Below are 115,343 nucleotides of genomic sequence, written 5' to 3'. Positions count from 1 at the left end.
TCCATCGACCAGCTCGCGTGCCTTAAGCTGGTAGCGCGACACCAGCGCGCGCACGGCCGACTGCGTGACTGCATCGCCCGACACGCCGTGCAATGCGCCGTCGTTGGGCGCCAGGCTGATGTTCTTGCGCTTCGGATCGGCGATTGCCGGATCCAGCAGCCCTGGTTCGCCCCCTTCAATTGCAAAGCGCAAGCGAGGAAAATACAGCACTTTGCCGGACTCTACCGCGGCCAGCAATGTCTCGCGCGGCACCGACAGGTGTTGCCCGTGCCAATCGGCGGTCTGGACCTCGATGATTTGTGATTCGCTCATAGGAAAATATCGCTACAGCAATCCGAAGCGGGCCAGCGCACGCTTGACGTCGGCCAGGCTCGGCGAGGCGCCCACCGTTCCCAGGTTGACGATGGCAGGCGACCAATAGCCGCCGGTGCGCCACGCCGTCGCAAAATTGTACAACTCGACCGTCGGGCGCTTGAGCGCTGCGGCGATATGGACCAGACCGGTATCGACGCCGACGGTCGCCGCCGCGCCATCGATGAGCCCCGTCACCGCCGGCAGCGACAAGCGCGGCGGCACGAGCGCGGCGGCACCGAACGGCTGCGCGAGCCGTTCGCTGGTCGCACGCTCGGCTTCATTGCCCCACGGCAACACGATCGACGCGCCGCGGCGGATGAGCGCCTGGCCCAGCTCGATCCAGCGACTCTGAGGCCATTGCTTATTGTCACGCGAGGTCGCGTGCACAAACACCACGTACGGCACCGGCAGGTTCAGCCCCGTACGCGCCAGTTCGAGCGCCGCGCGGCGCCGGTCAATGCCGAAGTCGATATCCGGTGCATCGGCTCGCGGCGGCGGATCACCGAGTGCGCGCGCGACCAGCTGCCGGGAGCGCTCGACCACGTGCGTGCGCGGCTCGATCGGCACACACGTGCGGTAGAACCAGCGTACCGGCCACTCATAGCCGGCTCCGTCGGTGCGATTGCCCAGCCCGACGACGTGGCCGCGCGCCCAGCTCGCGACCCATGCGCTCTTGACCAAACCCTGGCAATCGATCACCACGTCGTACTGCTCGGCGGCCAAGGTGCGCCTAAATTGCCGCGCTTCGCGCCACGTCGCTGCCGACAGCGGCCGCTTGCGCCAGCGGCGCAGACAGAACGGGATGGCGCGACGCACGCCTTGAACGAGTTCGACAAGCTCGACGAAACTCTCCTCGACCAGCCAGTCAATGATCGCATCGGGATGGCGCCGCCGGATGTCGGCGACCACCGGCATGTTATGAACGATGTCGCCCAGCGACGATAGCCGAACGATTAGGATTTTTTGCACGCGGATCAATACGCTACGGGGAACCACACCAGCCATATCGCCGGTGAAAGAGGATCGCCAGCGGGCTCTCGACCGCCGGGCGAAAAGTAGCGAATTGTAGCGCGGATAGACACAGCTATCGCGTCGGACCCGAACATCGTCAGTAGGCTGGCCCCACGCGGCGCCGATAGACGGGTCGCGCGGCCTGACGGCCGCGGTGTGCCAAACTGCCTAGAATGGGAGTTTTGCGTCCGGCTTCTGCGCGAGGATCACGCGTTTAAAGTCCTCCTGGATCCGCTTGAGCGCGACATTATTGTCGGCCTCGAAGCGCATCACGACCACAGGCGTGGTATTAGATGAGCGTGCGAGCCCAAAGCCGTCCGGGTACTCCACGCGCAAGCCGTCAATCGTGATCACGTCGTCGGCGCCGTCGAACGTCGCATGCTTTTGCAGTTGGCCAATCAGCTCGAAGTTCTCGCCCTCGTTGAGCTTAAGCTGCAATTCGGGCGTCGAGATCGAGTTCGGCAAGCTATTGAGCAACTGACTCGGGTCAGCCACGCGCGACAGAATTTCCAGCAGCCGTGCACCAGTATAGAGACCGTCGTCGAAACCGTACCAGCGGTCCTTAAAAAATACGTGTCCGCTCATCTCGCCTGCAAGCGGCGCGCCGGTTTCGCGCAGCTTCGCCTTCACCAGCGAGTGGCCGGTCTTCCACATCACCGGCTCGCCGCCCTGCTCGCGTACCCACTTGGCCAGATTGCGTGTGCACTTCACGTCATAGATGATCTGCCCGCCCGGGTTGCGCGACAGCACCTCTTGCGCGAACAACATCAATTGCCGGTCCGGATAGATGATCTGGCCGTCCTTGGTCACGACGCCGAGCCGATCGCCGTCACCGTCGAACGCAAAGCCGATCTCCGCGTCAGTCTCCTTCAGCGCGCGAATCACGTCCTGCAAGTTTTCGGGATGAGCCGGGTCCGGATGGTGGTTCGGGAAATGGCCGTCCACGTCGCAGAACAGCTCGACCAGTTCGCATCCGAGTGCCTTGAACAGCCTCGGCGCAAGTGATCCCGCCACGCCATTGCCTGCATCGACGACGATCTTCAGCGGCCGAGCCGGCTTGATGTCGGACACGATCCGCTCGACGTAGGCATCGCGCACGTCATGTTCGCTGTAGCTGCCGGCACCCGTGGCGAAATTGCTGTCGACGATGCGCTTATACAATGCCTGAATCTGCTCGCCGTAGATCGCGGCGCCGCGCAACACCATCTTGAAGCCGTTGTAGTCCGGTGGATTATGGCTGCCCGTGACAACGATGCACGAATCCACCTGCCGCCCCGCGAGCGGCACGCTGGCCGCAAAATAGCCGAGTGGCGTCGGCACCAGGCCAATATCGATCACGTCCACGCCCGCCGCGCGCAGGCCATCGGCCAGCGCGGCGGACAATTGCGGGCCCGACAAGCGCCCGTCGTGACCGATCACCACCGCATCGCCACCTTGCGCACGCACTTCGCTGCCGAACGCGCGGCCGATCTGCCGTGCCACATCGGCATCGAGCGTCTTGCCAATGACACCGCGAATGTCGTAAGCCTTGAAAATCGATTGAGAAATCATGAGTGAGTGCCTGTTGGAAACGAAAATTCGAGGGGCCGACAAAGCGTGGCGCAACAAACCTACGCCGTCTGTTCGCAGTGCCGCTCACGGGTCGCCGGTTCGGGACCGGATCCAATCTATAATTGCAGCTTACTCAGACCCCTTTGTCTGGTCATTTTAACGTGGTTAAAGGCCATGATCGCCGAAATGGCCGTCCATACCACGTCAGGACGCGTACTTTTTGCCCCGCCGGCGCATGCTAAACCGAATCAAGAACAATCCGGATGTCGTCCGTGCGGTCGCTAACCTCTGTTGGCTTGGCCTGGAGCGGCTCACACAAATTGGGGCCGCGATCCTAATCAGCGGCCTACTCGCCCGCTACTTCGGTGCGGAGTTGTTCGGCAAGTGGCAGTATGCCAACACGCTACTGCTCGTGCTGGCGCCGCTGACCTGGGTATGCGGCGCGGAGATCCTAGTCCCCATGATCGTGCACGACGGCGAGCAGCGCCTGGGCACGATCCTCGGCAGCGCGTTCGCGCTGCGCTTTGCAATATCGGCACTCGCGCTCGCGCTGACGTGGGCCGGCATCGCTGCTGGGCTGACTGAGCCGACCGTCGGCGCGATACTGGCCGCGCTAGCCGTGACGCTGCTGTTCCGCGAGCCACTCATCGGCGTGATCAATTCGTGGCTGCAAAGCATCACCTATGCCAAACCACAGTTGATCACGAGCACCGTCACCGCGCTAGCCAAAGCCGGCGGCGTCTGGCTGCTGGTGCACGCCGCCACGTCGGCGGCCAGCTTTGCATGGCTGTGGGCGATGGAGGCGGCGATCGTCGCCGCCGTGCTGCTCGTCTATTACCGCGCGCGCCACGGACGTTTGGATTGGCGTGTGGAGCGCACGTTGCTGCACACGTTCGGCCGCGCCGGAACGGTTTTCTGGCTCGGACTCGTCTGCATGTACTTGTTCCTGAAGCTGGACCGGCTGGTGCTGGAGCGCTACGTGTCATTTGCCGACCTGGGCCGCTATGCAGCCGCACAGCAATTGAACGAGAACTGGATCGCGCTCGCGCTGATGCTTGCGCAAACGCTTGCACCGGCGTTCGTCTATCGTGTCGCCGACGTATCGCAGCTGCGACGCAATATGGGGCAGCTGCTGTGGATGGCAGCAGCGCTGATGAGCGCCGGCGCGCTGCTGCTGGATCTAACGGCGGACCTGGTCGTGCGGATCGTGTTCGGACCTGGTTTCGACGGCGCTGCACAAATCCTGCGCGTGGCGGTCTGGCTGTCGGTGCCGGCCGGCATCGAGGCGATCAGCAATCTGGTCGTGCTCAAATACCAGGCCAAATTCGTCTTGCTAGCCAAATGGGTGTTGGCACTGGTCGTCGCGCTCGCGCTGGACTTCGTATTGATCCCGGCATTCGGTGCACGCGGCGCGCTAGGCGGCTTGGCCGCAGGCTACATCACAGCGGCTGCGGTGAATTTCTACTATATCCGGCTCAAGCTCAAGCCATGAACGATGTTGATCACGACGCGCTCGCGAGCGTGAGCGTGCTGATCCCCGCCTACAATTGTCAGGCCGACCTGGAGCGCACGCTTCGCTCATTTAAAGAGCCAGCGCCGGTGCACGTGCTGATCGTCGACGACGGCAGCACGCCGCCGATCACCGCGCCCGCTATCGATGGCCTGTCGGTCGAAATCCTACGCCTGGCGCGCAATGGTGGGATCGAACGCGCGCTGGCCGCTGGCATCGATACGCTGGCGGCACGCTCGGTGCGCTACGCGGCCCGTATCGACGCTGGCGATCTTGCCTGTGCACGCCGGCTGGCGAAGCAAGCCGCCTATTTGGATGCGCATCCGCGCGTGGCCGCGGTCGGCATGTGGGCACAGGTCGCCACGCGCAACGGCGCGCCGCTGTTTACGTTGGCCCCGCCAAGCAAGCCGGCCGACATACGGCGGCAACGCTTTGCGCGCACCGCATTGATCCATCCGGCAATGATGTTGCGCGTGGACGCGGTCCGGCAGGCCGGCAACTATCGCGCGGCGTACCGCGCGGCCGAGGATTTGGACCTGTTCCTACGGTTGATGCGCACGCATGACTGCGCGAACCTGCCCGAAGTCGGGTTGGTTTACGAACTGAACGAAGGCAGCATCAGTGCTACAAAGCGACGCACGCAGATCGTCTCGACGCTGCGACTGCAGCTTGCCTACTTTGAGGCGTTCAATCCCTATTGGTGGCTCGGCCTAGGCAAGCACCTGCTGCATTGCGTAACGCCGTACCCGGTGTTGCAATCCATCAAGCGCGCACTGTTCCGTGCGCGTGCCCGTCAAACATGAGGACAACGATGACGAATCAAGGCACGATCCTGGTCACCGGCGGTGCGGGCTTTATCGGCTCGCATACCTGCGTGGCGTTGCTCAACGCGGGCTACGATGTCGTGGTAATCGACAATCTGGTCAACAGCAAAGTCGACGCGGTGCGCCGCGTCGAGCAGATCACCGGCAAGACGATCCAGTTCCACCAAGCCGACTCGCGCGATGACCGCGCGCTTCGGCAAGTGTTCGAACACCGCCCGATCCGCGCCGCGATTCACTTTGCCGCGCTCAAGGCAGTAGGTGAATCAGTGCAAAAACCGATGGAGTACTATGCGAACAACCTGGACAGCCTGCTGGCGCTGCTGCGCGTGATGAATGAGCATGATGTCAAGCACATCGTATTCAGTTCGTCCGCCACCGTGTACGGCGTCCCACAAAGCGTGCCGATCGACGAGTCATTCCCGTTGTCCGCGACTAACCCTTACGGCCAAACGAAGCTAATGGCCGAGCAAATCCTGCGCGACCTGGCGCACGCCGATGCTGGCTGGAAGGTCGCCATGCTGCGCTATTTCAATCCGGTGGGCGCACACGAGAGCGGGCTGATCGGCGAAGACCCGAATGGCATCCCGAACAACCTGATGCCATTCGTTGCGCAGGTGGCCGTGGGCAAGCTGCCGCGTCTGCGGGTCTTCGGTGGAGACTACGACACGCCGGACGGCACCGGCGTGCGCGATTACATTCATGTCGTCGACCTCGCGCGCGGACACCTTGCCGCACTTGATACACTGTTCGCGCAGAGCCGCAGCTTTACCGTGAACTTGGGCACCGGCAAGGGCTACAGCGTGCTGGACGTGGTGCGTGCCTTCGAGCAGGTCAGCGGTCGCAAAGTCCCGTACGAAATTGTCGCGCGCCGTCCCGGCGACGTCGCGTCCTGCTACGCGGATCCGACGGCGGCCGAGCGGGTCATCGGCTGGCGTGCCGAGCATGGCATCGAAAGGATGTGCGCGGATCATTGGCGCTGGCAGGTCAACAATCCGAACGGCTACGCCTAAGCCCTGCGAGGAGATGCGGCACCCATGCTCAGCTTCGCCATTGCCTTCTTGATTTCGCTGCTGGTCACGCTCGCCATCGTCCGTTACGCGAACACGCACCAGCGCCTGTCGACCGATACCGATCTGGGGGGCGTACAAAAATTCCATGTTCGGCCCGTGCCGCGCATCGGTGGCATTGGCATCCTGCTCGGGCTGGTGGGCGGCGCCATGCAGTTGCGCGGCGCGTATCCATCGGTAGCCGATGGCATTTTGCTGCTGGCCGCCTGCGGCTTGCCCGCGTTCGCCTCCGGGCTGATCGAGGACTTGACCAGGCGCGTGAGTCCCTTTACGCGGCTCGTCGCGACGATGGTCGCCGCGGCACTCGCGTATTGGCTGCTCGACGCGGCCATTACCCGTATCAGCGTGCCATGGCTGGATTTCGCGCTCGCGTATCCGTGGGTATCGGCGGTGATCTCGGTGCTCGCGGTCGCCGGGTTGGCCAATGCGATCAATATTATCGACGGCTTCAACGGACTCGCGTCGATGGTCGGCTTCATGATGTTCGCCTCACTCGCGTATGTCGCATTCCAAGTCCATGACCCGATCGTGCTGTCTGGCTCGCTGGTCATGATGGGGGCAATCATTGGCTTCTTTTTGTGGAACTTTCCGGCCGGACTGATCTTTCTGGGAGACGGCGGTGCGTATTTCATCGGCTTCATGCTGGCGGAGTTGGCCATTCTGCTCGTGATGCGCAACCGCGACGTTTCCGCTTGGTATCCGCTGCTGCTGTTCATGTATCCGATCTTCGAGGTCTGTTTTTCAATCTACCGTAAGCGATTCGTGCGCGGCATGTCACCTGGCATTCCAGACGGCGTGCATTTGCATATGCTCGTCTACAAGCGACTGATGCGCTGGGTGGTCGGCGCACGCACCGCACGAGAGCTAACCCGGCGCAATTCGCTGACCTCGCCATACCTGTGGTTGCTCTGCCTGATCGCCGTGATCCCGGCAACGTTGTTCTGGCGGCACACCGTCCACCTGTTCTGTTTTGTCGTGCTGTTCGTGGCAACTTATGTGTGGCTGTACGTGAGCATCGTGCGCTTCAAGGCCCCCCGCTGGCTCGTGTTCCGCAAGCGTCCGCGTTGATTTGTGGCGGGGTGGCGGCCGCTATGACCAGCGTTCTGGACGATGGCCCAAGCCAGACGGAATGCATTTGCCAAACGCTGAGCAAAGCTGGGCACATGTGTCATTCATTCTCCGAAGGCAAGGCCTTCGTGCACCCGTTGCTCAGGCAAACCTTCGATCTGCTGGTGCTGGACTGGAGCGTATCCGACATGCCAAGCGACGAGGTGCTCAAATGGGCCAGGCAAAACCTGCCTCCCACGCTGCCCATGCTGTTCATGACCAGCCGCAGCTACGAGACGAATATCGTGTCGATGCTCGACGCCGGCGCGGACGACTACATCGTGAAGCCGGTGTCCGCGCAAATCCTGCTGGTATGCGTCGAAACGCTGCTGCGTCTCGACGCATACCAGCAGCCGGTGTGGGGCTCGCGCGAGCAGTTCGGCGACTCTATGTTCGACAACGCTGCAGCTGTTTCGCCATCTCGCGCGACCGCTGCCGTGATCGCACATTCTTGAGCGGGTCTGGAAACAGGACGTGGATGTTCTGTCGCATACGATTGACGCACATATCTCAATGATTCGCTCAAGTTGCAGTTGTGTTCACACAACGCACTACGCGCGACCTGACGCGCCGATGACATCGAGGTCTATCAGGTGCAGTCGAAGGACACCTTGTACGGCATTGCTGAGCGCTACCTGATCCGCTCCGGCAACTGGAAGGTGCTGCAGCGGGTGGACCGGGTTGCTCAGCCGCGGAGCCCGCGGGCCTTTGCGGCGTTGTACATAGCGGGCCAACTGCTCAAGCGCACACCGTTGACCGTCCGCGTGCTGACCGTGACCGGCGTGGCCAATCGATATGAAGGCGGCAGTTATAATGAGCGCCCCGTGCGCAAGATGCCGGGCATGCCCATCGAAGATGCCATCGCCCGCGCGCCGCGCTGAAGAACAACCCACAGCCTCGTATTCATGCACCCGAACCGATTTGTTACAGGGGTCGCCACAGCCGCGATTATTCTTTCACCTACGCTAGTGCTGACAATGCAAGGGGGAACCGGTTACTGCTATTTCACTTTACTCGTGTTAGCGCTAAGTTGGGCAGCTCGTCCGTCCAACTGGGAACATTGCCGATCGATATGGCGCGAGTACCGAATTTATCTCATTAGCATGCTGGCATTGCCGGCTGCCGTCTTATTTCAAGTACTCGTACTGCAGACCGCCAAGCTATCGGCATTTGATTCTATACTACGGTTTGGGTTGATTGTCCCTAGCTTCTTCCTGCTCGCCTCACTGCCATCCGCCCAACTCCGCTTGGTACAATGGGGCTTCGTTGCCGGAGCCATCGCAACCGGCGCCTGGGCACTTCATGAGGTGCTGCACACCGGCTCTTGGTCCACGCCCGGACGCATCGGCAATGCGTTCATGAACCCCATCCCTTTTGGCGGAACGGCCCTGCTGCTTGGCTTTCTTGCCTTTGCATCACTTAAACGTGATCGGAGAATCTGGCTAGGCGAATGGGCATTTAAAGTCATTGCACTGCTCTGTGGATGCTACGTCTCGTATCTATCCGGCGCACGCGGCGGTTGGATAGCCCTACCCGTGCTCGTGTGGGCTTCGATGGCCAGACGGCATTGGTTGTCCAATCGTTGGGCCGCAGCCGGACTAGTACTATTACTGATAGCAGCACTAGGCGCGCTTTCGACTACGAATATGGTTCAAGAACGCGTGAACGCGCTTGAATCTGACATACACAAACTCGTGAGAGGCGATACTGAATCGTCGACGGGCATACGTCTTCAATTATGGAAAGCATCACTAGAACTGTATGCCGAACAGCCGACCTTCGGTGTCGGAAAAGGCCGATTCAGGGAAGCCATGATGCATATCCCACAGTATCAATATTTGGCATCCGATTTACATATGTACCATGCGCACAATGAGATACTGTCGATGCTTGCCGAGGTAGGTACAGTGGGCGTTGTCTGTCTCCTATTGCTTTATGGCGGACCACTGCGATACTTTTGGAAATACCGGCGGCATTCAGACCCAACCATCACAAATGCAGCATACATGGGTCTGATCATGGTGCTGGGTACGTTCGTGTTTGGACTGACGAACGATGTTTTCGCGGTTGTGATGAATGCAGCGTTTTACGCGCTGACGACCGCTACATTGCTAGCGATCATCGCCAGCCGAAAAAGGGAGCTGGCTGAGCACTAACGCATAATATGGGTCGTATTACCCGACGTGGGAGGCGTGATTGTTGGTAGGCACACTGTGCAGCATCGCGCCGCCAGTCGGCTGATATTCGGGAACCCAGCGTCTCAGATCACGCCGCACTTCATCATCCGACAGGATCCGCTTCTGCATCAACCACGGCAACAGTTCATCAAGCAAGTTCCCCGGGACTTCACGCGCCCGGGCGATACGCAACTTCGAATGCGGCGTGCGAGTCGTCGTTTCTTTGTCAGCCAACAGCTCTTCGTACAGCTTCTCGCCCGGCCTCAAACCGGTAAAGACAATTTTTATTTGGTTATCATTAAACCCGTATAATCGGACCAGGTCACGCGCCAAATCGGCGATACGTACCGGCTGGCCCATGTCAAGCAGGAAGATCTCCCCGCCTTGACCCATGCTCGACGCCTGCAACACCAATTGCGACGCTTCGGGAATCGTCATGAAAAAGCGGGTAATGCCCGGATGCGTGACGGTCACCGGTCCGCCACGCGCGATCTGTTCCTGAAACTTCGGTATCACGCTGCCCGCGCTGCCCAGCACGTTGCCAAAGCGCACTGTCTCAAGCTTGGTTACATGCGTGCTCTGCTGCAATACCTGGCAGACCATTTCCGCCATCCGCTTGCTAGCCCCCATTACGTTGGTTGGATTAACGGCTTTGTCGGTTGATATCAGCACGAAACGACACACCTTGTGCCGGATCGCGGCACTGGCAACGCGATACGTGCCGAGCACGTTATTGCGTATTGCTTGCCATGCGTTAAGCTGCTCCATCAGCGGAACATGCTTGTATGCAGCGGCGTGAAAAACGATATGAGGCGCGTACTTGGCCATAACCTGATCTAACAGCAAAGAATCTTTGGCGTCGCCAATTACCGGTTTGATCGACACGTCTGGATAATGGTCGTGCAACTCTTCGCTGAGTCGGTATATCGCGTATTCGGACAAGTCAAAAGCAATCAGTTGAGCGGGACCGAAGCGCAGGATCTGCCGACACAATTCTGACCCAATTGATCCGCCAGCTCCAGTCACCATCACCACCTGGCCCTTCAATAACGCTTCGACATGTGCGGTATCGATCGACACCGGATCGCGTCCCAGCAGGTCTTCCAGATCGATTTGGCGGACTCTGGACAGCGACGACTGACCTTGAGTCAGTGCAGTCAGTTTTGGCAGAACAAAGGCTTGGACTCCTGCCCTCACGCACGCGGTCGCAATACGTCGATGCACGTCGACCGACGCAGACGGAATGGCGATGATAACGTGCCCAACCTTCAGTTCAGTGGCAAACCGCTTCAGTTCGGATATAGATCCAAGCACTGGGTAGCCGTAAAGCTCCCGCCCGTGCTTCACAGGATCATCATCCAGCAAGCCAACCAGCCGCCACTCTCCCGACCGTTTTAGCTCACGCACAATACCTGCCGCCGCATTACCAGCCCCCAATACGAAAACTGGCTTGCCCTGACCGACCAGCCCACCGTATAGATAAAATTCCTTTGTTGCACGATAGATCGCACGAGCGCCGCCCATTCCCAGAAAAAGCAACATCGGCGAAACAGCCAACACAGATCGGGGAATGATAGGAATCGGCTGGATCATCACGGACGCAATCATCACCAGCACGGCGCCGAAACAGATCGCTTTGGCGATCCGCACAAGATCCGGCAAGCTCGCGAACACCCACATGCCGCGATATAGGCCAAGCAGTCGAAACATGGCGCCATACAGTGGCAGCACCCAAACCAGTGCATGCAACGCGCCGGTGCGGAAATTGTCCGGAACCGCTCCATTAAACCGAATGATGTAGGCGCAGGCCCAGGCCAGCGCAACCGAGCATAAATCAAACGCAAAAGCACTGGTCGAAAGCCATGAGGCTTTAAGTTTGATCATTGGCGTCAAGACCTTTAGGAAAAGTAGACCTGGCTACATAGCTGCGCCAACGCCGGTCAACCCAATAACCCATCGCCACGAGCACCAGCACCCAGCTGAACACTGCCATCCACTGATAGAGAGGGGTAAACTGCAAAGCGACAATGGCAAGCATTATGCCAGCCACTATCACCCAATACCAAATTAGCGCCGTAGTCGCATGTCCCAACCCCGAACGCACCATCCGTTGATAGTAATGCTCTCTGTGGGCGTGCCAAAATCGCTCGCCACGCCACAACCGCTTCAGCAGCGTCACAGAAGCATCGCCAATGAAGGGTGCGAATGTCAGCGCCGGAAACCACACAGGCCAGACTCCGCCTCTCCATCCCCAATAGCCCAGCGCTCCAGCAAGAAACCCCAGCGGGATCGATCCGGCATCGCCAAGGAAGACCCGGGCCGGATGGAAATTGAAAAGCAGAAAACCGGCTGCAGCACCGGAGATCACTGCACTCGCGACAGCAAGTTGCACGTCCGGATGGTTGACGGAAAGCGCTGCGTATGCATAGCCGCCAAATCCAAATAACGCCATACCTCCCGCTAGACCATCTGCACCGTCCATAAAGTTGTAGAGATTGATTAGCCACAACAGCAAGAATGCGATGAGCGCCAGCTCCCACCAGGGGACAGGCGTCCGATAGGCAAGCACTAACGACACCACCGCAACCAGATGACCAGTAAAACGCATCCGAGCAGGTAAGCCGCGCCGGTCATCAATCTGTGACAGCGCCGCCAGCAAACCGGCCGCTGCGGCCGGCATCCACAGCTCTGGTGCGCTCACCCAGATAAGTACCACCACGACAGGAACGATACCCCATCCCCCGACGCGTGGCGTTGGCCGTATATGTAGCGAGCGGTCGTTCGGCACGTCTGTGGCAAGACGCCACGCAAGGCCGGTTTGGAGCAGGTAAGCCAAGATGGCAGTAACAGCGACCAGCCCGGCCACGGCGAGCAGCACACACGCCTCTAAAGGGGGGAGATTCAAAACTTGCACAGGAGACATTCGTTTCAGTGGGCTGCTCGATACCATATAGCGGTTTTCAGCAAACCTTCTTCAATGGAGTATGGAACACGCCATCCTAAAACTTTGCTGATATGCGATATATCGAGTCGCAAGTCGTTGACTAGACGCTCAACCGCTTCTGAGCGGCCAGTAAGTCGGCCCGCAATCCGCAGCATTAGCACCGGAACCGGAATAAGCCGCGCGGGTACATTCAACTGCCGTGAAAGCATCCGCACCAATTCTGCCACCGTCAAATCCAAGCCATCGCTCACATGAAACGTTTCGCCTGCGGCAGATGGGTGGAGTGCACAACGCACCAATGCGTCTACAAGGTTATCTAAGAAGACCATGCTGCGGCGCGCGTCGACGGAACCAAGTGGCAATGGAATCCCGCGGTCAATCGCTGTCATTAATTGCAAAAAATTGGCGCGCACACCTGGTCCATACACTAGCGGCGGGCGCACAATGACAATTTCCATCCCGGTGCTGCGTCCGAACGTGGTAAGCGCCCGTTCTGCCTCCAGCTTTGACAAGCCATAGGGATCAACCGGCGCAGGAGTGACCGTTTCCTTTAACGGGCTACCGCCATCCGTTTCACCCGCTGCCTTGACGCTGCTGACGAAGACAAAGCGGCGCGCCCCTGCGGCGCGCGCCGCTTCTGCAACGCGAACTGTGCCATCGACATTCGTCGCGCGATACGCGGCAAGCGAGTCCGCAGCCTCATCGCGCATAATATGAACGCGGGCAGCGAGATGGATTACGCAGTCGCTGCGGAGGAGACGCGGCCAAATACGTTCCAGCCCCTCAAAATCGTTTCCTACACTCAACCAGTTATGTATGCCTTCGCAAGCAGACTGACCATGACGAGCCACTCCGGTGACCTGACCACCGAGCCCGAGCAACGCTTGACACAACCGCCGGCCAATGAATCCATTCGCTCCTGTGACAACGAAACCAGTCATACCCACTTCCAGCCAAAGCGGCGGTAGAATTTAAACGCTGATTGGGCAAACATGCCGATGTGCTTAACGCCTTTACGAGACGCTCCGCCGCCGTGATGCACGATGCGCACGGACGGCACGTATGCGATCCGCGCAACAGCGTGAGTACGCAGGCTCAAATCGTAATCCTCAAAGTACAAGAAATAGCGTGGATCGAAACCGCGAAGTCTCTTGAGAATGTCAGTTCGGAATAGCATGAAGCAACCACTTACGATCGGTGGATCCCAAACGACGTCGTGGTCGTTAATAACTTCTCGCATCTCATAGTTAGCAAGACGATGATCAAACCACCTTTTAAGAGATATAGGAGTAAAGCCACGCAATAGCAAATCAGTAACGGCGGGATATCGGCGGCAGAGGTACTGCTGTATACCGTTGCCACCAAAGATCAACGGCGTTATAAGACCGACATCGGCATGCTTGTCGAGGAAATCAATTGCATTCCAAAGCGCATCTTCATCAATTTCAACGTCTGGGTTCAATATCAAGTGAAAACGCGATCTTGCGCCATTTATAACAAGGTTATGTCCTCGCCCATAACCTACATTACCGTGGCCAGAAAATACCAAAACTTCTGCATTGGAATTTTCAAGAGCGGATGTATAGTCTGAACCGCGTAAGTCTGTACCATTATCCACCAGTGTCAGCATAGCGTAAGGCTGACGCCCCGACACGCCCAAACCTTCCAATCGTCTCAACGCAGCACCTAGGCTCGTAAGCGTATTCCGCAGCACATGCGACGACTGACGATAGGTGACAATTGAAACGGAAATCAGCATGAAAATCCACAAAATTTAAGTTTAAATCGCCCCACGATAAACACCGCTTTTCAAGAGCATATCACAAAAATTTATATCTCAAAACACCACAGCCTTTTAAATTACCCCCATCAGGAAACAAGGCCATTATTTTTGACACAAGGCCGCACCCATAACATGAAACAAGCTTAGACAAAATTTATTGCACTATATCAACAGGCGCCGAATGGCAGGAAGCTTTGCAATAATGCTTATTGCAGAAACGAAGCTAGGCGGGCAGGAAGTCAGAAAAAATGTCATCATCCATAACTTTACTTTGTGTTTGATACCGATATGGGGATTAACGTAGACCATCGACGCGTACTTTCTCAAAATCGAATCAACTTCATGCCGATATTCGCTACGTTTTATCACTGCATTGAATGCATCGACAATAAAAATTTTACCGAATCGAGGGACTAAACAATCGCGGAAATAGAATCGCTGCTTACCCTCTTCGTCGCCAAAGGTTTCAGCAAGCTTTTGAAAGTAGAGGAAGCGGCTACGACTCATGCGGATTGTATAGGAGGTACTTTCCGAATGGATGCACCAAACATACACAGGACGATCGACGAAATAATTTGTATAACCTTTACGGAAAATGCGCAGAAATAAGTCATCATCTTCATAGCCGGTTAAGCGTGAGTCAAAGCCGCCGACCGAAAGAAACGCTTTACGACTAATAAGTGACGCTGAAGGCAAGACAAACATATCCTGCCGCAGCAGTTCAAAGATTGCGCGCTTTGGATGGACTGGATTATGCTCCTTGATCATGGCCGTGCGTACAATATTTCCGTTGCCATCGGCTTCTATTGCATCGCCATAGACAAAACCGAAGCGACGATCCTTTCTCGGAATTGCATGTACCAATACTTCGATATGGTCATGAAGATAAAAATCATCTTGATCAAGGAAACAAATATATTCAGAGCTAGCAGCTTCTACGCCAGCATTGCGCGCCGAACCCTGGCCACCGTTAGGCTTGTCAATGATACAAAAATGATATTTCTTGGATAACTCATATAGCGCCGCTTGTTCATCAACACGAGAGCCGTCATTCACAACAAAAACTTCGTTGGCCAATACGGTTTGTTCGGTAACACTCACAAGCGCACGCTCGATCCATTTCGAACCATTGTAAAACGGAATTATGACGGCGACAGTTGGAGCAACGCAGTCGTTCGGCATTTAATTTCTCCAACAAAAGGGGATTTACAAATCAATATCGTGATACAAGATTTTACGTCGAACGGAACACACTTCTCCAATAGAAAATATCGGAAGCTGTGCCCCGCCCCACCTACCACTACTCAATTATTTTACGGGCATCGGCTAACGTATTGAATCAATGAACATTTAGTCGTCCGCCAGCCGCGCCCCATTTAAATATTCTGCGCAAGTGTTATAGATTGATTTATCGGAAAGCTAGATGCAAACTCGACCTGCTTAAAATTTTTATTAAAGATCATTTTTACCCGCGACACTTATTAGGCAAGCGGCACAACTTAATCCAATGATTTTTTACAGTCACATTATGTGTAAAATTCTGCGTTGCAATTTTTTGAACTGGCACGTTCCCCCCTTTACTTAGTTTCCTATTTGCTGCTCGTAAGCATTTACCACTTCCTCGACAGGGCCGAATGCACGCACATGACCGCGCTCCATCCACAAAGCCTTGTTGCAAACACGTCGGATCGCGCTATTCGCATGCATTGCAAAAACCACAATCTCTGCACGACTATGAAAATCCGCAAGACGCTGCTCCGCTTTGTGCATAAAGGAGGCATCACCGACACCCATCACTTCGTCAAGCAATAAAATTTCGGCATCTACTGCGGTCGACACCGCGAATGCAAGGCGCATACGCATCCCACTAGAATATGTACGTAATGGCAGGTCAAGGTAGTCTCCCAGTTCGCAGAATTCCGCTATCGACTGTTGTTTTGTACGGATCTCCTGATCCGACATGCCGAGCAGCAGCCCACGCAGCCGAATATTTTGCATACCAGTCGAGTTTTCGTCCATTCCAAGATTGATATCAAGTAGCGGAACGGTCTTGCCGTCGGTTACGACCTGTCCTTGGGTGGGCGCATAAATGCCCGCCATCATTCTTAACAATGTAGATTTACCCGCACCATTGTGGCCTATGAGTCCGACACGATCCCCGCTCTCGAGACGCAAATCAATATTGTCCAATGCCCGGACTACAATGACTCCGTCGTGGTTCTCGGCAATGCTGTTCCTCCTGCCTATCCGCATCAGCTTCTTTTTTAGTGAGCGACCTTGTACATCATAAATTGGAAGGTCGAGGGTAGCACCTCGGAGTTCGATATATGCCATGTTGCTTTCTTTCAAACCCAATATGGAATGCGTTTCAAGTAGCGACCACTCAAGGCCAGCGCGACGAACCAGCCTAACACAAGCATGCTGATTGCCACTCCCCATGTCGTGATACTAGGCATCTGGCCGATCAACGGTGCGCGCACGAGTTCAATCAGGTACGCGAAAGGATTTAGTTCTACAATGAATGAAAATCGACTTAACGCATTTGGACGGTAAATGATAGGTGTTACATAGAAGGCGACCTGCATAACTGCCGCGACAATCTGCGGCAAATCGCGAAACCTAGCCGATAGCAGGCTAACCACCATCGCAATCCAAAGCGCGTTGAGAATAAACAACACAAAGGCTGGAACAAAGAATGGCAACGTCGTCCAATCCTTGATTCCAAACGCAATAAGTAATAGCAAAACAATTAAAAAGTTGTGCGCAGATATTACTAAATTTCGCCAGGCAGCCTGCAATACATAAATAAGCTTTGGCGTCGATACCTGGCGGATATATTGGCCACTGCTGATGTACGCAGTACTACCGTCAACAATAGTCTGCGAAAAAGCCCCCCACATAACGAGGCTAACAGCAAGAAATGGCAGATAATCCCTCATCTGTTGGCCAAATAGCGTACCGTAAACGATGCCAATTGATCCGATCATCACGCCCATACTAATAGTCAGCCAAAATGGGCCAATCCGCGAGCGTGCGTAACGCTGTCGTACTTCTAGCCAACCAAGCAAAGTCCAAAGCCGCCATGAGGCGGCACTTTGCTTTAAATCATTAAATATAAGTTTAAACATTTTGACACTAGATTTTAAATAAATTTGGCAAATCAAGCATGCCGCAAATTATACAGTACGTTATGAATTTTTTTAATGGCCCCGTCCGGCCCATCAACCCATGCCAAAGACCAATAAAGGACATCCATAGATGTTTTAGGCGTGGCTTCATAAAAAAACCATAAATCAAAAAACGGACAGGAATTTTTACAAGTTCTGTCGATTTCCAGTTACATGGTACATAGCGTCGCTTGATTAGTGCGACAGTATTGCGAGATATGTAATAATGACGCAATGGGCTATGACTTGGATAAACACGACCGAACACGCGAACCGGCTCATCGCCTAATTTATGCGCAAGACGCAACATCGGCGCACCAAGCACCAAATAGCCTTTTAATTGTGCCCTGATACACCATTCCAAGTCCACCAAATCGATAAAAAGGCTTTCGTCCATAGGGCCAATATTTCGCCATGCAGCGAGATTTATGCACGAACCCGAACTGATTAAATAATCGACTTCAATAGGTTGCGTACCCACCGGCGTGATGCGTTGCAGCTTCCAATATTTAAAACGTACGAAAGGGGCCACGCCACCGAACCGCATGTCTTCAAAGGCAGGGCCCATCAATGCGACCGGCGTGCCATGATTCAACTGCTTTTCGAGCAGGCACGGCAAGTCCCGAATAAGCTGGCTCGATGGTTCGCTGTCTTGGTCAAAGATAAAAGCGCTTGTACAGCCCGCTTTAATTAGTACTTCTATACCTTGATTGATTGCTGTCGCGATGCCCAGGTTTGCGCCATTGGCGATATACACGATGTCATCTTCTAAACCAAGGTCCGACGCACTGCTAGCCTGCTCGGTATTATCAATGATCACGCAATGCGCTATCTCCGCAAGAGCGTTCGCACGCTGCACGCAACCTGCGTCGGGATGATAGAAAACCACGACGGCGCCAGTCAGCTCGTGCTTCGTCCTGCCATGAGTCCATACGTTAGTCAATCATGCAAAGGCGTAGCGCCTCCCTCCATTCAGGCGCTCGCAATCCGAACACGCGCGCCAGTTTTTCATTTGACATCCGTGAATTAGCCGGACGCTTAGCCGATGTTGGATATTCGGACGTCGAGATCCGCTCCACCACAGGCCGCTTTTCAAGTTTTGACAATTCAAAAATTGCCGATACAAATCCATGCCACGACGTTGAGCCACCTGCACTCAAATGATACACGCCAGACCGCTGGTGCCACCAATGTTCTTGATCTTTTTCCATTAACGCCTGCGCAATGACATGTGCCGTCAGCGTCGCAATCGTATTGCTCCATGTCGGCGCTCCAAACTGATCAGCTACTACTTTCAGCTCCGACCGATCTGCACCGAGCCTTAGCATTGTCAGCAAGATGTTCTTGCCGCGTCTGCCATATACCCAACTCGTTCGAAAAATTAAATAATTCGCACCGCTCGTCGCAATTGCCTGTTCGCCAGCAAGCTTCGTGGAGCCATACACGTTCTGCGGATCAGTCGGATCGCCCTCGACATATTCCCCGTCCTTCTCGCCATTAAATACGTAATCGGTCGAATAGTGAATTAGCGGGATGCCAAGCTTCTTAGCCTCGTCAGCGAATACACCCGGCGCTTGACCATTAATAATCATTGCCAGATCGGGTTCGCTCTCGGCTTTATCAACGCTGGTGTATGCGGCCGGATTCACGATCAGCGTGGGCTGCACACTGTGCACAATCGAGCGTATCTGCCCAAGGTCTGATAGGTCCAGCATTGATCGGTCGGCCGCTACCACTCTACCAAGGCCTTGTAGCGTACGCGTCAGTTCAAAACCAACCTGACCGTTTACACCAGTAATCAGTATCGTGCGTTGCTTGTTTTTCAAACTCATCAACGCCTCCATTAAGCAAAAACTTCCGCTTCTGCTAGGCGCCTACCCAGAGCATCCTTTGCTGCAATCAGCAGCTCACCATCATACGGCCACTTGATACCAATCTGCGGGTCGCTCCAGATAATGCTGCGTTCAAACTCTGGAAACCAGTAATCAGTTGTTTTATACAAAAATTCCGCCGATTCCGACAGGGTTACAAAACCATGCGCGAAACCTGCCGGCACCCAAAGCTGTCGCTTGTTTTCGGCTGACAAATACACGCCAACCCATTTCGCAAAATTCGGTGAGCTTTTTCGAATATCCACTGCTACATCAAACACTTCGCCTTGCACGACCCGTACAAGCTTGCCCTGCGCGTGTTCGATCTGATAGTGCAGACCACGCAACACGCCCTTTGCGGAACGCGAATGATTGTCCTGCACAAACACCGCATTCGAATCGACAAGCTCAGCAAATTCACGTACGTTAAAGCTTTCAAAGAAAAAGCCTCGCGTGTCGCCAAATACCTTTGGCTCAATGATCTTTACTTCCGGTAATTCAGTCGGTATTACTTGGATGGCCATGCAACTTGGTCCGTTAAAATAGTTTGTAGATATTTTCCGTAGCCATTTTTCGTGAGCGGAGCAGCTAATTTTTGCAATTGCTCAGCGTCAATCCAACCGAGCCGATATGCAATTTCCTCTGGACATGCAACGACAAGCCCTTGCCGTTTCTGTAACGTTGCGATAAATGTCGCCGCTTCAATTAAGGAGTCGTGCGTTCCGGTGTCAAGCCATGCGTAGCCACGGCCCATGATTTCAACGTTCAAGTTGCTTTGCGCAAGATAAACAGAATTGACATCGGTGATTTCTAGTTCACCGCGCGGCGATGGCTTGATCGTCGCTGCGATGTCGCACACGCTGTTGTCATAGAAGTACAAACCTGTGACAGCATAGTTTGAGCGTGGTTTCGCCGGCTTTTCTTCGATAGAAAGCGCACGAAACTGACGATCGAATTCGACCACCCCGTAACGCTCTGGATCGTGCACGTGATACGCAAACACGGTGGCACCGTCTGCTCGCTCGTTCGCCCTCTCGAGCTGCTTGACAAGATCGTGCCCATAGAAAATGTTGTCACCGAGAATCAACGCAGAAGGAGCCTTACCGATGAACTCGCGCCCAATGACGAATGCCTGGGCTAGCCCATCCGGTGAGGGCTGAATCGCATAATGAATATTTATGCCCCATTGGTGCCCGTCACGCAACATCGCTTCGAAACGCGGCGTGTCCTCCGGCGTCGAGATCACCAGCACGTCCCGAATACCGGCCACCATCAGCGTGGAAAGCGGATAGTAAATCATCGGCTTATCGTATACTGGCAGTAGCTGCTTGGAGACGGCATGCGTGATTGGATAAAGTCGCGTGCCGGAGCCACCAGCGAGAATAATGCCCTTACGCCCACTGTGCATCATCATTGCCCTCAATTGTCACGCGCGTTGTGCATAATTTAATTCAACCCATTTGCGATACTCACCCGACTGCACATCGTTTACCCAGTCTTGATTGTCAAGGTACCATCGAACAGTCTTTTTCAGGCCGCTTTCGAATGTCTCGGCAGGCTTCCAGCCAAGGTCGCGCTCGAGCTTTCTTGCATCGATTGCATAACGGCGATCGTGGCCCGGACGATCAGTGACAAACGTGATTTGGTCGCGATACGAGCCGGTGGCCTTTGGATTAAGTTCATCCAGCAAATCGCACAGTGTGTGCACAACCTCAATGTTCTTTTTTTCGTTCCAACCACCTACATTGTAGGTCTCACCAGGTTTGCCACGCGCGAGCACCTCACAGATCGCCGCACAATGGTCGCCGACATACAACCAGTCGCGCACATTCTGCCCGTCACCGTACACCGGCAACGGCTTGCCAGCGAGCGCATTGGCAATCGTCAGTGGAATCAGTTTCTCAGGGAAATGGTACGGCCCGTAGTTATTCGAGCAGTTTGTCGTCAGCGTAGGTAGGCCATAAGTATGATGGTACGCCCTCACCAAGTGGTCAGAGCCAGCTTTAGTGGCCGAATATGGGCTGTTTGGCGCATACGGTGTCGTTTCGGAAAATGGCGGATCGCTTTCCAATAGCGAGCCAAATACCTCATCGGTGGACACATGCAAGAACCGAAATGCAGCCTTCGCATCAGCATCCAGCTTGTTCCAGTAGGTGCGAGCGGCCTCCAGCAACGTGAAAGTGCCGATCACGTTTGTCTGTACAAATTCGGCTGGCCCATGAATCGAGCGATCAACATGGCTTTCCGCGGCAAAGTGCACGACCGCACGCGGCGCATAATTTGCAAAGAGGGTACCGAGTGCTGCGCGATCGCAGATGTCCACACGCGCAAACAAATGGCGTGCGTCACCCTCAAGCGACTTCAACGTGCGTAGGTTGCCTGCGTAGGTAAGCTTATCAACGTTAAGAATAGCTTCATCGTTGCTATGCAACCAGTTGAGCACGAAATTGCTGCCGATGAACCCGGCACCACCCGTTACGAGAATCATGCAAATTCCTTACGGTTCAAAAACAGACCCGACTCGCACAAACGTTCCCGGGGACATGCACCCGGTGGCGTCAATCGGGGAACGCCGAATTATAAATGAATAGCCCTGGCAAACGGGGCCGTCATCAATTTTGTGTGTAAGGCATAACATGTGGACTAAGGAGCATGCATGCCACCACGCAAGAACAATACGACCGGCCAGGCACAAGACGGCGCTGCCGTCGATTCTAAAGGAGTTAATAGACCGTAGACGGTTCTTGACCGGCTTGATGAGCGCGGAGACGATGCAGACCGCATCCATGGCGTTCAAGAAGGTGCTGATCGAGCGCGCGCTGGGAGCCGAGTTCGACCACCATCTGGCTACGCGCCGGCCGAGCGCCGCGCGGCCGGAATATGTGACCAAACATCGCAATGGCAAGACCCGCAAGACGGCGCTGACAAAAGACGGTCCGTTGAGGCTGGAAACCCCGAGCGATCATGGCGGCAGCTTCAAGCCAGTCCGACTTACCGTCTTTCCATCTTCGCCACAACAATACCTTTTGTTCGGCGGATAACCCACACCGCTTTTTCTTGCTCACCTAATCTACGTTTTGGGGAACACTAGATCAGAAGGTGTTGCGATGACCAGTTAAATGCGCCAGGATACTGAGAGCGTCGTTTCAGCGTTAAGCAAACAAGTCCGAAAGCTTCCCATAAAATTGCGCCAATCGATCGCATGGGACCGCGGCATAGAGCTCGCCCAGCATAAGAAGTTTAACTTAGCAACCAACGTTCGAGTCTACTTCTGGGATCCACAAAGTCCATGGCAACGCGGGACCAACGAGAATACCAACAGCCTGCTTCGCCAGTATTTCCCGAAAGGCACTAACCTCGCAGGCTATTCGCAAGCAAATCTGAACAAGGTCGCCAAGCAGCTAAATCAACGGCCGAGAAAAACATTGGTATTCACAACGCCAGCAGATAAACTAAACGCCAGCATCGGTGTTGCATCCACCAGTTGAACCTGCGGGGCCTTGTTTTGCCCAGAGTCGTCTGTCATGCACTGTGATATAAGATTTGCTACGCGGCAATCACCTACACAGATTGCTGTAAGCTGGAATAGCTGCTTTGCCCATATGCGAAATAGCTTGAGTTGCTTCTACCATTAAATTTCTTGTCAATGCCCAACCGGTTGTGACGTCCCGCTTGCTGGCTGATGCAAGGTTTGCCGTGAGCGTCCGTCTTGCCATCCTCGTGCTTCGCCGAAACGATGAAGGATTTTGATATATTGAAATCATGCATAGCTCACTGCGCGATTGAACCCGCCGCAGCCACCGCTGCCGTTATCAACACGGCCAGCGCAACACCAATCGCCATCGGCGACGTACAAGGCTGCTGCAATGCACTGGAGCGGCTGCTCGACAAGCTCGGACCACCGACCGACACGCCGTTATGGTTCACTGGCGACTTGGTGAACCGCGGCCCCGCGTCGCTTGCAGCATTACGCCGCATCGCCGGGCTCGGCGAGCGCGCCGTTGCCGTACTTGGCAACCACGACCTGCATTTGCTGGCCATCGCAGCAGGCGTGCATCGCCCAAAGCGCGGTGACACACTTGACGACATCCTCGGCGCACCGGACGCAGCCGACCTAATCGAGTGGCTACGACATCGCCCACTGGCCCACTATGATGGGTGCAGGCTGCTCGTACACGCCGGCGTACTGCCACAGTGGGATGTCAGCACCGCGCTTGCACTTGCTCGCGAGGTTGAAACACGGCTACGCAGCACTGACTGGAAAGCATTCCTTCAGCACCTATGGGGCAACGAACCCAACACATGGCACGACAAACTGTCCGGTAATGACCGCTCGCGCGTGATCGTCAACGCGATGACACGCATGCGTTTCTGCGACGTGCACGGACGGATAGAATTCAATGCAAGCGGCAGTCCGAACAGCGCACCGGTCGGTTTCATGCCGTGGTTCAACGTGCCAGGCCGCCGCACCGCTGATGCACTGGTCGTGTTCGGCCATTGGGCAGCACTGGGCCTGCAAGTGCGCGACGACGTGATTGCGCTAGACTCAGGCTGCGTATGGGGCGACAAACTGTCTGCAGTACGGCTCGATACGGATCCCAAGAGACGGACTGTAGTACAAATCGATTGCAGCAAGCAGCGCTGATCAATGCACGCGATCCCACGCATCCTTCATGGCATCTGCAGCGTCGGCTTGCGACATTAGAAGTCGAGCACTGACGGACCGCTTCATGTATGTAGGAGCATCGGATAGCACCTGCCGCGTCAATGGCGGTTGCACGTGCCGCTGCATCTCACGCAGTGCTTCACCGACCACATGCTGCGCATCATGCGCGGCAGTTCGTCGCTCGGTGGCTTTAAGCGCCGCACCGACGTACAAATGGACCGTTAACGGCCCGTCACGCAACAATGCGTCCAGCGATTGCCCAAGCGTAATATCACCCACATACGCGGGCGCGGTGGACTGGCACCCGTGCGCATCCTCGTACATCAGGCCAATCGGTTGGACCGGCGCGCCGGCCGACACCGCAGCTTGGAACAGGTTCGCATGAAAAGGCAGCACCTCGACGCCGTCGGACGTCGTGCCCTCCGGAAACACGCAGATCGACCGCCCGCCTTGGAGCCGCTGCGCCAGTTCGTGCATGATCCGCTTTGCATCGCTGCGCTTGTCGCGCCGTACGAACGTGGTGTCGAGCTTGGCGGCCAGCCAACCGATCACGGGCCAGTTGCGCACCTCCGCCTTGGAGACGAACGGTGTCGGCCGCCAGGCATTGATCACATAGATGTCAATCCACGAGACATGATTGCCGACCACCATCGTGCCCGCATCGATGCGACGCTCGTCATGGTGCACGACGAGCCGCACGCCAGCGAGCGCGAGAAAGCGCAGGCTCCACTGTCGCGTCAATGCCCGGCGGCCATCGTCGTCGGTGCGCGAAAAGCGCGTGGCAACCGTCCACGCGCCTTGCAGCACGTGCACGACAAGCCGCGCCTTGCGCCATGCGACTGAAAACCGGTTCACGCCTGCCGGTCTCGGCTGTCGTACGCAACGCGCCCGGCCACGATCGTGGTGCGCACTCGCGCTGGCAATTCGTATCCCAGGAACGGCGTATTGTGCCCTTGGCTTTTTAGCGCCCGTGGCTCGACATGCCAATGCGCGGCGGGATCGAACACGCACAGGTCCGCAGTGGCGCCGGGCTCGAGCCTGCCCGCCGGCAACCCGAGCAATCCAGCCGGCGCACAGGTGACCTTGGCCAGCGCGTGTGCCAACGACCGCTTCTCCTCAGTCGCCCACTTGAGCGCCAACGATAGCAGCAGTTCCAGTCCGCTCGCCCCGGGCGACGCCTCGCCGAAGGGCCGCAGTTTTTCGTCGTCGTCCACGGGCGTATGATCCGAGCAGATCGCATCGATGGTGCCGTCAGCAAGCGCCGCGCGGATCGCATCGCGGTCGCGCTGCGAGCGCAGCGGCGGATCGACGCGAAATTGAGCGTCGAAGTAGCCGATGTCCACATCGATCAAGTGAACATGATTGATCGTGACGTCGCACGTGACCGGCAGCCCTTCGCGCTTGGCTGCGCGCACCAGTTCGAGGCCCGCCGCCGACGACAAGTGTTGCAGATGAACCCGCGCACCCGTCGCGCGCATCAGCTCGAAGATCGTATGCAGCGCGATCGTCTCGGCGGCCACCGGCACCCCTGGCAGCCCGAGCCGCGACGCGACCGGTCCGCTGGCGGCGATACCGCCGCGGCCCAGATACGGGTCCTGCGGCCGCAACCAGACCGTGTAGCCGAACGTGTTCGCGTATTGCAGCGCCCGCAGCAGTACCGTAGTGTTGACGATCGGTCGCTCCGCCTGCGTGAAGCCGACGCACCCCGCCTCGGTCAACTCGGCCATCTCGGTGATAACCTCGCCCTTCAAGCCCACCGTCAGTGCCCCGAGCGGATACACATGGACTTGGTCCAGGTTGCGAGCACGGAACTTCAACATTTCGACCAGCCCCGGCTCGTCCAGCGGCGGGTCGGTATCGGGCGGACACACGAGGCTAGTCACGCCGCCGGCCAGCGCCGCAGCCATCTCGGACTCCAGCGTCGCGCGATACTCGTACCCTGGCTCGCGCAGCCGCGCGCACAAATCGACCAGTCCCGGGGCGATCGCTAGCCCCGTGGCATCGAGGGTTTGGACATCGTGCCATGGCGCCGTAGCGGCGCCAATCGAGACAATGTGGCCATCCGCGATCCAAACATCCGCCTGTTGCTCGGTGCCCGCCACCGGGTCGATAACGCGACCACCCTTGATATGAATCTTCATGCTCGTAGACGTGTTTTCGAATGCTTGCCGCTGCATTTACTGCGTTTCAGTCATTGTTGCCTGCGACGATGCCCATCACCGCCATACGCACCGCGATACCGAACGTGACCTGGTTTAGGATCACGGCCTGCGGGCCGTCCGCGACGCTTGATTCAATCTCGACGCCGCGGTTCATCGGTCCCGGATGCATGACGATCGCATCGGGCTTGGCGTACGCGAGCCGCTCCGACGTCAGGCCCCACGTCTTGAAGTACTCCTGCGCGGACGGCAACAGTGCGCCACTCATGCGCTCGTTCTGCAGGCGCAACATGATGATCACGTCAACGTCGCGCAAGCCCTGCTGCATGTCGTGGAAAACGCGCACGCCGAGGTGCTCCAGTCCGCCAGGCAGCAGCGTGCGGGGCCCGATCGCACGGATCTCAGGCACGCCCAGCGTGGTCAACGCATGGATATCGGAGCGCGCGACGCGCGAATGCAGGATGTCACCGACAATGGCCACCCGCAGCTGCGTGAAGTCGCGCTTGTAGTGGCGAATCGTATACATATCCAGCAGCCCCTGCGTCGGATGTGCGTGGCGACCGTCTCCGGCATTGATCACATGTACGTGCGGCGCGCAGTGCTGCGCGATCAGGTACGGCGCACCGCTTTGCGCATGCCGCACGACAAACATGTCCGCATGCATCGCCGACAGATTGTTGATCGTGTCTAGCAGCGACTCCCCCTTGCTCGTCGATGACGCATTAATGTTCAAATTCAGCACGTCCGCGGACAGCCGCTTCGCGGCAATCTCGAACGTCGTGCGCGTGCGCGTCGAATTCTCGAAGAACAGGTTGAACACCGATTTGCCGCGCAACAATGGCACCTTCTTGACGTCGCGGTCCGTCACGCTGACGAATTGGGCCGCAGTATCCAGGATATGCGTGACCACCGCGGGAGGCAGGCCTTCGATCGTCAGCAGATGTTTAAGCTCACCATGACGGTTCAATTGCGGGTGGCCGCGCAGGAAACCCGGGCGGAATGCGGCGGGTGCCGGCGCGGCGGCGCGCTGCCCCTCAGTATGCGGCGCGGCCGGACGTTGTTCTTCAGCGGGCGGCGCAGCAGCGCGCGTCGGTTCGGCGGGCTCTGGGGTGGCGGTATTCATGGATAACGCGGTTCGATCATGAACGTGGTGACAGCCGCACAGCCGTCACTGGATGAAATAAGCAATGCAACACCGGCCAACGCCGGGTACGCCCATGCGCGCGACGCCGTGTCACGCTTGCGCTTCGGTGACGAACGCCAGCGCACCGTGGCAGTCACGCCGCAGCACAAGCCTCTCGTTCACCGGCACGTCGAGCACCGCGCCAACGAAGCGCGCGGCGATCGGCAATTCACGGCCGCCGCGGTCGACCAGCACGGCCAACTCAACGCACGCCGGGCGACCGTAGTCGTATAGCTCGTTGATTGCGGCACGGATCGTGCGCCCGGTGAATAGCACGTCATCCACCAGCACAATGCGCCTGCCGTCAACGCCAAACGGCAACGACGTGGGTTGCGCCTGGCTGTGCAGGCCTTTTTTCGCATAGTCGTCGCGGTGCAGCGCGACATTGACCACGCCAAATGAAGCCGCGCCCAGGTCTTGGGCAAGCCGCTCAGCAATCCACGCGCCGCCGCTATGGATTCCCGCCAGTGCGGTCGTGCCTGAGCGTATCGCATCGCCCAGCGCGGCCTGCAACGGGTCGCGCATCGCGCGATACAACTGTTCCGCGTCAATCGACGCGATGGCGGCACTCATCATCGGCTCTCGGATAGCGGTTCATCAAAATACTGCTGAAGAATGATGCAGGCTGCCTGTGCGTCCACGACGGCACCACGCGCTCCTGCCGCTTCGGCCTCGACCGACGAATAGCGCTCATCGACCCAGGTCACTGGCAGGTTGAAACGCCCATTGAGTTGGTTACCGAAACGCCGCGCCTGCTGCGTCATCTCGTGCGGTGCGCCATCGGGATGCACTGGCAGCCCGACGACCAGCCGCAGCGGCTGCCATTGGTTGATCAACTCGCCCACCGCAGCGAAACGGTATTCGCGATTGCGGTTTTCGACGGTTGTGAGTGCCCGAGCGCAGCGGGTCAGCGTGTTGCCAATCGCCACACCGATGCGCTTTTGTCCGTAGTCGAACGCGAGCAGCGTGGCCGCCGCCGTACTCATGCGTGGCCTGCCTCGCCGGAGAGCATCGTCGATGAGATGCCCAGCAGCGCAAGCGCCGCGTCAAAACGTTGCTCGGCCGGCACGTCAAACACGATCTTCGGATCCGCCTCGACGGTCAGCCAGCCATTCTTCGAAATCTCATCCTCCAGCTGCCCCGCGCCCCAGCCGGCATGCCCGAGCGTTAGCAGGAAGCGCTTGGGCCCGTTACCGTTCGCGACCGCTTCGAGCACGTCCTTTGATGTGGTCATCTCCAGTCCGCTGGGCACCGACATCGACGACGTATAGTTGCCGCTGCCAACCGGGTCATGCAGTACAAAGCCGCGCTCGGTCTGCACCGGTCCACCGAAATAGACGGGTACGTGCAACAGCGGCTCAATCTCTAGCTTTAGGTCGATGCGGGAAAACAGCGCCTGCAGATCGATATCGGTCGGCCTGTTGATCACCAGCCCGAACGCACCGCGCTCGCTGTGATCGCAGAGGTACACCACCGTTCCGGAAAAAGTGGGATCGGCCATGCTTGGCATGGCGATCAGGAACTGGTTGGTCAGGTTGATGCGATCAGTGGTCTTTGACATGTTTCGGATTTTAGCAAAGACCCGAGGGTCTCTAGCGACTTCGACGATGGCACTTTGCCGACTCCACTATAGCCCGGCCACGCGCCGGCTGCCTTCGATTGCACTGGCCAGGTCGAACAGCACGGCAGCTGGATCGGGCAGCGGAATGCCGCCGACGGCGATCTGGACCAACCGCCGCTTGAGCGTCTCGCCCGTTCCCCGCATAGCCCAGCGCGTACGTTGCCACGCCACGCGCGTGCTGAGCAAGCAGCAAGTCCAATCGTGCAATCACACGCTTGGCATGGACTTGCGCAACGTCGCCGCCATCCTGCCATAGTCGAAGCGCGGGCAACGCACCGGCGGCCAGCCGACACACGCCATAAGGATCTGGAGGATCTGGACCTTTAAATTCATGACGCAATTTTGCCATTCTTCCAGGTAGCCGCCGACCTGCTCAAGCAGCGTCGGCGCGTCGTCGGCATGGGCTCGCAGCACCGGCAGCGGCGAATAGCGCATTCGCATCGCTCGCGACCGATGCAACGAGTCGGCGCTCGGTAGTTCAGATTTGGACCATCTCGAAATCTTCCTTCCGTGCACCGCACTCGGGGCAAGTCCAGTTGATCGGGACATCCTCCCAACGTGTGCCGGGCGCAATCCCCTCTTCCGGAAGACCCGCTTCTTCGTCGTAGATCCAACCGCAAATCAGGCACATCCAACTCTTGTATTCCATCTTGTTGCCGCGTCGAACGAGTGATCCGTTACAATGAAAGGCACGATGGTACCTTGTCGTCGCGTCGCTGCCTAGCAATGGCTATGCAGCGCGGCCGGTCCATTCGAAGACACGGGTTCATGTCACCCATGCCGCGGCCATCGCCATCCCCTTGTAACGCTTCACGCCTTCCATGTCCAGCGACGCCCCTCCGATCGTTCTCACCTTTGGCCTGTCGGACCCGACCGGCGCATCAGGCCTGCAGGCCGACCTACTCACGCTAGCCAGCATCGGCTGTCATGGGGTGTCGGTGTTGACCGGCTACGCAGTGCGCGATTCGGCGGCCGCCGGCGACGTGACCGGCCTGGACCCCGAAGCGGTTGCGTCGCAAGCCCGGATGCTACTCGAAGACATGCCGGTTGCCGCCTTCAAGGTCGGCGCGACGACGCGGGCCGAAATTGTCAGTGCGATTGCGGAAGTTGTCGCAGATTATGACGATTTGCCGCTGATTCTGGTTCCGGACTTCACGCTCGACGAGCAGCACATGCTGGCCGGCGACGAGTTGCGCGAGTCGATCGCGGAACTACTCGCGCCCCAGACGACGTTGCTGATCGCAGACCCGGCGACCCTTGTACAGTTGGCACAGCCGGATTCCGACGCCGATCCGATCACGCTCGACGGTGCCATTGCCCACCTGCTCGGGCAGGGCTGCGAATACGTGTTGTGCACCGACGCGCGGCCTTCGCAGCTGCTCAACACGTTGTTCAGCGAAGAAGGTCAGGTCCGTCAGGATGCATGGGACCGCGGCGGTGAGCGGCTGATCGGGCTTGCCGATACGCTGAGCGCTGCGATCACGGCACTGCTCGCCAATGGCCAGGATCCGGGCGAGGCAGTGCGCGAGGCGCAGGAGTACGTGCACCAGGCGATCCGGCACGCCTATCGACCGGGCATGGGCGGATACCTGCTGGACCGCTTCTTCTGGGCCCGCACCACGGACGAAGGTCAAAGTCCGCCAGCTGCGGAGCCGAACACGCCAGCCGGCGTGTTGCGCCATTGACCCGGCCCGCTGCCGTTCACGCGAGACAAAACGCCGTCCTGTTCCGGCTACCGTGACCGGCGGCTAGCGGCAGCAGTCAGCGCACTATAAAAAATGCACCGTTGCAGCGGCTCATTGCTGATCTTGCGGGCTTGCCCCCCAATCGCGCCATACCGCACCAACAGCGCAGCCGCATAAAAAACAAACCCCATGTTCCGAAAAACATGGGGTTCGTCAGCAGTCTAAACCCGCATCGCTGCGGGTTTTTCGGGCCGGGGGAGCGGCGCCCCCACGGGGCGCCGCCCGGACTCCATTCGGCACGAGCCGAATTACATGTCCATGCCCATACCACCCATGCCGCCCGGCATGCCGGCCGGTGCCGGTGCGTCTTCCTTCGGCAACTCGCACACCGCCGCATCAGTCGTCAGCAGCAGGCCAGCAACGGACGCCGCGTTTTGCAGCGCGGTGCGCGTGACCTTCGTCGGATCGACCACACCGGCTTCAACTAGGTCGCCGTATTCGCCGCTCGCCGCGTTGTAGCCGTAGTTGCCCTTGCCGGCCGCCACGGCCGCGACCACCACGCTGGCCTCTTCACCGCCATTCGCCACAATCTGGCGCAGCGGCTCTTCCATCGCACGCAGCACAATCTTAATGCCGGCCTCTTGGTCGGCGTTCTCGCCCTTGACGCTGGCGATCGCAGTACGGGCACGGATCAGCGCAACGCCGCCACCCGGCACGATACCTTCTTCAACGGCGGCACGCGTGGCGTGCAGCGCGTCTTCGACACGCGCCTTCTTTTCCTTCATTTCGACTTCGGTGGCCGCGCCGACTTTGATCACTGCCACACCACCCGCGAGCTTCGCGACACGCTCTTGCAGCTTTTCGCGATCGTAGTCCGACGTCGCTTCTTCGATTTGCGTGCGGATCTGCTTCACACGCGCCTCGATGTTCTTCGCTTCGCCCGCGCCATCAATGATCGTCGTGTTTTCCTTCGCGACTTCGATCCGCTTAGCTTGGCCCAACTCCTGCAGCGTGGCCTTTTCCAGCGACAGGCCGGTTTCCTCGGCGATGACCTGACCACCGGTCAGGATCGCGATATCCTCGAGCATCGCCTTGCGACGATCGCCGAAGCCAGGCGCCTTGACCGCAACGGTCTTCAGGATGCCGCGGATGTTGTTCACCACCAGCGTCGCAAGCGCTTCGCCTTCGACGTCCTCCGCGATGATCAGCAGCGGGCGGCTGGCCTTGGCCACTTGTTCGAGCACCGGCAGCAGGTCGCGGATGTTCGAGATCTTCTTGTCGTGCAGCAGCACGTACGGATTCTCGAGAACAGCGACTTGCTTATCCGGGTTGTTGATGAAGTACGGCGACAGGTAGCCGCGGTCAAATTGCATGCCTTCGACGACTTCGAGTTCGTCGGCGAGCGACTTGCCGTCTTCGACGGTGATCACCCCTTCCTTGCCGACTTTGTCCATCGCTTCAGCGATGCGCTGGCCGATCGACGTGTCGCTGTTGGCCGAGATCGAGCCGACTTGCGCGATTTCCTTGCTCGTCGTGCACGGCTTGCTGATCTTGCGCAACTCGTCGACTGCGGCGGCAACCGCCTTGTCGATACCACGCTTCAGGTCCATCGGGTTCATGCCCGATACAACATACTTCATGCCTTCACGCACGATCGATTGCGCGAGCACGGTCGCCGTCGTCGTACCGTCGCCGGCGTTGTCGCTGGTTTTGGAAGCCACTTCCTTAACCATTTGCGCGCCCAGGTTCTGCAGCTTGTCCTTCAGCTCGATTTCCTTCGCGACGGACACACCGTCCTTGGTCACCGTCGGGCCGCCGAAGCTGCGCTCGAGCACGACATTGCGACCCTTCGGGCCGAGCGTCACCTTCACTGCGTTGGCGAGAATGTTCACACCCTCGACCATCTTCGCACGGGCGGAATCGCTAAATACGACGTCTTTAGCTGCCATCTTCTAACTCCTTGAAATCTTTGGAAAGCCGAACGCGACCGTTACTTCTGGACGACCGCCATGATGTCTTCTTCGCGCATGACGAGCAACTCTTGCCCATCAACTTTGACCGTTTGGCCGGCATACTTGCCAAACAACACACGGTCGCCCACCTTGACGTCGAGCGCGATTTGCGCGCCCTTGTCGTCACGTTTGCCCGGGCCGATGGCCAGGACTTCGCCCTGATCAGGCTTTTCAGCCGCTGCCTCGGGGATCACGATGCCCGACGCAGTCTTGGTTTCCTGGTCCAGACGCTTGACGATGACGCGATCGTGCAAAGGACGAAGGTTCATACACACTCCTTTTGTATTCAGGCTGAAGAACGCTTTTTAACGTTGGCGCCCGGCAAGCCAGGCACCCTGGTGGCACGGGTTGTTAGCACTCACGTGCGACGAGTGCTAATTATATGGACGGGTGAGGACTATTTCAAGAACCCAAATTGTTCCTAGCGCGCAGCATCGCGCTTACAGATGCCACTTAACTGTGGCCGTCAGCGTACGGGGTTCACCAGGCATGTTGAACATGTCAGCATTGCCATGCGCCGAGATGAAATAGCGGCGATCGAACAGATTGTCCAGCGTCAGCGTCACATCCATTTTCTTGCTGCGATAGCCGGCGCCCAAATTGAATACGGTAAACGAAGGCAGCGTGACCTGATCGCTCGCAGAGGCGTAGCGCGCTGATTGGAACTGTGCGCCGGCGGCCGCGTAAAAGCCGTAGGGAAGCTCGCGCTTGAGCCACAGGCTTGCGCTATGGCGTGGCATCAGGCCCGGCGTGTTGCTGGCCAGCGTCAGCCCGGCCGCCGTCGATTGCGGCGATCCGTCAACCGTGCCACTCAAATACGCATAACCGGCATAGACGGACCACTTCGGTGCGATTTCGCCGGAAAAGCCGGCCTCGAAACCCCGTACGTGCTGAGTGCCGATCGGCAGCGCATAGCCAGGGTTGGCCGGATCGCCAATTTGTTGGTTCGTTTGCCGCATGTCGAACAGCGCAACCGTAGCCGTCGCCTTGCCACCGAGGTCGAACTTCGAACCGACTTCGTATGCGGTGGTCTTTTGCGGCGCCAGCGCTGCGCCATTGGCGAACGCACCCGAGCTGATCAGGGTATCAGCAAGCGGCGAGAAAGACTGACTGAGCGAGCCATAGAGCGTCAGCCACTCGAGCGGCTCGTAGATCAGCCCGACGCGCGGACTCCATGCGCGGTCGGTACGGGCAAGATTCACGTTGGACGACGTGTAATCGTGGCGAATCTGATCCAAATAGTCAAAGCGCAGGCCGGCGAGCAGCTTCCACTGCGGTGTCAATGTCACCAGGTCCTGCGCGTACACGCCGGCCAGGCCGACGACCGTCGCTGCATTCGTGCGCGCCGGCATCCCGGCCGGCACGCCAGGTAAATCGATCAGCTGTGGATAGTACAGATCATACGTTGTCACTTTCGATACGCCATAGATCGTGTCGAATTTCTGCTGCTGCGACAGTTCGATCCCATACAGCAATTCATGACGCATGCCGAGCAGCGTCGCTTGCTGCGTCAGCTCAAATACGCCGTCCACGCCATGCTCGGTCCGTTGGCGCGTCGACTGGTCGAGCGTGACGCCCGGGTGCACAGCCGCCTTGATTGGCTGGAACGTGACATAGTTTTTCCGCTCCAGTGAGAAATCATAGGCACGCAGCGCGCCGTGGAAGGCTAGCGAATTGTTGAAGCGGTGATCGAGCGACACCGTTGCACTTTTCGCCAAGGCGTCATTGTATGAGCTGTTCGCCGCATCGGCAGAGCCGTAGTAAGTGTTGATCGGCACATCGACCGGCCGCCCCCTATAGGCAGGCAAGCCCTGATCGGACGTGCGGCGATCATGTAGGTAGTCGAACTCAACGTTCACTACTGTATCCGGACTCAGCTTGAATTGCGCCGAAGGCGCGACTGCTTGGCGGTTCAACGCGAATTGATCGCGAAAACTACGCGAATTATCCACGGCGCCGGTGATACGCAAGCGTGCCGCATCACTCGCGTTCCAGCCCATGTCGATTTCACCGCGACGCTCGCCACGCGAGCCAAGCATCACGCCGATATCCCGCACTGGCTCCGCCTGTGGCCGCTTAAGCACACGATTGACGATGCCCCCTGCCGAGCCGCGCCCGTACAGTACCGCTGCCGGTCCTTTTAAAATCTCGATCCGCTGCACATTGGACAAGTCGCGATAGTACATCGCGTCGTCGCGTAGGCCGTCGACATACTGGTCCGTGATGCTATTAAAGCCACGGATCGTGATTTGGTCGCGCTGGCCATCGCCGACTGAAAAGCCGACTCCCGGCACGTTGCGCAACGTGTCCTGCATCGATGCCGCATTCTGTGCAAAACCCGACTTTACGCTGATGAATAAAGGGGCGATCAGCAGAGCACGATAAGTCTTTTTGTTACGCGTCATTGATAATATGCCTACGAGTTGCGGCGAAAAGGCGCGCTAGAACCCCCGTCCGGGCAGCGCGGACACTTAGAATAGGCTATAAGCCACTAAATAATAGTGATAATCATTTGCATTATCAACTACAATAGCAGGGTCGACACCGGTTCGTCGTTGCGCGCTCACGACAAGCAGCATCGCCGCCCCACCCGTCCCCCACAGCAATCCACAGCATCGCAACGCACAGCGTCGCAACGATGTACATTGCGCCGTCCATGCTGCTCGTCGCGGTACGGCCCTCGCCGATTCATTACCCCAGGCTAATCATGCCGCTGGACAAGTCGATGCTGCTAACCAGTGCAATGCCACCGGCTGCCGCCGTACCCGAGAAATGTCAGCGGACGGTTCCATCCAGAACGCCGGCTGCGCGATACGTGCGCAGACCGCGTGACACGGCGCCGAGCGCGTGCAAAACCTACGATAGAACTTCGTCAATGCCTTCCTTCAGAACGAAACTATAATAATGCGCTGATCACGACGGACCGTAGTGCCTGCGCTGCGGCACTTGCTGGAGCAGCGCGACCAGCATGTTGAGTCATGCGCACAACGCGCACGCCCAGGCCAAACGTGTGCAAACAGGCAGCACGGATGTGGACGTGCCGCATGATTGGCCGCTCCGAATCCATTACGCCATGCAGATTCGATCCCGACTGTTTCGACGCACGTGCATGATGATCGTTGCGAGTTTGCTCGCCGCGTGCTCGTCGCCCAAACCGCTGTATCAGCAAGAACAATTTGATGCGACGAGCAGTCCATACACGCGCACGTTTCATCAGAAGGCCGCCGCAACATGCGAGGCGGCGCGGCGCGCGCTGCTCAGCCAGGGGTACATGGCCAGTTCGATGCGCCCTGACGCGGTCGAGGGCAGCAAAAGCTTTCAGCCGAACAATGATTCCCACGTGGTGATCGAATTTCACGTCGTGTGTACGGATGCCGATGCGGATGGCGCGAGCAGCGTGGCCTATGTCAACGCAGTGCAGGATCGTTATGCGCTGAAGAAAAGCAACACATCGGCCAGCGTCGGGCTAAGCGTGTTCGGCTCATTGTCTTTACCGATCGGCTCCAGCGACGATGCAATGGTCAAGATCGCTAGCGAGACGATCCCGGCCGGGGTCTTCTACGAGCGCTTCTTCAACCTGGTCGATCACTTCCTGAAGATCGATCCGCGATTGCGCGGCCGGATTGCCGCTAAGGCCGCCGAAAAGGAACCGGTTGCGCCACTGCACGAACCAGCCGCCCCCCCAGCCGACGCACCGCTCAAGATGAACATGCCCGTGGTGCCGACTCCGTCGGCCATGCCACTACAGGTCCGCTCAGCCGGCGCAGACGTCGAAGCGGCCGCCGCTGCGTCGGCTGAAGCAACCCCAAAATCTGCGCCAGCATCGGGTTCCATCGCAACGTCGGGCGCCGTTGCCGTCCCGGCTTCCAATGTGGGTGCCTGTCCCGCTCGAGCGCCAGCCTCTACCTCCATGCCGGCGCCAGCCGTATCGATCCCGGCTTCGGTGTCCCCCGCAACGTCTAACGCGGCACCCGCACCCGCATCGGCTCCTGCATCGGCTCCGGCTCCAGCATCGGCTCCGGCGCCGGGCTCAACTCCGGCAACGATTGCCCCGCTATCTTTATAAGGCATCGCAGTATCAGCGCCGCTCGAGACGTACCGGCGATCTAACGCGATGCATTCCCGCTGCCGTGACATAAGCGCCGCCCGCGCCTAGTTTGCGCGGCACCAGGTCTGCGCGACGCGTCAAAATATCGACCGTCCGCTGAGCGTCGTTAGCCACTCGAGCGCCTGCATACCAGCCAGTGAATTGCCGTTCGTGTCCAGCGCGGGAGACCACACGCAGATGCCGAACTCCCCTGGCAATACCGCAACAATGCCGCCACCGACGCCGCTTTTGGCGGGCAATCCAACACGGTAGACGAAGTCTCCGGCGGCATCGTACGTACCGCAGGTGAGCATCAATGCGCTCAAGCGTTTCGCCGGGCTCGCGCCGAGCACGCGCTCGCCACTGTGCGGCACCACGCCACCGTTGGCCAGGAATAAGACCGATCTAGCCAGGTCGACACAGTTCATTTCGATCGCACACTGCCGGCAATACGCGTCGATCACCGTGTCCACTGACATCTGCAGGTTACCGAAGCTCTTCATGAAATGCGCCATTGCGCGATTTCGGTCCGAATGCGCGAGTTCCGATTCCGCGACGTTGGCGCTGTAGTCGATATCCGAGCGCCCGGCCAGACGACGCATGAATTGCACGAGCGCTGTTTCCGCCTGGACGAAACGCCGGCATAGCACGTCGGTGACAACCAGGGCACCTGCATTGATGAAGGGGTTACGCGGCACTCCGTTTTCATGTTCGAGCTGCACCAGTGAATTGAACGCATTGCCCGATGGCTCCCGGCCAACGCGTTGCCACAACGCGTCGCCTTGCAACTGAAAGGCCAGGGTGCACGCGAACAGTTTCGAGATGCTCTGGATCGAGAACGGAACCCAAGCGTCGCCGGCGCAGAAGACCTCGCCTCGCAACGTGACAATTGCCATGCCGAAATGCGACGGGTCGACCTTCGCAAGCTCGGGAATATAGTCCGCGACGCGGCCTTTGCCGAGCCACGGCGTGACGTCGTGCTGAATTTTATGAAGGATCGCCTGATAGTCCATTGCGGCAGGCCGTCGGAGATCGCGGGACCGCGATTCTAGCGGGGCCACGGTCTGCTGTCGACCCATTGTCGAGTACGCCACACACACGTAGGCGTCGTCGACGATACCCGTGCGGATTTGCCGGGGTGGTCCATTGCCCTCTATATCGGCATTCGGGTTGACGTCGGCCGCGTGTGCGCCGTCGCTGCGTTCCAACTCCTTGGGACTGCCGCCGCACACCCAGCGGCACGCTGATAGGTGGCGCGAACTCCCGCGGTGCGGCACGGTCTATTGGCGATGCAAAAAACACACCATCCATCACCTATTCTCCATCGACCAGCGCACAACGCACAGCACTCAGCTTGCGGCCGCTCTCAGTTTGACTGCGCTTCGGCCGGATTGCTGCACGGCCGTATGCTCACGCTCGTATGGATTGCGCTAACGCTTTGGACACCGATGCCGGCGGTGGGCTCATCACAGCAGTCCGACGCAAGCGCCGGCGCACACGCGGCCGAACCTGCGCCGCGGCCAAGATTGACCGCACAATCGACCGGCGACACAGTCAAACCGATCATCGAAACGGCGTCCACGCCTATCGCGTCACCCGTCCCCAGTTCATCTGCTGCCCCGGGCTCATCTGCTGCCCAAGGCTCATCGGCTGCCCTGGGCTCATCGGCTGCCCTGGGCTCATTGGCTACCCCGGCCTCCGGGCAACCGGCTGCCCCGAGACAATCGTCTGCCGTAGACTCATCATCGATGCCGGTTCCAACGCAAACGCCAGCCTCGTCACCCGCGCGGCCACCGGCCCAACCCACGGCCTCGGCCACCCACGCGCCACCGTCCACCGCCCCCGTACTGCCGCGCTATACCAATGTGCCTTCTGCGCTCGACTATCGGAAGCTGTATGTGCAGTCTGTCAACCGCACCCTGTCGATACCCGCCGCTGCACAAGCGCACTATGGGCAACTGCTGCAGAACGCGCTCGCCCAAGCCGGCTTGCCTGACGTGGCAAGCGAATTCGTCGCCGTCGTGGACCGCAATCCGTTCGTACAAGCATTTGTGTTGATGTGGCGTCAGACGCCGTCGGATCCTTGGCAGGTGATTGGCGCATCGCCTGTTTCTACCGGCATGCCAGGTCTCTATGACCATTTCATCACGCCGCTCGGGGTATTCCGGCATACTCCGGACAACATGGACTTTCGCGCCGAAGGCACGTTAAACGACAACGGCATTCGCGGCTATGGCGCGCGCGACCAGCGAATCTACGACCTCGGATGGACGCAGGCACAGCGCGGCTGGGGTAACCGCGCAATGAGCCAGATGCGGCTGCAAATGCACGCTACCGATCCCGGCCGGCTTGAATCGCTGCTCGGCATGCGGCACTCGAAAGGCTGTATCCGAATCCCGGGCACGCTCAATACGTTTTTGGATCACTACGGCATACTGGACGCTGACTATGAGACGCGCATCCGGGAAGGCCAGCTCCTATGGGTGCTTAAGCCGAATCGCGAGGCATCGCGCTGGGCCGGGCGCTATATCGTAATCGTCGATGGCGGCGCAACACAGCGTCCGACGTGGTCGCCGGTGCCGCGCGGCGCCAAGGTCAAGCATGGTGCGCAGATCGACACCGCCGACTGATAGGATCCGCGTCCGATAGAGGCTTGGTGCACGCCGGCGGCCGTCACGTTGCAGATCGTCACGATCGTGCTGTTCACGTTCCTGTGTTACCTAAGCATTGGCTTGCCGCTCGCGGTGCTGCCCGGCTATGTCCATGACGACCTGGGCTATGGCTCGGTCATTGCCGGCGCTGCAATCAGCATCCAATACGTATCGATACTGCTCATGTGGCCGTTCGCCGGCCGCATGGCGGATAAAATCGGACCCAAGAAGACCGTCATGCGCGGCTTGCTCACATACGGGGCAAGTGGCGTGCTGCTGGATGCAGCGCTGTCGTTGACCGTATTTGGCACGCTGTTTTGCGGCGCGCGACTGCTATTCGCCGGTGCCATCAAAAAGCATGGCGGCTTTCGCGTCGCCATCGCATCGTTCCTGGTCGAAACATGCGGCCTGCTGACGCTGTGGCTCGCGCCCATCCCGCAAGTAGCGCTGGCCGGCGCGGCGCTGATCGGGTTGGGTTTCGCGCTGGTCTTCCCCGCACTGGGTGTCGAAGCCGTCGCGCTGGTGCCACCGGCCAGCCGCGGTGCGGCGTTGTCCGCCTATTCCGTATTCCTCGATTTGTCTCTGGGCCTCACCAGGCCCCTGGCTAGACTGATCGCCAGCGACTTCGGGTATGAATCGGTCTATCTGTTTGCCGCAGTCGCCGCTGTGCTGAGTATTGTATGGGCGCGCTGACATAATAGACTGAGGCACTTCGGAGCCGCTTCGCGGAACGCCGGCTCCATCGCGCTAACCGAAAACAAATCCAAACCAACACAGGAAAAATTTTTCTAATTTGCACGAATATCGGAATTAAAAACCAAAATAGTCGAATACACCAAGACAATATTACCAAAAATGCATGACATAGTATCTTTTAGACACCAGCAATCCTACGGCACAAGGCGCCGGGATAATTTGAAACTAAGCGTGGAGTTATAGGCGCCAGCTGTTTTCCGACCGTGGCCAATCGTCGAGTCGCATCACGATAAAGTGGTAAAGCCGAGCGAGCCGGTGAAGATATTCATCTTTAGCAGCCTAACAACGGCCGCGTATGCAGACAGTTCTTCACTGAATGCAACAACGGAACAGAATTGCGTGCATCTGTTTACAATTTTGAAATAGCTGACACAAAGCGCCGAAGTTGCATCTACCCCGTGTACGGGAGGGCAGATGCATGAAAGTGCCGCGGTACTGAGGACAATAACGTGATATCGGAGCGCATTACGCGCTGCGGGTGCGTCCACTCATTGATGCGATCCGCTTACCAATTGTCGATTTTTGTCGCGCCCCGTTTGCTTGATCTCCGCAATCCTCTATAAACTGTCCGAGATCCCGAATGGATTTCCCCAACGGAACACCGAAGGCCGGGCAACTTTAATATGGGAAAAACAATCGGCTGTCAAACGTAATTTTCTCGACCACGAGCTCAGAATGAATCAGATCCAGGCCATGCGCGTGTTCACCCGGGTCGCGGAAACACAGAGTTTTCGGCGCGCGGCACAGCAACTGAATGTCTCCAATGCCTTGGTCACGCGTTCGATCGCGACATTGGAAGCCCACCTGAACACGCGGCTCATCAATCGCACGACACGCAACGTGTCGTTAACGGAGGCAGGATACGTTTACCTACAGGGTTGTCGTCGACTGCTCGAGGAACTTGACTTCATCGAAGCAACCGTGGTCAACGGTGACGACGAGCCTCGCGGCACATTGCGCGTCGCCGCTTCGGCATCGCTTTGCGACGAATTGATTGGACTGGTCGAAGAGTTCCGCCAGCGTCACGCACGGATTCGCTTACATGTCACGCTGGGTGACCAGGCCGTAGACGCGCTCGGCGACAGCTACGACGTCGGTCTAGTGCAAGCCGCGGTGGCGCCGGGTAATGGACTCTCCAGCCAGATCCTGAGTTCGTGCGCGTCGGTGATCGTCGCTTCGCCGGATTACCTGCTCGAGCACGCCGCGCCGCAAACGCCCAATGACCTGCTTGCGCTGTCGTTGCTAGCGCAATCGCACAGTGACCGCAGCCGGCTCTGGCATCTGCGCGATGCGCACGGCGCCGAGTACCAGTTGGCGATGCCCGAGCCGATCTACGTGGTGAACAGCGCACAGATGCTACGCGCCGCGGCTGTCGGCGGCATGGGCATCGCGTTGCTGCCGCAGCGTGTGGTCGAGCGTGACGTGGCCAGCGGCAGCCTGGTCCAGCTATTGCCCGACTGCGAGATTCTGGAAAGTCAGACCACGCTGTCCGTAGTCTACCCGGAGCGGCAATACATGGCGGCTAAGACGCGCGCCTTCGTCGAGTTCGTCTGCGCTCACTACGGCCAGGTCGACGACAGTGGCTATGACGCCGAGCAAGGCATCCCTGCACCGCAGTGCAACGCAGGCCGCGGCACGCCAGAACGGCAACATCCGGCCGACGCGATGGTCACACGCGGCAACCCAAGCGGTTCGGCCAACAGCACGAAGAGTCCGCACGCCACAGCGCAACCGGCATCGCGCCCCGCGGCGCCATGGCCTTTTGCGACGGGGGAGTGGCGCGTCAGTTGACCGGCCACGCCTGCGCCTGACGAGGCCACAGCCGGCGCGCCACGGCGCCGCGTCAATCCGTGACGCATGCGATAGGCATTCCTCGGCGTCACCGTGATAGCCGCAGCACTCGGCCAGCGCATCGGCTTCACGCTCGTGTACCTCGACGGGAAAATGCGATGCAGCAAGCATGCCACGTGCAACCTCTCCGGCACCCGCGAGCCGCTCGGATCGACAAACGCCCGAATCCCGTTAACCTTGCCGGGATGCCATTGCGAGACCGGTCCGAGCACGTAGTCGACATCGTCGCGATCCGCGCACTCGAGCAAGGGCGGCACGGGCCAAATATCCGGCTCCACCGGCAGTGCCAATACGAATTCGCGAACAACGAGAGTGATAGCCGTCGAATACTGTGACAAGGGTGCGGCGTGCAGCGTCATCGTCCGGCATGACATCCATTACATCACGCCCAAGATGAACACTCGCTGACAATCCGCACTGATCGCACAAAAAACGTACCGTTTCCCGTACAGCCCGCGCAGTGCCACCCGCGGCCGGCACTGCGCACGAACTGCCGCTCGGCCTATGACAACGCGTCGCTGCCGGAACTGGCACTGGCGCTCATGCGCGAAGAAGCAAGCGGCTATTGAGCCATGCTCGACGAAGGGCTCACGGGTGCCCGCGGTTCGCCGCCGGCGCCGGGCGATACGGCGGCACAATATGAGCTGATGGCCGCGCGGCGCACGACTGGTGCGCAATCGCCGGCAAATCACCATCGACGACGTCCGGCAGCAGGGCTTCCCCGGATACAGTAAGATGGTGTTTCACGGCCTCCGGGGCACGCGCACCCCGCGTGCCCGAACCGCGGTTCCCCACCCCGAAGCCTGCCCATGCCCTTGCCGCTCATCGCTATTGCCATTGTCGCCTTCGGCATCGGTACCACCGAGTTCGTGATCATGGGATGGCTGATAGACGTGGCGCGTGACCTGCGCGTATCGATTCCGGCCGCCGGCATGCTGGTGTCCGGATACGCGCTGGGCGTCACGATGGCGCTCGGTGCGCTTGGGCTGGCAGCTTGGAACAATCTGGAGCGGCGCGCGCCGGCCTGCGTAACACCTTCCTGAGCGCCAGAACAACCCGCGCCGCCTGCTGCGATCACCCGCGGGCGCGGCGCCACGATAACGGGCCTGCCGCCATTGGTACGCCGGCCCCATAATACTACGAATGAAAGCTATCTTTACACGCGACTTCTTTGCGTTAATCGTCAGCGTTGCCGTCGTCGGGCTAGGCATCGGCGCCACGTTGCCGCTCACCGCCCTGGCGTTGATGCAAGCCGGCTATGGCTCGCACGTGATCGGCATGCTGACCGCCGCGCAGGCGGGCGGCGGTATCGCGATCGTGCCATTCGCAGCACGCATCACGTCGCGTATCGGCGCACGCCGCGCCATCATCGGCACGGTGTGGATAACGTCGATCGCGACGCTTGCGATGCAGTTGACGGTCAACCTCATTGCCTGGGCGCTTCTGAGGGCGATCGCTGGCGCCGCTTTGATGCTGCTGTTCACGATCACCGAAGCCTGGGTGAACCAGCTCGCCAACGATCGATCGCGTGGGCGCATCGTCGCACTGTACGCGACCAACTTCACGCTGTTCCAGATGGCTGGCCCGCTGCTGGTCAGCATGATCGCCGACTACCCGGGATGGCGTTTTGCATTGTGCGGCGCGATCTTCCTGCTAGCGCTGCCGGGGCTGTGGATGATGCGCATCGCCCACGACATCGGCCCAGCCGACGATGAACCTCATGGCGCCTGGCAAACGGTATTACCCCGCATGCCGGCACTAGTGGTCGGTGCGGGCTTTTTTGCGCTGTTCGATACACTAGCCTTGTCGCTGCTACCGCTGTTTGCGATCCACCATGGCGTCGCAACGGAACTGGCCGTCGTGTTCGGCTCTGCGATCCTGCTCGGCGATACGGTGTGCGCGTTTGCCCTTGGATGGCTGGCCGATCACGTCGGCCGGGCGCGCGTGCACTTGGGCGCCGCGCTGGTCGTGGCGCTGCTGCTGCCGACATTGCCGATGATCGCCGCGCAGCCGTGGCTGCGCTGGCCTGTGCTAATCGTGCTCGGCGCGGCCGCGGGCGGGATCTACACGTTGTCGCTGGCGGCGATCGGCGAACGTTTTCGTGGCCCGGCGCTGGTCACCGCCAGCTCGTTGATCGGTGCATCGTGGAGCGTGGCGAGTTGCTTTGGGCCGATGATTGCCGGCGCGCTGATGCGCACGATCAGCCCTGACGCGCTGGTCGGCGTGCTGTTCGCCGGCGTCGTCATGTTCATTTGCGCGCATCTGTGGGAACAGCATGCTGCGCGGGCCGCGACGCAAGGCTAAACAAAAGCCGTGAACTGCCCGATTCACCAGCCCGAACAGAAAGCCACCGGTATCAGCAACCTTCAAGCACCCGGCGCATCGGCGTGCGACCGGTGGCATGCCGCTCGGCGCAACCGCGTCAGCCAAATTTTTGTCGATGCGACAGCCGCGGCGACTGCTACTATTTCGATAATGATTCCGCCGTCCCTTCCTGCACTCGTCGCCGCCGCGGTACGCCATCCTTACTTCGCCAAGCGCGTGTTGCTACACGCAGGTGCAACGGCGCGCGGCCGACACAATGGCCTGGAGTTGACCAGCCAGTACCAGCCGATCTTTGACGTGGGCTCGCGGGGCTTTGCGCAATCGTTGGCCGCCGATGCGCACGCGGCCGACCGCTTCGGCGACGACATCGGCTACCAGGCGAGGACACAGGCCGCGTCAGCAGGCGCGGAGCGGGCGCCGGTGCGCGATCCGTTCGACTCGACCGTCGATGATCAGGACCTGGTGGCACTGGACCGGCTGTCGCGGCTTGTGCACGCGATCAACTTCTTCGGCGTGCAGCGCAGCGGCCTGCTATTTCTGAACGTGCATGAACGGTTATTGAAGAGCGTCAAGTACGACCACGGACGCCATTTCTCGACCGTGCTCGTGTCGCTCGGCTTGAATCCGGCGCGTGTGGTCATCGAGCTGCCGGAGATGGCCGTCGCGCATCGCACGTTTCTTGGCTACTTGACCAAGAGCTACCAAAGTTATGGCTTCAAGGTCGCGGGCAACCTGCCCAATGCCGGCCAAATTCTGTCAGTGTCGGACATGGCGCGGCTGGACTTCATTAAAATGAATTCGGGCTCGGCGTTGCGCGATGCAGTGGTCAAGCCACTGGTGAGTTACGCGAGCCGGCTGAAGATCCCGCTGGTCTTCACGCACGTCATGGACGAAGCGCAGTTCGAGTTACTGCAGCAATACGATGTGCGGTACGTACAAGGTCCGGTGTTTGACTCGGTCGGCTCGATCTAGCGGACCGCGCGAGCGTCGTCTATCCGATGTCGTGCATCAACACTCCAGCGCGCAGGCCGGCGGCCATGCTGTGCCAAGCGCGGCCTCGACTTCCTGCTCGATTGTGACGACCGGATAGCCCGTCTGTCTCGGTCCGCATCGCGATCGCGCGTGTCGATTTCACAACCGACGTGCCGTCAGTCTTGCGCGACACCGCGGGGCTGGCGCAGACTGCACGCTACGCGCCGTGTGCGGTGCGGCCATGGCTGTGCCGCGCGCGGCGCGCCTGCTCCATCCCAACTTAGAACGCTGAGGTATTTCGCGATGATCCTGTCTTCCACCGAGTCATCTCCGACGCTCCCCCCCCGTGCCGCCTCCCATCGCTCGCTCGATGTCGGCGTCATCGGCAATTGTGCGTTCAGCGCGCTGATCGACAGGATGGGCTGCGTTGTCTGGAGCTGTCTGCCGCGCTTTGATGGCGATCCAGTCTTCAACGCACTGATCGACACCTCGGACCACGCCGGCCTGTGGAGCATCGAACTCGAGAACTATGCGCGTGGCGAGCAGTTCTACGAGCCGAACACCGCAGTGCTACGCACGCGCCTGTACGACACGAACGGACAGGGTATCGAGATCACCGACTTCGCGCCGCGCTTCTACTCGCGCGGGCGTTATTTCCGCCCCACGACGATGGTGCGCCGCGTGAAGCCGCTGCAAGGCGCGGTGCGCATCACGGTACGGCTGCGCCCGCGTTTTGACTGGGGCCGGCTGCCACCGGCGATCACGCACGGCAGCCACCACATCCGCTATGTCGGCCCCGCGCAAACGCTGCGACTCACGACCGACGCGCCGTTGTCCTACATCGTCGCAGAACAGCAGTTCCTGCTCGATCGCGAGGTTAACTTCATCCTCGGACCGGACGAGACGCTTGCCACGGGCATCGAGAACACCGCGCGCGATTTCGAGCAGGACACGATCCAATACTGGCGCACGTGGACTGGCCGGCTCGCGATACCGCTGGAGTGGCAGGACGCGGTGATTCGCGCGGCGATCACGCTGAAGCTGTCGCTGTTCGAGGATACCGGTGCGATCATCGCCGCGATGACCACCAGCATCCCAGAGGCACCGAGCAGCAGCCGCAACTGGGACTACCGCTACTGCTGGCTGCGCGATGCGTTCTTCGTCGTGCGTGCGCTGAACAGTCTGTCCGAGGTCGGCACGATGGAGGACTACCTGCACTGGTTGCGCAACATCGTGCTGCGCTCCCAAGGCGGACATATCAAACCGCTGTACGGCATCGGCCTGGAAGCGTCGCTGCCGGAGTCGATCGTCGAGCATTTGGGCGGATACCGCGACCACGCGCCGGTGCGCGTGGGCAACCAGGCGCACGAGCACTTCCAGCACGATGTGTATGGCAACATCATCCTGGGTGCGACGCAGGCTTTCCATGACCGGCGCCTAATACGCCCGGCCGGCCTGTTCGAGTTCGAGCACCTAGAAGCCGTCGGCGAGAATGCCTATCGAATCTATACAAAGCCGGATGCCGGCATGTGGGAGCTGCGCTCGCGCGCGCGCATCCATACGTCGTCGGTGCTGATGAACTGGGCCGCTTGCGACCGGCTCGCAAAGATCGCGCATACGCTCGGGCTGCCCGAGCGCGAGATGCTGTGGCACGGGCGCGCCGACGCGATCCGCGAATACTTGCTGAATAATGCGTGGAATGAGGCGCGCGGCGCGTTCGCTGAAAGTGTCGGCGGCCAGGATCTGGACGCGAGCGTGCTGCTGATGGCCGAAGTCAACATGATCGACCCGAAGGATCCACGCTTCGTATCCACTGTCGAGGCGCTCGAGCGCTCGCTGTGCGACGGGCCCTACATGCGGCGCTATGAAGCACCGGACGACTTCGGCAAGCCGGAAACCGCGTTCAACATCTGCACATTCTGGCGCATCGACGCGCTGGCCAGGATTGGCCGTCGTGAAGAGGCGCGCGCGATCTTCGAAGCGATGCTGGCGGCGCGCAACCACCTCGGATTGCTATCAGAAGACACGCACCCGGTCACCGGCGAGATGTGGGGCAACTTCCCACAGACCTACTCGATGGTCGGCATCATCAACTGCGCGATGCGGCTTTCCGCACCGTGGGATTCGGTCATCTGAACGAAGCGCTTACCGCATTGGCAGCACCCGCCGTTCAGGAAAACAAATCTTCGTAGTTTGCCGGTCAAACTGTCGATTTCCTCGGCGGTGGCATTCCCTGCCCCGTTACCGCCGCGCTACGCTACGGCGGATTTTTACGACGGGGATTCGATGATCAAGGTTTGGTCCGGCACCAGCCGTGCGCGGGCACGCCACGCGCAGCCTCGCTACAGGATTCGGATTCGCGAAGCACGCAAAGCTGGCGCCGGCATGCTCAGCTCTTCAGGCGGTACCCGGTCTTGAAGATCCACGCGACGATCGCCATAAACAGCGCCAGGCATGAGATCGTCACGCCCAGGCAGACGCCGATGCTCACCTCGGCCTCGCCCTGAAAACTCCAGCGAAATCCGCTGACCAGATACACGACTGGGTTAAACAGTGCCACCGTGCGCCAAAACGGCGGCAGCATGTCGATCGAATAGAAGCTGCCACCGAGAAACGTTAGCGGCGTGATGATCAGCAACGGCACGACCTGTAGCTTCTCGAAGTTGTCGGCCCACACGCCGATGATGAAGCCGAACAGCGCGAATGTGAACGCGGTCAGCAGCAGAAACAACAACATGAAACCCGGATGGTTGACCTGGACCGGCACGAACAGGTGGGCCGTCGCGAAAATGATCAGTCCCAGCATGATCGACTTGGTCGCGGCCGCACCAACATAGCCGATCACGATCTCGACATACGACACCGGCGCGGACAGCAGCTCGTAGATCGTCCCGGTGAAACGCGGAAAGTAGATACCGAACGAGGCATTCGAAATGCTTTGCGTGAGCAGCGACAGCATGATCAGTCCGGGCACGATGAATGCCCCGTAGCTCACGCCGTTGACATGCTGGATACGCGAGCCGATGGCCGCACCGAACACGATGAAATACAGCGACGTTGAAATCACTGGCGACACGATGCTCTGCATCAGCGTGCGCCAGGTACGCGCCATCTCGAAGCGATAGATCGCACGGATCGCATACACGTTCATCACAGCGCCTCCTGTCTTGATGGTTCGCGGCGCTCTTGCATGAGGCTCACGAAGATGTCCTCCAGCGAGCTTTGCGTCGTCTGCAAGTCCCTGAACGCGATATTCGCGTCATCCAGCGCGCGCAGCAACTCGATGATACCCGCGTGCTCAGCACGCTCGTCATAAGTGTAGATTAGCTCGTTGCCGCCGCGCGCCAGCTCAAGCCGGTATGCAGCAAGCTGCTGCGGGACGCGCTGCAGCGGCATGTGCAGTTGCAGCGTGAGTTGCTTCTTGCCGAGCTTGCGCATCAACTCGGTCTTCTGATCGACGAGAATGATCTCGCCGTTGCGGATCACGCCGATGCGATCGGCCATCTCCTCCGCTTCATCGATATAGTGCGTGGTCAGGATAATCGTCACGCCGCTGTCGCGCAACGAGCGCACGAGTCGCCACATGTCGCGCCGCAACTCGACGTCCACGCCTGCGGTCGGCTCATCTAGAAACAATATACGCGGCTCGTGCGACAGCGCCTTGGCAATCATCACGCGCCGCTTCATACCGCCGGACAGCGTGCGGATCTTGTTGTCCTTCTTGTCCCAGAGCGACAGCGCCTTGAGCACTTTTTCGATATGCGCAGGATCGGCCGGCTTGCCGAACAGGCCGCGGCTGAACGAGACCGTGCCCCAGACCGATTCGAACGTGTCAGTGGTCAACTCTTGCGGCACCAGCCCAATGGTCGCGCGCGCGGCGCGATAATCGGTGATGATGTCATGGCCGTCGACCGTCACGCGGCCCGCGCTCGGATTGACGATACCGCAGATAATGCTGATCAGCGTCGTCTTGCCCGCGCCGTTCGGCCCGAGCAGTGCGAAGATTTCGCCACGCCGGATATCGAGGTTGATGTCGTGCAGCGCCTGAAACCCAGACGCATACGTCTTCGAAAGGTTGGATACGGAAAGAATCGTTTGCATGTTTGGGACGATAACAGAAGCCATCGTTTTGTTCAGCCTCGACGTCCCCCGAAATACGCTGGCCACGGCCCCCGATACGAGGGTGAGCGGCGGCGGTGCGCTGTTATGTTATATCATCTATTCTCGTGCGATGACGCCAGCACGCCCGCGCCCGGTCGCTGTCGGAGCGGGCCTTTCGTCGATCCCGGTCCGCCGCGTCGCGGACCTATCCGGAGCCGTTTGATGAAACGCCTTGTCGCAACCGTTGCCACATCGATCGCCCTGTGCCTGCCGCTATTGACCGCCGCACCCGCACGCGCTGCGGCCTCCCAGACGATTCAAGTCGTCGCAGCCGAAAACTTCTATGGCGAACTGGTCCAGGCGCTGGGCGGCCCGCATGTGTCGGTCACCAGCATTCTGAGCAACCCCGAGCAGGATCCGCACCTGTTCGAAGCCAGCCCCAAAACCGCGCGCGCGCTCGCCTCCGCGCAACTGGTCGTCTACAACGGCGCGAACTACGATCCATGGCTGCCCAAGTTGCTCGCCGGCGCGCGCGCAAACCGCCAGGCGCGCACCGAGATCGTCGCCGCCGAGCTGGTGGGCAAGAAGCCGGGCGACAATCCGCACCTGTGGTACCTGCCCGCGACCATGCCGGCGGTGGCGCGTGCGGTCAGTGCGTTCCTCGTACAGGCGGATCCGGCGCACAAGGCCGACTACGCCATCCGACTGACGCAATTTATCGACTCGCTCAAGCCAATCGATGAGAAAATTGCAGCATTGAAACAACGTTATCAAGGCGCGCCGGTGACCGCGACGGAACCCGTGTTCGGCTACATGGCCGAGGCCATCGGCTTGACGATGCGCAACGAACGTTTTCAGCTTGCGGCAATGAACGAGACGGAGCCCAGCGCGGCCGATGTCGCCGCCTTCGAGCGCGACTTGAGGACGCAGCAGGTGAAGGTGCTCATTTACAACAGCCAGGCCAGCGACACGTCGACCCAACGGATGCTGAAGATTGCGCAGCAGTCACATGTGCCGACGGTGCACGTTACCGAAACGGAGCCAGACGGCAAAACGTACCGGCAATGGATGCTGGAACAACTCGACGCCTTGGAAAAGGCATTGCAAGGACAGGCTCAATGACTGCCCCGGCGATCGAGCTGGATCGTGTCACGCTCGAATTGGGCCCACGCCGCCTGCTCGACGATGTCAGCTTCACGGTGGACAACGGCGAGTTCATCGGCGTACTGGGTCCCAACGGTGCCGGCAAAACCACGCTAATGCGTGCGCTGCTCGGGCTAGTGCCCCCCTCCCGCGGCACGCTACGCGTGCTCGGGCAGCCCGTCACGCGCGGCAATGCCGCGATCGGCTACATGCCGCAGGTGCGCAGCACACCGGCGGCGCGGCGCCTGTCCGGCCGGGACTTTGTAGCATGCGCGGTCAACGGGCACCGCTGGGGAATCACGCTGGCCCGCAGCCGCACCCGCCGAGCGGTGGACGACGCACTGGCGATCGTCGGCGCGTCGGCGCTGGCTGATCGGCCCCTCGCCGAACTGTCGGGCGGCGAACGCCAGCGCCTGCTGCTCGCGCAATGCCTGCTCGGCCAGCCCCGATTACTATTGCTGGATGAACCGCTGATCAGCTTGGATCCGAACCACCAAGCCGGCGTCATCGAGTTGGTGCGGCGGGTACAGCGCCAATTGGGCATCACCGTGCTGTTCAGCGCCCATGAACTCAATCCACTACTCAACGCGATCGACCGCGTGCTCTACCTGGGCAACGGCCGCGCCGCGCTCGGCACCGTCGACGAGGTCATCACGCCACCGGTACTGTCACGGTTATATGGCGCGCCGATCGACGTCATGCGACTTGCCGGACGGATCTTTGTGATGTCCGGCGGCGTGGAAATCGAGAAGCGCGATCACGCGCACGAAGATGACGGCGGCCACAGCCACAGCCACAGCCACAGCCACAGCCACAGCCACAGCCATCAGCATAGCGCTGCGTCGGACCCTGGCTCTGATCACCTGTCGATGGCACGCCAGCCCGACCACCCCCTCGCGCGCCGCGGAACACACGATGTTTGAATACGAGTTCATGATCAACGCGTTCGCGGCGTCCGGTATCGTCGCGATCGTCGCCGGCATCGTCGGCTTCTTTCTGGTGATGCGCCAGCAGACCTTTGCGGGACATGCGCTGTCGCATGTCGGCTTCACCGGCGCCACCGGCGCCGCGCTGCTCGGCGTCTCGCCGCTGTGGGGCATGATCGGCTTCACGGTCGCGGCCGGCATTGCGATGGGCGCACTCGGCGAACGCCTGTCTGGACGCGACGTCGCCATCGGTATCACGCTGTCGTTGTCGCTCGGCGCCGGCTTGCTGTTCCTGCATTTCTTCACTGCCTATGCGACGCAGGTCACCACGCTGTTGTTCGGCAACGTGCTGGGCGTGAGCACCAGCGTGCTGGCATCGCTCGCCTGGCTGGCGCTGCTGGCCCTTACCGCGTTAGCGGCAATCGCACGGCCGCTGATTTTCTCGAGCCTGCAGCCCGAGTTAGCTGAGGCCAAAGGCGTGTCGCTGCGCGCCGTATCGGTGCTGTTCCTGGCGGTTGTCGCCATCGCGGTCGCGCAATGCACACAAATCGTCGGCGTGCTGCTCGTATTCACGCTAATGGTAGGGCCGGCCGCTGCCGCGCAGAATCTCACCACGCGGATCGGCGCCGGCGTCGCGTGTGCGGCCCTGCTTGCGCTCGCGCAGGCATGGAGCGGCATCACGCTGGCGTTCTACACCGACTGGCCGACGAGCTTCTGGATCACCTCGCTGTCCGCCATCGCGTACGGCGCCAGCCTGTTGGTACGGTGGCGGCGCCCGCTGTAACGACTTGCAATCGACATCCCGCCCTGCTAGCCATCATCGGCCCAACGCTCGGTTCGTCAGCGGCGGCTCACATTACTTGTGGCCAACCAACGATCAGCACAACATCGGCGGCCATCGACCTGCTATGCCATGTCGAGTCCATAGCCGGCTATTCGCGGCAGTGGTTCACCACGGCTCATGCTGGGCGGCCGGCGGGGGCTTCATCGCAGCCATCACTGCACGCAGCGACGTGCTGCACTACGTGCCGTTCCCACTCGCGACGCCGGTCGCGTCAATCCGATACATACCGGCGCGCTTCGGTGATGGGTACGTTCATACCGCACTTGGGCAGCATCAACGCGGGCAACCTGCTGTTCATCGTCGGCCGCTACGCATTCTGAGCGCGGCAGCATCCTGTCCGGCCGGGCTGCGATCAATCGGTCAGCGCCGACTGGACGTCGGGCGCGGGCGACTTGACGCGCAGCAGTGTGGAGCCAAGCACGCCGGCCAACAACGCAAATAATGCACCGATGCCAAACGCGACGTGATACCCGGCGTTGAGCGCAGCCTGCGCCACGGTGCCGGACGCGGCCAGCGCGTCGGTACGTGCCGCCGCGACGCTGGCCAGCACGGCCAGTCCCAGCGCGCCCCCCATCATGAACGCCGTATTGACCACGCCGGACGCGAGCCCCGATTCGGATGGATCCACTTCGCCCATTGCGGCCAATAGCAACGGATTGAACGCAATGCCCGCGCCCAAGCCCAACAGCGCCATGCCGGGCAGCACGTCCAGCAGGAAGCCGCCGTCCACCGGCGCGCGTGCAAACAGCGCCAATCCAAGCGCCGCAGCCAGCAAGCCGACGCCGAGCGGACGGCGGATTCCGAAGCGCATGATCAGCCGGGCTGACAACCCCAGCGAGAAAAACGCCATGATCAGGTTCCCCGGCAGGAACGCGAGCCCCACCTCGAGTGGGTTATAGCCGAGCACGCGCTGCATATATAGCGCGGAGAGGAAGAACCAGGCGAACATGGCTGCGGCCCACAACACGGCGACCAGATTCGCGACTGCGATGTTGCGCAGGCGGAACAACCCGAGCGGCATCAGCGGCGCGCGCACCCGCGCCTCGACGACAATGAAACCGATAAGTAGTGCAACGGCCAATGCGATCAACCCGAGCGTCGTGTGCGACAACCAACCGGCCTGGTTACCGTTCACGATCGCGTAGACGGCCAACATCAGCGAGGCGGTCACGGTGATGGCGCCGCCGATGTCCACGCGTGCCGGCAGCGCGTCGGCGCGGCGCGATGGCAGCCATACCGCGCACAGCCCATAGACCGCGATGCCGATCGGTAGATTGACCAGAAAAATCCAGTGCCAGCTCAACACGCTTGTCAGCAAGCCACCAAGCAGCACGCCAATGCTGCCACCGCCGGCGCATACAAAGCCGTACACTCCCATCGCGCGCGCGCGCTCGCCCGCTTCGGTAAACAGGTTCATGATTAGCGACAGCGACACCGCGGACACCACCGCCCCGCCCAGGCCTTGCACCGCTCGCGCGGCGACCAGCGCGTGCTGCGTCGTCGACAGCCCGCACGCAAGCGACGCGAGTGTGAAGAATGTGATGCCGGCCAGGAATACGCGGCGGTGACCGTATAGGTCGCCGAGCCGTCCGCCCAGCAGCAGGAAACCACCGAAGGTCAGCATGTAGGCGTTGACGACCCACACCAGTGTGGTTTCCGTAAAGCCGAGATCGGCACGGATCGACGGCAGGGCGACGTTGACGATCGTCGTGTCGAGCACGATCATTAGCACGCCGAGACAGAGTATCATCAACGCAAGCCAGCGTTGGTGGGGGTTCAGGCCGGCGCTCATAGATGACAGTCTCCTTCGAAGCGAATGCGCGCCACCGCACGCAGCCATGACCGCGCGCACTCGCAACGCCCTCCCGCCGTGTCCTGCGAAAGCCGGTCCAGGACGATTGGGGGCGACTGCGGGACGCCAACGAACGTCACGCGCATCGCGCTTAACCGTCGCTCGCTGACACCGTCACTGGCGTGCTCGCCGCACCCAACGCCGCCGCCGCGTCAGCCGGCCGCGGGGTATCGCCGGTGTGCTGCAGCCAACCACCGCCGAGGCATTGATATAGGTCGACGAGATTCGTCAGCCGGTTCAACCGCGCCGAAATTAGCGACTGCTGAGCGCCATAGAGGTCGGTTTGTGCAGTCAGCACATTCAGATAGCTGTCAACGCCATTGCGATAACGCAACTCGGACAGCTCAAGCCGCCGTTGCTGCGAGGCCACATAGCGGTCCAGCGACTGGATTTGCTGATCATACGTGCCGCGCGCGGCCAGGCCATCGGCCACTTCGCGAAATGCAGTTTGGATCGCCTTCTCGTACTGCGCGATCGCAATTTTTTTGCCGACGTCGGCCAATTGCAGATTCGCGACGTTCAACCCACCCTCGAAAATCGGCAAATCGATCTTCGGCGTAAATCCCCAGGCAGCCGATCCCGGCTTGAACAGCCCACCCAGTGTCGGCGACAGCGTACCGAAGTTGCCGGTCAACGAGATATTCGGGAAGAACGCGGCACGCGCGGCGCCGATATTTGCATTGGCCGCCAGCAACCTCTGTTCGGCCTCCATCACGTCCGGACGGCGCGTGAGCAGATCTGACGGCAGCCCGGCCGGGATGTCCGCGAGCAGACTCTGTGCGTTCAGCGGCAGGCCGGCCGGCAGGTCTTCCGGCAGCGGCTGGCCGACCAGCAGCACGAGGGCATTTTCGGCCTGCGCGCGCACGCGCTGCTGCGCCTGCAGGTTGGCACGCGCCTGCTCGACGATCCCCTGCGACTGACGCAGATCGAGTTCGGAGCCGATACCGGTGTCGAACTGCAGTTTCGCCAGGTTATACGATGCGTTCGCGGTATCAAGCGTGCGCTGCGTGAGCGCGAGTTGCTCGTCCGCGGCCAATACCGTCAGGTATTGGTCAGCAACCTGCGACACCAGCAGGATCTCAGCAGCTTTACGCGCCTGGGCGGTCGCCAGGTACTGTGCGAGCGCCTGATCCTTTAGGCTACGCAAGCGGCCCCAGAAGTCGATCTCCCATGACGCCGACAAACCAACCGAATACTGGTTGCTGATCGTGCGATCAAAGGACGACAAATTCCTCGGCGTACGCGTCTTGGTCTCGCTGCCTACCGCGTCCAGTGTTGGAAGCAGGTCCGCGCGGGTCACGCGATACTGCGCGGCGGCCTGCTGCACCTTCAAGACCGCGACCGCGAGATCCCGGTTGTTGTGCAGCGACAACTCAATCAGTCGCTGCAAGCGCGGATCGTTGAACAACTCGCGCCAGCCGATATCAGCAGCGGCCACACCGTTGGCGCCCTGCTGGCCAGGCGCTACACGCGGCTGCGTCGCATAGACACCGCTCTGCGGAAACGTCGACGCAACGGGCGGCGCTGGGCGCTCGTACTTCGGCTGGAATGTGCACGCCGATACCAGCGCGGCAACGGCCACGGCGATGGGAAGCTTGCTCATCGGTTTCATATCAATGCCCTTGCTGGTTCGAGCCGTTACCTTCGATGCGTGACGGCGTCGGCTCACCCGCCGGCTTGTTGTCCGAGCCAAAACGATCGCGGATCACAACATAGAACATGGGGATCATGAAAATCGCCAGGAACGTTGCGGTCAGCATCCCGCCGATCACGCCCGTGCCAATCGCGTGCTGGCTGCCCGAACCCGCGCCGTTGCTCACTGCGAGTGGGAACACGCCGAGGATGAACGCTAGCGAGGTCATCAGGATCGGACGCAACCGCAGGCGCGCCGCTTTCATCGCCGCGGCCCTCGCGCTCATGCCTTCCTTCTGCTGCAGCTCGCGGGCAAATTCGACAATTAAGATCGCGTTCTTCGCGGACAAGCCCACCGTGGTCAACAGACCCACCTGGAAGAACACGTCGTTTTCCAGCCCGCGCAACGTCACCGCCAACAGGGCGCCGATCACCCCAAGTGGCACAACCAGGATCACGGCGAACGGGATCGACCAGCTTTCGTACAGCGCCGCCAGGCACAGGAACACGACAAGGATCGAGATCCCGTACAGGATCGGCGCCTGCGACCCCGACTGGCGCTCCTGGAACGACAAACCGGTCCATTCGAAGCCGATGCCGGCGGGCAGCTTCGCGGCAATCGCCTCCATCGCCGCCATCGCCTGGCCGGTGGATTTGCCCGGTGCAGCCTGGCCCTGGATCTCGACTGCCGAGATGCCGTTGTAGCGCTCCAGCTTTGGCGAGCCGAAGGTCCAGTTACCGGTGGCGATTGACGTGAACGGCACCATCGTGCCCGACGCGCTGCGCACGTACCAGTTCGCCAAGTCCTCCGGATTCATCCGGAACGGCGCATCCGACTGCAAATACACTTTCTTGATCCGGCCATCGGTGTCGAGGAAGTTGTTGACGTACTGCGATGCCCACGCGATCGAGAACGTCTGGTCGATCGAAGATGCAGACACGCCCAGCGCCTGCGCCTTTTCACGATCAATGTTGATCTTGAACTGCGGCATGTCGTTCAGCCCGTTCGGACGCACCAGCGCGAGCGTTGGATCCTTCGCGGCCATGCCAAGCAACTGGTTGCGCGCCTCCATCAGTTTCTCGTGGCCAAGCCCGCCCCGATCCTGCAGCTCAAAATCAAAGCCCGATGCGGTGCCAAGTTCCGGAATCGACGGCGGATTGACCGGAATCACCATCGCATCCTTATACGACGCGAAGTGAGCGGACGTGCGCTGCACCAGCGCCTGTACCTTCTGATTCGACGCAAGGCGCTGCGAGTAGTCCTTCATGCGGACGAAGACCAGCCCGGAGTTTTGCCCGCGGCCCGCGAAGCTGAAGCCGTTAACAGTGAACACCGACTCGACGATATCCTTTTCGTCCTGCAGCAGGTAGTGCTGCACGTCTTGCAGCACCTTGGCGGTACGCTCCTGCGTGGAGCCGGACGGCGCCTGCACCAGCACAAACATCGTGCCCTGGTCCTCATCGGGCAGGAACGAAGTCGGCAGCCGCATAAACAGCAGCCCCACTGCAACGATCACGGCCAAGTAGATCATTAGCCAGCGGCCGGAGCGTCGGATAACATGCTGCACGCCGTCGTGGTACTTGTCGCGGCTGCGGTCGAACGTGCGGTTGAACCAGCCGAAAAAGCCGGTCTTCGCCTCGTGATGGCCGGCCGGAATCGGCTTGAGGATCGTCGCGCACAGCGCCGGCGTCAGGATCAACGCGACCAGCACCGACAGCACCATCGCGGAGACGATGGTCAGCGAGAACTGCCGGTAAATCGCGCCCACTGAGCCACTGGACAGCGCCACCGGCACGAACACGGCCGACAACACGAGCGCCACGCCAATCAGCGCGCCGGTGATCTGCCCCATTGCCTTGCGCGTCGCCTCGCGTGGCGACAGGCCCTCCTCGGCCATCACCCGCTCGACGTTTTCTACCACCACGATCGCATCGTCCACCAGCAATCCGATCGCCAACACCAGGCCGAACATCGATAGCACGTTGATCGAGAAGCCCGCTGCGTTCATGATCGCGAACGTGCCGAGCAGCACCACCGGCACCGCGATCGTCGGGATTACAGTCGCGCGTAGATTCTGTAGGAACAGGTACATGACCAAGAACACCAGCACGATGCCCTCGAGCAGCGTCTTGACCACTTCCTCGATCGACAGCTTCACGAACGGCGTCGTGTCATACGGGTATTCGACGACCAGCCCCTGCGGGAAGTACTTCGACAACTCGTCGATCTTCTGGCGCACCGCCTTGGCCGTGGCCAGCGCGTTCGCGCCAGTGGCCAGCTGAATGCCGAAGCCCGCCGTCGGCTGACCATTGTACTTGGTATCGAAATTGTAGTTCTCACCGCCAAGCTCCACGCGTGCGACGTCCTTCAACCGCACGCGTGAACCGTCTGGGTTCACTTTTAATAAAATGTTGCCAAATTGCTCCGGCGTATTAAGCAGCGTGGCCTCCGTGATGGTTGCCTGCAACATCTGCCCGGGCTTCGCAGGCGTGCCGCCAAGCTGGCCGCCAGCGACCTGTACGTTTTGCGTCAGCAACGCCTGCTGTACGTCGATCGGCGTCAGGCTGTAGTTCGTCAACTTAGTCGGATCGAGCCAGATGCGCATCGCATACTGTGAACCGAACAGCGTGACCGTGCCAACGCCATCGATCCGGCTGATCGGATCCTGCACTTTCGAGGCAACATAGTTTGCGAGGTCGTACTTCGACATGCCGCCGTCTTTCGACACGAACGCCATGACCAGCAGGAAACTGCTGCTCGATTTCGTCACCTTTGTGCCGAGCTGCTGCACCACTTGTGGCAGCAGTGGCGTAGCCAGCTGCAGCTTGTTTTGCACCTGGACCTGTGCAATGTCCGGATCCGTGCCTGGTGCAAACGTGAGCGTGATCGTCGCGCTACCGGAGTCGTCGCTGGTAGATGACAGATACAGCAAGTGGTCCAGCCCACTCATTTGCTGCTCGATGACCTGCGTGACGGTATTCTCAACCGTTTTCGCGGATGCGCCCGGATAGTTCGCGCTGACCTGAATCGCCGGCGGCGCAATCGTTGGATACTGCGCGACTGGCAACTGGAAGATCGACACGACCCCTGCCAGCATCAAAATAATCGCGATCACCCAAGCAAAGATCGGGCGATCAATAAAGAATTTGGCCATGAAGCGATGCTCCTCGGATTATTGCGCAGCGCTTGCATCGGCCGGCGCGCTCGCACTCGCGGCGGCCTGGCTGGCCTTGCGGGGCGCGGCGGGCTGCACGCCGGATGCGGCCGACGCCCCGCCGGGCGACGGGCTCGCTGTCATTTCGGGCGGCAGTTGCGCGGGCACCGGCTTGACGGTTGCACCCGGGCGCACCTTTTCGGTGCCCTGCACGATGACGCGCTCGCCCGGGTTCAGGCCGCTCTCGACAATCCAGTTCGCGCCATGAGTTCGGCTAGTAACCAGCTGGCGCAGTGTGACCTTGTTGTCCGGGCCGACCACCAACGCGGTCGGCATGCCTTTCTGGTCGCGCGTGATACCGACCTGCGGCACAACAATTGCCCGCTCGTTCACCCCTTCGACGATGCGCGCGCGCACAAACATACCAGGCAGCAGCACGCGATCCGGGTTTGGAAATAATGCCCGCAGGATGACTGAGCCGGTGGACTGGTCAACCGTCACGTCAGCAAACTGCAGCTTGCCTTCGATTGGATAAAACGTGCCGTCCTCGAGCATCAGCTGAACTTTCGCGCTGTTCGAGCCCTGAGTGCGCAAGCGCCCCTCCTGGATCTCGCGCCGCAACCGCAAACCATCAGCGCTCGATTGGGTCAGATCGACATACATCGGATCGAGTTGCTGCACAGTGGCCATCAGCGTGGCCTGGTTCGCCTGCACGTATGCGCCCGGCGTGACGACGGACAAACCGATGCGGCCGTTAATCGGTGATACCACGTCGGTATAGCCCAGATTAATGGCAGCTGTCTGCACCGACGCCTTGCCGGCCGCGACATCCGCCTCGGCCTGCCGCTCGGCGGCCACCGCATTGTCGTAGTCCTGCTTGCTGATCGCGTTTGAGGCAACCAGCACCTTGAAGCGCTCCGCCTGAGCACGGGTCGATGCGAGATTGGCTTGCGCTTTAGCGAGCGACGCCTTCGCGCTGGCGAGCGCGGCCTCGTACGGCGCCGAATCGATTTTGTACAGCCGCTGGCCGGCCTTGACCTCGCTACCCTCGGTGAATTCGCGGCGCTGCACAATGCCGTCCACGCGCGCGCGCACCTGTGCGACGAGGTACGCACTGGTGCGCCCGGGCAAATCGGTAATCACCGGCACCGCTCTGGGCTCCACCGTCACCACGCCGACTTCGGGTACTTGCGCTGGTGGAGCAACCGGCTTCTTGCCGCATCCGGCAAACATCAAAGCTGTGGCTACCGCGGTCGCCGCGGTAACGGGGAAAAAACGTACTCGAACCCAATCGACGCGCATGGAACGCACCTCTGTATCTGACTGTGGCTAAGAATTGGAAGGACCCCGCGCCTAGAACTGCCGGGTCGCGTCTGCCGACGCCTGATCACAGGCCGTGCGCAAATACTGCGGCGCCCGGAACCGAAAATGCACCGTCTAAGTTGCATACGGCGGGAGCACGCGGTGAGCTTCACTTTATCCGCGCGCGCCGATCAGCAACCGTACCCGGCGTGTCGTGCAATCCGGAGGAAAACGCCGGTTGGCCTGACGATCAACGAGTGCTATTGTATATACATTCATTGCTGAATGTATATTACCGTAACATTCTAAAGTCATTCATTGCACACCGGCCCACATTGTGTGCAATTCACCCGGGCCGCTCGTGCCGGCCCTGCAATTTGCGCAACAGCGCTTGCAGCAACGAGACCATGAGAAGGACCAAGGAAGCAGCGCTCGAGACGCGCAACCACATTCTCGACGCAGCCGAAATAGTATTTTTTGAACGGGGTGTGGCACGCACGTCACTCGCGCATGTCGCCGTGGCAGCCGGATTGACGCGCGGCGCGATCTACTGGCACTTCAAAAACAAGGCCGACTTATTCACCGCGATGGTCGATCGAGTCACGCTACCCATGGAAACGTTGGTCGAGGCCACCGTCGACTCGCGCGAACTGGATCCGCTTGGCAAACTCCGCGACGTATTCGTGTTCTGCCTGCGCGATGCCGCACAAAATCCCCGCAGCCGGCGGGTTTTCGAGATCCTGTTCACGAAATGCGAATACACGGAGGATATGGGCCCCGTGTTGGAGCGTCACCGCAACGCGACCCGCGATGGCCGTGCGCGGCTGGAGATCGGGCTGCGCAATGCAATGGCCAAGGGCCAATTGTCCGCCGAGTTCGATCCGCGGCGCGGCGCACAGTTGCTGCACGCGTTCTTCGGCGGCATCCTGCGCGATTGGCTGCTTGACCATACGTCAATCGCGCTAGAGCAGGAAGCAGAGCGCATCGCGGACAGTGGTTTCGCGATGCTGCGCAGCCCGGCAACGCTCACCACGCCCCGCTAACGCGCTTACCGGCTCAGGTACAGCGTCTTACGTGCCCGGTTCGGCCCATCGCCACGTGCGCGCAGCAGCACATCGAACGGTTCTTCGTAGCTCCACGCCGCGTTCTCGACAACGCCGTCCTCGGTTCCCAGATGAAAATAACTTGCGTCGCCCTTGTACGGGCAATGGGTACGATGCTCCGATCGCATCAGCCGCGCCATGTTCACGTCCGCGCGCGGCGAGTATTGGACCGGTGCCAGGCCGATCTCCTGAAGCGTAAGCGCGTGCAGCGTGTCCGCGTAAGTGACACCTTGTTGGATAATGCGAATGCGGTGCGGATTACTGACGATAGTGATCGGGTGTTCGTCTGACGATACATCCATTCGAACCTCCGTCAAGGCGCCACAGCCACACAGTTGCAGCCGTGGCACCTATTATCGGCAAAATTGCGCTGCCGCACATCGTGCGGCGCGCCGCCGACCGCGCCGCGCTTACGGCTGCGACCAGCGGAATGCGAGCGTCGCATGGCGCCGTAGCTCGATCGACTTCGTTTGCGCCGTGCTCTCGTACTGCGCGCGTACCGTGTAGCGTCCGGGCGCGAGCTTGACCAGCATGTACGGACCCTGCGAAATCGTATCGAGCACGGCCTGGCCGCCCGCCCGCGTGATGGTCACCTGTACGTCGGCCAGGTATTCGCCGCGCGAGCCAGTGAACCGCAACGTGAGCGGCCAATGCGGCGCCTCGCGGCGCAACGCCTGCGACTCGTCCAATCCGACACCGCCCGACGTATAGCTGACCTCGCCCTGCGTGCTGACCGGCGGCAAGCCGTTGTTGTCCTGCGCCGCGACCCGCGTGGCAAAGCCGGTGACCCCGAGTAAGCCGGTCGCCAGCATGGCAAGCCCCATTCGATGGCAGTTTTTCATCGTGTCACTCCTTTCCTAGGCTGGTTCAAGGACGTCGGATCCGCAGCGCGCCGCGCATACGGCCCCCTCCTATTTTACCGACCCGATCAACGGCATACGGTTCCGGCGAAACACAAGGCAGCCGATAAGTGTTTGTTATATCAGCGTTTTTATGTCTCGTCACATCGGAGCCGAGGTAGCTTCGCGCGCGCCGCCCGAGTGCCGCGCAAAGGTGACGCTAACGCGCAATCCGCGTCCGCCCGGACCGTCGTCCAACTGCAATAACGCACCGTGCTGCTGCGCGACACCACGCACGATGGCCAGGCCCAACCCGCTGCCGCAGATCTGTGCAAGCGACTCATCACGTGCCGGCATCCGATAGAATCGATCGAACACGCGCGCACGCTCCGATGCCGGAATGCCGGGCCCGGTATCGACGATCTGCACGCGCGGCCGGCCAGCGCCGTCGGCATCGATCGACACGTCGACGCGCCCGCCCCGCGGCGTGTACTTGACCGCGTTGTCAACTAGGTTGCTGATCATCATGCGCAACGCATCGGCGTCGCCGGATACGGTCGCGTCCGCGGCTGCGTCCATGCCCAGATCCACGCCGCGTTGCGCAGCGAGCGTCGTATACGCGCGCACGCTATCCTCGACCACCGCACGCAACGACACGGGTGCCCCTGCGCTGGCGCAGTCCGCGGCGGGCTCGGCACGCGCGAGCGCCAGTAATTGCTCGACCAGCCGCGTCGCGCGCTCGACCCCATGCCTCAGGTCCGCTGTCGCCTCCCGCCGCGCCGCGTCGTCCCGCGCGCGCTCCAGCAGCTGCACCTGGATCTGCAACGCGGCCAGCGGCGTGCGCAACTCGTGTGCGGCATCGGCGACAAACGCGCGCTGCGTATCCAGCGCATGCGCCAGCCGCTCGAGCAATCCGTTGAGCGCACGCACCAGCGGCTGCACCTCGTTGGGCAGCCGCTGGTCCGGCAGCGGGTCGAGCGCGTCCGGCTGCCGCGTGTCCAACGCAAGCGCCACGCGGCGCAATGGCTTCAGCCCGCGGCCGATGACCAGCCAGACGGCCACGCCCAGCAGCGGCAACAGCATCAGCGAAGGCCACAGCGTGCGCAGCGCCACTTCTGCCGCCAGCCGGCTGCGCACGCTCATCGGTTGAGCGAGTTGCACGACATTGTCGCCTACCACCGCGCTGTAGACCCGCCAGTCGCCACCCGACGTGTGTTCGGTCGAAAAGCCCAGCCTGGCATGCGGCGCGAGGGGCGCGCGCGGGTGAGAGTAGTACAGCTGCACGCCCTCGCGGCTCCAGATCTGGATCACGACACCGCCGCTTTCCGGATCGCCCGCACCGAACGCGGAGCTGAACGGCTCCGATGGCAACGCCGCGGCAGTTTGCTGCAATTGGAAGTCAAACAATTCATTGGCTTCGGCCCGGGCCTGCCGAAAGGTGAGCCAGCCTGCCAGGCCAAAGCCCGCCAGCAGCACCGTAATTAGCGAGAACAGCAGTTGTCGGCGAATCGAATTCATCAGCCCGCGTCACGCCTTCGGCATCATGTAGCCCAGCCCGCGCACGGTGCGGATCAGTTCCGTGCCAAGCTTCTTGCGCAGCGAATGGATATAGACTTCGACCGTATTGCTGCCAATCTCCTCGCCCCAGCCATAGATTTTTTCCTCAAGCTGGCTCTTGGAGAGCACCGCGCCAGGCCGCGCCAGCAGCGCCTCGAGCAACCCGTACTCGCGCGCGGACAACGCAACAGGCACGCCATCGAGTGTGACCTCGCGCGCGGCCGGATCCAACGTCAAGCCGCGGTGCCGGATCACTGTCTCGGTCCGACCGGCCTGGCGGCGCACCAGGGCCCGCATGCGGGCGCCAAGCTCGTCCAGATCGAACGGCTTGACCAGATAGTCGTCCGCGCCCGCGTCGAGCCCCTTGACGCGATCGGCTACCGCGTCACGGGCGGTCACGATCAGCACTGGCAACGCATGTTTTTTAGCGCGAACCGTCTTGAGCACATCCAGTCCATCGCGCTGAGGTAATCCGAGGTCGAGCAGCATCAGGTCGTACGGCTCGCCGTCAGCGGCCAGGATCGCCGCCGCGCCGTCCTGGACCCAATCCACTGCCCAGCCGTCCGCACGCAGCGCCTTGCGCACACCTTCAGCGATCATCGGGTCATCTTCGACGAGTAAAACACGCATGGTGCCGACCGTTCGTCCATCCACAATTGAGTCATACGCACATTTTATCCTTGTCGCCACACCGGTCCGGCGCATTGCTGTCCCGTGTCGAATTTTGATCGTAGCGCCGTCGACCTGTCCCATTGTCACTACAATGAGCGCTTCGCGCGCAACCGGCCGCCATGTCGGCGTCAGCGCGTTTCTATCGCTCGCGCTTCTCTATGCTTCCGTATCCGTTCGCTTTCTTTGGCCGCTTCACCCGCCCGGGCTTCGCCCGCTCTATCCTGTCCGTTGTCCGATTGCGCAGCCGTAACGGCGATGTCCGCCAGGGCGCTGCGCGCGTCACGACCCTCCCGCGACAAATGGGTGATGCGACGCAGCGATCACGCCGCCAGTGGCTGGCTGCGATGCTCGCGTGTGCAGCATGGATTGCACTGCCAAGCGTGCCCACGCCGGCCTTCGCCGACGCGAAGCCCCAAACCAAGGGATGGCGGGCTAAGAGCAAGGTAACTCGCAAGGCAAGTCGCAATGCGGCGGCCAACGCATCGTGCGCCAAGGCCCGCACGAAGCGCAGCAAAAGCAAGACCGCTGGCCGCACAGCCAACGTACCGTCCGGCCCGCTGCCCGCGCCGGTGATGGCCGGGCTCGCGCGTGCGCGGGTGCCGCTATCGTCGGTCAGCGTCGTCGTGCAGCGCGTGAACGACAGGCAGCCTTTACTCGCGTGGAATGCGAGCAAGCGTATGCTGCCCGCATCGACGATGAAACTGGTGACCACCTACGCCGGCCTGTCGATCCTCGGCCCGAATTACCGGTGGCGCACGAGCGCATACCGAGACGGCAGCATCGACGCCTCCGGCATACTGCACGGCAACCTGTACATTCAAGGCACTGGCGATCCAAAGCTCGTGCCGGAGGAGTTGATCGACCTGGTAGACAAGATCCACAAACAAGGCATCACCACGCTGGACGGCGATCTGGTCTTGGACAAGCGATGGTTTGACGCATCCACACATAACCTGCCCGCGTTCGACAACAACACCGACTCGCCGTACAACGTCGGCCCGGATCCACTGCTGTATGCGTTCAAGTCGCTGTCGTTTAAGCTGAACCCGTCGCCGAACGGTGACGTGGCCATCGACGTGACGCCTGCGCTCGCGCAACTGAAAATCGTCAACCAGTTGCGCAAGACGCGCGGCGCGTGCACTGGCGTGCTGCAAAGTGTGACCCCGGCTATCACGCCGACGCCGCAAGGCATCGTGCAAGCGGTGTTCAGCGGCGACTATCCGACGCGCTGCGGCGCACGTACCGTCAACATGGCCGCACTGGATCACTCGAGCTTTTTTGCCGGTGGTTTCCTAGCGCTGTGGAAGCAAACCGGAGGCACCTTCACCGGCAAAGTGCGTGAAGGTGCAACGCCGTCCAACGCGCAGCTAGTGGCGACCCATCGCGGGATCGAACTATCGACGATCGTGAACGACATCAATAAGTTGTCGAACAACACGATGACGCGCAACCTATTCCTGTCGATCGGCGCAGTCGGCGCGCGCCCGATTGCATCGCACATCCCCGTCACGCTCGCCCCGCCGGTGCCGTCCACGCCCGCGCGCAGCGCACAAGTCATCCGCGATTTTCTGGCCAAGAGTGGGCTGGCGATGCCCGAGTTGCAACTGGACAATGGCTCCGGCTTGTCGCGCAACGAGTACGTCAGCGCAGCCTCGATGGCTAAGCTGCTGGTGGCGGCCAACGCCAGCCCTGTCGCGCAGGCCTTTGTCGCGTCGCTGCCCATTGCCGGCGTCGACGGCACGATGCGTCACCGGCTCACCGGAGCGCCGGTAGGCGGCAATGCACGGATCAAGACTGGCACATTGCGCGACGTGCGCGCGATTGCCGGCTATGTCGCCGCCGCGAACGGCGAAAGCTACGTGGTGGTGAGCTTTATCAACGATCCACGCGCCGCCGCCGCGCGGCAGGCACATGATGCCCTGCTCGAATGGGTATACCAACACGCCCGGTAACGCCCGCCGGCCGATGCCGTGTTTCAAACATCCAGAAAAACCCTAACGGCATGACGGCATGCGAAGTTGGACGTGTCGCATTGAATAAAGCCTCTAGCCGACAGACGTAAGCGGCGATTAGAGTCGGTGTACTCTTGATCCGTTCTCACTGTGACCGCTCAGACGGCTCCAGCGGGACGTAGCGCCGGTGCGCCCACGCCCGGCACAGCAATGACAATGCACGAGCGGTGCCATGCCGCTCGAGACGAATATCGGAGGACGCGGATGCGATTCGACGCCATTGGGCTGCTGCCAGCGCCCAGGTAACGTTTCGTTATCCGTATCGACATGATCCGCCGCGAGGTCGGCTTGGCAAGCGCGCGGCGTGCAGCCGCTTACGGCCTATCCGGCCTGGTAGCACAACCAACCGTACGAGGAGACTCAATGAAGAATCAGAAAAACACGTTGCAGCGCTTCGTGCGCACAGCGATCGCCTGTACCGTATTCGCGCTGCTCGCCTCGTGCGGCGCCGGCACCAGCGGCGACCCATCGACGCAGACTCCGGCGGGAGACATCCGGCTGCAAGTGGTCACGTTCGGCGACAGCCTGTCCGATGCCGGCACCTATGCGGTGACCAGCACGAGCGCTGCCGGCCCGCTCGCATTGGGCGGCGGCCGCTTCACGACAAATCCTGGGCAGGTGTGGGCGCAGAACGTCGCGCAATACTACGGCGATACGCTCACGCCGGCGTTCAACGCAGGCTTCGGCGTGCCGCTGACCGCGGCGGGCGGCTTGGATTACGCGCAAGGTGCGGCCACGGTCAATACCAGTGGTTCGACCACCAGCGCCAGCATGACGGCCGAGCCCGTCACTTGGCAGGTCAGCGCCTACTTGCAGGCGCACGGCAGCTTCAACAGCAAACAGTTAGTGCTCATCGAGGCCGGGGCCAACGATGTGCTGGGCAACGCGCAAGCGCTGGCGGCCGGCCAGATCACGCAGGCCACAGCGATACAGAACATCACGACGGCGGCCCTCACGCTCGCCCAGGTAGTCGGCCAGATCCTGCAGGCCGGCGCAACCAAGGTGGTCGTCGCGAATCTACCCAACATCGGCGTGACGCCGCTCGGTGTGTCCAGCGCCGATGGCGGCACCGGGCTCACGCAACTGTCGGCCGGCTTCAACACCGCGCTAAAGGCGGCGCTCACGCAAGGCGGCATCGGCCAGAAGGTGATCCAGCTCGACGTATTCTCGTGGATCACCAACCTAGCGGCCAATTACCGAGCCAATGGATTCAAGGTCGGCGCCAACGGCACCGCATGCAATTTGGCCCAAATGGTCGCGTCGGCGCAACAGGCCGGCGTGCCCAACCCGGCCTCGTACGGCACGTCGCTGCTGTGCGCGCCGGACAGCTACACCGAGCAGAACGCAGACCAGACCTATATGTTCGCCGACCAAATCCACCCGACGACCCGCACCCATCAGTTGTTCGCGCAATTCGCGCAGCAGCAGATCGCGGCGCACGGCATCGGCAAGTGATTGCCCGGTAACGCGCACAAGCCACGCATCGACAGCGATGGGGCGCCCGACCGGGCCACGCCCGCTCTGTTCGTGTCAGACGCCAGCTTCGAACGCCGCCGCCGCGCGCTGCAGCCGGTCGTTGACCGCTGCCCATTCCGCGGTGGACGGCAATGGCTCGATGAAAATACGCAGCACGTTCGCGCCATCCAGTTCGCGCAGCATCCGGTACAGTTCGCGCGCATACACGTGCGGATCGTCGGGCGCGGCGACGAACTGCAAGTTGGGCCGCGCACGCAACGCCTCGGCTTGTGGCAGGCCGGCGCGCGCGATGACCGCCAGTCGTTCATGCGGCGCATGGGCGGCGACCTCGCACAGGATTGCCTCGAGCGGCAGCAACGCGAGCGGCGTACGCGGCGCATAGTGAGCCTTCAACGTGCCCGAGGCGCGCGGCACCGTGGCATCGCTGCCGTCGGGCAGCCGCGGCGGCGCGCCCAGCACGTCGGCGATCTGTTGCGGCGTGATCCGCCCAGGGCGCAGCAGCGCCGGAAAGCCACGCGACAGGTCGATGATCGTCGACTCGATGCCGACATCGCATGCGCCACCGTCCAGTACGTGCACGCTGTCGCCAAACTCGTCGCGTACATGCTGCGCGGTCGTCGGGCTCACATGGCCGAACTTGTTCGCGGACGGCGCCGCCACACCGCCGTGGCCGTGCTGCAAGTCGGAGAACGCGCGCAACAACGCCTGCGCCACCGGGTGCGACGGACATCGCAGCCCGATCGAGTCCTGCCCGCCGCTCACCGCATCCGGGATCGCGTCGGCCCGCTTCAGGATTAACGTTAATGGCCCGGGCCAAAATGCATCGATCAGGCGGCGCGCCTCCGAACCCAGCGTGCGGACCCAGCCACCGGGATCGTCACCTGGTGCCAAATGGACAATGACGGGATGAGTCGCGGGCCGCCCCTTAGCTGCGTAGATGCGCGCCACGGCCTGTGGATTGCGGGCATCCGCGCCTAACCCGTACACTGTCTCGGTCGGGAACGCAACTAGTTCGCCAGCGGCCAAGCGGCGTGCGGCGGCATCGATCAAGGCCGGTGCCGGCCACCCGTGCGTCGGCACGTCGCTGCCGGCAAACATCGGCGTTGGCGCATCACTGTCAGCAGACGTCGGCGCTGGCGCGCCACGCCCGTCGTTGCGTTGCCGGATACCATTCATTCTAGTCGGATATGCAAAAGGCGCGCGCAGTCGCGCGCGGCCGCCCGAGCTTCATCCAGCGTCAGCGCAGTCAGCGTCAGATGGCCCATCTTGCGCCCGACGCGGGCTTCCTCCTTCGCGTACAGGTGCAGGTGCGCACCCGGTATCGCGGCAACCTCGTGCCATGGCGGCACGCGCGGCGTCTTGTCGGCAAACCACACATCACCAAGCAAATTTAGCATGACCGCAGGCGAATGCTGGCGCGTGCAGCCCAGCGGCATGCCAGTCATTGCGCGTACCTGCTGCTCGAACTGGTTCGACACGCACGCGTCGATCGTATAGTGGCCGGAATTGTGCGGCCGAGGCGCCATTTCGTTGGCCACCAGCGAGCCGTCCTTCAACACGAAGAACTCCACGCACAGCACGCCGACATAGTCTAGTTGTGCAGCAATCGACAGCGCCGCAGCCTGCGCCCGCTCGATGAGCGCCGCATCCGCAACCGGCGCCGGCGAAATCGTCTGCGACAGAATGCCGTTAACATGGATATTCTGCGCGACTGGAAACACCACCGTCGTGCGGTCCGCGCCGCGCGCAACGATGGCCGAGATCTCGTACGCGAGCGGCAACCGTTGCTCGAGTACGCACGCGACGCCACCCAGCGCTGCATGCGCGGCGCGCACCTCGTCCGGGTTGCACACGCTCATTTGCCCCTTGCCATCGTAGCCGAGCCGCGCGGTCTTCAGGATGCCCGGCAGCACCGCCGCCAGGGCCTCGTCGGACAGGGCCTGCAGCGCGGCCGACGACTCGATCACCACGTGTGGCGCGACCGATACGCCGGCCTGCTCGATCCAACGCTTTTCGGCGATACGATCCTGCGCGATGGCGACGCACTGCGCGGACGGACTCACGCAGGTGGTGCGTGCCAGCCAGTCTAGGCTGGCGGCTGGCACATTCTCGAACTCGGTCGACACCGCCGCGCACAGCCGCGCCATTTCAGCGAGCGCCTCGCGATCGTCATACGCGGCGCAAAGATGGCGATCAGCAACACCGCCCGCTGGACAGGTGATCTGCGGATCCAACACGGCGACACGGTAGCCCATCGCCTGCGCGGCAAAACAGAACATCCGGCCGAGTTGGCCGCCGCCGACTATGCCCAGCCATGCGCCCGGCATGATTGGCGCGCGCGGATACGTCGGCGCGCCGAATGTGGGCGAGCCGGCACACGCTGTCGAGGATGAACCCGTGCCTACGGGTAAGCGAACATCTGTCATCTTGTCAGAATAATAAGGTCGGCGGCAGAGCCTCTGAGACACACAATTCAATGCCGAAGGCCGCCATGCCAGCGCATCGGCCCATGCGACGCGTCAATCCGCCGGCAGCACCATCGCCCGCGCGGCATCGTTCTGACGCACGCGGAACATTGCGAGTTTGGACGCGAAGCCGTCCGCGTCGACCGGCGCGCCGACACTGTCCGCGCTCGCGAGCAACGCAACGGCGAACAACGCGGCATTGGCCGCGCCGGCCTCACCGATCGCAAACGTCGCGACCGGCACGCCTTTGGGCATCTGCACGATCGAGTGCAACGAGTCCACGCCCCGCAGGTACTTGCTAGCCACCGGCACGCCGAGCACCGGCACCGTCGTCTTGGCCGCGAGCATGCCGGGCAGGTGTGCGGCGCCGCCCGCACCCGCAATGATCGCGCGCAACCCACGCGAACGCGCTGCTTGCGCATAATCGAACATCTCATCGGGCATCCGGTGCGCGGACACGACGCGTGCCTCGTAGGGCACGCCGAACTCGCGCAGGATCGCCACGGCGTGCTGCATCGTGTCCCAGTCCGACGACGATCCCATCACCACGCCAACCAACGGGCTCGGGTGGCTGTGCGCACCGCCGGGCTGTGCTGGCTGCTGTGCTTGCTGCTGAACTTCATTCATTGCGCGCTTCCGTTATCGATGCAGTGGCTGGCCCGTGAGCCGCTCGAGAGCTTCGCGGTATTTCGCCGCGGTTTTGTCGATCACCTCGTGCGGCAGCTTCGGCGCCGGCGGCGCCTTGTTCCACGGCTGCGCCTCCAGCCAGTCGCGCACGAACTGCTTGTCGAACGACGGCGGGTTGGTGCCGACCCGGTATTGGTCTGCAGGCCAGAATCGTGACGAGTCGGCGGTCAACACCTCGTCCATCAGGTACAGCTTGCCGTCGTCATCGAGCCCAAACTCGAACTTGGTGTCCGCGATGATGATCCCGCGCGTGGCCGCGTAGTCCGCGGCCGCCTTGTACAGCGAGATGCTGATGTCGCGAATGCGCGCGGCCAGCTCGGCGCCAATACGCTGCGCGACGTCAGCAAACGTGATGTTCTCGTCGTGATGACCGATGTCCGCTTTTGCCGCCGGCGTGAAGATCGGCTCCGGCAGCCGTTGCGCGTTCTGCAGGCCCGCCGGCAGCGCGACGCCGCACACCGAGCCGCTGGCCTGATAGTCCTTCCAGCCACTGCCGGTGAGGTAGCCGCGCACCACCGCCTCCACCAGGATCGGCTTCAGGCGCCGCACCACGACCGCGCGACCGGCGACCTGCGGCACCTCGTCGGGCGCGACGACACTTTCCGGCGCCACGCCGGTCAAGTGGTTTGGCACCACGTGCGCAAGCTTGTCGAACCAGAAATTGGCCATTTGGTTCAGCACGCGCCCCTTGTCCGGAATCGGCTCGCCCATGATCACGTCGAACGCCGACAGGCGGTCGGTCGTCACGATCAGCAACTTGTCGTCGCCAACCGCGTAATTGTCGCGAACCTTGCCGCGTCCCAGTAGCGGCAGCGACTTCAGCGTGGATTCATAGAGCACAGAGGGCATCGTCGGGTCCCAGAAAGTGGAAAAGCCGTTCCACGGCAATGCGGGAACGGCGTGTATTGTAAACCGAGCGCAGCATGGCGCCGCGGGACCGGCAACACGCGCCGGCCCAGCTAGCGACGAATCAGCGCACCACTTGCTTGAGCGCGCCCGACTTGTATTGCTCGGCGATCTTGTCCAGCGGCAACGGCTTGATCTTGCTGGCCTGCCCTTCGCAACCGAACTGCCGATAGCGTGCCAGGCACACCTTCTTAGCCGCTTCGCGCGCCGGCTTCAGATAGTCGCGCGGGTCGAATTTGCTCGGGTTCTCGACGAAATAGCGGCGGATCGCACCAGTGATCGCCAGCCGCAGGTCCGTATCGATATTGATCTTACGCACACCGTGCTTGATGCCTTCCTGGATTTCCTCGACCGGCACGCCATACGTTTCCTTCATGTCGCCGCCGAACTCGCGGATCTCCGCCAGCAGCTCCTGCGGCACCGACGACGAGCCGTGCATCACCAGGTGCGTGTTCGGGATCCGCGCATGGATTTCCTTAATCCGATCGATGGCCAGAATGTCGCCGGTCGGCTTCTTCGTAAACTTGTAAGCACCATGGGACGTACCGATCGCAATGGCCAGCGCATCGCACTGCGTCGCGCGCACAAAGTCGGCCGCCTGCTCGACGTCGGTGAGCAGTTGCTCGCGCGTCATCGTCCCTTCCGCACCGTGGCCGTCCTCCTTGTCGCCCTTCATCGTCTCGAGCGAACCGAGCACGCCGAGCTCGGCCTCGACCGTCACGCCGATCGCGTGCGAAAACTCGACCACTTGTCGCGACACCTCGACGTTGTACTCATAACTGGCAACCGTCTTGCCGTCAGCCTGCAGCGAGCCGTCCATCATTACACTGGTAAAGCCACTGCGGATCGCCGCCATGCAAACCGCCGGCGATTGCCCGTGGTCCTGGTGCATCACGATCGGCAGATGCGGATAGGACTCGACCGCCGCCTCGATCAGATGGCGCAGGAACGCTTCACCCGCATATTTGCGCGCCCCCGCCGACGCCTGCATGATCACCGGCGCATTTGCCTCGTCCGCAGCCGCCATGATCGCCTGCACCTGCTCGAGGTTGTTGACGTTGAACGCCGGCAATCCGTAGCCGTTTTCAGCCGCGTGATCCAACAGTTGACGCATCGATACGAGAGGCATGTTTCACTCCTTCAATGAGAATTCTTCCCGGCATTGGCCGCGCTACCGTGAGCCGCGCGCATCCGTGTTGTGCCGTGCGCCGCGCGCTGCCTCAAATCGGGCGCTGTCGCGTCGGTCATTGACCATTATTGTACGTTGACTGGAACGCGCCCAGCGGTGAAAACCTCAGACAATGTCGCCCACCTTGACGATCTTCAGCGTATTGGTACCGCCCGCCTGTCCCATTGGCTCGCCCACGGTCAACACAACAATGTCGCCGCGCACTGCGTAACCGTTCCTCACTAGCAACTCGAGCGCCTGCTGTAGCGCCGTATCGCGGTCCAGGCTCGATTCCAGGTGCAGCGGCACCACATTGCGATACAACGCCATCATCCGCTCGCTGGCCACGCGTGGCGTCAACGCATAGATCGGCACATGCAGCCAATGCCGGCTCATCCATAACGCGGTCGCGCCCGACTCGGTCAGCGCAATAATTGCCTTGGCGCCAAGGTGGAACGCGGTGAACAGCGCTCCCATCGCAATCGATTGGTCGATGCGGGTGAACGTGCGATCCAGGAAATCCTTGTCCAGCTCGACGTGCTCGGACTTTTCCGCCTCCACGCAGATGGCCGCCATCGTCTCGATGGTCTCGACCGGATACCGGCCAGCCGCAGTCTCCGCGGACAACATCACTGCATCGGTGCCATCCAGCACCGCGTTGGCCACGTCCGAGACTTCTGCCCGCGTCGGCACCGGGTTCTGGATCATCGACTCCATCATTTGCGTGGCGGTAATCACGGTCTTGTTCGCCTCCCGCGCCATCCGGATCATGCGCTTTTGCAGCGCCGGCACCGCCGCGTTACCGACCTCCACCGCCAAATCGCCGCGCGCCACCATGATGCCGTCCGATGCATCGAGGATCTCCTGCAATGCCGGGATCGCCTCGGCACGCTCGATTTTGGCGATCATCTTCGGCTTGTAGCCGTACGGTGCGCCGGCGATGTTCGCGAGCTGCCGCGCCATCTCCATGTCCGTCGCGTTTTTGGGAAACGACACGGCGACCAGATCTGCGCCGAGCGCCATGGCCGTACGTATATCCTCCATGTCCTTTGCCGTCAGTGCGGGAGCGGACAGACCACCGCCCTGCCGGTTGATCCCCTTATTGTTCGATAATTCACCGCCGACCTTCACGGTCGTGTGGATCTCCTCGCCAACCACCCGCTGCACGCTCAACACGATCAGGCCATCGTTAAGCAGTAGGACATCGCCGGCCTTCAAATCGCGTGGCAGGTCCTTATAGTCCAGGCCGACGCGCTCGTCGTTGCCCAGTTCGCACGCGGCATCCAGCACGAACGGCGCGCCAGCAGCGAGCGTCACACGGCCGTTCTCGAACTTGCCGACGCGGATTTTCGGGCCTTGCAGGTCCGCCATGATCGCCACTTCACGGCCCGCCTGTCGCGCAGCCTCCCGCACGAACTCGGCACGCTGACGATGATCATCGGCGGTGCCATGCGAGAAATTCAGCCGCACAACATCCAGCCCCGCCGCGATCATCCGCGACAGGATATCTGGCGAGCTGGACGCGGGTCCAATGGTGGCGACAATCTTGGTAGCGCGATGCATGAGTCTCCTCGACTGGGTTAAAGCGCTGCATAAAGCGCTGCTGCGGAGGCGATTGCCCGGAGCGAATGCGACACCGGCGCAACGCCGCTGCGCGCGGCCGGCCAAGCCAGGACAGCCGCGCCGCTATGCTGCGGTGTCGGCGGTGCGTTGCACAAGGTCGCGCGCCGTTGGCCGTTTATGCGCCGGCGTTACCGGTTTGCGCACGGCTTTGCAGCACCTCGACCGCAGGCAGCGTCTTGCCCTCGAGGAACTCGAGAAAGGCCCCTCCACCGGTCGAGATATAACTGACCTTGTCATGAATACCGTACTTCGCAATCGCCGCGAGCGTATCGCCGCCGCCGGCGATGGAGAACGCCTCCGACTTCGCGATGGCCTGTGCGAGCGTCTTCGTGCCGTTGCCAAACTGATCGAACTCGAACACGCCGACGGGCCCGTTCCACACGATTGTGCCGGCCTTTTCCAGTTGCACGGCCAGCGCGGCCGCGGTCTGCGGACCGATATCCAGGATCATGTCGTCGTCGGCCACCTCGCTTGCCGCCTTGGTCTGCGCGTGGGCATCCGACGCGAACGCCTTCGCAGTCACCACGTCGGTCGGAATCGGCACCGACGCCCCGCGCGTGTTCGCCGCGTCGATGATCGCTTTGCCCTCACCGACTAAATCCGCTTCGGCCAGCGATTTGCCGATTGGCAGCCCGGCGGCCAGCATGAACGTGTTCGCGATGCCGCCACCCACGATCAGTTGGTCGACCTTCTCGGCAAGCGACTTTAGGATTGTCAGCTTCGTCGACACCTTTGAACCCGCCACGATCGCCACGAGCGGACGTTTCGGGTTGCCGAGCGCTTTGCCCAGCGCATCGAGTTCCGCCGCGAGCAGCGGACCAGCACACGCGATTTTCGCGTACTTCGCGATCCCGTGCGTGGTCGCCTCCGCACGGTGCGCGGTGCCAAACGCGTCATTGACATAGACGTCGCACAGCGCGGCCATCTTTTGCGCAAGCTCGTCCGAATTCTTCTTCTCACCCGGGTTGACGCGGCAATTCTCGAGCAGCACGACATTGCCGGGCGCCACGCTCACACCACGCTCAACCCAGTTAGCCACCAGCGGCACGTCGCGGCCGAGCAACTCGCCCAGGCGCTTGGCCACGGGTGCGAGAGAGTCTTCCGACTTGAACTGCCCTTCGATGGGCCGGCCCAGGTGCGATGTCACCATCACCGCCGCACCGGCATCGAGCGCCTGGCGGATCGCCGGGACCGACGCGCGAATGCGGGTATCCTCGGTGATGTGGCCGGCATCGTCTTGTGGCACGTTCAGGTCGGCACGGATGAACACACGCTGGCCGCGGAGCTTTCCGTCCGCGATGAGGTCGGTCAAACGCAGAACTTGAGTCATGAGGTTGGCTTGACGGAATTGAGGAAAGGGTAAAGCCGCAGCACGATGGCCGCTGCCTGCCGCTCAGATGACGCATTTGCACGCGATGGTCCATTTTAACGCATCGCATAGTGACGCAATGCCACAGCGACCAAATGTATTGCGTTTACACTGCGCACAACGTAGTGCTTGCGGGCATGAAGGCGATGCGCTCAACCCAAACAATGTCGATATTTACTGCGTCTTTATAGGCGGGGCGGCATTAAAAAGAGCTGGTATCTGCGCGCCGGCAGTGTCATACCCCAAGCCCGCTTTTGCACCTCGCATAATGTTGGCGACACTGCGCTAATCGAGCTTGCGGCAGCGATGCAATCACGGTCGCCGTCCCGGCAAACGAGAAGGGCGCCCTGACGCGCCACATCAGTGGCGCTTACCCACGGTGTGTCATGGGGGTGACGGAAGTCCCAAAAACGTGTGCGTCCACGACCATAAAATGCAATCGATTGCGCTTCATGGACTGCCCCGCCTACTATCGGGACATCCCCACCCATCCGCTGGCGCCAAAGATCGCTTGCAGCAACCGCAAGCTCAGCCCGCGGCTCGCCCCCCCCTTCTGTATTGCGCTTCGCAGCCAGCCATCCGACAATAGGCGCTATCGTCAGTACGATCAGCCAGTAGGTCAACATCACCCGCGGTACGCGCTCCAGCGTTATCTCGAATCCGTCACGACGAAGTACCATCAGCCAAAACGGAACGATAGCGAACCACTGAGCCATGCCCCATACGGAGGCCATCTGCGTTTTCGCCACCACTGCTATCGCCCCCACAACAATAAGCGGGCCTGCGACTAGCCACCAAAGGCCAGCATGCCTGGAAGGCGTGACACAACTGCGCGCCATCGCGAGAGCCGCCTGCCGCCAGCGTGCCCCGGCCAATAAAATAACAAAGCAGAAACTTGGTAAAAGATAGCCTAATTGCGCAGCCGTGTAGGTACAAAAACGCGCGATAGCATCTCCCAGCGTTCCGCCCGCACGGTTTTGCGCGTAATGGAGTGTTGGAAAATCATTGACCACGAGCCAGTGAAGATGAGGTAGCACGACGACTGCTGCAGTGCCTGCTACCAGCCACGAGCGCCAACTCAACAAAGTGGCGCGCCAAGCCGGATACACAAATGCGGCAATGCATAACGCTATGAGCAATACCGCTGAAAAGTACTTACCCAGCATCGATACACCGGAAAGTACACCAAGCGCAATCGCGCAGCCCACGCGGCGATTTTGCATAAAGCAGACAAAAAAATATGCAGTCCACGGCCAAAGCGACAATAAAACTGCATTAGCATTGAACTTGATCGCAAGGTTTGAGTACAGTGGGGAGACCGCCATTGCCAATCCTGCCAAGACAGCGAGCCGCGCTGGCAAGAAGCGCTTGGCCAGAGCCACGATACCAAGCAAGCCCACCATTACGTTAAGCGACGACAGAGAGAAGTACGCAATATCAGTATGAGGGAAAACGCGAAACCACGCTGCAGTAATCCATGCAAACAATGGGGGATGCTTTGAATAGCCGGCTTGCCATTCTATGCCCCACACGTAGTTCTCGACCATGTCACCCTGCCTGTCAAGGTTACCCCATGACAGCCATGCGGCGAATGTCCATACAGCCGCGTGTATCGGTAACAACCAGAGCATGCGCAAATCGCAATCCACGCCGCCCTTCTTTTTCATATCGATACCAGTTTTGTAGAACAAAGCTAATTTTAAATTAAGTTTCAGGGTAAATTTTTACTGCGATAAACCATGCACGCTTAACGATATATTTTCCGGACAATATATGCAGGCCTTCTTTTGGCTTCCATATATATGCGTCCCACGTACTCGCCTATCATACCAATCCCTATCAATTGGACCCCACCCAGAAAAAGCACGACAGTAATGATCGATGCATAGCCCGGCACATCGACTCCCCGCAACAGCGTGCGCATAATTAAATATGTGGCATAAAAAAGGGCCAGCCCTGCAACAGTGCCACCAATATACGTCCACATCCGCAACGGTAACGTTCCAAAACTGGTCAGTCCTTCGAGAGCCAAATTCCACAACTTCCAGGCAGAAAACTTTGATTTGCCGCCCGCCCTTGAGTGACGAACATAGTCAACCACACTCGTGCGGAACCCAACCCATGCAAACAATCCCTTCATAAACCGCCGGTTTTCAGGCAATCGCTTCAGCGCTTCCACTACATTGCGGGACATCAACCTGAAGTCACCCGTATTTTCGGGAATTGCTGTGTCGGAGATTGCATTATGTAGTCGATAAAAAAGCTTGGCGGCCCCTCGTTTGGCATAGGTATCTGTGTGCCGCTTCACACGTCTGGCCAATACCACATCGAAACCCTCCCGCCATCGCGCCACCAACTGGTGAATAACCTCCGGCGGATCTTGCAGATCCGCGTCAAACGGGATGACCGCCGCGCCTCGAGCCTCATGGATACCGGCTGTTAAAGCCGCCTCCTTGCCAAAATTGCGCGACAATTCAACGATACAAATGTGCTGATCGCTCGCGCGCGCAGTCAACAGTTTCTGCTGTGTAGAATCGATACTACCATCGTTGACACAAATAACTTCATAGTGCGCTTTGGGCAGGCTGCGCAGCACCGGCAAGACGGCGCGAAAGAACGGTTCGACCACCAGCTCTTCGTTGTAAAACGGCACAACGAGCGAAACCAAAGGGTACTTCATAGCCACCTGAGATTCGGCATCCTCTTCTACGCTGCTGCCCGCCGGCGCCAAGCCATGTCGAACATGGCAACAATGTGGACAGACACACTGCACTGCCGCGGGCAAGCCATTTAGCGACGGATTGCCGCCATACTGCCTGTCACCAGCAGCGTCACACTGCCACGAAGTTTCATCGATGGGAGCGGTAACCCGTTGCAATACGTACTCTCCAAGCCTATTCTATTATTCAAAAAAGCCTAACAACATGCACCGGACACGGGGATTAACCGGCAAAAGCGACGCACATTCCCGCGCTCATTAGATTGTCAAGCAACTATAGCCGACACTTAAAAAACCGACACTTAAAAATAGTGTGTCACCCAACGATCGGGAGCATGTTACCTGGCCAACAGGTAGCTTCCCTATAACCTTTTATGCCAGGGTTACAAATATGGACTGTCCGCTCCCCCGGACTGTTAGCCACACCCGTTTACCGGCGCGCAAGCCTTACCATCAAAGCCGATGCACTGACCGCCCAGCATCGCATGGTCGCTTTACCGCACGCGCAACTAGTAGAACAACCAATCGTTTAGTGTAAGGGGCTGCGAACCGTATGATGCATGTCGCCCCAGTCGATTAAAATATTATCGCACAAGGTACACGACACTCCAGCAACAACGTCCGCTTACCAGCTCTACACAACATTTTGCCGAACAAATCAGTTACTGGCGGATTCTGACAACAATCGCCGACACCATGATCGGCACCAGCGCCAGCGTGCCGACCAGAGGCTCAATCCCCAATCGCCTGGGAAAAGGCGTGCGGACAGGATGCCGACGATCGACGATGTCTGCCACTGGACCCAGCTCGATGCCGCCATGCCCTAGAAAAACGGCTCTTTCCCGAGTTCATAGCCCGGCTTGAATCCGCGTGCCTGAAACAGCAGGTAAATCACGTCGCCGTTGAAATAGCCCACCAGCAGACGGCGCGGCCTTGACAGGTACGAAAAATGGGCGCCAGGCCGGCGCTAAACACGATGAACCGCGTATTGGCCATCGCCGCGGTCAGCAGCACGGTCCACATCAGCAGCTTCGCGGCGAGCAGCGGCAACACGGCTAGTTGCGAGGAACCAGCATACACGAGCAGCGACATCCCGAGGGCTTGCGGCACGGTCAGCACCGACTTGCTCATCGCGATGCCGGTCACTAGCCCCCCAGGAGAACATCGCGGCAACGGTCAGCGCATAGGTGCGCACGCCATCGACAAAGGCGCGGTGATCGACATCGGACAAACGCTGGAACATGGCGGCAACGGTCAATTTTGCGCTGTACTCGGCCTCGCTTGCGATGAATAAGGCGTACCGCAAGGAGGAATTTACGATCAACTGACGGATCCCGAAACGCCGGCGTGTGCCGCGCGCGGCCCGCCGCGAGAAATGACGGCGGGCCGCTGCAAGCTGTACGCCGTATGCGCGTCGGGGTTCGAATTGGCGCTAAAATAACGTCCTTTGGCTGAGCCGTTGCACGTTCCGTGCGGGCGGCCAATGACAGACACCGCGAGGAGAATCCCTATGTCAATGGCCGACCGCGATGGCAAGATCTGGATGGACGGCAAGCTGATCGACTGGCGCGACGCGAAGATCCATGTGCTGACGCACACGCTGCACTACGGAATGGGCGTATTCGAAGGGGTGCGCGCGTACCAGACCTGCGAGGGCACCGCGATCTTCCGGTTGAAGGAGCATACGAGGCGCCTGTTCAACTCGGCAAAGATCTTCCAAATGGACGTGCCGTTCGACCAGGAAACGATTATCGCCGCGCAGCGCGACGTCGTGCGGGAAAACAAACTCCAGTCGTGTTACCTGCGCCCGATCATCTGGGTCGGCTCCGAGAAGCTCGGCGTGTCGGCAACAGGCAACACGATCCATGTCGCAATCGCAGCATGGCCGTGGGGCGCCTACCTCGGCGACGAAGGGCTGTCCAACGGCATTCGCGTGAAGACCTCATCGTTCACGCGCCACCACGTCAACGTGTCGATGGTGCGCGCCAAGGCGTCGGGCTGGTACGTGAACTCGATCCTCGCCAACCAGGAGGCGATCGCCGACGGCTACGACGAGGCGCTGCTGCTGGATGTGGACGGCTACGTGTCCGAGGGCTCCGGCGAGAACTTCTTCCTCGTCAACAATGGCAAGCTGTATACGCCGGACCTGTCGTCGTGCCTAGACGGCATCACGCGCGACACGATCATCACGCTGGCGAAAGACTTCGGCATCGAAGTCATTGAGAAGCGCATCACGCGGGACGAGGTGTATACCGCAGACGAGGCGTTCTTCACCGGAACCGCGGCCGAAGTCACGCCAATCCGCGAACTGGATAACCGCCCGATCGGCGCCGGCCGCCGCGGCCCGGTCACCGAAAAGCTCCAATCTGCATTCTTCGATATCGTGTCGGGGAAAAACAAACAGTACGCGCACTGGCTGACCCAGATCTGAACCTGCCTCTTTGAAACCCAAGATCGACCCTATGAGCGAACTGAAGGAAATGCCGCTGATTGAACTCAGCGCGAAGGACGTCCCCGCCTATTGCCCAAACCCGGCGATGCCTCGCTGGAGCGCGCATCCGCGTATCTTCATCGACGTCACGCACGGCGAGGCCCGGTGCCCTTACTGCGGCACGCGCTACAAGCTGCGCGACGGCGAGGTGCTCAAGGGCCATTGAGTCCAGCGCCACGCACCGGCGCAGGCTGGTCGTGAAAGCTGTCACACCACGGTGCGACAGCTTTCGCGCGCAGCGTCTCCGTGCTGCCTCCCCCGTAATCGACCCGCTTCCGGCGCCCCAGGCGAGAGCCGGCCGAAGCGCTTTTTGACTGGAATTTCTGACCTGATGCGCCGTGCGCTCATAATCGCGCCCAATTGGATTGGCGACGCGTTGATGGCTCAGCCATTGTTCGCGCTAATCAAGCGGCTGCACCCGCGGATCGTCCTCGATGCCGTCGCGCCCGCGTGGGTGGCGCCGGTGCTCGCGCGAATGCCGGAGATCCGCGAGATCCATTCGACTGATCTTGAACACGGCAAGCTGCAGCTATGGCAGCGGTGGCAATTGGCCAGCGACCTGCGTGAAGCCGGCTATGACGCAGCCTACGTGTTACCGAACTCGCTGAAATCGGCACTGATTCCATGGCTTGCCGGCATCCCGCTGCGCATCGGCTATACCGGCGAGAGCCGCTATATGCTGCTGAACGTGCGGCATCCGAATCCGCCGAAGGGCGAGCGAGCGCCGATGGTGCCGCATTACGCGGCGCTCGCCTACGCGCCGGGCGCCAAGCTGCCGGCCGACTTGCCGCCGCCGCGGCTGGAAATTGACTTGAACGAGCCGGTGCGCGTGTCACACCGGTTTAATCTCGACACGCGGGTGCCACTGATCGCGTTCTGTCCCGGCGCCGAATACGGGCCGGCCAAGCGCTGGCCGCCGGAGCACTTCGCGGCGCTGGCTCGGATGATCGGCCAGTCATTTCCGTACACGCAGATCGTCGCACTGGGCTCGCCCAAGGACAGCGCGGTCGCTCAGGCCATCGCGGAACGCGCCCCGAACGTGCGCAACCTGTGCGGCCAAACGTCGCTTGGCGAAGCCTGTGCACTGATCACGCGCGCGAGCGCGGTGGTGACCAACGATTCCGGCTTGATGCATGTGGCCGCGGCATTGCGCCGACCGCTCGTCGCGCTCTACGGATCGACCGACCCGCGACATACCCCCCCCCTGTCCGAGCTTGCGAAGGTACAATGGCTGCATCTCGAGTGCAGCCCGTGCTTCGCGCGCGAGTGCCCGCTCGGTCACCTGAAGTGCCTGCGCGAGCTGTCTGCCGAACAGGTGTTCGGCGACCTGCGCGGGATGCTGATCGCCAACCGCTGAGCTGTGTCGGGGCGCGCCACGCTTGCCGCGCAAAACGAGCGCCCCGCCAGAACCGAACCTATCATCGACGCGCCATGCCACGTTTCGCCCGCCTTTTCGACGCCGCCGCCGACGCGCTCAACGCGTACTACCAAGCTATTGCCGACGCGAACCTGGATCATGCGATGAGCCTGTGGATTGACGAGGAATTCGCCAGCTGCATCTGCGCGGACGGCACGCACATGCACGGCCTTGGCGAAATCCGCGGTGGGCTGGCGAAGCAGTTCGAAGCGGCACGCGTGACGATCGAGCCGGTCGACATCCGCATACACGACAGCCTGAGCACCGTGGTCTACGCAATCGCTGAGGCACACCGTCCGGTCGACCAGACCGAGCCCGCGACGATGGTGTTCTCGACCTACGTGCTCGTGCATGAGCGCGGCGAATGGCGGATCGCCCATATCCACGCGAGCCCGATGCCGGACAAGGCTGCCGGCCAGTTCGCCGCGAAGATGCGCCATGGACAGGGTTCGCTACACTGAACGCTCGTCAGGCGCGGCCCACATCGATTTGATCTACCGGCCGCCCCGCTGGCTACCCAATGCTCATATCCAAACGATCGTGCCGGCGCTGCTCGCACGCGCGCCACGAGTCGCCTACCGGCGCGAGCGATGGACCACACCAGATGGCGATTTCATCGAGTTGGATTGGCTTGATACCGCCGGGCAGGCGTCAGATGCGCCGCTCGTCGTGCTGTTCCACGGCCTGGAGGGCAGTTCTGACAGCCATTACGCACGCACATTGATGACGGCCGTCGCACTGCAGGGCTGGCGCGGCGTGGTCCCGCATTTCCGCAGCTGCAGCGGCCCGATCAATCTGGCGCCGCGTTTCTACCATCTGGGCGACAGCGCCGAAATGGACTGGATTCTGCACCGCCTGCACGACGCGCACGCGGGCCCGCTGCTCGTTGCCGGCGTGTCGCTGGGCGGCAACGTGCTGCTGCGCTGGCTCGGCGAACGGCGTGAGGACGCTGGCAGACTGGTCGATGCTGCGGCTGCCATCAGTGCGCCGCTGGACCCGAGCGTAGGCGGCGTTGCGCTGTCCAGCGGCTTCAACCTCCTGTACACGCGTAATTTCCTACGCACGCTCAAGCGCAAGGCCGTCATCAAGGCGCAACAATACCCTGGCTTGTTCGACGTCACCGCCGCGCTGCAGGCGCGCGACTTCCGGGCGTTCGACGATATCGTCACCGCCCCGCTGCACGGCTTTGGGGACGTGGACGACTACTGGAAGCGCTCGGCGTCTAAGCCGCTGCTGTGCGAAATCACAGTGCCAACGCTGCTGCTCAACGCGCGCAACGACCCATTCCTGCCCGCGCATGCGCTACCGGCAGCGCGCGACGTGTCGGCGGCCGTCGAACTGGCGCAACCCGAATACGGCGGCCATGTCGGTTTCATGACGGGACCGTTCCCAGGACGCATCGAGTGGCTGGCACGGCGCGTGCTGAGCTACTTCCAACCCTACGCTCGGTGACTCGCGATGGATGACATCGTCAAGAAAGCACTGGCCAAATGGCCCAACGTCCCACACTGCACCGGCTGGCTGCTGCTGGACAGACGCGGCAACTGGCGCATGCGCGATGAGGCGGCACAGGCGGGCGGCGAGCCGAGCATGCCGATCCGGCACCCGGCGCTGCTCGGCTTCATCAATCGCAACTACCAAGGCGACAAAGACGGCCAGTGGTACTTCCAGAACGGGCCGCAGCGAGTCTACGTCGAACTGGCGTACACGCCGTACGTCGTCAGGATGTCCAAGAACGAGGATTTGTCTGAAGCATTGCACGGTGACGTCCTGACGCTGTGCGACCATACCGGGGCACCGTTCGTGCCTTGCGCGTGCTACCTCGACGATGCCGGCGGCGTATTGTTCGTCGATGATGGCGCGCCGGCCCGGGTCGCGGTATTGCACGATCACGACCTAGCGCTCTTCTCCGAGCACATCGATTTCGATGACGACGGGCAGCCGCATACGTTCGTCTGGCGTCCGCATGTGCCGTTGCGGATCCAGCCCATTGACCGCGTTGATGTGCCGGTGCGCTTTCATTTCGAGCCTAGCCCCGCCGCCGTCGCGGCAGCGCGCATGCCAACTCCGTAGCGTGAGCGTGCGGCACGACGGCCCCCGTGGACCCGCTATCCGCGATGCTTGTCGTCGTCCCGCTCTTCCCGATAGCGCTCCTCGAATTCCCGCAGCCGCGCGGCGATCGCCGACATGTCGTAGTATGACGCACCGCGCGTATCGCGCGCCTGCCTGAGCTGGCGGATCGCCGATGGCCACGCGCCGTCGAGCGCCAACGTCTCTGCTTGCGCGCGGCGCTGCTGGACCGTGTCATCCAGTGCGGCACTCGCTTGCGCCAGATAGCTCCACCATTCGCTGCGCTGCGGCTCCGCGGCTGCCTGCGCTCGTGCCAGCGCCTGCGCATCGGCGTACCGGCGTGCGGCGATCATCGCCTGCAAATACGCGTCGATCGCCGCGTGCGAAGCCGGATTGCGGCGCCGCGCCAGTTGGGCATCGCGCAACGCATCGTCCAGCCGTCCGGCGCGGCGGGCGATTTCCGAGCCCAGCACATCCAGGCTGACCGTGGACGGCATGCCATCCAACTGCGCCGACTGCAATGCGCCGAATGCCGCCCGCGCGCGCCGCAACGAAGCCTGCGCGGCCGCATAGTGCGCTTGCAGCATTTGCGCCAGCGCAATGCCATACCAGTTCGCCGCCACACTCGGCGCGGTCTGGTCATCGATCTCCGCCCGCAGGCGCTGCTCGATATCCGCAAGGTCGCTTGCCGACTTGTTCTGCAACACCCGCACGCGTGCCCGCACGAATACGTACTCTGGCGACTGCCGCGGCTGGCGATACGCTGCATTGCGGGCCCGGTCTGCCATATCGGCGATCCGCTCCCCGGTCAGGGGGTGCGTTCGCGCATAGGGCGGCACGCCAACATTCGCGACCGTACCCCGCTCCATGCGCTCGAAGAATGATGGCATTCCATACGGATCAAAGCCCGCGCTTTCCAGCATCATAAAGCCGACGCGATCCGCCTCGCGCTCGGCGGTGCGTGAAAACCGCAACTGATTGTCGATGGCGAACGCCTGTCCGCCGATCGCCACCGCCGAACCCAGATCCGCGCTGTGAGCCAACGCGCCAGCAAGCAAGCCAAACAGCATGCCGGCGATCGCCGCATAGCTGTTGCGCTCGCTGACCGTGATCATTCGCGCGATATGCCGTTGCAGCACGTGACCCATCTCGTGGCCGACTACCGACGCCAGCTCCGATTCGGTGCGTGTCGCGACGATCAAGCCCGTATTCATCCCGATGAAGCCGCCCGGCATCGAGAACGCATTGATCTGCATATCGCGCACTGAGAACAGGTCGAAATCCGGCACGTAGCCACCAATGTAGCGCTCGCGGGCCGCGGCCGCGAGACGTGAGGCGACCGAGTTCAAATAGTCCCGCACCAGCCAGTCGTCCAGGTAATCGGGATCATGCCGCACCGCACGCATCACCCGCTCGCCAAGCTTGCGCTCCGCCTGCGGCGACAACGAGCCGCCTGAGCCGTCGCCAAGGCTGGGCAGCGAGTGCCCGTCCGGTCCATGGGACGCATCGGTGAACCTCGACGTACCCGGACGCTCGATGCTGCTCGCATTGCCGCGATACACGCCGAAGACATCGCTCAGCGAATCGGAATAGCGCGGATCATATTGCCCAACATCCCGGCCCGTTGCGCTGACCACCGGAATCGCCGGCGTGCCGGTAGACACCCGCACGCCGGCCTGCACGGTGTCGGGCGCGCCGGATAGCTGGGCGCTTGGCAGCCGCGGCCAAACCAGCGCAACAATGACGGACAACGCAATAAGACGTTTGATTTGCATGACTCGGTCAGGACATCCCGGCACACGACTGTGCAACGGCAGCACCCGTTCAGCCACCGCACCACCGTGAGTACACGTAGGCGTGGGCGCCGCAGTGCTCGTACGCGCCCACGCGTGCCACTGCTATGATACCGGGATGGCTGCGGGCCTCGGTGAATCGCTATTGCACGCTGATGCGCCGCGGACCGGACCAGCCTCCCGCGGACCGGCAAGCCCCCGCAAGCTGCACACCGCCGCTTCCGGCAACGATATCGTGCCATCACTATCATGTCAGAACTTACCCATTTCGATGCATCCGGCCAGGCGCAGATGGTCAACGTCGGCGACAAAGATGCAACCCGCCGTGTCGCGATTGCGCGTGGCACGATCGCGATGCGCGCCGAAACACTGGCGCTCATCCGCGAGGGCCGCGCCGCCAAGGGCGATGTGCTCGGCGTCGCGCGTATCGCGGCGATCCAAGGCGCCAAGCGCACATCCGACTTGATTCCCCTGTGCCACCCGCTCGCGCTGACCCGCGTGAGCGTCGATTTCACCCTAGACGAAATGCCAGCGGCCGTGCACTGCACCATCCGCGTCGAGACGATCGGCCGCACCGGCGTCGAAATGGAAGCGCTCACGGCGGTGCAGATCGGCCTGCTGACCGTCTACGACATGTGCAAGGCCGTGGATCGCGGCATGACGATTACCGATGTAAAGCTGCTCGAGAAACACGGCGGCAAGTCCGGGGATTGGGTAGCGGGGGAATAGGTACGGCCGGAACCATGGGGGTTACCCACGGGTCCCGCGCTAGATTAAAACCGGCGAAGCCGATCATTCCCCATCGTCTTCGTCGTCCTCCGGCGGCGCCACCGGCACGATCCCATAGCGGGCGACAAGCGTCTGCTTGAATGGCGCAAGCACACTGCCGGCATCGTCACACGCGCGATATACCGCAGCAAGCTGCATCGGCCAATCCTTCAACATGTCCGCAAACACTTTCAGCCGACGCATGGTTTGCAACGCGCCATCGGTATCGCCAGCGATCGCCTGCAGCACCGCGTACCGCCGCACCACGGTTTCTCCAGGCAATAGGGCCATCGCCTGGCGGTGCATCGCCAGCTTCTTGTCGAGATCGGTCTTATCCAATGGCAACAATGTCGCGAAACCATATTCGCCCCATGCGGAAAACAGCACCGCCGGATCGGCCCGGTATTGCTCATAGGGGTTAGAACCGTAGTACAGCACTTCGGAGCGCGCATAGTCGCGCTGGATTGGGTACAACGCGACGAGGCCGGCAAGTACCAGCGCGCCCTGCCCTCCCCGAGCGGCTGCGGGTGCCGCCCGCAGCGGTGCAGTCTCCAGCAGTCCAATCACGAACCACGCCGGCAGTAGGAAGAACATGTACTGCTGTGGATACTCGACCAGCGCGTGCATCAACAGGATGCCGATCAGCGCGATGCCGAATACCCGTTCGACCCGCTCGCCACCACGCAGAACGCGCACGAACCACAACAGCAGTCCCACCACGACGATCGTCAATCCGAGTACACCGGTCTTGGCCAGCAGGTCGATCACGATGTTATGGGAATTGTTCGCAATCTCGACGTTGCCGAGCTTGTTGACGAGTTCATATTGAATGCGTGGAAATTCGCCCCAGCCAACGCCGAACCATGGGTGCATCTCGAACATCGCGAGCCCGTATTTCCAGAGCGCCAACCGCGGCGCAATCTGGCCGGCATCCTGAAACCGTTCGGCAGCGGACTGACCCAGATTCAGGCCGAAAGACACATTGGCCCAGCGCGTCGCGATATTGACGGCGACGAAAATGACCAGCAGCAACACCGGCGTCGCCCAGTCGCGCAGCGAACGCCGGGTGTCGTGGCGTCCGCCATAGGACGTTACGCGATTGCGATGCGCCTCGAACGCCATCCATACTCCCGCCAGCACGATGACGCCGGTCTGCAACCAAGGGCCACGCGAGACCGTCAATGCCTGACCGGCGGTATAGACCACCGACAACATGATCCATACTGGGTAACGTAACCGTCGCTGCTGAACCAGATACAGCGCCGCGGCCAGCGCAAACGCGATGTACGTGGCCAAATGGTTCGCCTGCGCCATGTTGCCGAACGGCCGCCGCCCTATCTGCACGTTGTAGCTGACCACGAAGGGCGCCACGCGGTTTTCCAAATGAAACAATTGGACGAATTGACAAAACACCGCGAATACGCCACCTGCCAGCAGCGCGTACGCCATCACATTGAACGCGCGTTGCATCGAACCCAGGCGACTGACCCAGTACCCCGTCTGCGTCGCCATCAACGCGGCGAGCAGAAACCCGCCACCGAGCAGATTCATCGATGGCTGAACGGTATCGATGATGAACGGCTGCGCGAATAACAACGCGCCGAACAGCAGCGGCACGAGCGCCACCCGCGGCGCACCGATCGCCGCGCGCTCGCCGGACACAAACCCCCATGCGAAGACCGATCCCCCGACCAGCAAGTACAACGCAAGCGCCAAGTACTCGGCGTAGAAGGTCGGAATCGGATACGTATGTAACGTGACCGCGTACGGCAGGATCCAGGCCAGGATAAGAAAGACAAACGTCAGCAATTGCGGCAACGATACGGGCATGGCGGATCGGACTCGAGGAAACCGGCGCACTATACAAAAATTCCGCACCGCTGTGGCGATGCATTGGCTATTTAGCTGACTGCAGCTGACTCGTCCTGTTGCGCAGAATGCCTCAAACCGCATTCGATTCCCGAAGCGGCCCCTTGTGAGGAGCGCACCGATGACTGCATCGACCCGCCAGAAGCCCGACGATTCTTCCCGCACCACGGCACGGACACCGACACCGTCGTGCGCGGCATTCACGCTGGTGGAACTCATGATCGTACTGGCAATCGTTGGCGTCGTCGCGTCATTTGCGCTACCGGCGTACCGCGACTATCTGACTCGCAGCCGAGTCGGCGAGGGCCTATCGCTGGCTGCGCCGGCGCGGCTGGCCGTGGCAGAAAACGCCGTAGCGGGCGCGCAACGGCTCGGCAGCGGCTATGCACGACCGCCGGCGACGCGCAACGTGGAGTCGATTGACATCGACGACAAAACAGGGGCCATCACGATCAGCTATACATCGCTGGTCGCACCATCCGGCGAGAACACGCTCGTGCTGGTGCCGTCGACATCCGACGATCCGGACGCACCCCATGCACAAGTATCCGTCAGCAGCAACCGCAGCAGCACAGGCACACTGACCTGGGAGTGCTTCGCCGCCGGCAAGACCACTTCGTCGCTCCCGATTCCCGGGCCAGTGCCGGACCCGAGGCCGACGCTGCCGGACCGTTTTGCGCCGCCGGAGTGCCGTGCGTGAGCCTCATCCAGATTCGCGTGTCGCGGCGCATCGGCATGCTGGGCGTGGCGGCATTGCAGTGTCGCCATCGGCATACTGGGCATGGCGGCATCGCAGGACCGGTACCGGTGCACCGGACTTGCGAGCATCGCAATGCCGTAAACGAGCGCCATTGTTGCGTGATCGCCATTGGGGCCCCGCGCATGAACGACACCGGCAGCGTCGTGATGGAATGCCGGAACGCATTGGCCGTCGCGTCCCGTATCCGCGCGTCAGCGAACGCGCACCGCCGTGCCATACCGGCTACGGCGTTTCAGCCACCCACCGATCCCGATCACGGTCAGCGCACCGATAACACCGGCGACGTAGTGATACGCTTGCGTGCTATCCTCAAGCAGCCTCCCCACAAGGGGATCACCGATGATCAGGCCACCGGCAATCCAGCCGAGCAACGCGGCGCCGAATGCGACGATCGCCGGGAAACGATCCAGCAATTTGAGCACCAGCGCGCTGCCCCATACGATCAACGGCACACTCAACAGCAAGCCAAAGACCACCAGCCCCAGCCGATGCTCCGACGCAGCCGCATCGGCCACGCCGGCTATCGCGATCACGTTGTCCAGGCTCATTACGAAATCAGCAACGATGATGGTACGCACAGCCGCCCACAGCTTGTCCGCGGCCTTGACGCTGCCATGCGCATCCGGTTGCGGCCGCATCAACTTGATGCCGATCCACAGCAACAACAGGCCGCCAGTGAGCTTCAGGACTGGCACGTCGAGCAACAATACGGCGAACGAAATCAGCACGACGCGCAGCGCGATGGCGCCGACCGTGCCCCACAGCACGCCTTGCACCCGTTGCGCGGGAGAAAGATTCCGGCAGGCCAGCGCGATGATAACGGCATTGTCGCCGCCCAGCAGGATATCAATGATGACGATCTGGAGCACGGCGCTCCAGTTCAACGAGGCGAGCAATTCGAGCATGGTGGTCGGCGCAGAATGGAAAAGACCAAGCGTTTTTCAGACTCGTTGCTTATAGCAAGCGCCGAACTCGAAAGATTTTTGAAAGGATATCAAATTCCGCGCTTCACCGGCTGGAAAAAGATACGGCCGGCCACCGCATCGCGGTGGCCGGCCGTGCCGGAAGTGATGAATACGTGTCGGCGGTGCTTACAGCACCGACTTCAACAAGCGGCCCATCTCGGATGGGTTCTTCGTTACCTTGATGCCGCACGACTCCATGATCTCGAGCTTCGCTTCGGCGGTGTCGGCGCCACCCGAGATCAATGCGCCAGCGTGACCCATCCGCTTGCCCGGGGGCGCCGTCACGCCGGCGATGAAGCCCACGACCGGCTTCTTCATGTTGTCCTTGATCCAGTACGAGGCATTCGCCTCGTCCGGGCCGCCGATTTCACCGATCATGATGACCGCATCCGTATCCGGATCGTCGTTGAACATCTTCATTACGTCGATGTGCTTCAGACCGTTGATCGGGTCACCGCCGATCCCGACAGCCGACGATTGGCCCAGGCCAAGCGCAGTCAGTTGGGCAACCGCCTCATACGTCAGCGTACCCGAGCGGGAGACAACGCCGATGCGACCTTTCTTGTGGATGTGACCGGGCATGATGCCGATCTTCAGCTCGTCGGGTGTGATCACACCCGGGCAGTTCGGCCCGAGCAACAACGTCTTGCGGTTCTCGCGGCGCATCCGGTCGCGCACCTCGATCATGTCCCGAACCGGAATGCCTTCGGTGATGCAGATCGCCAGGTCCAGATCGGCTTCGACGGCTTCCCAAATTGCCGCAGCGGCGCCGGCCGGCGGCACATAGATCACCGACACGGTCGCACCGGTCTGCGCCTTGGCTTCCTTGACGCTGCCGAAAATCGGAATGCCCTCGAAATCCTCGCCGGCTTTCTTCGGATTTACACCCGCGACATAGGCAGCGCGGCCATTCGCGTACTCGCGGCAGGCGCGCGTGTGGAACTGGCCAGTCTTGCCGGTAATACCCTGCGTGATGACCTTCGTATCTTTGTTGATCAGAATCGACATGTAATGACCTCTTTCGTTCGGCGTCGCAGCTCGCGCAGGCGCGGTGGCAACGACACCATGCGTATCCTCGAAGTGAGCGCGGCGGCTTACTTGCCTTCGGCTGCGGCGACGACCTTCTGCGCGGCTTCTTCCATGCTGTCCGCGGAAATGATCGGCAACCCGGAGTCGGCGAGCATCTTCTTGCCGAGGTCCTCGTTAGTGCCCTTCATTCGCACGACCAGCGGGACTTGTAGGTGCACCGCCTTCGATGCCGCGATCACGCCCTCGGCGATCACATCGCAACGCATGATCCCACCGAAGATGTTCACAAGGATGGCCTTCAAGTTCGGGTTCTTCAGCATCAGCTTGAACGCTTCGGTTACCTTCTCGGTCGTCGCACCACCGCCGACATCGAGGAAGTTCGCCGGTTCGCCACCGAACAACTTGATCGTATCCATCGTCGCCATCGCCAAGCCGGCGCCATTGACCAGACAGCCGATGTTGCCATCCAGGGAGATGTACGCAAGATCGAACTTTGACGCCTCGATTTCAGCCGGATCCTCTTCGTCAAGATCACGGTATGCAACGATCTCCGAGTGACGGAACAGCGCGTTCGAATCGAAGTTGAACTTTGCGTCCAACGCGATTACCTTGCCGTCGCCGGTCAGGATCAACGGGTTGATTTCAGCCAGCGATGCGTCCGTTTCCCAGAACGCCTTGTACAGTCCATGCAGGTTTGCACGAGCCTGTGCGAGCGATGTATCCGGCACGCCGATTTTCTTAGCGATCTCGTCTGCTTCAGCGTCCTGCAAGCCCTTAGCCGGATCGACCGCAACCTTGTGGATCAACTCGGGCGTCTTCGCAGCCACTTCCTCGATGTCCATGCCGCCTTCGCTGGAGGCCATCAGCACGACTTTTTGCGAGATACGGTCGACGACGAGGCCAACATACAGTTCCTTCTTGATGTCCGCGCCTTCTTCGATCAGCAGCCGGTTGACCTTTTGCCCTTCGGGGCCGGTCTGGTGCGTCTTGAGCTGCATGCCAAGGATCTGGTTCGAATATTCGCGCACCTGATCCAGGGATTTCGCGACCTTGACACCACCGCCTTTGCCACGGCCACCCGCATGGATCTGGGCCTTCACCACCCAGACCGGGCCGCCGAGCTCCTCGGCCACCTTGACGGCTTCGTCTACCGAAAACGCGGGCTTGCCGCGTGGCACCGTGACCCCGAATTTCCGCAGGATCTCTTTACCCTGGTACTCGTGAATCTTCATGCGTGATTCCTTCAGTCTGAGAGTTGGAATGAATATCGCTGTGTGCGGCGCTTGGCGCGGCTTCGCGCACGACGCGGCGCGGACCTCACGCGGCGCGTGGCCATACCAGCGCGGATAGCATTGCGTGACCACGAGCCGTCAAGCTTCGACGCGTGGCAGCGAACAAGCTGAAACGGCATCACATCGCCGGCTGCGTCCGTGTCTGACACGCCTGTCTGTGACACCTCGCCGTGCGACACGTCGCCGACATAAGCCTGGAGGGTTACACTCGTCGATAGCACGCGCAAATTGGTCAGATGCGCGCGGCCCGCCACCTCACCAAGACGCTCAGTAACGGCATGCCGGAGCCCACGACGCAGGTCCAACTCAATCAATGCGCGATCGCTTGGATTGACGTCTTCGCCATGCCCCAGATCAGAAACCCATTTCACCGCCAGTGACTGCGCATCGACGACATTCATCTGATGATCAATCGTCACCCGCAGCTGGAGTTTGTGGATAGGTAGCTCGGTCAGCCTAACGCCGGTTGCGAGTTGCGTGTCACGCGCGTTGCAGGCGGTCAGGCATGCTTCGATGTCCCACAGGCCGTCTCCGCGCTCGAACGCTTGCACGTCAATCGCACGGCGATGACGCGCCCGACGAGGAGCAGAGGGAGGGAGCGGCATGGAAAGGGTTGCGGCCGGATGGAAAACTCAGCGATTTTAGCATACCGGTCTGACGGCCTGACGACACCCGCGCGCCCACCCCGGAACGCACTTCACCGCCACGAACGCATAGACGGAGCACAGCATGCCACGTAGCACGACGCGGTCTACGCGGACCGTCATTCATCGCCGGCTTCGTCGTCGATCCCGCTGACAAGCCGCGAAATCACCGCGCGGGAAAAGCCGCGGGCGGCCAGGAAACGCGCCTGCTTCGCACGCTCGGCCGGCGACTGCGCGACATGGCCCTGAAATTTCTTTTGCCACACCGCTTTCGCCCGCTCCCATTCGGTTTCCCGTAATTGATTGCCGATGTCGTCCAGCAGGTCGCCATGCAACGCGTGCCGCTTCAACTCACCAACGATCCGGGCCGCGCCGAAGCGGGACGCACGGCGATGCACGACGCTTTCGGCAAACCGACTATCGGACAGCCAACCGTCCCGTTCGAGTGCATCGAGAATCGGCTCAATATTGTCGCCTTCCTGGGCGTCGCGCTTGAGCTTAGCAGCCAGTTCGGCACGGCTGTAATCTCGGCGCGACAAATACCTCAACGCGCGCCCCTTCAGGCTTGGCACGGGGCGCAGGCACTTCGTGCGCACTTCGCGTTACGCTTGTCCGCCCTCGGCGGCTACCGCGCCGGCCGGCATCGCCACGACACCGAGCGATTCACGAACGCGATTTTCGATCTCGCGCGCAAGATCCGGATTTTCACGCAGGAACTCCCGCGCATTGTCCTTGCCCTGGCCAATCTTCTCGCCGTTGTAGCTATACCAGGCACCCGCCTTCTCGACGATCTTCGCCTGGACGCCAAGATCGATGATTTCACCGTGTCGCGAAATCCCCTCGCCATACAAGATGTCGAAAATCGCCTCGCGAAACGGTGGCGACACTTTGTTTTTGACCACCTTAACCCGCGTTTCGTTACCGATGACTTCATCGTTCTTCTTAATCGAGCCGATCCGACGGATATCGAGCCGGACCGACGCGTAAAACTTCAACGCATTGCCGCCGGTGGTGGTTTCCGGGTTGCCGAACATCACACCGATCTTCATGCGAATCTGGTTAATGAAGATGACCAAGCAATTGGTCCGCTTGATCGTACCGGTCAGCTTGCGCAGCGCCTGCGACATCAGCCGCGCCTGCAAGCCGGGCAGTGAATCGCCCATTTCACCTTCGATTTCGGCTTTCGGCACGAGCGCAGCCACCGAGTCGATGACGATCATGTCGATCGACCCCGAGCGCACGAGCGCATCGGCGATTTCCAGTGCCTGCTCGCCAGTATCGGGTTGAGAAATCAGCAGTTCCGACGCGTTGACGCCCAGCTTGGACGCATACTGGACATCGAGCGCGTGTTCCGCGTCGATAAACGCGCAGGTGCCGCCGATTTTCTGCATCTCAGCGATTACTTGCAGTGTGAGCGTCGTCTTGCCGGACGATTCCGGCCCGTAAATCTCGACGACACGGCCACGCGGCAGCCCACCGACGCCTAGCGCAATGTCTAGGCCGAGCGAGCCAGTCGATACGACTTGAATGTCTTCGACTGCCTCGCCATGGCCAAGTCGCATGATCGACCCCTTACCGAACTGCTTCTCGATCTGCGACAGCGCGGCAGCCAGTGCCTTGTTCTTCTCCGCAGTCAGTCCAGCTGAGCCTTTCTTGCTTTCTTCCATGAATCGTCCTTTGCTATGATGAGCGGCAGTCCGTTACCGAGGCGGCACGCCTCGCATCGCGGCCATTCCGGCCATCTCTGGATAATACCGCTGCCCGCGCCAACGCACGGCCTCGGATACTGTATAAAAAAACAGTGTTGTTTGCAAGCGCGAAATACATGCGTCCTTTTCGCAACTAGCATGCCTGGTCCCGCCGCGTCCCTCGGAGGGTAGGGTCGATGCGTATTGCGCTGGACACCGCATGTCGTTGCAATATGTACGATAAGAAAACGCCGAGAACGGGGACAAGTTTGCGCCGCCGGCACTAAAATGCCCATACGCATGCTTATTGCCGAAAATGACAGCATACTCGCGGATGGCCTGATCCGATCACTCCGCCATTTGGGCTATGCGGTCGATCACATCAAGACGGGGTCGAGGCCGACGTAGCCCTGTCGATGCAATCGTTCGACCTGCTATTCCTTAATCTCGGACTGCCGCGCATGGGCAAGCTCGACGTATTAAGCAGGCTGCGGCAACGCAATTCCAACCGCTTTGCATCGGCCGGCCCCCAAGGGGGGCGTGAAAGTGGTTGACAACACGTCTGCTCATGCCCATAATCTGAGATTCTTTCGGCGAATTAGCTCAGTCGGTTAGAGCGACGGAATCATAATCCGCAGGTCCGGGGTTCGAGTCCCTGATTCGCCACCATATTTGACGCGGCCCGCCACGATGCGGGCTGTTTTGTTCCGCAAATAGCGCGCTGTTCTGCAATCTTCGCTACCGGGTAGACGTCACCAGCTTGCCCTTCCGGTGCCGCACATATCGGCGCGTCATCTTCTCATCAGCGTGTCCTAGCTGGTTGTTGGCCGCCGCCATGCCTGCCGATTTCCCCTTGTCGGTGCCCCGCTTTAACGCGCAGGTCGTGGGACTGGAACGCTTCGATGGCAGTGGCCAGTTCGTGCCGTTTCTGCGCACGCACCTTCTTCGCTGCACCCAACCACGCTCGTGGGCATCGCCATAGACAAGCTTCGCTCGCTCCAGCATTACGTGTGCGCGGTGCGGCCGCAGACAGTAGGATGCAACTTATCTGCATCATCAGTTATTTGAGCCGCACGTTGTTTGGGCTGCTTGCTGTTTACCAGGGCCAGCGTCGCACGAGCTTCTTCAAAAGTGTGCGTTATTAAAAAACGATGTAACAGCTCCCGCATATCGTCAGAGCACTATCCGCCAAAAACATGGCGTTTAAAAGTTCATAGCTGTGCTCGTCTTCTCACTTTTAGCTAACCTGCTGTGCGGTTTCGCTTCGTATTGCGCCGTTTCTTTTTATCGACCGCTGAGTGTGCTGATGGACTTTGATCTGAATGCCGCTTTAAACGACTATAGTGCCTACATCCGCGCGTTGGAGTCGTGCCCGCAACCCGCCGCGTCGGTGCCACCGCCACGGCAGCCACCAAGCAGCGCTTTAGCTAACACGTCGGCCAGCCGGCCCACGACATATCATGACCTGCCGCCCGAACTGATTGAGCGGATCGGTGACTACGTGCCCGTTCAAGACGTGGAAAATTTTTCAGTAGTTGATCGTCGCACGTATCATGCGATGCAAACCAGGCGGTTAGTTTACCGCTACTGGCAACAAGCCAACCAAGCCGTAAGTCTCGCGTCAGTCAACCAACTGCTCAATGAGATGGATGGCACGCTCGCCGATCCGGTGCAGCACGTCGAGCCGATTGACGCGTTACGCTAGCGTCTGCAAGCATTGCCGGAGGCCGAGCAAGGCGAGGCGTTCAAGCGATTGTTCGCAGCCGCGCAGCGCATTCCGAAGCATGGGTTACCAATACAAAAGGCGCTGATGCTGAGATTTCGTTATTTGCCATGGTATCAGCGCCTTGAAGTATTTGACTTCGCTCACGCTTTAGTGGCACAGCGCGGGCCTGAGCAGGACAATGTCTGGCCGGCACTGGCGATTGGATTGATCGATTTCAACATCGGCTCACCGGAGTTCATCGAGCGTTATCAGGCGATCTTGGCGCGGCTGCCGTCGTTGAACGTGTCCCAGCAAGCGGAGCTGATTTCAGTCTTGGTCGGGCTACTGGGGCATTTGCATTCGGATAGGGCGCACCCGAGTAAATCCGCACAGTACGCGTTTTTTTGCGAACAGGCTCTACGCCTTCCACCCGCTTATCAGGGTGTGGCAGTTGGTGCGTTGGCGGAGAGCATATGGGTCTTGCCAAAAACGGAGCAGCCCGTGCGTTACGCGCAAATGCGCGACTTAGCTTTATCGCTGCCAGACGAGCAGTGGGGAATCGCATTGCGCCATTTGCCGGCGGCGGGAATCAAGGCGTTGCCGCCTGACCAACATGCACAGGAGTTGGCCTTGTTTGAGCGCCATTTGGCGCGTGTGCCAGCGGCGCAGCGTGAGGGGGCGGTGCTCGGATTGCTGTCTAGTATTCGTTATCTGGATGAGGCGCTGTCGCAGCGAGTATGGCCGCAAGGGTTGGATTTGATCAATGGCAGGGGCGAAGCGGCGTTATTGCGTCTGCTCACCGGGCTTCAGACATATTCTGTGTTCCGGACCATTAACGATCAAAAATTATTATCTGCCAAGGCTCAGGTCATCGAGTTTATGGAAGCCAATCGTTTCTCTGAGGCGGCCCGTGCACGCATCCTAGACAGTGTTCGAAATTGGAACTTTCCATGGCTCAGGCATGAGCCATCTTAATGGAAGCGGTGCGCAGAGTTGGTTGTGGCAATCAGGGCTGATTGTGCATCTGTTCGGTGCAAGCATTCTGCGCCGCGGCGATCTGATTGAGGTCCTGCCAAAGCACCGAGCGGCCCCAATGCCGATGACATTGTTCGCCCCCCACCGCGAACCGGTATCCAGACGGTTTCGAGTCTTTGCCGAACGGCTCGAACCGCTGTTGAAACGGCGGCTGTCGCAACGGTGATGTCGCACCGGCCATAAGCTCATGTTTTTTCGCCATCGTGTGGAACATGCGCACGTGAATCGGGACCGATCCTTGCTCTCCCCATGCACGTCGCGCTGCGCGCGGCACATCAATCACGCTGGAGGTATCGACGGTATGAACCATTCACAAGCGCAAACAGATATCGCGCGGGCTTTGCTAATCATTTTTATTTTGTCGCTGCTGATCGGGGGCAGCCTGTATATCATGAGCCCGTTCCTGCCCGCGCTGATTTGGGCCACGATGATCGTCGTGGCAACGTGGCCGATGATGCGCGGCGCACAGGAGCGGCTCGGCGGACGACGCGGCCGAGCGACTGCGTTGATGCTGGCCGCCTTGTTGATCGTCATCGCGTTGCCACTGTATGGCGCGGTGGTAGCCATCGCAGCCCACGCCGATACGATCCTGCAACACGCCCGCGCCCTGCCAGACTACCGGCCCGCTCCGCCACCGGCTTGGTTGCACGAGGTGCCGCTGGTCGGCGAGCGCATCACCTCGGCATGGCAGCGGCTCACCCACGCCGGTATCGACGGCCTGCTGGAATTCGTTGCCCCTTACGCGGATACCGGCGCGAAATGGATGGTGTCGCGCGCGACCGCGGTCGGTGGCGTACTCGTGCATCTGCTGTTGACGCTCATCCTATGCGGGGTGTTGTACATGCATGGCGAAGCGGCAGCCGGGGCTGTGCGGCGCTTTGCTTATCGCCTTGCCGATGAACGCGGTACGGCCGCGGTGCGCCTGGCCGGCCAGGCCATCCGCGCCGTCGCGCTGGGCATCGTCGTCACCGCGGCCGTGCAATCGGCGCTGGCCGGGCTGGGGCTACTCGCCGCTGGGATACCCGGCGCGGGCATGGTATGCGCGATCACCCTCATCTTCTGCCTGGCGCAGATCGGTCCGCTGCTGCCGTTAATTGGCGCGGCAATCTGGTTGTTCTACCAGGACGCGACTATCGCCGGGGTCGCCATGCTCATCTGGGCGTTCGTCGTTTCCAGTCTCGACAATGTCATACGTCCGCCGCTGATCCAGCGTGGCGTGGACCTGCCGATGCTATTGGTGTTGGCCGGCGTACTTGGTGGACTGATTGCATTCGGCATCGTCGGACTGTTCATCGGGCCGGTCATTTTGGCTGTCACCTACAAGCTGATGCACGCATGGATCGATGAGCAGGCCAAAGCCGTATCCCGCCCCTCTCGCCAAGAACGGGCGTAGCCGTAACGACGCAAACGCCCCACGCCGGCGTTCAACCCAGCACCGCACGGCGAGCAACGGGCTCGTCGGCACGCCGATGCTTGCGCTGGGCATCATATTCGCGGGCCCCACGCTGATGGCTGCCTGCGGCGGCGACAACGCGTGACGGGAGCGTTGTCGCCGCCGGTCAGCATGGCGTCGCTCCAAGGCGCGTCGTTCAACTCGATGCCCGCACCTGCGTTGGCTAACTTGGCAGCCATGGCAAGCACGAGCATGGGCTTGATACTGACGACCCGCTTCAGCAACGGCAGCCGCCGCGCCTACAATCTGGCTTACCAGCCGTTCAGTCAGAACCTGTACGGTGATCCGACCAAGACTGAACCCTACTCCTTACCCGTACGGCCACCTAAGCCGCCGCACGTGCGACGACAAGTTTTCACGTCGCATTGTTGAGACGCAATCGGGCTGTTAGCACAGTGTATCGACGATCAACGCAACGTTTAGGCCAATCACCAGCACTGCGGCCACCATCGATAATACGGCAAGCCACGGACTGAGCCGATAGCCACCCATCACATCGCGATGGCGACACAACCAAACCAGCGCAATCATCGGCACCGGCACCGTGAGACTCAATACCACCTGGCTGATGATCAAGGCGCGGGTCGCATCGACACCGGCAGCGACTACCAGGAATGCAGGCAACATCGTCACTAAGCGGCGCATGATGACGGGAATGCGGAAACCGACGAAGCCCTGCATGATCATTTGTCCCGCCATCGTGCCGACCACCGAGCTTGACAATCCCGAAGCGATCAGCGACACGATGAACAATGCCGAGGCTGCAGCACCAAATAACGGCGTCAATGTCCGGTACGCCTGGTCGATCTCAGCAACATGTGCATGACCAGGATGGAATGCGCCGGCGGCCATCACCACCATGGCCATGTTGACCAGTCCCGCCACACTCAACGCAACGAGCACCTCGATCCGACTGTAGCGCAGCAGCGCGCGACGGTCCGCGTCGCTTCGCGCGACGACGCGCTCGCCGGTCAATCCTGAATGCAAGAAAAGCGCATGCGGCATCACCGTCGCACCGACGATGCCGACCGCGATGGTCAATGCCGGATGGTCGGGTATTGACGGGTGGAGCGCGCCGTGCCCCACTGCCCGCCAATCAATCGGCACGATGAACAGCTGCGCAACGTAGGCTAATGCGATAATACCGACCAGGGCGCCGATCGCCAGTTCCAGCGGCCGAAAACCGTGCCGCTGGAACATTAGCATTAGGTACGTCAGCACGCCGACGATCACCATGGCGGTGAGCAGCGGAATGTGAAACAGTAACGCCACGCCGATGGCCCCGCCGATGAACTCGGCCAGATCCGTGGCCATCGCCGCGAGTTCGCTGGCCATCCACATCGACAAGGTCACCGGCTTGGGCAGACGCGCCCGGCATAACTGGGCCAGGTTACACCCGGTCACGATCCCGAGCCGTGCCGACAAGCCCTGGAAGAGCATCGCAACGAGGCTGGCGAACAGCACCACCCACAGCAACTGATAGCCATATCCAGCGCCGGCCTGGATATTGGTGGCGAAGTTGCCCGGGTCCATATAGGCGACCGACACCACCACGGCCGGTCCAGCCAATGGCAACAGGATCCGTACGCCGCGTCGGCGGCCGTCTAGGACCTGTCTGACTTGTTGCGCGGTTTGCTCGCTAGAAATCGCCATGAATTTGCACATCCCCATCGTATTGAACGCCTCGGCGCCGGCGCGTGCGCGCCCTCCGGCAACACCGCGTCGTCACCGCTCTGGATTGCGGCGGTCGTCAGCCACAACCTTGCGGCCATATTCGAGCGCCGCCGCACGCGCCTGCTCAATCGTGTCGAATGGACCGATCTCGGGAGCACCCGGAAATGGGAAGATCACACGGCGATCGGCCTGTCGCACGACCTTCAGCACACCGATAAAACGGCCGTCCATGCCGGGCTTAGCGGTGACGAGCACCTTAAATCCTTCACTCCAGGATTGCTCGGCGCCGGGATTCTGCCTTCCAGCTTGGGGTGGGTTGTACTGCACGGTCCTCTCCTGTCGAGTCGGCACCACACACCAACGCCGTGCGGCGCCCCGCGCCCGCCGTCGCGCCTTGTTTGAAACACGGTGCCAGCTACTTCTATCGGGCAACGCCGTTAGCCGTTAGCATGGTTCATTCCCGGCTGCAAGCCACGCAATTTGCGGACTTGAGCGAACGCAAGCCAGCCGCGCCGCACACACGATAGGTTTAGCCCGCGATGCGTTTGATACACGATGTGTTTGATACGTGGTACGTTTGGTATGTGATACCCACGAGTACGAGCAATACCACTAGTACGCAGACGCGCCAGCAACACACCCCGCACCGACATCCGCGTACGACAGGCAGCAGGAATCCAGCGCTCGGTGCCGCATCGTTCACCGTCAACCGACTGGCGTTCGGTACCGCGTCGTTCACCGTCAACTAGCGCCTCGTCGCCTCTCGATGAACAAACGCGCCCGCTCCACTCCGGCGCGCACGGCTTCATCAGCTGTCAGCCATTCCGGCGCCACCTCTTGTGGCATATCGAACTGCACTGGTTCGCGATCGCGCGTGATTTGAATCTGCGGTACCCACGCGCCCCGCGCGTTGCGCTGCGCCGTCACCTTGGCATGGTGGTCCAAATAATCGAATACCGTGACGCCATGATCACTGACGCCGGACAAGCTGTTCATCATCGTCCTCTGTTGATCCACATTGCCCTCGAGAGTGCCGTCATTACGTTACCTGTCACACGCTTGCGCCGGATACGGCCGCTTTTCAACGAACGGATCAAGCCGTTCCGGCTGCGCATGGATTTCTTGCGACCGCACGGCGTGCACCAGATAGCCTTCTACGGGGCACGCGGGTGACGTCGCTATCGCAATACCCGTGCCACGATGCGGTTGCGCATTGCATTGGCGGGAACGCACGTTGCGCAAACAAATCGGCGGCTGACGCTACGCGTGCGGCCTTGGCGAGCACCGCGACACCTTTCACGTCACAGGAGGCTTCATGTTCGTCCACAACAAACGATTGCAGTACACCGTACGGGTCAATGGTACGGACCCTGGCCTGGCTAATCTGTTGCTGGAGCAGTTCGGCGGTCCACAAGGCGAATTGGCCGCAGCCATGCGTTACTTCACGCAGGCCATCAGCGAGGAAGATCCCGGCCGCAAGGACATGCTATTCGACATCGCGACAGAAGAACTCAGTCATCTGGAGATCATCGGGTCTATCGTCGCGATGCTCAATCGTGGAGCGAAGGGCGAGTTGGCCGAGGCGGTCGATGAGCAGGCCGAGCTTTATCGCAAACTGAATGGCGCCGGCAATGACAGCCACGTGACACAAGTGCTGTACGGCGCCGGCACGCCGCTGACGAATTCGGCCGGCGTGCCGTGGAGCGCCGCGTACATCGATACAATCGGGGAGCCAACCGCTGACTTGCGCTCGAATATCGCCGCCGAGGCCAGGGCCAAGATCGTCTATGAGCGGCTGATCAATGTCACCGACGATTCTGGCGTGCGAGACGCGCTCGGCTTTTTGATGACCCGCGAAGTCTCTCATCAGAAATCATTCGAAAAAGCGCTTTATTCCATTACGTCGAATTTCCCGCCGGGCAAGCTGCCGCCCGCGCCGGAATATGCGAGCAGTTATTTCAAGATGTCGACCGGCGCGGCACCGGTACGCGGACCCTGGAATGAGGGCGGCGACTTAAACCTCGTCGAGAATCCGCCGGTGCCGGTCGATGGCGGTGACGGCCAGGCGAGCGTGACACTGCAACCGGATGAGGATGCCGCGCTGAGCGCGATGAAGCAGCGGCTCAGGTCGGACCCGGCCACGGACCCACCCACTGGCGCGGAGTTAGAAATGAACAAGCGATGACCGCGGCGCGCGACGTGTAGCGTCCCCGGCGGTCCACGCGATGATGAGCTATCCGTCGCGGTGCATCTTCGGTCGCGACAACACAAATCCCGGATTACCTACACGATGTCCACGCTTTTGCCTTTCCCAAACCGCCGCGCGGCGGGCAGTGCACTGGCCGGCGCGCTGACCCGCTATCGGGATGCGACGCCGCTGGTCGTCGGCTTGCCGCGCGGCGGCGTACCGGTGGCATTTGAGGTCGCCCGAGCGCTGGGCGGCAGCCTTGACGTGCTGCTGGTACGCAAGCTCGGCGCGCCGCAGCAGCCGGAACTCGCGCTAGGTTCAATCGTCGATGGTGATCCGCCACAAGTGCTCTGGAACGAGGACATCGTTGTGGCGCTGCGCCCCGGCGATGACTATCTGATCGCCGAGCAGCATCGTCAGCAGCGGGAATTGGCGCGACGCCGCGAGCGGTACCGACACGGCGCCACACCGATGCCAGCCGCGCAGCGCACGATCATTGTTGTGGATGACGGCGTGGCCACCGGAAGCACGATGAAGGTGGCCCTACTCGCGTTGCGCAATTTGGGCGCCGCACGCCTAGTCGCCGCAGCGCCGGTCGCTCCACGCGACGTCTGGAATTCGATTGCGACGCTGGCGGACGACGCTGTGTGCCTCGCACCGCTCGATTCGTTCAGTAGCGTGAGTCTATATTACGTCGATTTCACGCAAACCACTGACGACGAAGTCATCGGGTTGATGGCGCAGGCACGCGGATGGCAGCACCGCTGACGGCTAATCGTACGCAAGTTAATCCTCCGGCACTGTCGTATTGACGAAGTCGAGCAACTTCGCGCGAGCCGCGTCGCTGAGCGGGTGACGCTCGATAAACGCTAGAATCTCGTGCTTTGCATCCTCCCACTGCTGCATGGGAAGCAAGGGTACCAATTGCTGATGGGCCAATTCGTCGACCACGGTAGACAGACAGGTGTCGTCGCAGCTGTCGAGCAGCTGAAACGCCTTGCGCCACGCCCACCTGGATAGCGTCGCGTCGTCCAGTCCAACGGTGCTTTCGAGCAATCCCAATGTGACTGCCTCACGATGCTCGGGCCGCACGCGACTGATAAGAGGCTCCAGCAGCGTGAATTCGGCTGCATGGTGCTGTTGTGGCAGCAACACCAACGCAGTCGGCAAGCGCCGAAGCACCAAGCCGATCTGATCGTCTGGCAACGCCTCCGTGAGGCTGCGTAGCTGCGCATAATGCGCCGGCATTTGCTCCGCCGGCAGCAACCATATCATATGGGCCAGTGCGCCAATTGGCGCCCCCCGATAAGCCGGGGGCAATCGCTGCACCCAATCTTGCATAAGCCGATGATAACTGGCCAGCGTGGCCGATTCATCCGGACTATCCTCGTAGAAGCCAGGCAGCAGCATCACCAACTGCACGATCAACTCCGCCTGTGCAGGCGCATCCAGCGAGGCAAGCCTGCTGATAAAAGCCGAGTATTCGCGCTCGAAGCGCGGCGGATCCAGTGGCAAGCATCTAAGCAACCATGCAAGCGAGGCCCACAACTGACCGTGCCCGGCAGCATCACTCTTTTCGATAGCCGCATGGACGAAGTCGTACATTGGCACCTGCTCCTGGACCGGCAATCCCGGTATAGTGCCAATCATCCCTTTGCGTATCAGCAAGCTCGCATGTGTCGGCAACCGGCCCGCCATGTCGAAAATCCGCTTATAGGTTTGCGCCCGGTGTTGCTGTGGCAATTCCGGTATTCGAGGCCACAGCACCTCGAGCGGCGCAGCCCGCAATATCGCTTCGCCGTCGATCCGTTCGATTTCGTCCAGCAACGCCTGCGTGCGGCGCGAATCAAGCCGATAAACATTGTCGGCTCGCTGATAACAAAGCCAGCTGCGTCGCATGTCCTGCAACGCGTGATAAGTGCGCCGCGTCGCCGACGACAAGCTGCCCATGTCGTCGAACGACGTGTGCGCGGCGATCCGCCGCATAATCTCGGGCGGCAGGTCTTCAAACGTCGTCGCGCGCCTCGGTGCGGAACTGACCGACTGTTGTGCCGCGCATTGGCGGGCCGGCAGCACGGCAAGCGCACTGCTCCCTATTAGACTGGGTGGCGCAGCGCCTACAACGGCAATCTGCTGTTGTAACATGTAATGGTCTGCAACCGCACTGTACGCGTGAATCGAATCGAAATCCATGAAATCACCGAGAAATTTTCGGAAGGAAATGCGGCCATCGGCGGCTACACGGCGCGAATCTATTGAGTCGTTGACGCATAAAATAACTTAAATCAACTCGTTGGGGACAGCGGCAAGCGGCCACAAATAGGTTTTTGGTCCGATGGCGAAAAGACCTGCGAGGCTTACGAAGAGACTTAGCCAATTATCGCATTACCGGCCAGATGGCCGAATCGCGTCGTCCGTCGCGACGTCCAGCCAAATGCCCCCCTCGACGCTCAGCCAAATGGCCAATATGGCCGTTCGGTGATAGAATAACCTGCTGCATTGCAGCACCTTCGCCGCCGCAAGTCGGCGCCGCGATTCGGAAGGCGCGCCAAGCCTTCGCCAAAACCGCCTGCGTTACCCAATGCGGTCCCCATTATCGATGGAGTTACGCGTGTCTTCTAGACGCCTCTTGCGCCCGTTGCTGGCTGCACTTCTGGCTGCCAGCGCAGGCATTGCCAGCGCTGCCAAAGGGCAAGCGAACCTGCCGCCTCTGAACTCAATGGAAGCCCGCGTCGCCGCGTGCGCCGCATGCCACGGCGATCAGGGTCAGGGCACCGACAATGACTACTTTCCACGTCTTGCAGGCAAGCCCGCTGAATATCTGTACAACCAGTTGGTCAATTTCCGCGACGGGCACCGCAAGTACCCGCCGATGAACTATCTGGTCACGTACCTTTCCGACGATTACCTGCGCAAGATCGCCGAGTATTACTCAAAACAACGGCCGCCGTACCCGGCGCCGGCGCAGCCGAGCGTCTCTGCGTCGACGCTGGCACGCGGCAAGCAGATCGTGTTGAACGGCGATCCGGCGCGCAACGTGCCCGCGTGCGCGGCATGCCACGGCAAGACGCTGACCGGCATGGAACCGGCGATCCCGGGCCTAGTGGGCCTACATGCGGACTACATCAGCGCGCAGCTTGGCGCATGGCGCTCTGGTGTGCGCCGCGCGAAGGCGCCAGACTGCATGCACACGGTCGCGACCCGCCTCAACGACGACGACATCGCCGCGGTCGCCCACTGGCTCTCCACGCAACCCGCACCGGCTAACCCAGTGCCGGCGCCGGCCCGTTCGTCGAAGATGCCGCTGCAATGCGGCAGTGAGCCGCAGTAAGCGACAGGAGACACATCAAGATGAAACGCAAGACTCTTTTCGCGCTGTCGGCCGTCATCGCGGTAGCGGCCGCGGCACTGGTGCCGGTGCTGTGGTCTGGCAGCAACAATATCCACGGCGGCAGCGCGATGGCCGCGAGCCCGGCCGACCAGGCCGCGCTGATCAAGCAAGGCGAATACTTAGCGCGCGCCGGCGACTGCGTTGCATGCCACACGGTACGCGGCGGCAAGCCCTTCGCCGGTGGCTTGCCGATGGCCACGCCGTTCGGTACGATGTACACGCCGAACATCACACCGGACGAGCAGTACGGGATCGGCAAGTGGAGTTCGGACGACTTCTACCGCGCGATGCACACTGGCCGCGGCAAGAACGGCGAATTGCTGTATCCGGGCTTTCCGTTCACCAGCTATACGAAAGTCACGCGCGCGGACTCGGACGCGATCTACGCATATCTGCGTTCAGTGGCGCCGGTTGCACAGCCGAGCCGCGAGCACGAACTACGCTTCCCATTTAATCAACGCAACATGCTGATCGGCTGGCGCACGTTGTTCTTCCGCGAGGGCGAATACAAGCCGGATCCGACCAAGTCGGTCGAGTGGAACCGCGGCGCCTACCTGGTCGAGGGACTGGGCCACTGCGGCATGTGCCACACGTCGATCAACGCGCTAGGCGGCTCGAACCAGGCAGCGGCGTTTGCCGGTGGCCTGATCCCGCTGCAGAACTGGTATGCACCGTCGCTCACATCGAGCAAGGAAGCGGGCCTGGGTGACTGGGATCTGCAGGACATCTCAGATCTGTTGAAGACTGGCGTGTCGCAACGTGGTGCGGTGTTCGGGCCTATGTCTGAAGTCGTACACAACAGCCTGCAATACATGACTGACGAAGACATCCGGGCAATCTCGACTTACCTGAAAACGATTCCGCAGAAGAAGGAAGCACCGGAGACGATGCAGTTGGAAACCTCTATCGCGTTCGGCAAGGAGTTGTTCGAGCAAGGCAGGAAGATCTACAACGATCAATGCGCGAAGTGCCATGCGGAAAACGGTCTTGGTTATCCGCCACACTTCCCGCCGCTGGCGAACAACCAGTCGGTGCAAATGCAGTCGGCAGTGAATCCGATCCGCATGGTACTTAATGGTGGCTATCCGCCGAGCACGCACGCCAATCCTGAGCCGTACGGCATGCCGCCGTTCGCGCACTCGATGTCGGACCAGGAAGTCGCCGCCGTGGTCACGTACTTGCGCATGGCATGGGGCAACAAGGGCACGCCAGTGTCGCCGCAGCAGGTCAACGAACTGCGCTCCGCGCCGCTCGACTGATCCTACGCGAATCCCCAATCTCAGGGCGCGGCCGGAACCACGGGCCGCGCCCTTTGTCTTTGTTATCACGCTGTTTTACTTACGCGGGGCATCGCGACAGTCGGCTTGCCCTCGCGTCTTCAGACTTTCACTGCACCGATTCGCGACTGATGCGCGTTGCGCGCCGGACCGGTGACGACACCATCCAATATGTCATTTGATTCTCTCGGCTTGTCCGAACCTCTGGTTCGTGCAGTCAACGAACTCGGCTACACGACGCCGACACCGATCCAGCGGCAAGCCATTCCGGCCGTGCTCGGCGGCGGCGACCTGCTGGCTGGCGCACAAACCGGCACCGGCAAGACTGCCGGTTTCACGCTGCCGATTCTGGAAAGGCTATCCCATTCGCGCGCGACATCGAGCAAAGTACCGGTTCGCGCCCTGATCTTGACGCCGACACGCGAATTGGCCGCGCAAGTCGAGCAAAGCGTGCGCGAATACGGCAAGTACCTCAAGCTGCGCTCGACGGTCATGTTCGGCGGCGTCGGCATCAACCCGCAAATCGACGCGCTGCGGCGCGGCGTCGACATCGTCGTGGCCACGCCTGGACGATTACTAGATCACCTTCAGCAGCGCACGATCGACCTCAGCAGCCTGCAGATCCTGGTGCTCGACGAGGCCGACCGGATGCTGGATATGGGCTTTATCCACGACATCAAGCGGGTGCTCAAGCATCTGCCTTTGCAGCGCCAGAACCTGCTGTTCTCGGCGACATTCTCCGACGAGATCAAGGCGCTCGCGGACAACCTGCTCGATTCGCCAGCGCTAATCGAAGTGGCCCGTCGCAATACCACCGCCGAGACGGTCACCCAAACGATCTATCCGGTCGATCGCGACCGCAAGCGCGAGCTACTCACGCATTTGATTAAGGCGCACAACTGGTTTCAGGTGCTCGTGTTCACGCGCACCAAGCACGGCGCAAACCGGCTTGCCGAACAGTTGACGAAGGACGGTATCAGCGCCCTGGCTATCCACGGCAACAAAAGCCAAGCGGCCCGGACCCGGGCATTGTCAGAATTCAAGGACGGCACGCTGCAAGTGTTGGTCGCTACCGACATCGCAGCGCGCGGCATCGACATCGACCAATTGCCGCATGTGGTGAATTTTGACCTGCCGAATGTTCCGGAAGACTACGTGCACCGTATCGGCCGAACAGGCCGCGCGGGCGCGACGGGCGAGGCCGTATCGCTAGTCTGCGTCGACGAACATCAATTGCTGACGGACATCGAGCGCCTAATTAAGCGCACGTTGCCGCGCGAGGTCATTGCCGGTTTCGAACCGGATCCCAACGCGAAACCAGAGCCAATCCAGCGGCGCAGCCAGCCGGCGCGCGGCGCGGGGCCACGCGAACCCCGCCGCGCCGGCGCCAAGCCACAAGTTGGTCAAGCGGCGAAACCACCAGCGGCGCCAGCGGCCAAATCCCGCACAGGGGCAGCGGCTAAGCTAGGGGCAGCTGCCAAGTCAGGGGCAGCTGCCAAGTCAGGGGCAGCTGCCAAGTCACAACCGGCGGCGCCAGCCAGGTCGCCGGCGGGGGCAGCCGCCAACCTGCGGCCCGCACAGGCGGGCAAATCCCCGTCGACGCACACTGCGAAGCCGGGCGCCGCGCCAGCAGGCAAGCGCAGCGGCGCGGTGCCCCAGATCGCGCCAGGGCGGCATCGCGAAGCGACCACTCCTTCGTCGCACGGTGGCCGTGACAAACGAATGGCGCCAGCACAGGAGCGCGACGCACGGCAGCCGCGCGCATCCGAATCACCGCCACGGCGCAACGGCGGCCCGGGTGCGCTGCTCGGCGGTGGTACCAAGAAGGGCTCGTCGCGCTAGTCGTGCGCGAGCAGCGCTCGGATTTGCGCGTCCCAACGCGCAAGCACGGCAGCGCGCGCGGGCTCGAGCAGCTCGAACGTGACGCCGGCTACGAGTTGTGCATAGTCGACGCGCTGCCATTGTGCCGCCTCCAGCACGGCGTCGAATACAGTCAGCGTCGTCGCGTCCTGCCGGCGCGGCGTGCTCACGCCCAGGCGCACCTGATACCACGCGTGCTCGAAAACGAACTCGAGCAGTGCGTTGCCGCCGGCGGCAAGAGCCCGCGCGGTGCGGGATTGCGGCCATAGCGCGAACCGCACACCGTGGGGATCAGGCACGACAATTTCGCCCACGCTGAGCAGCGACGTGCAAGGCCAGCGGAGCGGATCGACGGCGATCAATGAGGCCGCAAACGACGCCTTGTCATGCAGATGCGTGCCATCAAACCAGGCGCGCAGCACATCGGGCCACTCATCGAATGTGCCTCGTATCAGCGCGGTCTGCCGATCCCTCATCGTCTTCTCCGATTCGTCAATGGCGGCTCGCGCGCAGCGAGCCGTCCGTGATCGTCGACCGAGCGCCGCCGTACGCCATACTAGCTAGCGAAAAAATACGTGCTGCGTGATCTTGGCCAGCGGATAATGCACGCTGGGTTGGATTTTCGCTGGCAGGTCGAGCGGCTTGAGCAGCATCTTCACGCACATGTCGGCCGATAAGTGCCTGCGTATCAGCGTGTTCACGCGCGCCGCCTTTTCCCGCATGTAGGTGCTATTGCGAACCTGTGCAGGATATCTGACCGCGAACACATGTCGCAACGCGATCTCCGAATCTTCGTTCTTGATTTCCATCACGCGGCGCATCAGCGCGCCAAGCACCGCAAGGCGGCCATTGCCCTCAATCTGGTTGTACTTCTTGAAAAACTTGAAGAAGTACTTGTAATGCCGCACCTCGTCACTACGAATGTTGTCGGTGATCTGCTTGAGCACCGGCTCGTCTGAGCACTCGTTGATCGCGCGATACAACGTAGCCGTACCGGTCTCCACCACGCAGCGTGCGACCATTTCCAACGCCCGGGTCTTTTCGAACTCTTCCAACGAGCACGTTTTCGAATACTCGTCAAAAAAATGCTCAAATGCCAGGTCCCAATCGAACTCTGGCCAAACATAATTGATATAGGCCTTCAGCGCACGGCCGTGCTGCAACTCCTCGTGTTCCCAATGCTGGTTCAGCCATCCGGACACTTCTGGATCGCCATCGAAGAACGCGCTGAGGTTACTGGTATACAAATCCGAGCCGCTTTCAATAAACGATGCCGCGCATAACAGCAGCAGCAAATCCTCGTTCACAGCGGCGCGCGAACGATCGATCCGCGACAAATCGATATCCTCGATACGCCACGGCAACACAGTTTGAGTGTCGGTTTGCATTTTTTCCTCCGAAGCCTGCGCCCCGGCACGCCTGCACCCCTGCTCGCAGTGCTTGATCCGGGTATCGGTTCGCGACTTCTGCATGCCCTACGTAGTATCGGTTACAGTTTAACGTGCCGCGCCCGACTCTGCTGACCTGGAACAGACCGGGCATTCGTCCAGGCAGTTCCAATAGTCCGTGCCAAAAAGAACATTCGCTATACATCGTGTGTGGGCCTTTACAATACGCGAACCCGGACCGCTTCGCGACCATGCTAACAAGAACATGACCCGAGACCCGCGCATCACGTTGAATGCACGCCAGCAGGAATTGCTCGATTGCGTTCAGCATGAAGGCTTCGTTACTGTCGAGAACCTTGCTGCACGCTTTCACGTCACGCCGCAGACGATCCGGCGCGATGTGAATTGGCTCGCCGAAATAAACTTGCTGCGTCGCCACCACGGCGGAGTCACGTTGCCCACCAGTTCGGAAAACGTGTCGTATACCGCGCGCCAACGCATGTTCCACGAGGAGAAGCGGCGCATCGCCGCACTCGCCGCCAGCCATATTCCAGACCAGGCGTCGCTGTTCATTAATCTGGGCACGACGACCGAGGAAGTGGCGCGTGCGCTAAATCGCCATCGCGGCCTGCGCGTGATCACCAACAACCTGAACGTCGCGGCGGTCATGAGCGGCTATGCCGAATGCGAGGTGCTCGTCACCGGAGGCATCGTCCGTCCGTGGGACCAGGGCGTGGTCGGCGAGATGGCAATCGATTTCATCCGCCAATTCAAGGTTGACTATGCGTTGATCGGCATCTCGAGCATCGAGCTGGACGGCACGCTGCGTGACTTCGATACGCGCGAGGTTAGGGTGGCAGAGGCCATTATCGAGCACGCACGCAGCGTGTTCCTGGTGGCGGACCATTCGAAGTTCGGGCGCCCCGCGCTGGTGCGCCTTGGCCATTTGAGCCAGGTCGACGCGCTGTTTACCGACGCGCCGACACCCAGTGAGATGACAGAGGTCATTCTGGCGGCGGGCACTGACGTTCACGTCGCCAATTGAACACGGCAACGCGCGCCACAACCATTGCACGCTTGCATGAGCGCCGTCGCTCGGTTTGCTTGTCACTGGAGAACAACGATGCTGAAGTCTGCCTGAATTCGCCACGTTTTTGCTAGTGAAGGACGCGCCGAATCAGGATTCCCCAGTCTCGCGGGACCGATCCGGCGTCGGCCCGGCAGTGCTTTACTTCGATGCACGCGACGGGCACTTGATCGGCGAGCGGATTCCATGGCAAGGCACCGCTGCCGATATTTTCGTGCAGATGCAATTCCCGCTGCATTCCGGGCGCATCACTGGCTGCCAGTTCGGATTGCGATTTCGGCGATGGGCATCGTCGTCGCCATGCTGTCGGTGACCGGCGTCGTGATCTGGTACTGCAAGCGCCGCGCGCGCATGCTCTAGTACGACACTTGCCTCGCCGCCAGCGCTGCCACGGGCGTGCCCAAGCGCCGAGGAACGTAAAAACACAGCCACCGGGACATCATTCCGGTGACGCCCAATTTGCCACGCCAGCGGCTCACGTCACCCAGCGTCCGGGCACCGTCCTTGCGTAGGGTGCCACCCGGCGACTAGGCTCCCTCCCAGCATCGAACGTCACTCGACGGCTGAGCACCTTCCAAGCGTCGAACAGCACCCAACGACTAGGCATCCTTCCAGCGTCGAACAGCACCCGGTGGCTAGGCATCCTCCCAGCGTCGAACATCACCCGACGGCTAGGCATCCTCCCAGCGTCGAACAGCACCCGGTGGCTGAGCACCCTCCCAGCGTCGAACATCATCCGGCGGCCAGGCATCGCCTCAGCCCAGAACACCACCCGGCGACTGGGCATATGCGCTGAACGTCTCTTCCGTTGCCCGAACGCCCAGCGTCCTGTCACATATTTGAATATCTTGATATTTTTAAGTTTATTCGCTAAATTTTCGTTTGCGAAAATTTAATGTTGCTAATCGCGCATAGGCAAGGACGCAGCGCGGGGACCGCGCGGCGGTGCCGTCACATTCGGAGGGATAAGGTGGACAAAACGGATCACTACGATCTACTGGTCGTTGGCGGCGGCATCAATGGCGCGGGTATTGCGCGAGACGCGACAGGCCGTGGACTAAAGGTGTTGCTGTGCGAGCAAGACGACCTCGCAGCGCACACGTCCTCAGCCAGCACAAAGCTGATCCACGGCGGGCTACGCTATCTCGAATACTACGAGTTCGGGCTGGTCAGAAAAGCGCTGCAGGAGCGTGAAGTTCTGCTACGCGCAGCGCCGCACATCATTCGCCCACTGCGTTTCGTGATGCCGCACATGCCACACCTGCGCCCGGCATGGCTAATCCGCGCCGGGCTGTTCTTGTACGACCACCTCGCCCGGCGCGAGATGCTGCCCGGCTCAGAAAGCATCGACTTGCGTACCCATCCGTGCGGCACGCCGCTGGTGGATTCGATCACGCGCGGCTTCGTCTATTCGGATGGTTGGGTCGACGATGCGCGACTGGTCGTGCTCAACGCGCTCGACGCGCAGCTTCGCGGCGCGACGATCCTAACGCGCACGCGGCTGGTAAGCGCGCAGCGCAACGGCTCATCGTGGGACGCACAACTGCGCTCACGCGACGGACGGCTGCAACAGGTTCGCGCGCGCGCCATCGCCAATGCCGCGGGTCCGTGGGTCGGCGAGTTGCTGACCGACACGTTGAAGCTGGGCGCGCAGCATCGCGTCCGACTTGTTAAGGGTAGTCACATCGTCACGCGCAAGCTGTTCGATCATGATTTCGCGTATATCTTCCAGAACCCCGACAAGCGCATCATCTTCGCCATTCCCTACCAAAAAGACTTTACGCTGATCGGCACGACCGACGTCGAATACCATGACGACGCCTCGCGCGTGCAAATCGATGAAAGCGAAGTCGCGTATTTGTGTGAATCGGTGAACCGCTATTTCAAGCGCTCGATCGCGCGTACCGACGTGGTATGGACATACGCGGGTGTCCGCCCGCTGCTGGAGAACGACGAGAGCGCCACCGCGTCAGCAGTCACGCGTGACTACCGCTTAGATCTAGACATGCCTCCGGGGCAGGCGCCGATCCTATCGGTGTTCGGCGGCAAGATCACGACGTTCCGCAAGCTCGCCGAAGAAGCGCTGGACCGTCTCAGCGGGCCGCTGGCGATCACGCAACCGGCCTGGACCCGCGATGCGCCGCTGCCCGGCGGCGATATCGCCGGCTCGAACTTTGCGGCGTTTGCCGAGCAATTCGCGGCGCGTCATCGGTGGCTGCCCGACACGCTTGCACGGCGCTACGCGCACGCATATGGCACACGCGTCGAGCGGTTGCTGCAAGGCGCGAAAGGGCTGTCCGATCTAGGCACGGAAATTGCCCCCGGCTTGTACGAAGCCGAATTGCGCTACTTGCGTGACGAGGAATGGGCGTGCAGCGCCGAGGACGTGCTGTGGCGCCGCTCCAAGGTTGGCCTGCGACTGGACGCCCAGGCAGTCGGCAACGTGCAGGCCTGGTTCGAGCGATTCGGCGGCGATGCGCATGCCACCGCCGAACCCAATTTGCGCCTCGCCCGCGCGGTTCACGTGTAACCTGGCCAGCGGCCTGGCGCCGCGGGCAAAATAGAAAGCCCGAGGAGACGCCAATGACTGACCGCTACATTCTTGCACTTGACC

Annotated in this window: 103 protein-coding genes, 1 tRNA gene and 8 pseudogenes (2 of these 112 cut by a window edge); 50 read left to right on the top strand and 62 right to left on the bottom strand. The window is 60.8% G+C overall.

The window, feature by feature from the left end:
• The 3 genes from RA167_RS02895 to RA167_RS02885 all read right to left on the bottom strand — a co-directional run.
• On the bottom strand, positions 1 to 312 hold the 5' portion of the coding sequence (locus RA167_RS02895) for a Kdo hydroxylase family protein (protein WP_076786209.1). It extends 573 nt beyond the left edge of the window; the window shows 312 of its 885 coding nt (coding positions 1-312); it begins with the start codon at positions 310 to 312; its stop codon lies off the left edge, out of view.
• Positions 313 to 324: 12 nt separating this feature from the next.
• A complete protein-coding gene (gene waaC / locus RA167_RS02890) occupies positions 325 to 1,323 on the bottom strand; it encodes a lipopolysaccharide heptosyltransferase I (protein ID WP_076787729.1) in 999 nt (332 codons plus the stop codon).
• 210 nt (positions 1,324 to 1,533) lie between these two features.
• Positions 1,534 to 2,916: a phosphomannomutase/phosphoglucomutase gene (locus tag RA167_RS02885; protein WP_076786208.1), complete on the bottom strand. Its 1,383-nt coding sequence runs from the start codon at positions 2,914 to 2,916 to the stop codon at positions 1,534 to 1,536.
• A gap of 235 nt (positions 2,917 to 3,151) precedes the next feature.
• On the opposite strand from RA167_RS02885, the gene RA167_RS02880 reads away from it, so the two are divergent.
• The 7 genes from RA167_RS02880 (at position 3,152) to RA167_RS02850 (ending at position 9,580) form a co-directional block, all read left to right on the top strand.
• A complete protein-coding gene (locus tag RA167_RS02880; RefSeq protein ID WP_076786207.1) occupies positions 3,152 to 4,408 on the top strand; it encodes an oligosaccharide flippase family protein in 1,257 nt (418 codons plus the stop codon).
• A complete protein-coding gene (locus tag RA167_RS02875) occupies positions 4,405 to 5,229 on the top strand; it encodes a glycosyltransferase (RefSeq protein WP_076786206.1) in 825 nt (274 codons plus the stop codon). The genes RA167_RS02880 and RA167_RS02875 overlap by 4 nt, the downstream gene beginning before the upstream one ends.
• 8 nt (positions 5,230 to 5,237) lie before the next feature.
• A complete protein-coding gene (galE, locus tag RA167_RS02870) occupies positions 5,238 to 6,260 on the top strand; it encodes a UDP-glucose 4-epimerase GalE (protein ID WP_076786205.1) in 1,023 nt (340 codons plus the stop codon).
• Positions 6,261 to 6,284: 24 nt separating this feature from the next.
• Positions 6,285 to 7,385: an MraY family glycosyltransferase gene (locus RA167_RS02865; RefSeq protein ID WP_076786204.1), complete on the top strand. Its 1,101-nt coding sequence runs from the start codon at positions 6,285 to 6,287 to the stop codon at positions 7,383 to 7,385.
• Positions 7,386 to 7,408: 23 nt separating this feature from the next.
• On the top strand, positions 7,409 to 7,879 hold the full coding sequence (locus tag RA167_RS02860) for a response regulator transcription factor (protein ID WP_076786203.1): 471 nt from the start codon (positions 7,409 to 7,411) through the stop codon (positions 7,877 to 7,879).
• A gap of 138 nt (positions 7,880 to 8,017) precedes the next feature.
• Entirely contained in the window at positions 8,018 to 8,305 is a 288-nt protein-coding gene (locus RA167_RS02855; protein ID WP_076786202.1) for a hypothetical protein, read from the top strand.
• A 222-nt stretch (positions 8,306 to 8,527) separates the two neighbouring features.
• Positions 8,528 to 9,580 (top strand): O-antigen ligase family protein, encoded by a 1,053-nt coding sequence (locus RA167_RS02850; protein WP_170872424.1) that lies wholly within the window; start codon positions 8,528 to 8,530, stop codon positions 9,578 to 9,580.
• A gap of 18 nt (positions 9,581 to 9,598) precedes the next feature.
• Here RA167_RS02850 and RA167_RS02845 read toward each other — a convergent pair whose 3' ends face one another.
• The 12 genes from RA167_RS02845 to rfbB form a co-directional block, all read right to left on the bottom strand.
• The gene (locus RA167_RS02845; RefSeq protein WP_076786200.1) at positions 9,599 to 11,485 is read right to left on the bottom strand and encodes a polysaccharide biosynthesis protein; all 1,887 of its coding nucleotides are present in this window, start codon (positions 11,483 to 11,485) and stop codon (positions 9,599 to 9,601) included.
• A complete protein-coding gene (locus RA167_RS02840) occupies positions 11,472 to 12,524 on the bottom strand; it encodes an MraY family glycosyltransferase (protein WP_083703703.1) in 1,053 nt (350 codons plus the stop codon). The genes RA167_RS02845 and RA167_RS02840 overlap by 14 nt, the downstream gene beginning before the upstream one ends.
• A gap of 5 nt (positions 12,525 to 12,529) precedes the next feature.
• A complete protein-coding gene (locus RA167_RS02835) occupies positions 12,530 to 13,486 on the bottom strand; it encodes an NAD-dependent epimerase/dehydratase family protein (RefSeq protein WP_076786198.1) in 957 nt (318 codons plus the stop codon).
• The gene (locus RA167_RS02830; protein WP_076786197.1) at positions 13,483 to 14,304 is read right to left on the bottom strand and encodes a glycosyltransferase family 2 protein; all 822 of its coding nucleotides are present in this window, start codon (positions 14,302 to 14,304) and stop codon (positions 13,483 to 13,485) included. The genes RA167_RS02835 and RA167_RS02830 overlap by 4 nt, the downstream gene beginning before the upstream one ends.
• Before the next feature lie 186 nt (positions 14,305 to 14,490).
• Positions 14,491 to 15,510 (bottom strand): glycosyltransferase family 2 protein, encoded by a 1,020-nt coding sequence (locus tag RA167_RS02825; protein WP_076786196.1) that lies wholly within the window; start codon positions 15,508 to 15,510, stop codon positions 14,491 to 14,493.
• A gap of 399 nt (positions 15,511 to 15,909) precedes the next feature.
• Complete coding sequence (locus RA167_RS02820; RefSeq protein WP_076786195.1) at positions 15,910 to 16,662, bottom strand: ABC transporter ATP-binding protein; 753 nt, start codon at positions 16,660 to 16,662, stop codon at positions 15,910 to 15,912.
• An 11-nt stretch (positions 16,663 to 16,673) separates the two neighbouring features.
• Complete coding sequence (locus RA167_RS02815) at positions 16,674 to 17,456, bottom strand: ABC transporter permease (RefSeq protein ID WP_076786194.1); 783 nt, start codon at positions 17,454 to 17,456, stop codon at positions 16,674 to 16,676.
• A gap of 7 nt (positions 17,457 to 17,463) precedes the next feature.
• A complete protein-coding gene (locus RA167_RS02810; RefSeq protein WP_237574339.1) occupies positions 17,464 to 18,384 on the bottom strand; it encodes a glycosyltransferase family 2 protein in 921 nt (306 codons plus the stop codon).
• Positions 18,385 to 18,430: 46 nt separating this feature from the next.
• Entirely contained in the window at positions 18,431 to 19,327 is an 897-nt protein-coding gene (rfbD, locus tag RA167_RS02805) for a dTDP-4-dehydrorhamnose reductase (RefSeq protein ID WP_076787728.1), read from the bottom strand.
• Between the two features lie 11 nt (positions 19,328 to 19,338).
• The gene (gene rfbC / locus RA167_RS02800) at positions 19,339 to 19,890 is read right to left on the bottom strand and encodes a dTDP-4-dehydrorhamnose 3,5-epimerase (RefSeq protein ID WP_076786192.1); all 552 of its coding nucleotides are present in this window, start codon (positions 19,888 to 19,890) and stop codon (positions 19,339 to 19,341) included.
• Positions 19,875 to 20,774: a glucose-1-phosphate thymidylyltransferase RfbA gene (gene rfbA, locus RA167_RS02795; RefSeq protein ID WP_076787726.1), complete on the bottom strand. Its 900-nt coding sequence runs from the start codon at positions 20,772 to 20,774 to the stop codon at positions 19,875 to 19,877. Before rfbA ends, rfbC begins: the two co-directional genes overlap by 16 nt.
• Before the next feature lie 18 nt (positions 20,775 to 20,792).
• The gene (rfbB, locus tag RA167_RS02790; RefSeq protein ID WP_076786191.1) at positions 20,793 to 21,854 is read right to left on the bottom strand and encodes a dTDP-glucose 4,6-dehydratase; all 1,062 of its coding nucleotides are present in this window, start codon (positions 21,852 to 21,854) and stop codon (positions 20,793 to 20,795) included.
• 148 nt (positions 21,855 to 22,002) lie between these two features.
• On the opposite strand from rfbB, the pseudogene RA167_RS02785 reads away from it, so the two are divergent.
• The 3 genes and pseudogenes from RA167_RS02785 to RA167_RS02775 all read left to right on the top strand — a co-directional run.
• Positions 22,003 to 22,353 (top strand): annotated as a pseudogene (locus RA167_RS02785) (transposase); the annotation flags it as partial.
• Positions 22,354 to 22,488: 135 nt separating this feature from the next.
• Positions 22,489 to 22,854 (top strand): annotated as a pseudogene (locus RA167_RS02780) (IS30 family transposase); the annotation flags it as partial.
• Positions 22,855 to 23,120: 266 nt separating this feature from the next.
• Complete coding sequence (locus RA167_RS02775; protein WP_255710775.1) at positions 23,121 to 24,011, top strand: symmetrical bis(5'-nucleosyl)-tetraphosphatase; 891 nt, start codon at positions 23,121 to 23,123, stop codon at positions 24,009 to 24,011.
• Here RA167_RS02775 and RA167_RS02770 read toward each other — a convergent pair whose 3' ends face one another.
• From RA167_RS02770 to RA167_RS02730, 9 genes are all read right to left on the bottom strand, one after another.
• Positions 24,012 to 24,887, bottom strand: coding sequence for a lysophospholipid acyltransferase family protein (locus RA167_RS02770; RefSeq protein ID WP_076786189.1), 876 nt, complete (start codon positions 24,885 to 24,887; stop codon positions 24,012 to 24,014).
• A complete protein-coding gene (locus RA167_RS02765) occupies positions 24,884 to 26,173 on the bottom strand; it encodes a dihydroorotase (RefSeq protein ID WP_076787721.1) in 1,290 nt (429 codons plus the stop codon). Before RA167_RS02765 ends, RA167_RS02770 begins: the two co-directional genes overlap by 4 nt.
• A gap of 46 nt (positions 26,174 to 26,219) precedes the next feature.
• Positions 26,220 to 27,314 carry an aspartate carbamoyltransferase catalytic subunit gene (locus RA167_RS02760; RefSeq protein ID WP_076786188.1) on the bottom strand — a complete coding sequence of 365 codons (1,095 nt, stop codon included), beginning with the start codon at positions 27,312 to 27,314 and terminating at the stop codon, positions 26,220 to 26,222.
• 111 nt (positions 27,315 to 27,425) lie between these two features.
• On the bottom strand, positions 27,426 to 27,935 hold the full coding sequence (gene pyrR / locus RA167_RS02755) for a bifunctional pyr operon transcriptional regulator/uracil phosphoribosyltransferase PyrR (RefSeq protein ID WP_076787719.1): 510 nt from the start codon (positions 27,933 to 27,935) through the stop codon (positions 27,426 to 27,428).
• 11 nt (positions 27,936 to 27,946) lie between these two features.
• Positions 27,947 to 28,360: a Holliday junction resolvase RuvX gene (gene ruvX, locus RA167_RS02750; RefSeq protein ID WP_076786187.1), complete on the bottom strand. Its 414-nt coding sequence runs from the start codon at positions 28,358 to 28,360 to the stop codon at positions 27,947 to 27,949.
• Positions 28,357 to 28,935 (bottom strand): YqgE/AlgH family protein, encoded by a 579-nt coding sequence (locus RA167_RS02745; protein ID WP_076786186.1) that lies wholly within the window; start codon positions 28,933 to 28,935, stop codon positions 28,357 to 28,359. The genes ruvX and RA167_RS02745 overlap by 4 nt, the downstream gene beginning before the upstream one ends.
• 66 nt (positions 28,936 to 29,001) lie before the next feature.
• Entirely contained in the window at positions 29,002 to 29,181 is a 180-nt protein-coding gene (locus RA167_RS02740) for a hypothetical protein (RefSeq protein WP_139337066.1), read from the bottom strand.
• A 21-nt stretch (positions 29,182 to 29,202) separates the two neighbouring features.
• Positions 29,203 to 29,430, bottom strand: a complete 228-nt coding sequence (locus RA167_RS02735) for a hypothetical protein (RefSeq protein WP_076786184.1) — start codon at positions 29,428 to 29,430, stop codon at positions 29,203 to 29,205.
• Positions 29,431 to 29,473: 43 nt separating this feature from the next.
• Positions 29,474 to 29,644 (bottom strand): rubredoxin, encoded by a 171-nt coding sequence (locus RA167_RS02730; protein ID WP_004186709.1) that lies wholly within the window; start codon positions 29,642 to 29,644, stop codon positions 29,474 to 29,476.
• Positions 29,645 to 29,816: 172 nt separating this feature from the next.
• Here RA167_RS02730 and thiD point away from each other — a divergent pair, with 172 nt between their 5' ends.
• Entirely contained in the window at positions 29,817 to 30,680 is an 864-nt protein-coding gene (gene thiD / locus RA167_RS02725; RefSeq protein WP_076786183.1) for a bifunctional hydroxymethylpyrimidine kinase/phosphomethylpyrimidine kinase, read from the top strand.
• A 308-nt stretch (positions 30,681 to 30,988) separates the two neighbouring features.
• On the opposite strand, the gene groL is transcribed toward thiD, so the two are convergent.
• From groL to RA167_RS02710, 3 genes are all read right to left on the bottom strand, one after another.
• Entirely contained in the window at positions 30,989 to 32,629 is a 1,641-nt protein-coding gene (gene groL / locus RA167_RS02720; protein WP_076786182.1) for a chaperonin GroEL, read from the bottom strand.
• A 41-nt stretch (positions 32,630 to 32,670) separates the two neighbouring features.
• A complete protein-coding gene (gene groES / locus RA167_RS02715; RefSeq protein WP_076786181.1) occupies positions 32,671 to 32,961 on the bottom strand; it encodes a co-chaperone GroES in 291 nt (96 codons plus the stop codon).
• Positions 32,962 to 33,132: 171 nt separating this feature from the next.
• Positions 33,133 to 35,097 carry a TonB-dependent receptor gene (locus RA167_RS02710; protein ID WP_076786180.1) on the bottom strand — a complete coding sequence of 655 codons (1,965 nt, stop codon included), beginning with the start codon at positions 35,095 to 35,097 and terminating at the stop codon, positions 33,133 to 33,135.
• A 704-nt stretch (positions 35,098 to 35,801) separates the two neighbouring features.
• Between RA167_RS02710 and RA167_RS02705 the strand changes: the two genes are divergently transcribed.
• A complete protein-coding gene (locus tag RA167_RS02705; RefSeq protein ID WP_370643007.1) occupies positions 35,802 to 36,758 on the top strand; it encodes a DUF2242 domain-containing protein in 957 nt (318 codons plus the stop codon).
• A gap of 119 nt (positions 36,759 to 36,877) precedes the next feature.
• Here the strand turns inward: RA167_RS02705 and RA167_RS02700 are convergent, their stop codons facing one another.
• Positions 36,878 to 37,792: a glutaminase gene (locus tag RA167_RS02700; protein ID WP_076787716.1), complete on the bottom strand. Its 915-nt coding sequence runs from the start codon at positions 37,790 to 37,792 to the stop codon at positions 36,878 to 36,880.
• Positions 37,793 to 38,644: 852 nt separating this feature from the next.
• Between RA167_RS02700 and RA167_RS02695 the strand changes: the two genes are divergently transcribed.
• The 7 genes and pseudogenes from RA167_RS02695 (at position 38,645) to RA167_RS02665 (ending at position 47,470) form a co-directional block, all read left to right on the top strand.
• On the top strand, positions 38,645 to 39,409 hold the full coding sequence (locus RA167_RS02695) for a L,D-transpeptidase (RefSeq protein ID WP_338877147.1): 765 nt from the start codon (positions 38,645 to 38,647) through the stop codon (positions 39,407 to 39,409).
• Positions 39,410 to 39,424: 15 nt separating this feature from the next.
• Positions 39,425 to 40,123: an MFS transporter gene (locus tag RA167_RS02690; RefSeq protein WP_076786176.1), complete on the top strand. Its 699-nt coding sequence runs from the start codon at positions 39,425 to 39,427 to the stop codon at positions 40,121 to 40,123.
• A 738-nt stretch (positions 40,124 to 40,861) separates the two neighbouring features.
• On the top strand, positions 40,862 to 41,977 hold the full coding sequence (locus RA167_RS02685) for a LysR family transcriptional regulator (protein WP_076786175.1): 1,116 nt from the start codon (positions 40,862 to 40,864) through the stop codon (positions 41,975 to 41,977).
• Positions 41,978 to 42,846: 869 nt separating this feature from the next.
• A pseudogene (locus RA167_RS02680) lies at positions 42,847 to 43,056 on the top strand (MFS transporter); the annotation flags it as partial.
• 124 nt (positions 43,057 to 43,180) lie between these two features.
• Positions 43,181 to 44,341 (top strand): MFS transporter, encoded by a 1,161-nt coding sequence (locus RA167_RS02675; protein ID WP_076786173.1) that lies wholly within the window; start codon positions 43,181 to 43,183, stop codon positions 44,339 to 44,341.
• Between the two features lie 171 nt (positions 44,342 to 44,512).
• Entirely contained in the window at positions 44,513 to 45,334 is an 822-nt protein-coding gene (locus RA167_RS02670) for an EAL domain-containing protein (protein ID WP_076787714.1), read from the top strand.
• A 303-nt stretch (positions 45,335 to 45,637) separates the two neighbouring features.
• Positions 45,638 to 47,470, top strand: coding sequence for a glycoside hydrolase family 15 protein (locus RA167_RS02665; protein ID WP_237574340.1), 1,833 nt, complete (start codon positions 45,638 to 45,640; stop codon positions 47,468 to 47,470).
• Between the two features lie 253 nt (positions 47,471 to 47,723).
• Here RA167_RS02665 and RA167_RS02660 read toward each other — a convergent pair whose 3' ends face one another.
• Entirely contained in the window at positions 47,724 to 48,485 is a 762-nt protein-coding gene (locus RA167_RS02660; protein WP_076786171.1) for an ABC transporter permease, read from the bottom strand.
• Complete coding sequence (locus RA167_RS02655) at positions 48,485 to 49,435, bottom strand: ABC transporter ATP-binding protein (RefSeq protein WP_076786170.1); 951 nt, start codon at positions 49,433 to 49,435, stop codon at positions 48,485 to 48,487. Before RA167_RS02655 ends, RA167_RS02660 begins: the two co-directional genes overlap by 1 nt.
• Positions 49,436 to 49,540: 105 nt before the next feature.
• On the opposite strand from RA167_RS02655, the gene RA167_RS02650 reads away from it, so the two are divergent.
• The 4 genes from RA167_RS02650 to RA167_RS15590 all read left to right on the top strand — a co-directional run bounded on the left by RA167_RS02650 (position 49,541) and on the right by RA167_RS15590 (position 52,790).
• Complete coding sequence (locus tag RA167_RS02650; protein ID WP_370643008.1) at positions 49,541 to 50,557, top strand: metal ABC transporter solute-binding protein; 1,017 nt, start codon at positions 49,541 to 49,543, stop codon at positions 50,555 to 50,557.
• Positions 50,554 to 51,501, top strand: coding sequence for a metal ABC transporter ATP-binding protein (locus RA167_RS02645; RefSeq protein WP_237574341.1), 948 nt, complete (start codon positions 50,554 to 50,556; stop codon positions 51,499 to 51,501). The genes RA167_RS02650 and RA167_RS02645 overlap by 4 nt, the downstream gene beginning before the upstream one ends.
• Positions 51,494 to 52,288, top strand: coding sequence for a metal ABC transporter permease (locus tag RA167_RS02640; protein WP_076786166.1), 795 nt, complete (start codon positions 51,494 to 51,496; stop codon positions 52,286 to 52,288). Before RA167_RS02645 ends, RA167_RS02640 begins: the two co-directional genes overlap by 8 nt.
• 124 nt (positions 52,289 to 52,412) lie before the next feature.
• Entirely contained in the window at positions 52,413 to 52,790 is a 378-nt protein-coding gene (locus tag RA167_RS15590) for a hypothetical protein (RefSeq protein ID WP_083706026.1), read from the top strand.
• Here the strand turns inward: RA167_RS15590 and RA167_RS02635 are convergent.
• From RA167_RS02635 to RA167_RS02620, 4 genes are all read right to left on the bottom strand, one after another.
• Complete coding sequence (locus tag RA167_RS02635; protein ID WP_076786164.1) at positions 52,701 to 54,140, bottom strand: MFS transporter; 1,440 nt, start codon at positions 54,138 to 54,140, stop codon at positions 52,701 to 52,703. The two genes, RA167_RS15590 and RA167_RS02635, sit on opposite strands and share 90 nt — an antisense overlap.
• A gap of 151 nt (positions 54,141 to 54,291) precedes the next feature.
• The gene (locus tag RA167_RS02630; protein ID WP_076787712.1) at positions 54,292 to 55,803 is read right to left on the bottom strand and encodes an efflux transporter outer membrane subunit; all 1,512 of its coding nucleotides are present in this window, start codon (positions 55,801 to 55,803) and stop codon (positions 54,292 to 54,294) included.
• 10 nt (positions 55,804 to 55,813) lie between these two features.
• On the bottom strand, positions 55,814 to 58,987 hold the full coding sequence (locus tag RA167_RS02625; RefSeq protein ID WP_076786163.1) for an efflux RND transporter permease subunit: 3,174 nt from the start codon (positions 58,985 to 58,987) through the stop codon (positions 55,814 to 55,816).
• Positions 58,988 to 59,005: 18 nt separating this feature from the next.
• A complete protein-coding gene (locus RA167_RS02620; protein WP_076786162.1) occupies positions 59,006 to 60,289 on the bottom strand; it encodes an efflux RND transporter periplasmic adaptor subunit in 1,284 nt (427 codons plus the stop codon).
• Positions 60,290 to 60,696: 407 nt separating this feature from the next.
• Between RA167_RS02620 and RA167_RS02615 the strand changes: the two genes are divergently transcribed.
• Complete coding sequence (locus tag RA167_RS02615) at positions 60,697 to 61,332, top strand: TetR family transcriptional regulator (protein WP_076786161.1); 636 nt, start codon at positions 60,697 to 60,699, stop codon at positions 61,330 to 61,332.
• A gap of 5 nt (positions 61,333 to 61,337) precedes the next feature.
• Here the strand turns inward: RA167_RS02615 and RA167_RS02610 are convergent, their stop codons facing one another.
• From RA167_RS02610 to RA167_RS02595, 4 genes are all read right to left on the bottom strand, one after another.
• Positions 61,338 to 61,694, bottom strand: a complete 357-nt coding sequence (locus tag RA167_RS02610) for a DUF427 domain-containing protein (protein ID WP_076786160.1) — start codon at positions 61,692 to 61,694, stop codon at positions 61,338 to 61,340.
• 108 nt (positions 61,695 to 61,802) lie between these two features.
• The gene (locus RA167_RS02605; RefSeq protein ID WP_076786159.1) at positions 61,803 to 62,234 is read right to left on the bottom strand and encodes a carboxypeptidase-like regulatory domain-containing protein; all 432 of its coding nucleotides are present in this window, start codon (positions 62,232 to 62,234) and stop codon (positions 61,803 to 61,805) included.
• A gap of 159 nt (positions 62,235 to 62,393) precedes the next feature.
• Entirely contained in the window at positions 62,394 to 63,749 is a 1,356-nt protein-coding gene (locus tag RA167_RS02600) for an ATP-binding protein (RefSeq protein WP_076786158.1), read from the bottom strand.
• 9 nt (positions 63,750 to 63,758) lie between these two features.
• Positions 63,759 to 64,418: a response regulator gene (locus tag RA167_RS02595; protein ID WP_076786157.1), complete on the bottom strand. Its 660-nt coding sequence runs from the start codon at positions 64,416 to 64,418 to the stop codon at positions 63,759 to 63,761.
• A 386-nt stretch (positions 64,419 to 64,804) separates the two neighbouring features.
• On the opposite strand from RA167_RS02595, the gene dacB reads away from it, so the two are divergent.
• Together dacB and RA167_RS02585 are read left to right on the top strand one after the other, a co-directional pair.
• Positions 64,805 to 66,412: a D-alanyl-D-alanine carboxypeptidase/D-alanyl-D-alanine endopeptidase gene (dacB, locus tag RA167_RS02590; RefSeq protein ID WP_175972462.1), complete on the top strand. Its 1,608-nt coding sequence runs from the start codon at positions 64,805 to 64,807 to the stop codon at positions 66,410 to 66,412.
• A 423-nt stretch (positions 66,413 to 66,835) separates the two neighbouring features.
• A complete protein-coding gene (locus RA167_RS02585; RefSeq protein ID WP_076787708.1) occupies positions 66,836 to 67,927 on the top strand; it encodes an SGNH/GDSL hydrolase family protein in 1,092 nt (363 codons plus the stop codon).
• Between the two features lie 75 nt (positions 67,928 to 68,002).
• Here the strand turns inward: RA167_RS02585 and RA167_RS02580 are convergent, their stop codons facing one another.
• The 10 genes and pseudogenes from RA167_RS02580 to RA167_RS02535 all read right to left on the bottom strand — a co-directional run.
• A complete protein-coding gene (locus RA167_RS02580; RefSeq protein ID WP_076787706.1) occupies positions 68,003 to 69,046 on the bottom strand; it encodes an L-threonylcarbamoyladenylate synthase in 1,044 nt (347 codons plus the stop codon).
• A 74-nt stretch (positions 69,047 to 69,120) separates the two neighbouring features.
• Entirely contained in the window at positions 69,121 to 70,275 is a 1,155-nt protein-coding gene (locus RA167_RS02575; protein ID WP_076787704.1) for a 5-(carboxyamino)imidazole ribonucleotide synthase, read from the bottom strand.
• Between the two features lie 192 nt (positions 70,276 to 70,467).
• On the bottom strand, positions 70,468 to 71,040 hold the full coding sequence (gene purE / locus RA167_RS02570) for a 5-(carboxyamino)imidazole ribonucleotide mutase (protein WP_076786156.1): 573 nt from the start codon (positions 71,038 to 71,040) through the stop codon (positions 70,468 to 70,470).
• Positions 71,041 to 71,052: 12 nt separating this feature from the next.
• Positions 71,053 to 71,949, bottom strand: coding sequence for a phosphoribosylaminoimidazolesuccinocarboxamide synthase (locus RA167_RS02565; protein ID WP_076786155.1), 897 nt, complete (start codon positions 71,947 to 71,949; stop codon positions 71,053 to 71,055).
• A gap of 121 nt (positions 71,950 to 72,070) precedes the next feature.
• The gene (gene fba / locus RA167_RS02560) at positions 72,071 to 73,135 is read right to left on the bottom strand and encodes a class II fructose-bisphosphate aldolase (RefSeq protein ID WP_076786154.1); all 1,065 of its coding nucleotides are present in this window, start codon (positions 73,133 to 73,135) and stop codon (positions 72,071 to 72,073) included.
• 165 nt (positions 73,136 to 73,300) lie between these two features.
• A complete protein-coding gene (gene pyk, locus RA167_RS02555; protein ID WP_076786153.1) occupies positions 73,301 to 74,737 on the bottom strand; it encodes a pyruvate kinase in 1,437 nt (478 codons plus the stop codon).
• A gap of 175 nt (positions 74,738 to 74,912) precedes the next feature.
• Complete coding sequence (locus tag RA167_RS02550) at positions 74,913 to 76,127, bottom strand: phosphoglycerate kinase (RefSeq protein ID WP_076786152.1); 1,215 nt, start codon at positions 76,125 to 76,127, stop codon at positions 74,913 to 74,915.
• 224 nt (positions 76,128 to 76,351) lie between these two features.
• Positions 76,352 to 77,833, bottom strand: coding sequence for a glycosyltransferase family 39 protein (locus RA167_RS02545; protein ID WP_076786151.1), 1,482 nt, complete (start codon positions 77,831 to 77,833; stop codon positions 76,352 to 76,354).
• 80 nt (positions 77,834 to 77,913) lie between these two features.
• Positions 77,914 to 78,846 carry a glycosyltransferase family 2 protein gene (locus RA167_RS02540; protein ID WP_076787702.1) on the bottom strand — a complete coding sequence of 311 codons (933 nt, stop codon included), beginning with the start codon at positions 78,844 to 78,846 and terminating at the stop codon, positions 77,914 to 77,916.
• 722 nt (positions 78,847 to 79,568) lie between these two features.
• Positions 79,569 to 80,128, bottom strand: a pseudogene (locus RA167_RS02535) (AzlC family ABC transporter permease); the annotation flags it as partial.
• Between the two features lie 267 nt (positions 80,129 to 80,395).
• Here RA167_RS02535 and RA167_RS02530 point away from each other — a divergent pair.
• The 6 genes from RA167_RS02530 (at position 80,396) to RA167_RS02505 (ending at position 84,866) form a co-directional block, all read left to right on the top strand.
• Entirely contained in the window at positions 80,396 to 81,316 is a 921-nt protein-coding gene (locus RA167_RS02530; protein WP_076786150.1) for a branched-chain amino acid transaminase, read from the top strand.
• A gap of 31 nt (positions 81,317 to 81,347) precedes the next feature.
• Entirely contained in the window at positions 81,348 to 81,542 is a 195-nt protein-coding gene (locus RA167_RS02525; RefSeq protein ID WP_076786149.1) for a zinc-finger domain-containing protein, read from the top strand.
• A 165-nt stretch (positions 81,543 to 81,707) separates the two neighbouring features.
• A complete protein-coding gene (gene waaF, locus RA167_RS02520; RefSeq protein WP_076786148.1) occupies positions 81,708 to 82,733 on the top strand; it encodes a lipopolysaccharide heptosyltransferase II in 1,026 nt (341 codons plus the stop codon).
• A gap of 74 nt (positions 82,734 to 82,807) precedes the next feature.
• A complete protein-coding gene (locus RA167_RS02515) occupies positions 82,808 to 83,254 on the top strand; it encodes a nuclear transport factor 2 family protein (RefSeq protein WP_076786147.1) in 447 nt (148 codons plus the stop codon).
• Positions 83,232 to 84,245, top strand: a complete 1,014-nt coding sequence (locus RA167_RS02510; protein ID WP_076786146.1) for a hydrolase — start codon at positions 83,232 to 83,234, stop codon at positions 84,243 to 84,245. The genes RA167_RS02515 and RA167_RS02510 overlap by 23 nt, the downstream gene beginning before the upstream one ends.
• 6 nt (positions 84,246 to 84,251) lie before the next feature.
• Positions 84,252 to 84,866, top strand: a complete 615-nt coding sequence (locus tag RA167_RS02505; protein WP_076786145.1) for a DUF2946 family protein — start codon at positions 84,252 to 84,254, stop codon at positions 84,864 to 84,866.
• A gap of 35 nt (positions 84,867 to 84,901) precedes the next feature.
• Here RA167_RS02505 and RA167_RS02500 read toward each other — a convergent pair whose 3' ends face one another.
• A complete protein-coding gene (locus RA167_RS02500; protein ID WP_076786144.1) occupies positions 84,902 to 86,638 on the bottom strand; it encodes a M48 family metalloprotease in 1,737 nt (578 codons plus the stop codon).
• A gap of 267 nt (positions 86,639 to 86,905) precedes the next feature.
• Between RA167_RS02500 and moaC the strand changes: the two genes are divergently transcribed.
• Positions 86,906 to 87,385, top strand: a complete 480-nt coding sequence (gene moaC, locus RA167_RS02495) for a cyclic pyranopterin monophosphate synthase MoaC (RefSeq protein WP_076786143.1) — start codon at positions 86,906 to 86,908, stop codon at positions 87,383 to 87,385.
• Between the two features lie 63 nt (positions 87,386 to 87,448).
• Here the strand turns inward: moaC and RA167_RS02490 are convergent, their stop codons facing one another.
• On the bottom strand, positions 87,449 to 89,254 hold the full coding sequence (locus RA167_RS02490) for a PglL family O-oligosaccharyltransferase (RefSeq protein WP_076786142.1): 1,806 nt from the start codon (positions 89,252 to 89,254) through the stop codon (positions 87,449 to 87,451).
• 160 nt (positions 89,255 to 89,414) lie between these two features.
• On the opposite strand from RA167_RS02490, the gene RA167_RS02485 reads away from it, so the two are divergent.
• Positions 89,415 to 89,993: a pilin gene (locus RA167_RS02485; protein WP_076786141.1), complete on the top strand. Its 579-nt coding sequence runs from the start codon at positions 89,415 to 89,417 to the stop codon at positions 89,991 to 89,993.
• 251 nt (positions 89,994 to 90,244) lie between these two features.
• Here RA167_RS02485 and RA167_RS02480 read toward each other — a convergent pair whose 3' ends face one another.
• From RA167_RS02480 to recA, 6 genes and pseudogenes are all read right to left on the bottom strand, one after another.
• Entirely contained in the window at positions 90,245 to 90,958 is a 714-nt protein-coding gene (locus RA167_RS02480; RefSeq protein ID WP_076786140.1) for a TerC family protein, read from the bottom strand.
• A 186-nt stretch (positions 90,959 to 91,144) separates the two neighbouring features.
• Entirely contained in the window at positions 91,145 to 92,026 is an 882-nt protein-coding gene (gene sucD, locus RA167_RS02475) for a succinate--CoA ligase subunit alpha (protein WP_041754466.1), read from the bottom strand.
• A gap of 86 nt (positions 92,027 to 92,112) precedes the next feature.
• Positions 92,113 to 93,279, bottom strand: coding sequence for an ADP-forming succinate--CoA ligase subunit beta (sucC, locus tag RA167_RS02470; RefSeq protein WP_076786139.1), 1,167 nt, complete (start codon positions 93,277 to 93,279; stop codon positions 92,113 to 92,115).
• 11 nt (positions 93,280 to 93,290) lie between these two features.
• Entirely contained in the window at positions 93,291 to 93,944 is a 654-nt protein-coding gene (locus tag RA167_RS02465) for a DUF2889 domain-containing protein (RefSeq protein WP_076786138.1), read from the bottom strand.
• 158 nt (positions 93,945 to 94,102) lie between these two features.
• Positions 94,103 to 94,570, bottom strand: a pseudogene (recX, locus tag RA167_RS02460) (recombination regulator RecX); the annotation flags it as partial.
• A gap of 15 nt (positions 94,571 to 94,585) precedes the next feature.
• Positions 94,586 to 95,650: a recombinase RecA gene (recA, locus tag RA167_RS02455; protein ID WP_076786136.1), complete on the bottom strand. Its 1,065-nt coding sequence runs from the start codon at positions 95,648 to 95,650 to the stop codon at positions 94,586 to 94,588.
• Between the two features lie 315 nt (positions 95,651 to 95,965).
• On the opposite strand from recA, the pseudogene RA167_RS02450 reads away from it, so the two are divergent.
• From RA167_RS02450 to RA167_RS02420, 7 genes and pseudogenes are all read left to right on the top strand, one after another.
• Positions 95,966 to 96,180: pseudogene (locus tag RA167_RS02450) on the top strand (response regulator); the annotation flags it as partial.
• An 83-nt stretch (positions 96,181 to 96,263) separates the two neighbouring features.
• Positions 96,264 to 96,340 (top strand) — tRNA-Met (locus RA167_RS02445).
• 637 nt (positions 96,341 to 96,977) lie between these two features.
• Positions 96,978 to 97,376 (top strand): hypothetical protein, encoded by a 399-nt coding sequence (locus RA167_RS02440; RefSeq protein WP_338877126.1) that lies wholly within the window; start codon positions 96,978 to 96,980, stop codon positions 97,374 to 97,376.
• 12 nt (positions 97,377 to 97,388) lie between these two features.
• Complete coding sequence (locus RA167_RS02435) at positions 97,389 to 98,351, top strand: hypothetical protein (RefSeq protein WP_338877124.1); 963 nt, start codon at positions 97,389 to 97,391, stop codon at positions 98,349 to 98,351.
• 67 nt (positions 98,352 to 98,418) lie between these two features.
• A pseudogene (locus RA167_RS02430) lies at positions 98,419 to 98,577 on the top strand (LysR family transcriptional regulator); the annotation flags it as partial.
• A gap of 135 nt (positions 98,578 to 98,712) precedes the next feature.
• Positions 98,713 to 99,804, top strand: a complete 1,092-nt coding sequence (gene ydiK, locus RA167_RS02425) for an AI-2E family transporter YdiK (RefSeq protein WP_076786135.1) — start codon at positions 98,713 to 98,715, stop codon at positions 99,802 to 99,804.
• Between the two features lie 237 nt (positions 99,805 to 100,041).
• Positions 100,042 to 100,236 (top strand): hypothetical protein, encoded by a 195-nt coding sequence (locus tag RA167_RS02420; protein ID WP_338877122.1) that lies wholly within the window; start codon positions 100,042 to 100,044, stop codon positions 100,234 to 100,236.
• Positions 100,237 to 100,251: 15 nt separating this feature from the next.
• On the opposite strand, the gene RA167_RS02415 is transcribed toward RA167_RS02420, so the two are convergent.
• The 3 genes from RA167_RS02415 to RA167_RS02405 all read right to left on the bottom strand — a co-directional run bounded on the left by RA167_RS02415 (position 100,252) and on the right by RA167_RS02405 (position 102,534).
• Positions 100,252 to 101,517 (bottom strand): Nramp family divalent metal transporter, encoded by a 1,266-nt coding sequence (locus RA167_RS02415; protein ID WP_083706090.1) that lies wholly within the window; start codon positions 101,515 to 101,517, stop codon positions 100,252 to 100,254.
• Between the two features lie 72 nt (positions 101,518 to 101,589).
• Positions 101,590 to 101,793: a DUF6723 family protein gene (locus RA167_RS02410; RefSeq protein ID WP_235091132.1), complete on the bottom strand. Its 204-nt coding sequence runs from the start codon at positions 101,791 to 101,793 to the stop codon at positions 101,590 to 101,592.
• A 486-nt stretch (positions 101,794 to 102,279) separates the two neighbouring features.
• Positions 102,280 to 102,534, bottom strand: coding sequence for a DUF6566 family protein (locus tag RA167_RS02405; RefSeq protein WP_076787698.1), 255 nt, complete (start codon positions 102,532 to 102,534; stop codon positions 102,280 to 102,282).
• A gap of 319 nt (positions 102,535 to 102,853) precedes the next feature.
• On the opposite strand from RA167_RS02405, the gene RA167_RS02400 reads away from it, so the two are divergent.
• Positions 102,854 to 103,723 carry a manganese catalase family protein gene (locus tag RA167_RS02400; protein WP_076786129.1) on the top strand — a complete coding sequence of 290 codons (870 nt, stop codon included), beginning with the start codon at positions 102,854 to 102,856 and terminating at the stop codon, positions 103,721 to 103,723.
• Between the two features lie 105 nt (positions 103,724 to 103,828).
• Positions 103,829 to 104,494: a phosphoribosyltransferase gene (locus RA167_RS02395; protein ID WP_076786128.1), complete on the top strand. Its 666-nt coding sequence runs from the start codon at positions 103,829 to 103,831 to the stop codon at positions 104,492 to 104,494.
• Positions 104,495 to 104,512: 18 nt separating this feature from the next.
• On the opposite strand, the gene RA167_RS02390 is transcribed toward RA167_RS02395, so the two are convergent.
• Entirely contained in the window at positions 104,513 to 105,919 is a 1,407-nt protein-coding gene (locus RA167_RS02390) for a hypothetical protein (protein WP_076786127.1), read from the bottom strand.
• 406 nt (positions 105,920 to 106,325) lie between these two features.
• Between RA167_RS02390 and RA167_RS02385 the strand changes: the two genes are divergently transcribed.
• The 3 genes from RA167_RS02385 to RA167_RS02375 all read left to right on the top strand — a co-directional run bounded on the left by RA167_RS02385 (position 106,326) and on the right by RA167_RS02375 (position 110,236).
• Positions 106,326 to 107,057 carry a c-type cytochrome gene (locus RA167_RS02385; protein WP_076786126.1) on the top strand — a complete coding sequence of 244 codons (732 nt, stop codon included), beginning with the start codon at positions 106,326 to 106,328 and terminating at the stop codon, positions 107,055 to 107,057.
• A 20-nt stretch (positions 107,058 to 107,077) separates the two neighbouring features.
• Complete coding sequence (locus tag RA167_RS02380) at positions 107,078 to 108,376, top strand: c-type cytochrome (RefSeq protein ID WP_076786125.1); 1,299 nt, start codon at positions 107,078 to 107,080, stop codon at positions 108,374 to 108,376.
• 189 nt (positions 108,377 to 108,565) lie between these two features.
• Positions 108,566 to 110,236 (top strand): DEAD/DEAH box helicase, encoded by a 1,671-nt coding sequence (locus RA167_RS02375; RefSeq protein WP_076786124.1) that lies wholly within the window; start codon positions 108,566 to 108,568, stop codon positions 110,234 to 110,236.
• On the opposite strand, the gene RA167_RS02370 is transcribed toward RA167_RS02375, so the two are convergent.
• Positions 110,233 to 110,730 carry a hypothetical protein gene (locus RA167_RS02370; protein ID WP_076786123.1) on the bottom strand — a complete coding sequence of 166 codons (498 nt, stop codon included), beginning with the start codon at positions 110,728 to 110,730 and terminating at the stop codon, positions 110,233 to 110,235. The genes RA167_RS02375 and RA167_RS02370 overlap by 4 nt on opposite strands.
• Positions 110,731 to 110,814: 84 nt before the next feature.
• A complete protein-coding gene (locus RA167_RS02365; protein ID WP_076787696.1) occupies positions 110,815 to 111,642 on the bottom strand; it encodes a ferritin-like domain-containing protein in 828 nt (275 codons plus the stop codon).
• A 265-nt stretch (positions 111,643 to 111,907) separates the two neighbouring features.
• On the opposite strand from RA167_RS02365, the gene RA167_RS02360 reads away from it, so the two are divergent.
• From RA167_RS02360 to glpK, 4 genes and pseudogenes are all read left to right on the top strand, one after another.
• The gene (locus RA167_RS02360) at positions 111,908 to 112,687 is read left to right on the top strand and encodes a DeoR/GlpR family DNA-binding transcription regulator (RefSeq protein WP_076786122.1); all 780 of its coding nucleotides are present in this window, start codon (positions 111,908 to 111,910) and stop codon (positions 112,685 to 112,687) included.
• A 163-nt stretch (positions 112,688 to 112,850) separates the two neighbouring features.
• Positions 112,851 to 113,089, top strand: a pseudogene (locus RA167_RS02355) (PepSY domain-containing protein); the annotation flags it as partial.
• Between the two features lie 610 nt (positions 113,090 to 113,699).
• Complete coding sequence (glpD, locus tag RA167_RS02350; protein ID WP_237574349.1) at positions 113,700 to 115,259, top strand: glycerol-3-phosphate dehydrogenase; 1,560 nt, start codon at positions 113,700 to 113,702, stop codon at positions 115,257 to 115,259.
• A gap of 53 nt (positions 115,260 to 115,312) precedes the next feature.
• Positions 115,313 to 115,343 carry the start of a glycerol kinase GlpK gene (gene glpK / locus RA167_RS02345; RefSeq protein WP_076786119.1) on the top strand. The gene runs 1,472 nt beyond the window's last position, so 31 of the gene's 1,503 nt are visible here — the first part of the coding sequence; the start codon lies at positions 115,313 to 115,315; its stop codon lies beyond the right edge, outside the window.

Source organism: Mycetohabitans endofungorum (assembly GCF_037477895.1).
Lineage (GTDB): Bacteria > Pseudomonadota > Gammaproteobacteria > Burkholderiales > Burkholderiaceae > Mycetohabitans.
This window is presented reverse-complemented; position numbering and strand designations above follow the sequence as displayed.

Excerpts from the sequence above, each read along its gene's own strand:
- RA167_RS02615 (WP_076786161.1), top strand. The coding sequence starts at position 60,697 with ATGAGAAGGACCAAGGAAGCAGCGCTCGAGACGCGCAACCACATTCTC.
- RA167_RS02465 (WP_076786138.1), bottom strand. The coding sequence starts at position 93,944 with ATGCCGCTCCCTCCCTCTGCTCCTCGTCGGGCGCGTCATCGCCGTGCG.
- purE (WP_076786156.1), bottom strand. The coding sequence starts at position 71,040 with ATGAATGAAGTTCAGCAGCAAGCACAGCAGCCAGCACAGCCCGGCGGT.
- thiD (WP_076786183.1), top strand. The coding sequence starts at position 29,817 with ATGTCCAGCGACGCCCCTCCGATCGTTCTCACCTTTGGCCTGTCGGAC.
- RA167_RS02655 (WP_076786170.1), bottom strand. The coding sequence starts at position 49,435 with ATGCAAACGATTCTTTCCGTATCCAACCTTTCGAAGACGTATGCGTCT.
- RA167_RS02830 (WP_076786197.1), bottom strand. The coding sequence starts at position 14,304 with ATGCTGATTTCCGTTTCAATTGTCACCTATCGTCAGTCGTCGCATGTG.
- RA167_RS02485 (WP_076786141.1), top strand. The coding sequence starts at position 89,415 with ATGACTGCATCGACCCGCCAGAAGCCCGACGATTCTTCCCGCACCACG.
- RA167_RS02835 (WP_076786198.1), bottom strand. The coding sequence starts at position 13,486 with ATGACTGGTTTCGTTGTCACAGGAGCGAATGGATTCATTGGCCGGCGG.
- ruvX (WP_076786187.1), bottom strand. The coding sequence starts at position 28,360 with ATGAGTACGGCGGCGGCCACGCTGCTCGCGTTCGACTACGGACAAAAG.
- RA167_RS02390 (WP_076786127.1), bottom strand. The coding sequence starts at position 105,919 with ATGGATTTCGATTCGATTCACGCGTACAGTGCGGTTGCAGACCATTAC.
- RA167_RS02850 (WP_170872424.1), top strand. The coding sequence starts at position 8,528 with ATGCTGGCATTGCCGGCTGCCGTCTTATTTCAAGTACTCGTACTGCAG.
- RA167_RS02375 (WP_076786124.1), top strand. The coding sequence starts at position 108,566 with ATGTCATTTGATTCTCTCGGCTTGTCCGAACCTCTGGTTCGTGCAGTC.
- RA167_RS02515 (WP_076786147.1), top strand. The coding sequence starts at position 82,808 with ATGCCACGTTTCGCCCGCCTTTTCGACGCCGCCGCCGACGCGCTCAAC.
- RA167_RS02730 (WP_004186709.1), bottom strand. The coding sequence starts at position 29,644 with ATGGAATACAAGAGTTGGATGTGCCTGATTTGCGGTTGGATCTACGAC.
- RA167_RS02815 (WP_076786194.1), bottom strand. The coding sequence starts at position 17,456 with ATGTTTAAACTTATATTTAATGATTTAAAGCAAAGTGCCGCCTCATGG.
- RA167_RS02670 (WP_076787714.1), top strand. The coding sequence starts at position 44,513 with ATGATTCCGCCGTCCCTTCCTGCACTCGTCGCCGCCGCGGTACGCCAT.
- RA167_RS02370 (WP_076786123.1), bottom strand. The coding sequence starts at position 110,730 with ATGAGGGATCGGCAGACCGCGCTGATACGAGGCACATTCGATGAGTGG.
- RA167_RS02415 (WP_083706090.1), bottom strand. The coding sequence starts at position 101,517 with ATGGCGATTTCTAGCGAGCAAACCGCGCAACAAGTCAGACAGGTCCTA.
- RA167_RS02885 (WP_076786208.1), bottom strand. The coding sequence starts at position 2,916 with ATGATTTCTCAATCGATTTTCAAGGCTTACGACATTCGCGGTGTCATT.
- RA167_RS02645 (WP_237574341.1), top strand. The coding sequence starts at position 50,554 with ATGACTGCCCCGGCGATCGAGCTGGATCGTGTCACGCTCGAATTGGGC.
- RA167_RS02665 (WP_237574340.1), top strand. The coding sequence starts at position 45,638 with ATGATCCTGTCTTCCACCGAGTCATCTCCGACGCTCCCCCCCCGTGCC.
- RA167_RS02845 (WP_076786200.1), bottom strand. The coding sequence starts at position 11,485 with ATGATCAAACTTAAAGCCTCATGGCTTTCGACCAGTGCTTTTGCGTTT.
- RA167_RS02685 (WP_076786175.1), top strand. The coding sequence starts at position 40,862 with ATGAATCAGATCCAGGCCATGCGCGTGTTCACCCGGGTCGCGGAAACA.
- RA167_RS02825 (WP_076786196.1), bottom strand. The coding sequence starts at position 15,510 with ATGCCGAACGACTGCGTTGCTCCAACTGTCGCCGTCATAATTCCGTTT.
- RA167_RS02600 (WP_076786158.1), bottom strand. The coding sequence starts at position 63,749 with ATGAATTCGATTCGCCGACAACTGCTGTTCTCGCTAATTACGGTGCTG.
- RA167_RS02490 (WP_076786142.1), bottom strand. The coding sequence starts at position 89,254 with ATGCCCGTATCGTTGCCGCAATTGCTGACGTTTGTCTTTCTTATCCTG.
- RA167_RS02675 (WP_076786173.1), top strand. The coding sequence starts at position 43,181 with ATGAAAGCTATCTTTACACGCGACTTCTTTGCGTTAATCGTCAGCGTT.
- RA167_RS02380 (WP_076786125.1), top strand. The coding sequence starts at position 107,078 with ATGAAACGCAAGACTCTTTTCGCGCTGTCGGCCGTCATCGCGGTAGCG.
- RA167_RS02365 (WP_076787696.1), bottom strand. The coding sequence starts at position 111,642 with ATGCAAACCGACACTCAAACTGTGTTGCCGTGGCGTATCGAGGATATC.
- RA167_RS02660 (WP_076786171.1), bottom strand. The coding sequence starts at position 48,485 with ATGAACGTGTATGCGATCCGTGCGATCTATCGCTTCGAGATGGCGCGT.
- waaF (WP_076786148.1), top strand. The coding sequence starts at position 81,708 with ATGCGCCGTGCGCTCATAATCGCGCCCAATTGGATTGGCGACGCGTTG.
- RA167_RS02710 (WP_076786180.1), bottom strand. The coding sequence starts at position 35,097 with ATGACGCGTAACAAAAAGACTTATCGTGCTCTGCTGATCGCCCCTTTA.
- RA167_RS02745 (WP_076786186.1), bottom strand. The coding sequence starts at position 28,935 with ATGTCAAAGACCACTGATCGCATCAACCTGACCAACCAGTTCCTGATC.
- RA167_RS02405 (WP_076787698.1), bottom strand. The coding sequence starts at position 102,534 with ATGAACAGCTTGTCCGGCGTCAGTGATCATGGCGTCACGGTATTCGAT.
- dacB (WP_175972462.1), top strand. The coding sequence starts at position 64,805 with ATGCTCGCGTGTGCAGCATGGATTGCACTGCCAAGCGTGCCCACGCCG.
- groL (WP_076786182.1), bottom strand. The coding sequence starts at position 32,629 with ATGGCAGCTAAAGACGTCGTATTTAGCGATTCCGCCCGTGCGAAGATG.
- RA167_RS02545 (WP_076786151.1), bottom strand. The coding sequence starts at position 77,833 with ATGAAAAAGAAGGGCGGCGTGGATTGCGATTTGCGCATGCTCTGGTTG.
- RA167_RS02420 (WP_338877122.1), top strand. The coding sequence starts at position 100,042 with ATGGCAAGCACGAGCATGGGCTTGATACTGACGACCCGCTTCAGCAAC.
- ydiK (WP_076786135.1), top strand. The coding sequence starts at position 98,713 with ATGAACCATTCACAAGCGCAAACAGATATCGCGCGGGCTTTGCTAATC.
- RA167_RS02605 (WP_076786159.1), bottom strand. The coding sequence starts at position 62,234 with ATGAAAAACTGCCATCGAATGGGGCTTGCCATGCTGGCGACCGGCTTA.
- pyk (WP_076786153.1), bottom strand. The coding sequence starts at position 74,737 with ATGCATCGCGCTACCAAGATTGTCGCCACCATTGGACCCGCGTCCAGC.
- rfbD (WP_076787728.1), bottom strand. The coding sequence starts at position 19,327 with ATGAGTTTGAAAAACAAGCAACGCACGATACTGATTACTGGTGTAAAC.
- RA167_RS02610 (WP_076786160.1), bottom strand. The coding sequence starts at position 61,694 with ATGGATGTATCGTCAGACGAACACCCGATCACTATCGTCAGTAATCCG.
- RA167_RS02865 (WP_076786204.1), top strand. The coding sequence starts at position 6,285 with ATGCTCAGCTTCGCCATTGCCTTCTTGATTTCGCTGCTGGTCACGCTC.
- moaC (WP_076786143.1), top strand. The coding sequence starts at position 86,906 with ATGTCAGAACTTACCCATTTCGATGCATCCGGCCAGGCGCAGATGGTC.
- RA167_RS02705 (WP_370643007.1), top strand. The coding sequence starts at position 35,802 with ATGATGATCGTTGCGAGTTTGCTCGCCGCGTGCTCGTCGCCCAAACCG.
- RA167_RS02875 (WP_076786206.1), top strand. The coding sequence starts at position 4,405 with ATGAACGATGTTGATCACGACGCGCTCGCGAGCGTGAGCGTGCTGATC.
- RA167_RS02620 (WP_076786162.1), bottom strand. The coding sequence starts at position 60,289 with ATGCGCGTCGATTGGGTTCGAGTACGTTTTTTCCCCGTTACCGCGGCG.
- RA167_RS02510 (WP_076786146.1), top strand. The coding sequence starts at position 83,232 with ATGGACAGGGTTCGCTACACTGAACGCTCGTCAGGCGCGGCCCACATC.
- RA167_RS02625 (WP_076786163.1), bottom strand. The coding sequence starts at position 58,987 with ATGGCCAAATTCTTTATTGATCGCCCGATCTTTGCTTGGGTGATCGCG.
- galE (WP_076786205.1), top strand. The coding sequence starts at position 5,238 with ATGACGAATCAAGGCACGATCCTGGTCACCGGCGGTGCGGGCTTTATC.
- RA167_RS02575 (WP_076787704.1), bottom strand. The coding sequence starts at position 70,275 with ATGCCGGGCGCATGGCTGGGCATAGTCGGCGGCGGCCAACTCGGCCGG.
- RA167_RS02395 (WP_076786128.1), top strand. The coding sequence starts at position 103,829 with ATGTCCACGCTTTTGCCTTTCCCAAACCGCCGCGCGGCGGGCAGTGCA.
- RA167_RS02385 (WP_076786126.1), top strand. The coding sequence starts at position 106,326 with ATGGAGTTACGCGTGTCTTCTAGACGCCTCTTGCGCCCGTTGCTGGCT.
- RA167_RS02400 (WP_076786129.1), top strand. The coding sequence starts at position 102,854 with ATGTTCGTCCACAACAAACGATTGCAGTACACCGTACGGGTCAATGGT.
- RA167_RS02585 (WP_076787708.1), top strand. The coding sequence starts at position 66,836 with ATGAAGAATCAGAAAAACACGTTGCAGCGCTTCGTGCGCACAGCGATC.
- sucD (WP_041754466.1), bottom strand. The coding sequence starts at position 92,026 with ATGTCGATTCTGATCAACAAAGATACGAAGGTCATCACGCAGGGTATT.
- RA167_RS02580 (WP_076787706.1), bottom strand. The coding sequence starts at position 69,046 with ATGTTTGCCGGCAGCGACGTGCCGACGCACGGGTGGCCGGCACCGGCC.
- RA167_RS02735 (WP_076786184.1), bottom strand. The coding sequence starts at position 29,430 with ATGCGCTATTCGCCGCTGCCGGTGCTGCGAGCCCATGCCGACGACGCG.
- RA167_RS02530 (WP_076786150.1), top strand. The coding sequence starts at position 80,396 with ATGTCAATGGCCGACCGCGATGGCAAGATCTGGATGGACGGCAAGCTG.
- RA167_RS02640 (WP_076786166.1), top strand. The coding sequence starts at position 51,494 with ATGTTTGAATACGAGTTCATGATCAACGCGTTCGCGGCGTCCGGTATC.
- RA167_RS02550 (WP_076786152.1), bottom strand. The coding sequence starts at position 76,127 with ATGACTCAAGTTCTGCGTTTGACCGACCTCATCGCGGACGGAAAGCTC.
- rfbB (WP_076786191.1), bottom strand. The coding sequence starts at position 21,854 with ATGATTCTCGTAACGGGTGGTGCCGGGTTCATCGGCAGCAATTTCGTG.
- RA167_RS02505 (WP_076786145.1), top strand. The coding sequence starts at position 84,252 with ATGGATGACATCGTCAAGAAAGCACTGGCCAAATGGCCCAACGTCCCA.
- groES (WP_076786181.1), bottom strand. The coding sequence starts at position 32,961 with ATGAACCTTCGTCCTTTGCACGATCGCGTCATCGTCAAGCGTCTGGAC.
- RA167_RS02565 (WP_076786155.1), bottom strand. The coding sequence starts at position 71,949 with ATGCCCTCTGTGCTCTATGAATCCACGCTGAAGTCGCTGCCGCTACTG.
- recA (WP_076786136.1), bottom strand. The coding sequence starts at position 95,650 with ATGGAAGAAAGCAAGAAAGGCTCAGCTGGACTGACTGCGGAGAAGAAC.
- rfbA (WP_076787726.1), bottom strand. The coding sequence starts at position 20,774 with ATGCACAGTGGGCGTAAGGGCATTATTCTCGCTGGTGGCTCCGGCACG.
- RA167_RS02760 (WP_076786188.1), bottom strand. The coding sequence starts at position 27,314 with ATGAATACCGCCACCCCAGAGCCCGCCGAACCGACGCGCGCTGCTGCG.
- RA167_RS02540 (WP_076787702.1), bottom strand. The coding sequence starts at position 78,846 with ATGAAGTACCCTTTGGTTTCGCTCGTTGTGCCGTTTTACAACGAAGAG.
- RA167_RS02440 (WP_338877126.1), top strand. The coding sequence starts at position 96,978 with ATGGACTTTGATCTGAATGCCGCTTTAAACGACTATAGTGCCTACATC.
- RA167_RS02860 (WP_076786203.1), top strand. The coding sequence starts at position 7,409 with ATGACCAGCGTTCTGGACGATGGCCCAAGCCAGACGGAATGCATTTGC.
- RA167_RS02650 (WP_370643008.1), top strand. The coding sequence starts at position 49,541 with ATGTTATATCATCTATTCTCGTGCGATGACGCCAGCACGCCCGCGCCC.
- RA167_RS02360 (WP_076786122.1), top strand. The coding sequence starts at position 111,908 with ATGACCCGAGACCCGCGCATCACGTTGAATGCACGCCAGCAGGAATTG.
- RA167_RS02820 (WP_076786195.1), bottom strand. The coding sequence starts at position 16,662 with ATGGCATATATCGAACTCCGAGGTGCTACCCTCGACCTTCCAATTTAT.
- RA167_RS02630 (WP_076787712.1), bottom strand. The coding sequence starts at position 55,803 with ATGAGCAAGCTTCCCATCGCCGTGGCCGTTGCCGCGCTGGTATCGGCG.
- RA167_RS02880 (WP_076786207.1), top strand. The coding sequence starts at position 3,152 with ATGCTAAACCGAATCAAGAACAATCCGGATGTCGTCCGTGCGGTCGCT.
- RA167_RS02500 (WP_076786144.1), bottom strand. The coding sequence starts at position 86,638 with ATGCAAATCAAACGTCTTATTGCGTTGTCCGTCATTGTTGCGCTGGTT.
- RA167_RS02480 (WP_076786140.1), bottom strand. The coding sequence starts at position 90,958 with ATGCTCGAATTGCTCGCCTCGTTGAACTGGAGCGCCGTGCTCCAGATC.
- RA167_RS02840 (WP_083703703.1), bottom strand. The coding sequence starts at position 12,524 with ATGTCTCCTGTGCAAGTTTTGAATCTCCCCCCTTTAGAGGCGTGTGTG.
- RA167_RS15590 (WP_083706026.1), top strand. The coding sequence starts at position 52,413 with ATGCCATGTCGAGTCCATAGCCGGCTATTCGCGGCAGTGGTTCACCAC.
- RA167_RS02700 (WP_076787716.1), bottom strand. The coding sequence starts at position 37,792 with ATGGACTATCAGGCGATCCTTCATAAAATTCAGCACGACGTCACGCCG.
- RA167_RS02765 (WP_076787721.1), bottom strand. The coding sequence starts at position 26,173 with ATGAAGATTCATATCAAGGGTGGTCGCGTTATCGACCCGGTGGCGGGC.
- RA167_RS02635 (WP_076786164.1), bottom strand. The coding sequence starts at position 54,140 with ATGAGCGCCGGCCTGAACCCCCACCAACGCTGGCTTGCGTTGATGATA.
- sucC (WP_076786139.1), bottom strand. The coding sequence starts at position 93,279 with ATGAAGATTCACGAGTACCAGGGTAAAGAGATCCTGCGGAAATTCGGG.
- RA167_RS02595 (WP_076786157.1), bottom strand. The coding sequence starts at position 64,418 with ATGCGTGTTTTACTCGTCGAAGATGACCCGATGATCGCTGAAGGTGTG.
- RA167_RS02525 (WP_076786149.1), top strand. The coding sequence starts at position 81,348 with ATGAGCGAACTGAAGGAAATGCCGCTGATTGAACTCAGCGCGAAGGAC.
- rfbC (WP_076786192.1), bottom strand. The coding sequence starts at position 19,890 with ATGGCCATCCAAGTAATACCGACTGAATTACCGGAAGTAAAGATCATT.
- fba (WP_076786154.1), bottom strand. The coding sequence starts at position 73,135 with ATGCCTCTCGTATCGATGCGTCAACTGTTGGATCACGCGGCTGAAAAC.